The organism is Bacillus sp. 007/AIA-02/001 (genome assembly GCF_004634455.1).
Lineage (GTDB): Bacteria > Bacillota > Bacilli > Bacillales > Bacillaceae_G > Bacillus_A > Bacillus_A cereus.
The window spans coordinates 1-89,673 of the sequence record NZ_SEIY01000017.1 but is presented as its reverse complement, the minus strand read 5'-3'; the positions used below and the strand labels follow the sequence as shown (position 1 = coordinate 89,673).

The following is an 89,673-nucleotide window of genomic DNA, read 5'->3' as shown; positions in this document are numbered from 1 at the left end:
AAGATTCCAAGAAAAACTTCACGGCCTTTCCCCGATAGAATATCGGGAAAAGGCCGTGGCATAATACTCTTTTTATTTCTGTCTACTTGACAGGGAGATGACCAATCTCCCGTCTTTTTTTATGTGGATGTTGATGAGTGTAATAAACGATTATATGCTTTATAGGCTGTAGTGACTGCAAGGAATGAACCGATTAAAAATAATACTGAGCCGCCAAATGTAAATATCCGGCCAATATACGTCTCTCTAGCTTCTTCTATTTTTTGTTGTAATTGCGTATTCATATTGATCACCCCGTAAACTATAGGCATTTAGTTATAGTCTATGTAGAATGCCTATATTGTGTGAAGTGTAAATAAAAAACCTCGGTAGGCACCGAGGTTTTTTATAATCCGATATAAGGAGATGGGTCAACTGCGTTTGTCTTGCCGACATTCCATTCTCCAAGATGAAGTTCGAAGTGTAAATGTTGTCCGTATGATTGGCCCGTGTTCCCCATAAATCCAAGCTGATCGCCTTGTTTTACAGTTTGTCCATTCGATACAGAACGGCTATTCATATGAGCATATACTGTCGTATATGTTTTTCCGTTTATACGGTGAGATAAATACACTACGTTTCCGTAACTAGATGATAATTCTGAACGAATAACAACGCCATCTGCAGCGGCGATAATTGGAACCGTTCCCGAAGCAGCGATGTCAATTCCTTTATGGTTATCTAAAGAACGTACACCAAATCCGGAAGTTTTTGATCCAGCTGCTGGTTTGATAAAGCCACCGATATTTGTATCATGTGGTGTTGGGGCCGCTTGAGTTGCTTGAGCAGATTTAGTAGCTTGTTGTTTGCGAGCCTCTTCTGCCTGGCGAGCTTCTTCCGCTTTACGAGCTTCTTCGGCCCGTTTTTCTTCTTCAATTGCTTTTTGAACAGCTTGACGTTGATTTTCTAAAATGCCTTTGGATTCTTCTAATCCTTCAATCTCTGAATCTACTTTTGCTACTTTCGTATGTAGATCGTTAATAAGAGTTTGTTGCTGTTGTTGGTTATTTTGTAATTCTTGCTGTTTTTGTTCTAGTTTTTGCTCAGATTCTTTCAGTTGTTGTTCTTTTTTCTCAACAGCCTCTTTTTCTGACGTTACAGCATTTTGATCAGATGTTTGTTTTTTTACAATATCTGTATCGTTGTTTAATATTAAACTTACGGAGTACATATTATCAACAAGATCGGCAATATTTGAAGAATTTGTTAGTACCTCTGTAATGATATTTGTACGAGGTTTTTCTTGCATAGATTGTAATCGTTGTTTAATAACTTCCTGACGTGTATCTATGTTTGTTTGTAATTGTTCTATATGTTTCTTTTTGTCAGCAATTACTTGTTGAGTTTTGCTAATTTCTTTTTTTGTATCGTTTAATTCAGCTTCGTTTTTATTAATAGAAGTAGTTAATTCATCAATTTTCTTCTGTAATTCTTGAATTTCTTTTTCTATTTGTTCTTTCTCGACTGATTTATTTTGTAAGTCACTTTGTTTGCCTTCTAATTCAGATTGAATGTTAGATAATTTATCTTGATTTGTTTCAGCGTATACGGGTGAAAGTAACGGGGAAGCAAAAATCGTTCCTGCTGCTAAAACACTAAACGCTGCAAATTTCTTTTTCATAGTTGTCTGACTCCTTTCTCTATGAATGTTATATATCATAAGAAGAAGGGTGTCTATCGTTGTAATCATAATGTAAAGAAAATTTTATAAAATTGCTAAGTTTTGTCGGAATTTATCATTTTTCAACTGTAATTGTCATAATGCTTACATTTTATTCATATGCACATAAAGGTAAATTTTAGGATTCATCTGTAAAATGAAGGAGGAAAGTAATCGTTTTTATGAGGTGAAATATTACTTGGAAAGCTAATAAAACACTAGTGAGGAATCGTTCTCATGTTAGGTTTTCTGACATGGGTCTGCTTTTTGTCAAGAAAATTATTTATGTTCGGGCAAAGTTATTTTGTTGTCAGATTTAAATTTTTGATTTATGATTTTTAACAGGGACAAAATGTAGTGAATTGTCGAATAATATGTAATACTCTTAATTTCTTAGTTTTATAGAGATAGAATGAGAGATAGAGTGACACATCGAAGAGGGGGTTACAACAAATATGAAAAGAATAGGACTTGCATGGCAAATATTAATAGGGCTTGCGCTTGGTATTGCGGTTGGGGCGATTTTCTTTGATAATCCAGCTGTTGTGAAGTACTTACAACCAATTGGTGATATTTTCATCCGATTAATTAAAATGATCGTTGTACCGATTGTTGTAGCAAGTATTGTTGTTGGGGTTGCTGGTGTTGGCGATGTTAAAAAACTAGGTCGACTAGGCGGAAAAACAATTCTTTACTTTGAAATTATTACAACAATTGCAATTATTGTTGGTCTATTAATAGCGAATATTTTCCAACCAGGAAAAGGCGTAAATATGGAGCAGTTAACAAAGACAGATATTTCGAAATATACACATACGACAGAACAAGTACAAAGTCATTCATTTGCAGATACATTTGTAAATATTGTTCCAACGAACATTATGAAGTCGTTAGCTGACGGAGATATGCTTGCTATTATCTTCTTCTCTGTATTATTTGGTTTAGGTGTAGCAGCAATTGGTGAAAGAGGAAGACCAGTTCTTCAATTTTTCCAAGGTGTAGCTGACGCAATGTTTTACGTAACAAACCAAGTTATGAAATTTGCACCATTTGGTGTGTTTGCACTAATTGGTGTTACAGTTTCTACATTTGGTCTTGCTTCATTAATTCCATTAGGGAAATTACTAATTGTCGTATATGGAGCAATGATCTTCTTCGTCGTAGTTGTCTTAGGACTTACAGCGAAAATATTTGGAATCAACATTTTCCAATTCTTTAAGATTTTAAAAGACGAGCTGATCTTAGCGTATTCTACAGCAAGCTCAGAAACAGTTTTACCAAAAATCATGGAGAAAATGGAGAAATTCGGTTGTCCGAAAGCAATTACATCTTTCGTTATTCCGACAGGTTATTCATTTAACTTAGATGGATCAACTTTATATCAAGCAATTGCGGCTCTTTTCTTAGCACAAATGTACGGTATTGATTTATCTATTACACAACAAATTACATTATTGCTTGTATTAATGGTTACATCAAAAGGTATCGCAGGTGTACCGGGCGTATCATTCGTTGTATTATTAGCGACACTTGGTACAGTAGGTATTCCACCTGAAGGCTTAGCGTTCATTGCTGGTATTGACCGTATTTTAGATATGGCTCGTACAGCAGTTAACGTTGTAGGAAACTCTTTAGCAGCTGTAGTTATGTCTAAGTGGGAAGGTCAATATGACGCTGAAAAAGGACAAGCTTATTTAAAAGAGATTTCTGAAAAGGGTCAAGCGGCTTAATTATAATATGAACAAGCTCTCACATAATATGTGGGAGCTTTTCTGTATATAGAAGAGGAGCAGACATAATGAAACGTAAATATGGTGACGGTTCTTCGTGGAAGAGGCTAATAGAAAAGAGTTATACGGTTAAGCAAGTGGAAGAGGGAATGCTCGGAATACTGGATATAAAAAAGGTGAGAGAGCCTAGTTGTAAAGAATATGATGGTGAAGAACTTTGTATTGCAGCGGATCAGTATACGTGGATTCAATATTTCATAGACGGGAAAAACTTTGCGATTACCGCTATGTTAGATGATCAGAAAAAATTAGTGCAATATTATATCGATGTGGCGAAAGAATATAAAATAGACGATCGTGGTTTACCGTATTTTGATGATTTATATTTAGATGTAGTATTATTACCTAGCGGTAAGGTGTATGTATTAGATGAAGAGGAGCTAGAGGATGCTTATAAAAGTGGTGATGTCACGAAGGAAGAGTATGAGTTAGCTTGGTACACTACGAAATGGATATTAGCAACAATAAAAAATAATGAATTTTATTGGATTTCAATGTTGAAAGAAGAAATAGAAAAGTTAAAATGATTGTTGTATTCGAATTTTTGTATAATTACCAAAAAAATCTATACAAAAAATAATTGACTTTTGTTTTGTAAGCGAGTAAAGTTAGGAAAGAAATTATTATTAAAAAATAAATATGAAACCTTCTTATAAAGAGAGGCGGAGGGACTGGCCCTACGATGCCTCGGCAGCGGACTCGATTTCAGAGTGCTGTGCCAAATCCAGCAAGCGTGTGCTTGAAAGATGAGAAGAGTGTTTCTTATAGATGTATAAGACCTCTTCTCATCGGAAGAGGTCTTTTGTTATTCATTAGAAAAAGGTTGAAACTAGGGAGAGATGATACTTTGAAAGAAACGAGAGGAAATGGTTTAGCTTTATTACCACTTGGGATATTTTTGGCGCTATTTATTGGTTCTGGAATTATTACAGGTGATTTCTATAAATTGCCGATACTTGTAGCGATCTCAATTGCTGTAGGAGTCGCTTTAATGATGAATCGTCAAGAAAGTTTTAATGTGAAAGTAGAGCGGTTCGCTAAAGGTGCAGGAAATCCGGATATTATGATTATGGTATTAATTTTTGTGCTTGCAGGTGCATTTTCTGAAACTGCTAAAGGAATGGGCGGAGTAGACTCAACTGTTAATTTAGCATTAACTATTTTACCGCCAGGATTTATCGTAGCTGGAATCTTTGTTATTGGGGCATTTATTTCATTAGCGATGGGAACTTCAATGGGAACAATTGCAGCATTAGCGCCGATTGCTGTAGGTATTAGTGGTCAAACTGATATCTCAATTGCGCTTGCAATGGCTACTGTTGTTGGCGGAGCGATGTTTGGTGATAATTTATCATTTATTTCAGATACAACAATCGCAGCTGTTCGTTCACAAGGAACAGAAATGAAAGATAAGTTTAAAACGAACTTTTTAATTGTGTTACCAGCGGCTATTATTACAATTGTGCTATTAGTAATAGTTACTTCAGGAAGTGACACGCAAATTAAAGCACATAGCTTTGATTGGATAAAGATTTTACCGTACGCAGGAGTACTGATTACAGCGCTACTTGGCTGGAATGTACTTATTGTATTAACTGGTGGAACTGTACTATCTGGTGTTATCGGTCTTATAGATGGAAGTTACACGTTAGAAAGTTTCTTTAAAAGTGTAACGACTGGAATGGGCGGTATGATGGAGTTAGTATTACTTGCTATATTAATTGGCGGTATGGTTGAATTAATCCAATATAATGGTGGTATTCAATATTTAATGAATGTATTAACACGTAATATTCGTTCGAAAAAAGGAGCGGAATTTGGTATTGCTGGTTTAGTGAGTATGACGAATATGTGTACAGCGAATAATACGATTTCAATTATTTTTACAGGCCCGCTTGCAAAAAATATTGCAGATCAATATGAAATAGACCCTCGTAAATCAGCGAGTGTATTAGATCTTTTCTCATGTTGTGTGCAAGGATTAATTCCGTACGGTGCCCAAATGTTAACGGCAGCAGGATTTGCAGCGTTATCTCCAGTTGAATTGTTACCGTATGCATTTTATCCAATTTTAGTTGGAGTATGTGGGATTGTTTCTATTTTAATTGGGTTTCCAAGGTTTTCGAAAGTAGCTAAGAAAAAAGAGTATCATAAAACTGCTTAATTTAATATGAATGTTAGTAATTAAAAAACGTGCAGAGAATAGACTCTGCACGTTTTTTGCGTAAAGGGCTGAATATGACTCGGTCTTAAGTCTGAGTAGAAAACGGTTCTTAAGCTCGTTATGGAAAGATGAAAAAATAGTTAAGATAAGAGTATCAAATCGAAGGGAGGCAAGCACAAGATGAAACAATTTCTAGCGTTTATCGCAGCCGGTATTTTGGCTTTAATTGCTCTTGGTAGTCTTGCTGGTATTGTAGGATTCGCAATCGGAGCAGGAGTTGTATATTGGAGCTATAAATCATTTGTGCGAGCTAAATCATTTTTTGGAAAGTTAGCTTGGGGTATTGTTGGTTTAATCGGTTTATCCATTGCACTTTCTCATTCGCCAGCATTAATCGGTATCGCTGCTTTAGTGGTTTTATACTACGGATACCGTGAGTGGAAAAAAGAAAAAGATGTAGTTGTTGAATCTGCTCCAGAAAGTTCTAAATCATATAGCAACTTTGAAGATGAGTGGAACAAATTAATGAAAAACTAAAACAATAAATCAAATTATAATTAAAGTAGAAGAGAGGAAGATTTATAATGAAACAATCTTTATTCGGACGTGTACGCGATGCAATTTTAGCTGATTTTCATAACGTGTTAGATGAGAAGGAAAGAAAAAATCCAATTGCGATGTTAAACCAATATTTACGTGATAGTGAGCGTGAAATAACAAAAATTGAGAAGTTAATTGAGCGTCATAAAACATTAAAATCTAACTTTGCTCGTGAGCTTGAGCAAGCACGTTATTTCGTTAATAAAAGATCAAAGCAAGCTATCATTGCTCAAGAAGCAGGTGAATTACAATTGCACGAACGTGCGTTAGAAGAGGTAGCTTATTATGAAGGGCAAGTAACTCGATTAGAAGAAATGTATGCAGGTGTTGTAGAGCAAATTGATGAGTTAGAGCGTCGTCTTTCTGAAATGAAAAATAAATTAAAAGAAATGCACGCAAAGCGTATGGAACTAATGGCACGTGAAAATATGGCACATGCAAATCGTCGTATGAATACTGCGATGCATAAAATGGATGAAAATAATCCATTCTTACGATTTGAAGAGATTGAAGATCATATTCGTGAATTAGAAACTCGTATGAATGAAGAGCATGAGCGTGACACATTTGATATGAAAATTGCAAAACTTGAGCGTGAAATGAAAGAAAAGAATGATGTATCGTTAACGAAAGAGTTAACAAAATAATAGTAGTATATTATAAAACAGGCTTATGATATAGTGATAGGAGAAAAGGTGTTGGAAAGCAATGCCTTTTCTTCTATGTATATGTGACAAGAAGGGGGGAGCTGAAATGAAGAAACATTTTTCAAAGACACAATTAATGGGGATGCTCCTCATCATATTTGGGTTCGGTCTTTTTCTTGATATGATACTTGGACATTTTGAACCAGGTGGTCTCATTTTTGCATTTATTATGCTTATGTTTGGAAGGCATTATCGTAAAAAGAATCGTTATGTACGGGGAAATGTATTTTTATTTGTTGGTGGTATCGTATTTTTATTCTTCTTATTTTCATCAGCAGCATTTGTTCTTGTCGTATTTGCTTGTTTAGCTTTAATTGGTTATCAATTGATTCAACAAGGGCATCAGCAAAAAGCAATGAAGGTTGAAATTAAAGAAAAAGGGATGATAGACGAAGAGAAGCAAATATATCGTACAGAACCATATTTGAAAAATATGTTTGTAGGCAATGTGCGAATGATGGATCATATTTATGAACTTGAGGATATTAATGTTCAATATGGTGCTTGTGATGTGGAAATAGATTTAACAACTGCTATGATTCCAGAAGGGGAAACGGTAATTGTTATTCGAGGTGTCGTTGGTAATATTCGTTTATATGTGCCATATGATATTGAACTTTCTTTAAATCATTCTGTTATTGTCGGGCGTGTGCTCTTGCCAGGTCATGAAGAGACAGGGTTTAACCGCAATGTTACATTTAGAACAGAGCAGTATAAAGAGGCTCCACGACGTATTAAAATTATTTCTTCGCTTGTCGTAGGCGACACGGAAGTGAGGAAAGTATAATGAAGAAACAAAAAAATATTTCGTGGATGTATATTCGTTATTCTATGTTGTCCTCTGTTAGTATCGCACTCATTTGTACAATTGTATATGTATGGAAAAGCGAGCAACAAGTGTATGATTTATTATGGAAGGAATCCATCGCTTCTGTTCCAATTGGCTTGTTTATTATGACTACAAGTTTACTTATCGGGGGAATTGTAGGATATGCAATCGGTTACTATATAGAGCAGCGTATACAAGGATTAAATACGTTTCTATTTGAAGTAGAGCGAGGGAATTTTCCGAGCGATGTTTCGTTTACTGCAGATGATGAATTTCATGAAGTGGAACGAAAAGTAATCGTTCTGGCTCGTCGATTAGAGGAGCAAGCTGGACTCTTTCAAAAAGTAACGAATGAACGAGCTCATTGGAATGAAGAGATGAGACAAGAAGCGATTTCTCAAGAAAGGCATCGTTTAGCAAGGGAGTTGCATGATTCAGTAAGTCAGCAGCTTTTCGCAATGTCGATGATGATGTCAGCGATTAATGAACAAATAACTGAATTTCCAGATGTGACAAAAAAACAATTGCAACTTGTTGAAAATATGGTTGTAAATGCTCAATCAGAAATGAGAGCATTGCTCCTTCATTTACGTCCTGTACAATTGGAAGGTAAGAAACTGACAGAAGGTATAGAGGAATTATTAACGGAATTATCGCGAAAACAACATATGAAAATTGAATGGCTTATTGAGCCAATAGAATTAAAAAAAGGTGTAGAAGATCATTTATTCCGTATTGTGCAAGAAGCGCTATCAAACACGTTGCGACACGCGAAGGCAAAGAAAACAGAAGTGCGCCTTCGAAAAATTGATCAATATGCGATTTTAAAAATCATTGATGACGGCGTTGGGTTTGAAGTAGGGGTTAATAAGGCTGGTTCATATGGCCTAAGATCGATACAAGAGCGTGTTCATGAAATTGGTGGGACACTCAAGGTACTTAGTTTCCCGGCCAAAGGTACACAAATAGAAGTAAAAGTACCGATTATGATTGAGAGAGGAGGAGAAGTATGATAAAAGTATTGCTTGTCGATGATCATGAAATGGTTCGTATGGGTGTATCGGCATATTTATCTACACAGCCAGATATTGAAGTAGTAGGGGAAGCTGAGAATGGAAGAAAAGGATCAGAATTAGCATTGCAATTAAGGCCGGATATTATTTTAATGGACCTTGTTATGGATGAGATGGACGGTGTCGAAGCAACACGTGCTATTATTCAAGAATGGCCAGAAGCAAAAATTGTAGTTGTAACAAGCTTTTTAGATGACGAAAAATTGTATCCTGTTATTGAGGCTGGGGCGACCAGTTACTTATTAAAAACATCAAGAGCAAGTGATATTGCTGATGCTGTACGAGCTACTTATGATGGAGAAACAGTATTAGAGCCGAAAGTTACCGGGAAAATGATGTCCCGTATGCGTCAAAAGAAAGAGCAACCTTTGCATGATGATTTAACGGAAAGAGAGTTTGAGATTTTGTTATTAATCGCAGAGGGAAAAAGTAATCAAGAGATTGCGGACGAGTTATTTATTGCACTGAAAACGGTAAAGACACATGTGAGTAATATATTAAATAAATTGAATGTAAGTGACCGTACTCAGGCGGTTATTTATGCATTTAGGCATCAATTAACGAAGTGATAAAGTGAAACTTTAATCAGTGGGGAGGTTGTTCCTCCCCCACTGATTATCAGCCCTCACCAATCGGGCTTTTACGGGCAGTTAATGCGGGATAAAGTGAAACTTTAATTGGCGGGGAATTCCTCGCTGATTATTGGCTCGATACAATATAGATTTGGCGTTAAAACTATTGAATGTTTTTATTGAAGATAAAAAATGTAAGCGTTATCATTGAGGTGTTAACAGTACATATAAAGGGGAGAATGTATATGTTAGTTCAAACTATATTCGGAATGGATAAGTCTAAAAAATTAGGGGATTATGTGAACGCATTACAAGCGCTTTGTGAACAATATAATGTTGAAACAGATAAAATTGCGATTATTGAGGCTACAGAGGAATACTATTTATTTTTAGTAAAGCAAGAAGAGCACTATGATGTTGTCAAGGTAGAAACAGTTGATACGAATATTGAATATTATACGAAGGCTTATAAAATAAGCAGTTTTAATCATACTGCGTATCAAATGTAAAAAAACTCCCTTTTGGGAGTTTTTTTAGGAGGCTTTTACTTCGTGAGATTCGGTTACTAATGGAACTTTTTTCGTACCGCTTAATTTAGCCATTGCAAGACCAATAAGAGCTCCTGCTAATGCTGGTATTAGCCAGCCGATTCCTTCATTATATAAAGGGATAAATTCAAAATATGGTGTGATAAATGAAACTGAAATACCACCTTGTTTTAATCCATCAAATACGCTCACTACAGCTGCTCCAATTAAAGCACCTACATAAACAGAGCGATATCCACCGAAGTATTTATGAAGTAATGATAGTAGTACGAGTACAATCGCAATTGGATACACAACAAGTAGAATTGGAACAGAGATTGCGATAATTTTCGTTAAACCTAAGTTGGCAACTAGTAATCCTAATGCGCAAATGATACTCGCGAACGTTTTGTATGAAAATGTAGTCAATAATGTTGAAAAATATTGGCTGCACGCAGATACGAGTCCAACGCATGTCGTTAAACAAGCGAGTGTAACGATAAGAGATAATAGGAGCAAACCGTATGGACCGAATAATTGTTGTACGATAACAGTAAGTAGCTGTCCGCCATTTTTTGCATATCCGAGCGAGACGCTAGTTGCCCCAAGCCAGCCGAGTGCACCGTATACAAGTACGAGCCCTGTAGCGGCAATAAGCCCTGCTTTTGCTGTGGCGATGGCAATGGACTTACGATCATTCACACCTTTAGAGCGAATTGCATTTACAACGATAATTCCGAATGCAAGTGCTGAAATAGTGTCCATTGTTAAGTAGCCTTCCATAAAGCCTTTGAAGATTGGAGAAGTTTGATACTCTTGCATTGCTGGTCCTGATTGCCCAAGTGGTGTAAATACACTTTTAACAAACAATAAGAAAATAGAGAGTAATAAAATAGGTGTTAATACATTTCCAATACGATCAACAAGTTTAGATGGATTCAAACTCAGCCAAAATACGATAGTAAAGAAGATGATTGTATATACAAATAGCACTAGGCTGCTAGAGCGGATTGTTTCTGGTAAGAAAGAACTAACACCCATTTCATAAGCGACATTTGCAACACGTGGGATGCCCATAGATGGACCGATAGCAATGTATACAATTACTGTAAAGAAAATTCCGAATAATGGATGAACATGACTTGCAAGTTGCTGCATTCCATTTCCAGATAGAGAAATTGCGATAACAGTTAGTAGTGGTAAGCCAACTCCTGTTAGTAAAAATCCAATCATTGCTGGCCAAAAGTTTTCACCTGCATTTTGGCCAAGCATGGGAGGGAAAATTAAATTACCTGCCCCAAAAAATAAAGAAAATAGCATAAGACCCGTGAAAAAAATATGTTTTTTTGATACAGTGTTCATTGTTTTTCCTCCTTTTTTAAATTCATTTGTAAGAACACAAAAAACTCGTCCCTAAAGAAAGGGACGAGTTATATTTACCCGCGATACCACCCTAATTTACACATGTAGAAATAAATCTATATGTATACGGCTTTGCAACGTACAACATGATACGTGTTCCTTGTAACGGGGGACGGCCGGTAAGAACTTACTGTAACATTCGGTTCTACTTCTCGGAGATGATTTTCGGTTACGCACTGAACGTTGGCTTTCAGCAAATCGCCAACTCTCTGGGGAACAGTTCTATAACGTACTCGTTCTCGTCAATGAATTTTTATTCAAGTATTCTGACAGTATTGTTGCATGTTTTTTTTAGAAAGTCAATATGTTTTTGGAAAGATATATTTATATACGGAAATATCGAAAGTGATATTCGTTGTTGTAAAGGAAATGATGAATTGTAAAATGGGAGTGAAAATTTGCGGAGAATTGTAAATTTTATAGAGAAAATTGATATTTATAGGAGTGAAGAAGGGATTGTTTGAATTTATAGAGAATAATACAACAATCCACTTGCTGGAAAGAACAAACCAAAAGAGGTGACTGAAATGCTTGCGATGGGAGTATTATTTGGCATTATTGCTATAATTGGTTTTATGTGGTTATATTATTCGCGTTCGTTTAAACAAGCAGAAGTTTTACTCTTTCAAAAAGGTAGTTTGTTGACAAATCAGTCTAGATATTTAGTATGTCCGAAGTGTGGAAGTGCACAGGCCAGAAGTGGAGGATATCAAGAGTGTTGCAAAATTAGATTATGAAAGAAAGGAAGCCTCACATTATTTTGTGAGGCTTCCTTCCTTACAACTTCATAGCGCTCCAAATTGTCCATCGATCTCTTTCAATAATAGGAGAGACGTTTTGTAATGCGGTCTGTATATGTTGTAGAAGTTGAGAAAGTTCATCATCTGTTAACTCATATAGAATGGATCGACCTGTTCGAGGAGATAAATCTTGCAATAATGCTTCTACAGAATCATGTATTTTTCGTATTTCCCATTGTGTTTGTGTGGGAAGTACATGAAGAGAATGTTTTTGTAATTCTGTCTGTATAGTGTTGGTTTTTGGACGTCTTTTTGACTCTATTTCAATAAGTTTTGGAAATAGAGAGAAAAAATATCCGCGAATGTGTTCGGGATTTCCTGGAATTGTACAATCTTCAATTGTTCGATCTTGTAAAATAAGTACACCGTTTTTATTTAATATACGAGAAGCTTCACGTAAAAATGTAGGAATGTCTTGTAAATGATGAATAACTGCACGCGAAATAACTATGTCGAATGTTTCATTAGGGTATGGGATATTATGTGCATCACCGTGGATGAATGAAATGTTTGAAAAGTTGTTACAATTTTCTTTTGCAGCTTGTAATATTTCTTTTGAAAAATCAAGTCCCACAACATTATTGGCTCCCATAAGAGCGAGTTCTTTCGTATAAATCCCACCACCACAGCCGATATCAATTATTTGCTTGTTTTGTATTTCTGTAATGTTTTTTACCATTTCAGCCCAAGAAATATGAGCGTTTCTTGTTGCATATGTGTACTTATTATTTTCATCATGAAAATTAATGGACATGATAAAGACCTCCTTTCAATGATTAGTATAGCGTATTTAATAGGATGTCACGTTTTTGTTTTATGTATGAAGATTATAAGGATTTCTTATCGTAAGAGGAGGATTAATTTGAAAGGGAAATATGTATTGGTGTTGTTGTTTGTTATGTTACTAGCAGCTTGTGGTCAAGTTGAGCCGAAAAAAGAAACAAAAAAAGTAGAAGAGACGGTGAATGAAGTGAAAGAAACAATAGGGGTAACCGTTATACAAAAAAAACATAAAGAGAAAAAGTTGCAGGAATCAGAAGCGAAGTTAGTAATAGACATTTTGAATAAAGCTGAGAAACAAGAAATAACAGGAAGCTTCGGTGAACCTGAATATGAAATACAAATTAGTAGAGATGGGAAAAAAGAAACTTATTATGCATGGTTAAGGGGAGAAGATAGACGAGGATGGGTGCAATATAAGAAAGCTATGTATATGTTGAATGAAAAAGATACGGAAAAGCTTTTGGATATATTTCCAAATGTCTCAGAACAAAAAGAAGATGAGATGCAGGTAAGCCCTTTAACGGAAGTAACAAAAAAAGATTTGCAGATTACCGCGTTTCATATTAAAACAGGCGATCAAAACGTGAATTATACGGTACGGTATACGATTTCACAATCACTATACAATAAGTTAGTGAAGGAGCAAGAATATTATTTGCAACTCAATTTTCCAGAAAAAGTTCAAAAATTAATTGGAGCAAAAGAGAGTGAAATGATTTTAGGTGAAAAAGTAAAGGAAGGGTATAAGCAATATGAATTACATGCTACTGTTCCGATAAAAAGCGCTTCAGAATCACAATTAAAATCATTAGAAACATATTACGAAAGTTATGATTTGAAAATATTAAACAGTAAAAAAGAAAAAATAGGTGTGTTTCAAAATATAATTCAGATTGTTAAAGATTATGGTGAAAAAATGAATTTTCAAAGATAAAGTGAGACTTTAATTAGCCCTTACGGATTGGAATGAATATAAACTCGTCAAATCTATATGACCTTTCCTAGGAAATGATAATAGAGAGGGGAAAGCACCCCTCTCTATTACTTTGCTTTTGCAGATGGCTCATTCATTGATTTTCGTGTAATAAGAAAAGAAATCATAAGAGCGGAAAGGATGACAAGGGCAATAAATACGTGATTGGGCAACAAATCTAATAATAATACGTAACTAACGGTATAAAAAATAAGAGTTGAAGCTAAAAACGATAGAGCACCTATTATAAGAGATTGTAAATTCATTTTTGTACACCTCCTTTTATTTATATTTTTGGCTGAAAATGGATTATATAAACATTATTTCTAACAATAGAAAAAAATATGTCATAATAGAGAAAAGAACAAGCTTTAATGAATGAATATGATTCATTAATGAGAGATAAAGGAGAGGAATATGAAAAATAATAAAAAAGGATTATGGGGAATTATTGTTGCGATAGGTCTATTTTTACTGTCTAAGTTAAAGTGGGTATTTGCAATTTTTAAATTAGCAAAGTTTTCAACGGTATTTAGTATGTTTCTATCGCTTGGCGCATACGCAGTTCTATATGGTTGGAAATTTGGAGTGGCGCTCATTTATTTGTTGTTTGTTCATGAAATGGGCCATTTATGGGCTGCGAAAAGAAAGGGGATCCCAACATCGCCAGCAATCTTTATTCCATTTATGGGGGCCCTTATTGGAATGAAAGAGATGCCGAAAAATGCGAAAGATGAAGCTTACATTGCCTATATGGGTCCGCTTTTCGGACTTCTGTCATTTTTACCCGCGATACCGCTTTATATAATGACGAAAGAGCCATTTTGGGCGCTTGTTATTTTGCTTGGAAGTATGATTAATTTCTTTAATTTAATTCCCGTTTCGCCGCTAGATGGTGGGCGAATTATTTCAGTTGTCAGTACTAAAATTTGGGGAGCAGGCCTTATTTTATTACTTGGCTATTCAATTTACTTTAAAAGTATTTTGGGAGGATTTATTGTTATTATCGGTTGTATGGAGTTATATAGAGTAATAAAGAGAGATGAGCCGATTAAGGAATTAGGGCATAAAATTGATGGGATGAAAGAATATGTTACTAGGCTTGAAGAGGAATTAAAAGAAACGGGTGCTGTACATCGGACTATATACGTGATGCATCATGAGATGAATGCATTAAGACAAAGAGAACGGGAAAAAGAGTTACAAATAGGTGAACTTCAAAAAATGGAAGTGTTAGAGTATCTTTTACCGAAGTTCGAACCGTTAGATTATGTTCCATATGAAGATGAAAAAGATGAGTATACAATTCACATAAGGGAAGCATTTGAAGCGTCAGAAAGAAAATTAAATGAATGGAAAACAGAAAAGGAACAACAAGAAAACTATTATAAAGTGGATGCGAAAACGAAATGGACAGTATTTGCTTGTTATATTGGATTAATGGCTATACTCGGTTACACAGCTTATGAAGGATATATTGTTTTACAAGAACATTTGCCAACGAGAAATGTATAGAAAAATATTGTCGAAATGATAGGAAGAATTTATACAGGAATTATATTTCTACGAGAGAAAGTTACAAGTATAGTCATACATTGTAATATTTTTAGTAGAGAAGGAGTTCTGTATATGAAGAAATTGTTAAGTGTATTCGGGATTATTATCGTGATGATCATTGCAAGCTATAGTCTTATGAAAGTGCTGTTACATTATGCGAATAAGCCTGCTGAGGTAAATACAATAGCTCAAATAGAAGATGTGCAAGAAGAGACAAAAGTGCTAAATTTTATTCGAATGACACATGAAAGCTATAATAATTTCTTAAATTACGGTAAAGCAGAGAATTATACAGACGGGGATTGGAATCAATTTAAGCAATGGTTTCAACAACAAGAATCATCGTTAAAAAATATACATACAGAAATAAAGAATGAAAAAATAAAACGTGATGTAAATAGAAGCTATGAAATTGTAAAAAAAGGTGTGGAACTTCAAAATATTGAGTATGTAGTGTATGCCCACCGTGTATATCATGACTTGGATATTATCGTAAATAAATATAGAGGTGAAACGAATATCTGGGGATATACGGAGTTTGGCGATGGGAAAGATATAAAAGTAATTGAACAAGCTATACAAACAAAATAATAAGCTAGCTAGAATTCTAGTTAGCTTATTTTCTTTTGTAAATACAATGTTCATATATTATTCACAAAAACACCGTGTTAATAGTGATTAAAATCACAATCTGCATTATAAGATTCAGTTAAACTAAAAACAGTTAAGGAAATAGAGGAGTGGGATACAATGTTAAGTGCAAAAACAATTGAAATCGTAAAGTCAACAGTACCATTATTACAAGAAAAAGGCGTTGAAATTACAACGAGATTTTATGAAATTTTATTTTCGGAACATCCGGAGTTATTGAATATTTTCAACCATACAAATCAGAAAAAGGGAAGACAACAACAAGCGTTAGCGAATGCTGTTTATGCAGCTGCAACGTACATTGATAATTTAGAAGCTATTATTCCAGTTGTAAAACAAATTGGTCATAAGCATAGAAGTTTAGGTATTAAAGCAGAGCATTACCCGATTGTAGGTACATGTTTACTACGTGCCATTAAAGAGATCGCAGGTGCACCTGATGAAGTTTTAAATGCATGGGGAGAAGCATATGGTGTCATTGCTGATGCATTCATTAGCATTGAAGCAGAGATGTATGAAGAAGCTGCACATAAAGAAGGTGGATGGAAAGACTTCCGCAACTTTGTGATTGTTAAAAAAGTGAAGGAAAGCGATGTTATTACGTCATTTTATTTGAAACCTGAAGATGGAGGGAAAGTTTCTTCATTCATCCCAGGTCAATATGTAACGATTCAAATCAATATTGAAGGTGAGACATATACACATAATCGTCAATATAGTTTATCCGATGCTCCTGGGAAAGAATATTATCGTATTAGTGTAAAAAAAGAAAAAGGTGTAGATACACCAGACGGTAAAGTGTCTAATTACTTACATGAACATGTAAAAGAAGGAGATGTTTTACCAGTAAGTGCACCAGCGGGAGATTTCGTGTTAAATATGGATTCAACATTACCAGTTGTACTAATTAGTGGTGGAGTAGGGATTACACCGATGATGAGTATGTTAAATACGTTAATTGAACAAGATTCAAAACGTAATGTATATTTTGTTCATGCAGCAATAAATAGTAATACACATGCAATGAAAGAACACGTTAAGACAGTAGAAAATGAATATGAACAAGTTAAAGCATATACTTGTTATTCTGCACCGACTGAAAAAGATTTAGAAATGAAGAACTTTGATAAAGAAGGTTTCATTGAAAGTGAATGGTTAAAAACTATTATTCCGACAACTGAAGCAGAGTTTTATTTCTGTGGTCCAGTAGCATTTATGAAGCATATAAATGCTGCACTAACTGATTTAAGTGTGAAACAAGAGCATATTCATTATGAATTTTTCGGCCCAGCAACAAGCTTACAATAAGCAAAAAAACGAGGTATTTATTTTACCTCGTTTTTTATTTGTTCTCGTAATAAACGGTTTACTGTTTCACGACGTATACCTATCAGTTGACCAATTTCGGTTTGTGTTAATATTTCATATATAGGAATGTCACCTAAATATAGGGCGAACCATTCTTGTAAACGATGAAGACGTTCTTTCGGAGAGACGGTTGTCAATTGATCAATTCGTTGTTGCATCATTCTTAATTTAGATTGCAATTGCATAGCGATGTTAGCATACGATTCGGGATTTGCTTGAAGTCTCTCGTACCATTCACTATTAGTGATCGGTTCCACTTCTGTTTTTATTAAAGCGATAGCTGTACCGTGATATTCTTTCGGTGAAATTAAAGAATGATGAGGTATCGTTTCACCTGGAACGATAATGTTGAATAAAAATGGTGTTCCGTCTTCTTCTAGCCGAACTACTTTTAATAAGCCTGTTTTTATAAAGTATAAAGGACCGTCCTCGCCTTGACGGAATAGTACATCTCCTTTGTGTAGAATCAATGTTAGCCCCCCATTAATATGTTTCTATTTCTTCTATTTTAGCGTATATGTATATAGACAATATGCTATTTCAACAGCAATTTCATTGACGAAATGTATGCTATTACAGTAGTATACTATTTAGTGTGTAATAGTACTAGCAATGAATACGCTGTAGGGGGTTTAGTATATTGTTAGATGCGATGAGAATGACGGATATGAGAATTCCGGCGAATGCTATCATTCATGTAGAAGAGATGAAAGGTGGAGTCGTTTTATCCGTTGAAGTAGACGGCCAAATTATTTATACGATGGCTTATGATGAAGAAACAGATAGCTATGCTGAATTATATGATCGAAACGATAAGAGGGCGTGCCAAGTACATGAAGACTTCATGGGGTGGTCACTTCTTCATTAAAAAAGATGTCAATATGACATCTTTTTTTATTAAATCGATAGAATATACAAAGAAATGAAATATAAGGATAAAATTTGTAATAATTGATTTTGCATTGTTAGCACTCTGTAACTGCAAGTGAACTATTTTTTCGCTATCATAAAGATAACAGTCGCAGTTATAGGAGTGGTCAACTTGAAGAAAGTACATATTTCAAATTATATGTTATTATGTGTTTGTTTAATTTTATTTGTTCTCCTCGGAGGATTTTTATATTCATGTGTATAAGAAAAACGCATTCTAAAAAGAATACGTTATAAAAGGGAAATAATGATTAATCTAGTTCCAAGAATAATCAACGTAATACGTAATAAATTAATTACGGCGTTACCACTTAGTTTTGTATTAATGTAAGCCCCGATTTTTCCGCCAATCCATGCACCCGGAATCAGGATTAATGCATAAATCCAGCTGACATTTCCAAGTGAGATGTGAGTTGCAGAACTTACAATTGCTGATAGAAATACGATGAACATTGAAGTTGCTACTGCAATATGTGCTGGGAATGCAAAAAGAAGCATCATTGCTGGAACAAGTAAGGCACCGCCACCAATTCCAAATAATCCAGATATAAACCCAACTATAAAGGCGATAAAGATAGCAAGAAACGGTGGGAATTGGTAGTGTACAGTATTTCCATCATTATCTGTAAAAGAACGCTTAATTACAGACGTATTTGAGAGGGAAAGAGGTTTTAATTTGTCTCGAAGCATAAGTAGAATTGAGACGAATATAAGGAAAATCCCAAAGTATAAAGAAAATGTGTCTTGGTTTAAAAATTTATTTGCCCATGATCCGATAATACCACCAGGGCCGCTTCCGATAAATAAAATAAGTCCACTTTTATAATCTACTCGCTTATGCTTCATGTAAGTAAGGGTGGAAGATAGTCCTGTGAAAACGACTGTTACCATAGAAGTCCCTACTGCAAGTTGTGGTGATAAACTGTGTAATCCAATTAATAACGGAACAATAATAATTCCGCCTCCAAGCCCAACTAGGCTGCCGACTGTTCCGGCGATTAGTCCGATGAAAAGTAACATGATGTATTCCAAAATTGCCAACTCCTCTAAATAACTTATCCACCAATTATTATACACGCTTTTTAATGAGAAATAGGCTTGTTCACAAAAAAGTCGTCTTCCTAGAAAAATAAGGAAGACGACTTTTGATTAGAAAACAAAATGTAATAGGTAGTAAAACAGAGCAGCTAAAGAAGCTGAAATAGGAAGTGTAATAACCCATGTAATTAACATGCGTTTTGCAGTTCCCCATTTTACCCCTTTCACACGGTGAGAAGCACCAACCCCTAAAATAGAAGAAGAGATAACGTGCGTCGTACTAACCGGTAAGTGAATGAATGTTGCACCGAAAATAACAAGTGATGATGATAAATCGGCAGCTACACCATTTACAGGACGAATTTTCATAATTTGTCCACCGACAGTTTTAATAATTTTCCATCCGCCGACAGAAGTACCAAGCCCCATTGCGATAGCACAAGATAATTGTACCCAGAACGGGATATCGCTAGAAGTATGATAGTTATTAGCCATAAGAGCCATCGTAATGATTCCCATTGCTTTTTGTGCATCATTCGTACCGTGTGTGTAGGCTTGTAATGCTGCAGTGAAAATCTGGAATATACGGAAGTTCTTATTCGTTTTCGTTAAGTTAAAGTTTTTAAATACTACTTTAAAAATACTGTATACGGTATAACCAATAACGAAAGCGATAATCGGTGAAATGATTAAAGCTTCAATAATTTTAATAAATCCTTTAAGATTTAGCGAGCTAATCCCAGCGGCCGCAATTGCTGCACCTGCGATTGAGCCGATAATTGCATGCGAAGAACTACTTGGAATACCGTAGTACCAAGTAATTAAGTTCCAAGCTATCGCCGCAAGCAAAGCAGCTAAAATTACAAGAGAACCATTTTGTAAGGCGAATGGATCAACGATATCTTTTGTAATCGTTTTTGCTACACCTGTAAATGTCATTGCGCCCAAAAAGTTCATAATAGCCGCCATAATAATGGCATGTCTAGGCTTTAGAGCTTTCGTTGAAACAGCCGTTGCAATAGCGTTTGCTGTATCGTGAAATCCATTGATAAAGTCAAAAGCTAAAGCGCAAATGACTACTAAAACGGTCAGTATCAAGAGTGTATCCATGATCAAACTCCTTACGCGTTCTTCATAATAATTGTTTCTAATACGTTTGCAACGCTTTGACAGCTATCAGCTACTTCTTCAAGCTCTTCGTAAATCTCTTTAAATTGAATAATCTTAATCGGATCTTTTTCACGAGAGAATAAGTTCTTAATCGCATGACGGCGAATATCATCACACTGTGATTCATAATCCTTAATCTTAATCGCATTTGTACGAATGTCGACTAATTTTTTGTTAGACATTAATTCAACAGAGTTTGCAATCTCAATCGCACATTGATTAATTGCTTCTACGAATTTAATCATGTATTCATCTGCTTCTGTAATAGAATACATTTCGAACAGACCAGCACTGTGATCTAATCCGTCTAATACATCATCCATACTCATTGCAAGTTGTAGGATGTCCTCACGTTCAATCGGAGTGATAAACGCTTTGTTTAACTCCATAATGATTTCGTGAATAAATGAGTCACCTTTTGACTCATACTCTTTCATGCGCATAGAAAACTCTTTTAAATCGCTAGCATTTTTAATTTTATACTCCACGAAAAACTGCGCGCCTTCTTTTAAATTTTCGGAAACATTCATTAACATTTCAGAAAATTTATCTTTTTTTGATTTAAAGACCATTATTGTTACCCCCACAAAAGTAATATATGTAAAATATATTGGCTAATCAATTCTAACAAAAAACTGTCGTTTTTTAAAACATTTTATCGAAAAGTTTACAAAAACTTAACATAACTCTCGTTGTTCTATTAATAATATTAATATCCAATAGTGAATATCTTACTTGTAGAATGTCCTTTTCTTGCAAAAAGTATGAATGTAAAAGAAAAGCTTTACACTATAGGAATGACTACGTTATTATAATAAATTTAAAAGGCGGTATATTCTTCCTTTTAAAAAGAAGAGTGTAAATAAATGAAGGAAGTGAACGAATGAAATTGAAGAACACTCATTTTAAAAAAATGCTTGAGTGGTTCAATAAGAGGAAGAAACTTCGTAATTCATTAATTGTATTGGGAAGTCTATTCGTTACTCTATTTATTGCTGTAAATATAATAATTTCCATTCAAGACATATCTGAACTAAAACAAGCTGTTCCACAACCGACTTTAATTTATGATGCAAATAATGAGGTCGCAACTAAATTAGCTTCTTCGAAAACAGAAGGCGTTAAAAGAAAAGATATTCCTGATATTATGGTTCAGGCAATTGTTGCAGTAGAAGATAAGGAATTTTTTAACCATCATGGTATTTATTATAGTGGAATTATAAGTGCGGTTTTTAAAAATATTACAGCAGGAGAAGTTGTAGCTGGGGGAAGTACAATTACACAGCAGCTTGCGAAGAATGTATTTCTGACACAAGATCGTACATTTTCTCGTAAAATAAAGGAATACTTTTTAACAAAAAAAATAGAACGTACTTATACAAAAGATGAAATTATTGAAATGTATATGAATCAAATTTATTTTGGGGAAGGTGCTTGGGGTATAAAAAGGGCAGCAAAATCTTATTTTGATAAAGATGTAAAAGATTTAACAATTTCAGAAGCTGCAACGATTGCAGGCTTGATTAAAGCACCATCTGCATATTCACCTTATAAAAACTTTAACAAGTCAATTGAAAGACGTAATGTCGTATTAAGCTTAATGAAAGAGCAAGGGTATATTTCTGACGAACAGTATAATAAAGAAAAAGAGAGTGGTCTTGTATTAAAACGTGGTGTGGATGATAAATACAAGGGAAAATATTCTCAATATGTAGACTATATTGTTAGAGAAGCGATGGACAAATACGAATTGACACAAAATGAAATTTTAGCAGGTGGTTATCGTATTTATACTGAGCTTGATCCGAAAAAACAACAAGCTGTAGAAGATGTTGTGAATAATGATAGCTATTTCAAAGATAGTGGCTCAGATCAACTTATGCAAACAGGTGTAGTCCTTATAAATCCCAAAACAGGCGGTGTTCCAGCTTTAGTTGGGGGTAGAGGACCATATCAGTTTTTACAATTTAATCATGCTACGCAATTAAAAAGACAGCCAGGTTCAACATTAAAGCCTCTAGCTGTATATGTACCCGCTTTAGAACAAGGGTATGAAGTATACGATATATTAAAGGATGAACCATTTCATATTAAAGAATATGAACCGAAAAATAGTGATCAGGCTTTTCATGGTAATGTGACAATGTATGAAGCGGTAGCAAAGTCGTATAATGTTTCCGCTGTGTGGCTATTAGAACAAATAGGATTAGATAAAGGATTGAAATCTTTAGAGCGATTTGGTATTCCATTAGTACCAGAAGACCGTACGTATCCAATTGCTTTAGGTGGGATGCATGTAGGGACATCACCATTTGTAATGGCTCAAGCATATAGTACATTTGCTAATGATGGGGTTCAAGTAGAGGCTCATGCAATTAGAGAAGTTCAAAATGCTGAAGGGGAAATAATAGGGAAATGGTATAAGAAAGAGACACGAGTGACGAGTGAGAAAATTGCTCAAAAGATGACGTATTTATTAAAAGGTGTTGTAGAAAAGGGAACAGGTGGAAAAGCGAAAGTTACTAATGTTGATACAGCAGGAAAGACAGGGACTACTCAACTTGTAAATGGCCCGAGCGTAGGGGCAAAGGACTCGTGGTTTGTAGGATACACACCAGATTTAGTAGGTGCGATTTGGGTAGGATATGACAAAACAGATAGCGAGCATTATGTTCCAGGTGGTAGTCAAATTACAACGACGATGTTCCGGGATATCATGAAAAAAGCAAATGCAAACCCAGCCCAAAAAGCGTTCCAATTATCGTTAATATCTGAGGCGGACTATAAAAAACAATTGCAAACAATTGAAGAAGAAAAGCGAAGAAAAGAAGAAGAAAAGAAAAGGCAAGAAGAAGAACAACAAAGGAAAAAAGAACAGCAAGAGTGGTTTAATAAAGTGAAAGAGTGGATTCCATCATTATGGTAAAAAAAGAGGCGAATTTCGTTATTCGCCTCTTTTTCATGTGAAAAATAAAGTGTGCTCATAATTTGTGAGGTAAATGCTACTATTCATTAAGAGTAATGTTCGTACTGCCAAAGGAGTGGGAATCGTATGTGATGATTATTGTTCCTTTACTAATCGGTTCGTATGGTAATTCTTCTTCATAACTACCATTATTTTCATTATGGATAGACAGCGTGATTTCATCAATTCCTTTATTTGTATATTGATCTTTAATCGTTTCAGCAATTTGAAGTAGAGTTTCGTAACTAGGAGCTTCCGTAATAAGCATTCCTTTTATAACTTTTTTTTCATTATTTGTGGAATTGGAATAAAGGATGTTGTTTTGTTTCGTATACAAAATTTTGTATGGAACAGTTTTTCTATCTGCTTTTGAAATAGTGGAATATTTTAGAGTTAAAAAAAATCCTACACATAAAATAATGCATACCATAAGAGCAATCCAAATGCGTATCGGTGACATAACTCTCATTTTTCATCCCTCTTTCATATCTTTGACTTCATTATTTATCATACAAAATGAGGATTAAGATAGAGTAAATTTGAGGTAAAGAAACGTAAAGAAGGAGCACTTATCCTCCCAAACAAGTGCTCCTTTTTATTAAAAGAGAGATTTAATAGACAATCAAAATCACATCTATTACTTATAAATGTGCTTAGTCCTCCCAAAATATTTTCGGAAATTGTGGTTAGTAAATTCGGAAGACAGATAGTGTCGCAGTTGTATCGCCCGCAGGTCCTTGAGCGCCTTGAGGTCCTTGAGCGCCTTGAGGCCCTTGAGCACCAGTAGTCCCCGTAGTTCCTCCGCCTAGGCAACCAAATCCATATTGAACTAGAATAGCTTGACCAAGAGCTTGAAGAAGTCTAACAAATTCTGTAAGTTCTGACTTAGGGATGTTAATATGGTTACATGCTCTTACTTCGCAACAATTATTACCATAAAATACTTTTCCTTTATTTTTATTGTTCATCTTTTCATTCTTTTCTTTCATAGAATCATCAGTCATTACTATATATTAAAATGAAATTTATACTAAATTCGTGATGGACAAACTACCATTTCTAAAAAAAATAAGAAATTGGCCCACCTACGAAAGAAATAAGTAAGATATAGAGAAAGGTTTATATAATGTAAAGAAGAAAAGTGCAACATAAAAAACTACATGCTAATTGTTGGGAGTGTTTAACAATTGGCATGTAGTTCGTGGATTAGTCCTTTATTTACATTGATTTAATTTTTCAAGGGTTGTTTTAGGTAAGATTGGAATTGAAATAGTGAAAGTTGTACCATCTTCATTACTAGTCATTTTTAATGTGCCGTTATGATTTTGGATGATTTTTTTTGTTACTGACAAGCCTAGTCCTGTTCCCGAATCCTTCGTTGAGAAGAATGGATCAAAGATATATTCTTGAATAGCTGGATGAATACCAATTCCATTATCTGTGAAAGTAATCCGAACGAAGTTATTAAGGCGATAACTAGTAATTTGAATAGAAAGAGGTTTGTCGCCTTGAGCATCGACGGCATTTTGAAATAGATTTAAAAACACTTGAACAAGTTCATGTCGATCAATATTGACTAAAATATCATCTAATTCATTAGAGAAGTTATAATCAATTGAAATATTATGCAAGGAGACTTCACTAGCTAGTAACTGTTGAATATAGTCACGTAAAAATGTATTGATGGGAAACGGTTCTCTTGTAAATTCCCGTGTTTTTGAAATGGCTAAAAATTTTGTAATAATATTATTTGCACGATCTAATTCAGGGATAAGCAAGTTTTTAAATAACTCTTTATTTGATGGAGAAATGCTTTCTTGTAAAAATTGTAAGTATCCTCGTACTGTTGTAAGAGGATTTCGTACTTCGTGTGCAATTCCAGCTGCGATTCGCCCTGCTAACGAAAACTTCTCAGCATCACGTTCTGTATTTAAATAATGAAAGACACTAATAACTCTAAAAATCTCCCCGTTATAATCGCGAATAATTCGGTTATTTATAATGCCATAGTTTTTGTCTAAAACTTCTTCATTATATATTTCTGTTCCCGTTTTTAATGTTTCAATTGCTTTAATTTTTTCTTCCGGCAAGTTTAGTAATTGTTGAATCGGTTTTCCGATAATATCATTTCGTATTACACCGAAATCATCTGCAGCAACTTGATTACATAAAGTAATATTCCCTTTACTATCGATAAAGGTTACATGATGTGAAAAGGCATCAAAAATATGTACAAAGTGTTTTTCAAGTTGTTCAAATAAAAATAATGAATCACAAGTAAGTTGAAAATGAGCCTCTTTATTCTCTTTTGGTATTTCTTGAATGGAATGAGTCGTTCTAGTTTTCTTTATTCGTAAACCAATATGTGGATTTTTGTATGTGAAATGATGTGGTAATTGATTCACAAGTTCTTCATAAAAACGTACTTTATTTTCTAGTTCTTCAATTCGTTTTTCATGAGATACAGTAGCATCGTTTGGAAGCATAAATAAATAACCCCTCATTTTAAAAATTCTTCCATATAGTATATCATATTTTTATAAGGATACTCTTAAAGAAAAGGCTACATGATGCAAAGTGTTTGGAAAGTGAATTGAAGATGAAGTTAAAAGGGAGGGGTATATGTGCTGTTTATTGGAGTGACAGGATGGGGAGATCATGATTCTTTATACATAAATCCCTATGAAAATAGAAATAAATTACGAACATATAGCGAGTATTTTCCTATTGTGGAAGTGGATAGTTCATTTTACGCGATGCAACCTGCACGAAATTATATAAAATGGGCAATGGAAACGCCGAAAGATTTTTCCTTTGTCGTAAAAGCGTATCAAGGAATGACAGGACATATGAAAGGTGAAATTCCTTTTTCTACGTTCGATGAGATGTTTGATGTGTATAAACAGTCTATTCTTCCTTTAATAGAAGCTGATAAATTAAAAACAATTTTATTTCAATATCCACCATGGTTTGATTGCAAAAAGAAAAATGTAGATTTTCTTCGATATACGAAAGAAAAAATGGAAGGTTTACCATGTGCAATAGAATTTCGAAATCAAACATGGTTTTATCCAGAAATGAGAGATAAGACGTTACAGTTTTTAGAACAGGAGAAATGGATTCATACAATTTGTGATGAACCACAGGCTGGGATAGGTTCTGTGCCACTCGTGTTAGAGGTTACGAATTCAGACATGGCATTAATACGTTTTCACGGTCGAAATGTTCATGGTTGGCTTGATAAAGGGGAAAATTGGAGAGCGGTTCGCTGTTTATATCGCTACAACAATAAAGAACTGGAAGAATGGGTTGAACGACTAGAGCAATTAAAAAAGAAAACAAAGGATATATACGTACTGTTTAACAACAATTCAGGTGGGGATGCAGCAGATAATGCGAAACAGCTTATGAAAATGATGAACATTACATATGGTGAGCCGAAGCCGGAGCAATTAAATTTTTTTGAATGATAATAAACAAGAAAGGCACTGTACAAACAGGGGGAATGTACAGTGCCTTTCTATATGAAAAAGAGGGGTAACAATGTTACTGAGCGTTTGGTTGATTCATCAATTGTTGGCTTCATAATAAATGATAATGGTTATCATTATCATTGTCAATGGTTTTTCTAAAAATATATAAAAAACTTTGTGTATTTTAAATAGAGATAAAAAAAGAACAGCGATTAATGCTGTTCTTTTCCATTGACGAATTGTTGTAAATCAAAAGGAGTTATCGCTTGGATAAATTCTTTTGAGATAAGTGTTTGAACGAGAGTGCTCTCAGAGATAGAAGCACCTGTTTTCTTTTCATAAGCTTGTTTTAATAAATCAAGTTTTTCAGCCGTTTCTTTTGGTAATTCAATTGTAAGTGTGTTCATAATTTCTCCCCCTTATTATTAGAGTACCACTACAGTATAGGAGAGACAAGAAAAGAGAATATGAAATATAAAAAAGGTTACCAAATTTTAAAATGGTAACCTTTTTTATGTATAAGAGTTATTAAGCAATACCGATATACTTTAAAGTTTTTGATGGAGTACTGTGATCAAAGAAGTGTTGTAAAAACGCAATATCAACACCTGATTTGTATGCACAATAACCCCAAGTTTTTCGAAGTGTATGTGAGCTAATCCCTTCTAATCCAACTTCTTTTGCAGCTTTGTTTAAAATGTACCATGCATGTTGTCTCGTAATAGATTTTGTTCCTTTTTGAGATTTTAACAATGGTTCATTACGTTTCCAAGTTTTACGTTCTTTCATGTAGTCTTCGATTGCGTGCTGTAAGTCTTCATTTACAGCAAACCATTTATGTTTCTTCACTTTTTCATTGTAAAATAAAATGGAATGGCGAACATTTTCATTTTCATCGATTACATCACTAACTTTTAATTGTAAGATTTCACTTACTTTCAAGCCAGAATTTACAGCTAATACGAATAATAAGCCATCACGTTTCGAAGATTGTAAAAGTATATTTTTGATAGTTTCTAATTGTTTTTCATTTTGAATAGGTTGTCCTGCTTGTTTCATTTCACGCACTCTCCTCTTTTATATGTGTAAAGGAAAGGATTAACTTGTTTCTTACTATAAAGGGAGAGTGTGAATTTCATGTGAACTCCTAGTGAAATTAAGACAAATTATTTGACTTCTTTTACTTTTTGTAAATTGAAATAGAATACAACACTGTTAGTCGTATTATACACACCATACTCGGCATGATGTAGGTCTAAAATGTTTTTTACAATAGATAATCCGAGACCGGTACCTCCAGTGTGACGGCTACGTGATGCATCTAGACGATAGAAGCGATCCCAAATTTTTTCAAGACTTTCTTCAGGGATAGGGTTTCCTGTATTTTCGATTTCGACTTTTACGGTATCTTCTGCTTCTATAATGGAGACTTGTATTTTTTCTCCCTCTGGTGTATAACGAATTGCATTACTTAGTAAGTTCACAACTACTTGCTCAATGCGACTGCGATTTGCTGTAACAAGTATAGAAGGGTCTGCATCGACGTTCACTTGTAAATGTTTTTCTTCCATGCTAAATAATAATTTTGTGTAGACTTGTTGCGTTAATTCACCGATTGAGAACGTCGTCATATCTAGTTTGTAAGTACCAGATTCCAACTTTGCTAATTCTAACATTTCAACAATCAGCCTGTTCATATTTTCTGTTTCTTCTAAAATAACATCAGTATAATACGAAGTATCCTTACTAACACCATCTTTAATTCCTTCTGCAAAACTTCTAATTACACTTAGCGGTGTTTTTAATTCGTGTGATACGCCAGAAATGAATTCTTTTCTTGTTTTTTCTAATTGACGTTCACGTTCAATATCTTGTTGTAACTTTGTATTAGCAACATTTAATCGATCGATTCGATCTTTTAAATTTACAGATAATGTATTGATACTGCCAGAAAGTCCGCCAATTTCATCGTCAGCTGTAACTGGTAATTTCTCACTAAAATCAAAATTAGCCATTTTTTTCGTAACACGATTCATTTTAATTAATGGCTTTACAATGATTTTTGAGTAGTAGAAGGATAACAAAATAATAACGAGAAACACGATGATTAAGGCATAGACATAATAATCTTTTAAAACGAGCATCGCTTCATTAACAGGCTGCAAAGATGCTATCGCAAAAGCGTATTCTGTAATCCTTCCATTTTCTATAATCGGTTTTACAAAGATACTATTTTTTATATTTTCTCCGCCATCTAATATGAAAGTACTTAATTGGTTCGAGTTAGAAGTGCCCTCTCTAATCATATCAGCAAAATATTGAACGGCTTGTAATGTTTCAATATCATTTGCAAGGCGAACCTCAGCTTTGGATGGGAGCTGTAACTTAGTTATAACACCTGTAAAGACGATTCGAGTTGTAGATTTGTATCGGCTCGCAAGTCTATTCTTAGAAGGATTTCCATTAATTGATTGAAAATCCGAATAGAAATGTTCGTTTTGCCATTGATTATAATTCGTTCCTAATTTTTGTGGTGTGATTATATTATTCTCTTGCACGACTCCATCAACATTGATTATTACATCTTTTTTTAAACCTAAATTTTCGAATTTATTATATTCTTCTGGTGTTAAAAGATTATTGAGTGGAATGGAATACTGTTTATTATTGTTGGGATTAAATACATCGATATAGTAATTGTTATCACTTTTAATAATACCGTTAGAATCTAAAAACTGCATATCGGCATTTGTTTTATCATGAAATTCTTGTTTTAGTTTTCTAACCTTCTCATAACTTTTATCACTTTTATCATAATTATCTACGAATTTTTCAAAAGCAGTTTGGACTGTTTTTACTTTCTTATTAATATAAAATTTCTCTAAAAATAGAGATTGTCCTAGGAAAAAAAGTAGGAATATGATTGTAAATAAAGTGGATGTTAATAAAAATAGTTTAAAGACGATACTTCTGTTTTTCACTGCGTCACCTCTTATGAGAAATACTGTAAATGATTTCTTTATCCCGCTTTAACGGGCAATAAGACTCCCACTTCAAAATTCGGCGAATACAAGGGAGTTAAGTGGGAGATCAATTGCCCGTAAAATCCGATTGGTTCAACTAATAATCAGTGGGGGATGGAAAAAACCCCCACTGATTAAAGTTTCACTTTATTATAACAAACGTTACAAGAAAGTAGAGGGGAGAAATCTGTCTCTTTATAAAGTAGTTATTTATAAAAAGTCACATAAAAAGAACTCGCCAGACGTATGACAAGTTCTTTAGTGTACTATTGTTGAATTGCTGCATCTAAAGCGATTTCAATCATTTCGTTAAATGTAGTTTGACGCTCTTCAGATGTTGTTTCTTCGCCAGTGAAGATGTGATCGCTAACTGTTAATACTGATAATGCATTTACACCGTATTTCGCTGCTAATGTGTAAAGAGCAGTTGTTTCCATTTCTACTGCTAATACACCGTAATCTCCAAGTTTTTTAACCATGTCCATGCTTTCACGATAAAACACATCTGCTGTTAAAACGTTACCGACACGAACGTGTAATCCTTTTTCAGTTCCAGCATCATAAGCTTTCTTTAAAAGGTCAAAGTTTGCAGCTGGTGCAAAATCAAATCCTGGGAATGTTAAACGGTTCATATTAGAATCAGTACAAGCCGTCATTGCGATAATAACATCACGAACTTTTACATCTTTTTGAATTGCACCGCAAGTTCCAACGCGAATTAAATTTTTAACTCCGTAGCTTTGGATTAATTCGTTTACATAAATAGAAATAGAAGGAACACCCATACCTGTACCTTGAACAGATACACGTTTTCCTTTATAAGTTCCAGTGAAACCTAACATACCACGCACATTATTATAGCAAGTAACGTCCTCTAGAAATGTTTCAGCGATATATTTTGCACGTAATGGATCACCAGGTAATAGAATAGATTCAGCGATTTCACCTTGTTTTGCTTCGATATGTACACTCATAAAAAAGTCCTCCTTATAATGTATTGATAGAAATCAATATCATTTGCATTATACACTACGAATCCTTTCAATTAAAATCTTTTTATTATTTGTAATATGTGCAAAATAGGAGGATTTCATAAATCATAATCTAGAATATATATCTTAAGAAGTTTTGTATGAATAGAGACAATAAAAATGGTAGGTGATGTTTTGAAAAATCTTGTCATTGGGCTTATTGCGTTAGTACTTATTGTGGCAGGAGGATTTTACATAAAAAAATATCAAGAAAACGAAGAGACTGTAGGAGATGTTCAGGAAGTAAAGTGGGATGTTTCGAATGGAAAGGGAAATGAGAAAGTAGATATTGTATTTCAGTTGTTAAACAACAAGAATAATGAAATTCGTGGTGTAAATGATCAAATGCGGGCAGTGATTGTAGATGGACAGTTAAAAAACATACAACAAATTAAACCCACATTTGCAGGGAACGGGTCATATAAGTTATCTTCCAAAATAGCGAAAGACGAAGAATATACAATATTTTTATACGAAGACAAAAATAAGTCCGTAGAGTCATTCGCTAGGAAGAATTTTGGTAGAACGAAAGAGGAGAACAATAAGAAAAAAGTGAAATTTCCAATCGACAGTGTACTTACAAAAAAAATAGGAGAGTATGAAGTTTCTCTTTTATTTGGTGCATTACATCCGAATGAACCAGTTACGTTAACATTTCAGTTTCAAGCGAAAAAGGGTGAAAAATTGAAATTACATTCAGAGAGAGGAGAAGTAGAGTCACTCTATATAGTGGATGAAACGAAGGAGAATTTTTTATACGCTATGCCTGTAGATACGGATGAACAATTACAATACCGAATTACATTTCCTGCCGAGGGCACGTATAAAATGTGGGGGAATTTCTATATAAATGGTAAGAAGTATGAAAAAGAATTTATTGTACAAGTTCAAAAAAGAAAAAACAGCTAAGAATTTAGCTGTTTTTTCTTTTTCCTATTAATTTTGTTACAGAGAGCATTGTAATTGGTAAAGAATGATTCTTCCTAAATGCTAAATATTTACCGCTCCATGCTGGTTTATATTTTTCTTTAAAATGTCGTAACCCGCTGAAACTATACGTATAACGAACGTTATTAAAGATTGCAGCAGCCACTCGTTCAGACCAGAAAGACTGTGTGGATAAACCAACATTTGAAAGTGGTGCCATACCGATATTAAAGGAGTGGTATTCATTTTCTTTTGCCCACTGGAATAAGTGGATGAAAATTGCGTCCATAATGCCGCTAGGCGCATCTGGATAATATCGCATTAAATCGACAGATAATGATCCGTTTTGATATACAGGCATGAATGTTGTGAATGCAATAATTTTTCCATCCGCATCAGATAATGTTGCGATAGGAGCGCGACTAATATATTCACGATCGAAGTATCCGAGTGAAAAACCTTTCTCTTTTTTTCCACCAAGCCATGCATCTGAAACTTTTCTTAACTCTTCATATAATTCGTCGGAGAAAGGTGGCTCATGAATAGAGAATGTATAGCCTTCTCTTTCAAAACGGTTGAAAGTAGCTCGCATGCCAGCGCGTTTCTTTCCTGTTATTGTAAAGGTATTTAAATCAACAACAGCTTCTTCACCAAGCTTAAAGAAGTTATAACCAAAATCGTGGTATAAACTCATCCATTTACTTTCAATTTGATAGAATACACAAATGTATCCAAATCGATCAGCCTCAGCTAAAAACTCTTGCAATACAGTACGATAGGAGGAAGGGTCCCCAATTGGATCACCTAGTACAATAAGTCGTTTTCCAGTTATTGAGAAGAGAATGAGTGCTTTTCCATCACTACTGAAAAAGAACTGTTTATCTCCTAAAAAACCTAAATGACTAAGTACATTTCCACCATGTTCATCTAAGAAGTTGTGTAATCGTTTATCATTAGCTGGTTGCCCGGGAAATTCATTTCGATAACGATTTGCAATGAGTGAACCAATTAGTAAAAAAGTAGGAACAAAAAAGGCAGCTGCTAATGCACTTCGTTTCACTTGTGTAATATTACGAACGACAAAATCAGGTTTGAAAGCTTCTTTTGCACCTGCAAATAAAATACCTAAGTTTTTATATAAATATAACGTTACAAGTAGGAATATAAAAACTTTTACGATATCGGAAAGTGAGACTTCCATTTTCTCACGTACAAACCTTTTACGAAGCATATACAATACAGCGAGTACGATTAATAAAATAAAAGTTTCTTCAACATCAATTCCTTTTAGTGTGTTAAAAATAGCCGCTCCAATTAAAGAAACAATCGTCATATAATAAGAACGTTTTGTTCCGTAATATATCCCCCGCGAAAGAATGAGGAGGAGAATACCGAATGTTAGCGATAAGCTAAAAGAAAATTGAATAAGATGTTTTGGAGCTAGAATATGTAAGGCGTGTGCCCGATTTATACTTGTCGGTAGAATGGTTGATAAAATAACCATTAAGCCAGCAAATACTGTTAAAGCAGCAGATGCCCAAGAACCTAACTTTCCTAGAAAGTCACGCTGCAAAGTCCATATAACACCAGTTGTCTCTAATGCAGGCGCAATAAAAGGTTTATCTTCAAACTTTTTAATGGCTACTCCTGTCATTTCAAAAGCTGCAAAAATGAGACCAAGGCAGAAGGGCAAGATGTAATAGACGAGACGATATAATAACATAGCAGGGAGTAAAACACCTGTATCGATGCCGTATTGCCCAAGCCCAGTTAAGAAGACAAGATCAAATGATCCAAGGCCACCAGGAACAAGACTAACGACACCAGCTAAAGCAGCAATAACATATACGCCTAAAAACTTTTGGAATTCGATTTCAATGCCAAATAATAGTAATATGACGTACATAACAATACCAGCAGATACCCATTCGACTAATGAAACTAATGAGTATAAAACAGTTGGGTTTTTCTCCTCTTCTTCTTGTTCCTCTGTTTGCGTCGCTTTTCTATTTTTTAATTTAGAAAATCCGATATATATAGGGACGAAAAGAGCGAAGAAGATAAGAACAGGCCATAGCCATGGTTTTTCATGCAAAATAAATCTCGTGTCTAATATTCCGATGAGACCAAGAAATGAAAGAATGGCTAATCCATTAATAAAGGCAGTTGTCATCCAAGCGATACTTTTAATAAGTTTTCCATTTTCTTTTATATATGGACGATAAAGCATTGTGCGTACGCCGGCTCCAACAAGACCACCAAACCCGATAAATCCATTTAAAGTATTAGCAATCCACGAGATACGGAAAATCTTTTGGACAGGGATATCAGCTTTTAAGTAACGAAGCATAACATAGTCATAAAAGAACATTGTTGATACAGCGAATGCACCAAGTGTAATTGCTAAAAAGACTCCTCCAGTTGGAATGTTTTTAATTGTATCAATCGCTTCTAAAAAAGAAATGCCCGCTAATTCTTTTTTTGCTTGAAAGAATACAATTGTTAATACAACAAATGGGAAGACAATTTTCCCGATTTGTAAGAAACGTTTCCATGAAAACGACATAAATACAACTCTCCTTGTATAAGAAAACTGAGACAATAATATTATTATGACAAACTTCAAGAAAAATAAAAAGGTAAATTCCTGTATAGGCGAGCTATTTTTTATATAGGTATATTTAAAAGAATATTTTGTTTATCAGAAAATTAAGTTAGAATAAGATGAAAGAGGGGGAGGGGAGTATATGATTATAAAAGGTTACGTAGGATATGAGTTAGAAAAAGCGAAACCTAATACATCAGAAGATTTTTTTAACAGATCTGAAGTGACATATATATTAAATGGTAAAGAGAAAACTTTTTCGGTTTTATACGTTCGATATTTTGAAGAAGTTTTACAAGAAATTACTCCTTTTGAAGGAAATCCAGTGTATAAAGTAGAAGAACAAAACATATATTTGCGTGATATTGTAGCGATATGTTGTTTAGTGAAAGATAAGGAGCTTCGTGCGCAAAAACGTTTGTATTTAAATAATATGGAAGAATTTCAACAATATTTTGATGAGGGAACGGTGTCGAAAGTACAAGAAATATTGGCTGAATTACATAAAAATAAAAGAGTAGAAATAGCGTGAAATGGCAAAGGAGAGAGAAAAATGTCTAATTTGATGATTGAAAATCAAACAGAACAAGTTTCTATATTTTTAGAAGATGCTATTAATATGATAACCAATTATGTAAATTATCATACGTTACCTTCTTTATTAGAGGAAACACCAGCAGGGAATGAGCAATATTATAAAGGGGTATTAGCATCAATGAGACGACTTCTCGTTTTTTGCGAAGAAGGACAGGATGCATGTTTTGTTTTGTTGAATAGCCAGCCATTTCGAAAAACAGCAGCTGAAAAAATTTTATATAAGATTTACCATCAAGTAATTGCAGAGTTTTTTTCACCGAAGAGTGATCATTGGTATGAAAATAGTCGGTCTGCATATACAGGGAAAAATTCTATCGTTTTTCAACAAACACCACCTGCATCTTTGGAGCAAGTGATGAAGAGTTTAGAAGGTAAATTTCAATTGATGCGTGAAGAACTAGAATATTATGAGACGGATTATCAGACAAAGATGTTGCACAAATATTGATTGAGGAAAAGAAGCTAAGGTTACTTAGCTTCTTTTCCTTTTGTACAGTTATATAAGGGATTTTCATTGAATATAGTTAAGTGGATAGCATTAGGGAGGTGCAACATGAATCAGCAAGGTGTATTTACAGATTACTTTCATGAAGTAGAAAATTGGTGTGAAAGTGTTCTTCACGTATTAGATAGCCGCGCAATGGAAGTGTATGATGTCCATATGCTTGCCTATAAAATTCAGACGTTATTAGAGCGTATGAAAGAGCATGAGTATGAAACAGATGCAGAGTTTATGTATGAAATAAGCGATGATGTAGAACATATTCAGCATCACTTGCAGGAAGTATTTATGCAAGAAGAAGAGGAATATGAATTATATGAAAGAGGGGATAGTGAACGAGCTGTCCCGATTGGAGGACATACACTCCCGCCATTACCTTATCCGTATAATGCATTAGAACCGTATATTTCTAAAGAAATTATGATGTTACATCATGATAAACATCATCGGAGTTACGTGGAAGGGTTAAATAAAGCAGAGAAGATGATGGAAGAAGCGAGAAAAACAAATAAATTTGATTTAATTAAGCATTGGGAAAGGGAAGCGGCTTTTCATGGGTCAGGTCATTACTTACACACGATATTTTGGAATAACATGAAAAAAGACGGTGGTGGAAGTCCAAGAGGAGCTTTTTCACAACAAATTGAACAAGATTTTGGGAGCTTTTTACGTTTCCAAAAACATTTTACAGAAGCGGCCTCTAAAGTAGAAGGTTCAGGCTGGGCAATTCTCGTTTGGGTACCCCGGTCTGGAAGGTTAGAAATTTTGCAAAGTACACTTCATCAATTATTTACACAATGGGATACGATACCGCTCCTTGTACTAGATGTCTGGGAACATGCGTATTATTTACAATACCAAAATCGAAAAGATGAATATATTAAAAATTGGTGGAATGTTGTAAATTGGCCTGATGTAGAAAAAAGGTTTGAAACTGCGAAACAAATTGAATGGACACCATATTAGACGCAAATTCTCTGCGTCTTTTTTAATGGAAGTAGAAGGAAGATTTCGTTCATATTTTAAAAGGCCAAGCATACACTTGTACAAAAAGTGCCAAAAGGACGTGGGGGGAAATATGAGACGAATTTGTGTAATCATTACGCTTCTTATGATGTATGCAAGCGTTATGCCGATTCCTACATATGCAAAGATGAACAGCAATGTCAGTGCTCGAAATGCTGTATTAATGGAGCAACAGTCTGGTCGTGTATTATACGGAAAAGCAGAACATGAGCCTCAAAAAATTGCTAGTATAACAAAAATTATGACCGCCTTATTAGCTGCTGAATCAGGGAAGATGAAAGAAATGGTATCAGTTAGTAATGAAGCGGTGAGGGTGGAAGGATCGGCAATCTATTTAAAGCCTGGACAAAAAGTGAAGTTAGAAGATTTAGTATACGGACTCATGCTTAGATCTGGTAATGACGCAGCGCAAGTAATTGCTGAAAGTGTGGGTGGGAGTATAGATGGATTCGTATATTTAATGAATCAAAAAGCGAAAGAAATTGGAATGAAAGATACGCACTTCTCAAACCCTCATGGCTTAGATGGAGATGGATCACATTATTCGTCGGCTTACGATATGGCATTATTAACGAAATATGCAATGGGAAACGAGACATTTAAGAAAATCTTTGGAACCAAAACATATAAATCAGATTCTTGGGATTACCCGTGGAAAAATAAACATAAGCTGGTAACGTCTTATTATGAATTTGCAACAGGAGGAAAAACAGGCTTTACGAAGAAAGCTGGGCGAACGCTTGTGACAACGGCATCAAAAGATGGACTAGATTTAATTGTCGTAACTTTGAGTGCCTCTAGTGATTGGGATGATCATATGAATTTGTTTGATAAAGGTTTTGAACGTTTCAAACAAACGAAAGTTTTAGGACAAGGAGCAATTGCTGAAATAAATGAAAAGAAGTATGCCAACCATGTTTATACGAAAAATAGTTTTTCGGTACCGTTAACTGAAGAAGAAAAAAAGAACGTAGTATTAAAAGTTGAACTCCATAAAAGTATAAAACTTACGGATGGAGTAAAGGTTGGGAAGACAGACATTTATGTTGGTAATGAAAAAGTTGGAGAACGGAATTTATTTTATAGTAAACGGAAGTTAGTAGCTACAACGGGACTTTACTGGAATAATGTGAAAGAAATTTTTTCTTACATGATAGGTGTTGGGAACGATGGTTAATCTCGTATGGGTAGCGATGGCTGTCATTGGGATTGTATACGCCATGATAAATGGAACGATGGAAGAAGTGAATAAAGCTGTATTTGACGGAGCAAAAGATGCGGTAACGATTTGTATAGGACTTATTAGTGTTTTAGTATTTTGGCTCGGTTTAATGAAAATTGCAGAGGAAGCCGGATTGTTAAAAAAATTAGTTACACTTTTTATGCCGATAGTAAAAAGGTTGTTTCCAGAAATACCAAAGGATCATCCGTCTATGGGATTTATTCTATCAAATATGATGGCAAACTTTTTTGGTCTAGGTAATGCAGCAACCCCTCTTGGTATTAAAGCGATGGAACAACTGAAAGAGTTAAATGGAGGAAAGGATTCGGCGAGCCGTTCTATGGTGACGTTTCTAGCATTAAATACATCAGCCATTACATTAATTCCTACGACAGTCATTTCCATTCGAATGACGTATGAATCAGCGAATCCTACTGAAATTGTTGGGGTAACATTTATTGCACAAGTACTTTCTATGATTGGAGCAATTTGGATTGACCGCTATTTTTACCGAAGAAGGAGTAGAAAGGGGCGGAAAAAATGAGTATTGTAAATACAATTTCCTTATGGGTAATTCCTTGTGTAATTGGTTTTATCCTTTTATATGGCACAATAAAGAAAGTACCGACGTATGAATCGTTCGTTGAGGGAGGAAAAGAAGGGATTCAAATTGCAATTTCCATCTTACCGTTTATGGTTGGAATGCTTGTGTCTATTTCTATATTCCGGTCTTCAGGTGCGTTAGACGCAATGATATCGGTAATGAAGCCAATGTTAGATTTGATCCATGTTCCAGCAGAAATTGTTCCACTAGCACTTATACGCCCTATTTCAGGCTCTGCTGGTTTAAGTATTACGACCGATTTAATTGCCACATATGGGCCAGATTCGTTTATTGGGAGATTGGCTTCTACGATGCAAGGGAGTACAGATACGACTTTCTATATTTTAACTGTATATTTTGGAGCGGTTGGGATCAGAAAAATGGGGGATGCACTAAAAGTAGGACTTTTTGCAGATTTAATCGGGATTATATGCTCAATTGTGTTCGTTTCTTTATTGTTTCAGTAATACTATTCATTTTTTACGCTATTTCGCTTATAATACGTATACGACCACTATTAAGGTGTAGCTTAATAGTGGTTTTTTTATGTGGTATTTTTGACAAAATGATGAACTTTTATTGTGAGAAATATGAAAAATATGGACAATAATAAAGGGTAAAAACATGATTTGACCTTTATATGTTTATTATCATCGCTATGTTGTTTAAGTAAGATGAAGCGAATAGCCGTAAAGCGTATGCGGTTGCCAAGTCTTTCTAATGTAAGGTAAGATAAATTCGAGGTGAAAAAAAGAAATGGAACGATTACAAAAAGTGATTGCGCAAGCAGGTATTGCATCGAGAAGAAAGGCTGAGGAATTAATTCAGCAAGGAAAAGTGAAAGTTAATGGAAAAATAGTGAAGGAGTTAGGGACAAAAGTAACTCCTCAAGATAAAGTAGAAGTAAATAACATCCCTCTTGAAAAAGAAGAACCTGTTTATTTTTTACTATATAAACCAACTGGCGTAATTTCAAGTGTATCAGACGATAAAGGAAGAAGTGTTGTAACGGACTTTTTCCCGGAAATTACACAACGTTTATTCCCAATCGGACGCTTAGATTATGATACGTCTGGCGTATTATTAATGACAAACGATGGGGACTTCGCAAACGTATTAATGCATCCTAGATATAAAGTTGAAAAAACATATGTTGCAAAAATAAAAGGGCCATTAACAGGTGAGAAAATTCGCATGTTAGAACGCGGTGTTACGTTAGAAGACGGTAAAACAGCACCAGCACGTGTGAAAATTATTTCTTGGGACAAGCGTAAAGAAATGGCTATTGTACAATTAACAATTCATGAAGGACGTAATCGTCAAGTACGTCGTATGTTTGAAGCGTTAGACTGTAAAGTAGTGAAATTAAAACGTGAACGTTATGCTTTCTTAGAAGTAGGAAGCCTGCGACCTGGTGATGCGAGAGAATTGACACCACATGAGGTGAAACAATTACGCGCGCTTGCTTCTACAAAGCCGAGATAAGCTATAGAGTTAAAAATTCACCAGTGGAGTGCTCTGCTGGTGATTTATTCAATACAACATTTACAGAAGATAATACATAACATTTATCGAGGAGAGGAGAAGTAATATGAAGAAAAATCGCTTATTATTTCGCGTTATTATTCTACTCATTTTATGTGGTGCTGTAGGATTTACCCTTTATCAAGGATTCTTTGCTAATAAAGAGAAAATGCAAATCGGAAAAGAAGCACCTAACTTTGTTGTGACGGATTTAGAAGGGAAGAAAATTGAACTAAAAGATTTAAAGGGAAAAGGTGTATTTTTAAACTTTTGGGGCACGTGGTGTAAACCTTGTGAAAAAGAAATGCCTTATATGAATGAATTATATCCAAAGTATAAAGAAAAAGGTGTTGAAATCATAGCGTTAGATGCAGATGAAACGGATATTGCAGTAAAGAACTTTGTGAACCAGTATGGTTTGAAATTCCCAGTTGCCATTGATAAAGGACAAAAGATTATAGGAACATATGGAGTAGGTCCATTACCGACAAGCTTTTTGATTGATAAAGATGGAAAAGTAGTGGAGCAAATTATAGGTGAACAAACGAAAGAACAGTTAGAAGGGTATTTAAAGAAAATTACTCCGTAATAAAGAAAGCCTTTACATAAGGGGTGCGTGTCTATAGTGCCTCTGGTTTAAAAATTCTGAGTATTGCGGTAACTTGAGGTTAGAATATACAATAGTACATATAGATACAGGGGCGGTGAGAGTGTTGAAAGAAATTAAATGTGAATGTGGACATGTTAATCCGATAGGAACCGTTTTTTGTGAAGCTTGCGGGAAACCATTTGAAAGCAATGAAAATACAAAACTATTGGATATGCGCTATGAGGGGAGTGCACGGAGATCTCTCACGCAGACAAAAACGATAATCGATAAAATTTGGAGCTTTTTCTCTTCTGTAAAAGTGGGTGTATGGCTAATCGTAATAACTTTAGCTGCATCAGCGATAGGAACTATTTTTCCGCAAGAAATGTACATAACTCCAGGGATTGCACCAGCTGAATATTATAAACAAGAATACGGATTTTTAGGACAATTATACTATCAATTAGGGTTTAATAATTTATACGGTTCATGGTGGTATATGATTTTGATTGCTTCTATCGGTATTTCACTTGTGATATGTAGTTTAGACCGTGTTATTCCACTTTATAAAGCTTTAAAAAAGCAAGGCGTAAAAAGACATCCTAGCTTTTTAAAGAGACAGAGATTATATGGGACTGGTACACCGCAAGAAGGTGACCTGGAAAGAGTGCAAAAGAATTTAAAGAAAAGAAACTATAACGTGAAAGTGGAAGACGGAAACGTTTTAGCAGAAAAGGGACGCTTCTCGCGTTGGGGTCCATATGTAAATCATATCGGTCTTATTATCTTTTTATTCGGTGCGATGCTTCGTTTTTTACCGAGTATGTACGTAGACGAAGCACTTTGGTTACGTGACGGTGAAACGAAAGAGATACCAGGGACGGATGGACAATACTACTTAAAAAACGAGAAATTTATAAAAGAAGTTTATGATAAAAGTAAGGATAAGGAAGTTTTTGATGAAGCGATTGATCGTGTAGGCGATAAAATGATTGCGAAAAACTTCCAAACGAATGCCGTATTATATAAAGCAGTAGGAGAAAATATAGCAGGACAAAAACCGAAATTAGAAAAAGTAAAAGAAGCGGAAATTCGAGTGAATGAACCACTGAAATTTGATCAATTTGCAGTGTATCAAGTGGATTATAAAGAAAGTGAATTTAAAAGTATGTCCTTTAACTTACAAAATAAAGAAAATAATCAAAAGTGGGGACCGATTAAAGTAGATTTAACGAATCCTAAGGAAAAATATGATTTAGGAACTGGTTATTCTCTAGAACTATTAAGCTATTTTCCTGATTTTTATTTTGATGAGAATGGAAAACCAAATACGAAAACGAAATTACCAAACAATCCTGCATTTGTATTTAAAATGTTTACACCTGAAACACCAGATGGTGAAGTGAGTTTTGTTGGTATTCAGCAAAATATAGAACCAGATGGAAACAACAAATATAAAATGTCGTTTGCAGGTGTTGAAATGCAAAATGCAACAGCACTTACTGTAAGAAAAGATTTAACGCTTTGGATTCTCGGCATTGGAGGATTTATATTTATGGTTGGTGTCATTCAAGGTATGTATTGGAATCATCGCCGTATTTGGATACAACGTGTTAATGATGAATGGTGGATTGCAGGGCATACAAATAAAAATTGGTTCGGTTTAAAGAAAGATATTGAAAGAGTAATAGAAGGTACAGCAATTCCACAGCCAAATGATAAAGTAATTGATAAAAAAATTAGTTAAGGTGGGGAAACGATATGGTGCAAATAAGTAGTAACTTTCTCTTTACCGCATTTATTTTATATTTAATTGCGACTCTATTTTTTGGGGGAGCCATTAAAGAAAAGGGTCATAAATGGGCAAATGTAGGAATAACGATTACAATTTTAGGGTTTATAGCACAAACAGTATATTTTGTTACAAGGTGGATTGCATCAGGGCATGCGCCAGTTAGTAACTTTTTTGAATTCGGTACATTTTTCGGCATGATGCTTGTAGGAGCATTTATTGTCATGTATTTTATGTACCGTGTAAGCATAATCGGACTATTTGCATTACCAGTTGCGCTTTTATTAATTGCCTATGCAAGTATGTTTCCGAGGGAAATATCTCCGCTTATTCCATCTTTAAAAAGTAATTGGTTACATATTCACGTGACGACTGCAGCAGCAGGACAAGCCATTTTAGCGATTAGTTTTATTACAGGCGTTATGTATTTATTGAAAAATGTAGATCAATCGACGAGAAGTAAACGTACATTTTGGCTAGAGACGGTAGTATTTACACTTGTTTGTACAGTTGGATTTATTGGAGTAACAACGGTATTTTCTAGTATGAAATATGAAGCGAAGTTTCAATGGATTGATAAAAATGAACAACAACTGGAAATGAAGTACAATCTTCCGGCTTTAGTTGGACCGCATGAAGGGAAGTTACTGACAGAAAATAAATTAGAACCGGCAGTTGAAGTTCCAGCAATTGTAAATGCAAAAAAATTAAATACTGTTATTTGGTCAGTGTTAGTTGGAACATTACTGTATATTGTATTAAGACTCGTTTTACGGAAGCGAGTATCGGCGGCACTTCAGCCGTTAGTAAAGAATACGAATAGTGATCTACTAGATGAAATCGGATATCGATCTATTGCAATTGGATTCCCAGTTTTCACATTAGGTGCATTAATTTTTGCGATGATTTGGGCTCAAATAGCGTGGACGCGCTTTTGGGGCTGGGATCCGAAAGAGGTTTGGGCACTTATAACGTGGCTCTTTTATGCTGCAGTACTACATTTACGATTATCTAAAGGGTGGCATGGGGAGAAATCAGCTTGGCTTGCAGTAATTGGTTTTGCAATCATTATGTTTAACTTTATTGTAGTAAACTTAATTATTGCCGGTTTACATTCATATGCATAGAGAAATAAAATAGGAGAGTGCATGTCACTTTCCTATTTTATTTTTGTCAACTTTTCTTCTTTTTTGAGAAAAACATGACAAAGTAGCGGTTGATTTTGTAAAATGATGTCGAGGACATTATATACAGTTCAAAAAAAATACATAGTTTTGGAAAAAAATTGAACAAAATTTATTATTCTTGTGAAGCATAATATGGGAAGTGAAACATTTAGAAGATTGCTTAAATAAACGAGAATAGCGCAACATAATAGTTAAAGAAGGGTAGGTGTGAACCGCTGAGGTGAGAGTACGCAGCGGGTAGAGATGGAAAATGAATCAAGAATTTTAATTGTAGATGATGAGGATCGTATTCGTCGTTTATTGAAAATGTACTTAGAAAGAGAACAATATACGATTGAAGAAGCAGATAATGGTGATACAGCTTTAGAAATGGCGTTGCAAAATGATTACGATTTAATCTTATTAGATCTTATGATGCCTGGTAAAGATGGCATTGAAGTATGTAAAGGGGTTCGTGAGAAGAAAGCGACACCAATTATTATGCTGACAGCAAAAGGTGAAGAAGTAAATAGAGTACAAGGATTTGAAGTTGGAACAGATGATTATATTGTAAAGCCGTTTAGTCCACGTGAGGTCGTGCTACGTGTGAAAGCGGTATTACGTCGTGCTGTACCAACAACATTCTTTACACAAGATACAACGACAAAAGATGTTACTGTATTCCCTCACTTAACAATTGATAACGATGCACACCGTGTTACTGCAGATGGCAATGAAGTAAACTTAACGCCGAAAGAATATGAGTTACTATTATTTTTAGCGAAAGCTCCTGATAAAGTATTCGATCGTGAGCAGCTGTTAAAAGAAGTATGGCAATATGAATTCTTCGGAGATTTACGTACAGTTGATACACATGTAAAGCGTTTACGTGAGAAGTTAAGCAAAAAATCACCAGATGCAGCGAAAATGATTGTTACTGTTTGGGGTGTAGGTTACAAATTTGAGGTTGTGAACGACTGATGCTTTGGAGAAGTGTAGTAGGGAAGTTATGGATGACCATATTACTTCTCGTTTCGTTTGTTCTTGGATTTGTTGCGATTTTACTTTCACAATTTTTTAGAACGTATTATGTTGATATGAGTGAAAATAGACTTCAAAAAGTCGCAACAAGTGTTACGGAATTAATTGAAGAAGGTGCCGATGTAAAAACGATTGAGAACATCGCGTACAAATTCTCTGATCCACTTTCAAGGATTATTATTGTAGAAGATGGCAAGGAAATCTCTTCTTCACCGAAACAAGAAGGGTTAGTCACCCTTACAATGGATAATTTAAAAGAAGATAAAGAATTAGCCGCTGTTTTTACGGACAAAAAAGAAATTAAGAACAACATTAGAAAAGCTTCTGATAGTAGAAAGAATAAAAGCACTGAAAATGATATTGTGATCGTTGGGAAACCAGTGCAATCAAAAAATCAAAGCGCAGTGTTCGTATATGAATCTTTACAAGTGCCAATAAAAGATATGGAGAGAACGACTGATTTCATTTTCTTAGCCGCTGGGATTGCGATTATATTAACAACTTTCTTTGCGTTCTTCTTATCTACTCGGATTACAGCACCGCTTCGTAAAATGCGTGAGGTTGCTTTTGAAGTGTCACGTGGGAAATTTGATGCAAAGGCTCCTATGGTATCTCAGGACGAAATTGGTGAGCTGGCAACGGCCTTAAATCAAATGGGTAAACAGTTGAAGTTTAATATGAATGCTTTGCAGCAAGAAAAAGAACAGTTAGCTAGTATTTTGAGTAGTATGGCAGATGGAGTTATTACGTTAAATCAAGAAGGTGAAGTCGTAGTTATTAATCCACCGGCTGAACATTTCTTACAAGTTTGGCAAGAAGAAAAAGAGATAGAGTTAAGTAAAAAATTACCTTCTGAACTTGTGGAACTATTCCATCTCGTTGTAGAAAGCGAGCAACAACAAGTTGTTGAAATTAATTTACAAAAAGGGAACTATGTAGTTCTTATGACACCACTTTACAATCAAACGAAAATTCGTGGGGCTGTAGCGGTACTGCGAGATATGACGGAAGAACGTCGTCTTGAGAAAATGCGTCAAGACTTTATTGCGAATGTATCACATGAACTTCGTACACCGATGGTCATGCTGCAAGGGTATAGTGAAGCGATTTTAGATGATATTGTGCAAACGAAAGAGGAAATAGATGAGTTTGTTCAAATCATTTATGATGAATCCGTTCGTTTAGGTAAACTTGTAAATGAATTGTTAGATTTAGCTCGTATGGAAAGCGGTCACGTAGAGTTACATATTGGTGAAGTGGACATACATCCGTTTGTGGAAAAAATTGGTCGTAAATTCCAAGGGATTGCAAAGGATAAAGAAGTTGAACTAACAGTTGATTTCCGGAATCAGATTGAAGAATATGCGTTTGATGCAGATCGGATGGAACAAGTGTTGACGAACTTGATTGATAACGCAATTCGTCATACGAATGCGGGTGGACATGTAACGCTTGTAATTGATACGAAAAATAATGGCCTCATTTTTGAAGTACAAGATTCGGGTGTAGGCATTCCAGAAGAGGATATTCCATTTTTATTTGATCGTTTCTATAAAGCTGATAAAGCAAGAACACGTGGGAAAAAGGGTGGAACAGGACTCGGGCTTGCAATTGCGAAAAATATTGTTCAAGGCCATGACGGTAAAATTTCTGTATCAAGTGTTGTTGGAGAAGGAACTACATTCTCTGTATATTTACCGAATCGTATAATTTAGATATGATTTTTTAAAGTTGATAATGAATAAAGTTCTGCTGTTTTTTATTTTTTTGTAAACTCAATTAAATAAAGAATGGTAGAACTTTTTTCTATCTTGGTCGAATTAAAAATAACAAGAGAGGTGCTGTGAAGAAATGAAATTATATACAAAAACAGGAGATAAAGGAACGACAAGTGTAATAGGTGGCAGGGTTGATAAAGATGATATCCGTGTGGAAGCGTATGGAACAATAGACGAGGCAAATTCTCATATTGGATATGCAATGACTAAGGTTCAAGGCAAGGCTTTTAGAGATATTTACAATGAGCTCGAAAATATTCAACATGAACTATTTGATTGCGGAGGAGACTTGGCAATAGTGGAACAAAAAATTCCTTATAAAGTGACAATTGAGATGGTTGAAAGTTTAGAAAGAAAGATTGATTTATATATAGAAGAAGCCCCGCCATTAGAACGCTTTATTTTGCCAGGTGGTAGCGAGGCGGCGGCTACTATTCATATTGCACGTACTGTTGTAAGGAGAGCAGAACGCTCTATAGTATCATTGCAAAAAGAAGTGAAAATAAATGAAGTTGTCTTAAAGTATGTAAATAGATTATCTGATTATTTGTTTGCGATAGCTCGAGTAATAAATGCCCGATTACAAGTGAAAGATGTGGAGTATAACCGTAGTGCATTAGTTTTTCGTGATAAGAAAGAGAAGGAAGTGGAGTAATTCACTTTCTTTTTTTGTATACTTTTTTCTGTAATATACCAAAATAGAGAAGGTATGGTGGTAATTAGAAAACGGAGGATGTATATGAAAGTTTTAAAATGCGGCGTCATGTTATTGAGTATACTGTTTGTATCTCAATTACATGTTTATGCAGAGGAAAATCGATGGACATGGCCTGTTGAAGGTCAGATAAGTGATTATTTTGGGACAAGGCATGGAAAACACTATGGTATTGATGTAGCTGCGCCGATTGGAACGCCTGTGGCAGCTATTCAAGATGGTAGGGTAACGAAGTCTTATTATTCAAGTAGTTATGGAAATGTTGTATTTATTAAACACGGAGAATATGAGGCTGTATATGCACATTTAAATAAGAGATATGTGGGGCAGGGAGATTATATTTCCAAAGGAGAAAAAATTGGAGAAGTAGGGAACACGGGAGAATCGCGAGGTGCACACTTACATCTAGAACTTCATCAAGGAAGATGGACGATGGCGAAAAAGAATGCGATGAACCCATTGCTTGTTTTAAATGAACAAAGAAATGAAGTTGTTTCTTCATCATTATATGTCGTACAAAAAGGGGATACTTTAGTTAGTATTGCACGGAAGTTTAGTATGACACTTAAGGAAATTAAAGAAAAAAATGGATTGCAGCAAGAGCTAATTTATCCTAATCAACAATTATATGTTAAGTGAAGGAAACATCTCAAAAATTAAACTTTGAACAAATTTATGTTCTTCTTAAATAAGGTTCAATGTAAATGAAATTATATGGGCGCTTTTGCTAGAACTATTGAGTGAATTAGAGCATCTATATCTAAAAGAAAACCGTCCCAAAATTTATTTTGGGACGGCTTCTTTTACCAAAAAATAAAGACACATATAAATCCAGAAATAGCTAAATAGCTATATAAGTAAAAAACTTTTGTTCTTGTTTTCTCTTTTGTTCGAAACAGTACGATAGTCGGTTCAATTAAACCGATTGTCAAACAAAGTAGGCCAAGAAGCATACAACCAATCGAGATAGAATACAGGGCGATTTGTGGTGCTTGAAATGGAATCATCCATTTTAATAAAAATGCAATAAGTGCAGTGTAACAAATACTACCGATGTATTTATTCAGTGGTGTATTAGAACGAAAACCAGGAAGTTTTTTTAAGAAAGAGCGGGAAACAACTTCTGTTTGTAAAGATGTATGCTCTTCAATAATTTTTTGAGCTTCTTTTCCTTTTTGAAAAAGAGATAAGATCCAATTTCGCTCACCCTGAAAAATAAATTGAGAAGTTGTCAAATAGTGATCAATCTTCACTTTATTCCAACTCTTCCACGGATGACGCTCACACAATTTTAATTTACTTTCTGTTTTTTTATCATACTGATAAATACTGATGCCATCTTCATCGAAAGTAGCATAGTATGTCTCGTTTGAGAATGTGCCTAAATCAATTGGGCAGTAGAAAAGTAATTCTTTTTTTAAGTAAAAGTATTCTTTTCTTAAGTTTTTTTTCATTGCTTCTCGAATAGAATGTCTCTTGTCTTTTTTCATGACATTTCCTCCATAACTCAGAAAATGTTCTTATCTTAACAATTCAATATCTTATCACTTTTAATTATATATGACTAGGTAATTCAAAAGAGAAATGCCGAATAATAAAAAATATGGATTGTATTGTAAAATATCTCGCAATTTATTTTTTTGTTACGAAAAATAAATAACTAATTTTAAATAAGTTACAATTTTTTAGTTCACAATGTTATGAGGTTGTTGTATAATGAAGGGGAAAATAGAATATCGGTCTATCTTCGGGGCAGGGTGAAAATCCCGACCGGCGGTGATGAACTATTTATGATTTTGTTCTAAGCCCGCGAGCCGTTAAGGCAGGATTTGGTGTGATTCCAAAGCCGACAGTATAGTCTGGATGGGAGAAGATGGAGGTTCAAGCGTTCAAAAAAGATATGGATTTGAACGTCTGTTTGATGTGCCTTAAATTCTCCCTTTGTGTAAAACACAAAGGGTTTTTTCGTTCTATGAAAAAATAGGCATAGCAGAACCTTTCCACTTTCCATGAGATGATCGATGGAAAAGGAGAGAGAAAGATGAAACAAAAAAACAGTGTAGTGCAGATGGTGAGTGTAGCGATGCTAAGTAGTATTGCATATTTACTAATGATGTTAGATTTTCCGTTCCCAGGGCTTCCGCCATTTTTGAAAATTGATTTTAGTGATGTACCAGCTCTAATTGCAGCAATTATCTTTGGACCAGTAGCAGGAGTGATTGTAGAGGCGATAAAGAACATTTTACATTACGGGATTCAAGGAAGTTTAACGGGAGTACCAGTTGGAGAGATTGCAAACTTTATTGCAGGATGCTTATTTATTGGACCAGCAGCTTTCTTATTTAGAAAGTATCGTACTGTGAAGAGTTTAACTACAGGATTAATGCTAGGGACAATTACAATGGCACTTATTATGAGTGTATTAAACTACATCATCATATTCCCGGCTTACACTTGGTTTTTAAATTCACCGGCTATGTCTAGCGAAGCTATAAGAACAACGGTTGTAACGGCAATCTTACCATTTAATTTAATTAAAGGGATTGTTGTAACAATTGTATTTGTAGCATTATTCTCACGCCTGAAAGTATGGGTGTTTGCAAAAATGAAAAATGCATAATATATATTAAAACCATTAGTAGTGTGAAACTACTAATGGTTTTTTATTAAGGAAAATAAAATTTAGATACAAAAAATGCCCCTCATCAATATGAGGGGCATTTTTTGAAGTTAATAAAAGACTATTCGAATTTTAAAGCGTCTCCGTCGAATGATTCGTCAGCAACTTTAATTGAGTCAGTTGGACAGCCTTCGAATGCATCCATCATATCTTCAATTAATACATCTGGAATTTCAACGATACCTTGGTTATCATCTAATGTTACAAATGCAATACCTTCATCATCATAGTCATAAATGTCTGGTGCAGCAGCGCCACAAGCACCACATGCAATACAAGTATCTTTATCAACGATTGTATATTTTGCCATCTTTTTTCCCTCCTGATAATATGTATGTGAAAAGCTCGCCATAAAAATTATAACCTTATTGTAAAACGGTTTGTAAAACTTTTCAACATAAAATTATAATGATAATGCTTATCAATTAGAGTGTCAACTCATTTTTTAATTATGTCATAAGATTTTCAAAATACGTAAATATGATTTCGTTTGATACAATAGAATATATACAAGTATATAGTTCTTATATGATAAGTTTAATGAGCGAAAGTAGATAGTGTAATTGTACTGAAAAGAATGAAATTAAGATTGGAAGGTGGAAGCGGTCATGCAAATACAATATACTTTGTTGCATTGTTTAAAACAATTGAATGGTGAAAGAACCGTTTCTTCTATTTATTATTTACTAAAGGGCAAACGTTCTTCGCAAACTTTACAAGATGGAAATATGTTCCGAATTTCTTTTTTGTTCGGAATATATAAATCATTGAATAGAAATGACTATGATGGTGAAGTTGCAAAGTTGTTGCAAGCGAATTTTATTCAAGAAATACATGAAAATACATATGTGTTAACACCTACGGGTAAAATGCAGTTACATAAATGGGGGAAAGTTTATGCTTTTCCGGCGCATTTGCATGGTTTACATTATGGTGAATTAGGTGAAACATTTTGGAAAAGATTATCATTAATTATTCAAACCATATCAAATTTACAACAGAATAATACGAAGTTTATCCCAATTCAGCAAGATACAGAAATAATGATGTGGGTGAAACGTTTTCTAACAGGAATACCATATAAGAGAAGTGAGTTGGCGAGAAAACTATGGACGGAAGTACATAATCTTTTAGAAAAGAGCAATACGATAGAAGCGACGATTGTAACATATCGACTAACGGGTTATGAACGTATTGGTTGTACATTGCAACAATTAGCAGAAATTACGAAACAAGATATATTCAGGGTGTATTTTTTATTTTGGGGTACAATGCATTTCTTTATACAAGAAGTTCGTGATAAAGAAAATGAATTTCCACTATTAGCTGAAATTATATCTTATCCAAATGAGAGAGCTGAATTATTTAGTTTATCCACGAAAAAAACATATAATTTTTGGAGACAAGGACGTTCTTTAGAAGAAATAGCGACGATTCGGAATTTAAAGGTTGCAACGATAGAAGATCATTTTGTTGAAATTGCTTTGCGAGAAAAAGATTTTTCTATTGAAATGTTTATGGAAAAAGAAAAGATAGACAAAGTAATAAAAGTAATTGAAGCATTGCAAACGCGGAAGTTACGTGTTTTGAAACAAGCGGTTGGAGAAGATATCTCTTATTTTGAAGTTCGTCTTGTATTAGCGCGGATGGAGGGTGTAAATGAAACTTGAAGAATATTTATATAAGTGGTTTGGATATTCTGAATTTCGTCCAGGTCAAAAAGGAGTTATTACAGATTTATTAGAAGGAAAAGATGTGATAGCAATGCTTCCGACTGGAAGAGGGAAATCTATGTGCTATCAGTTTCCGGGGCTTATGCGAGAAGGAACAGTGCTTGTTGTATCACCGTTATTATCTTTAATGGAAGATCAAGTGACACAATTAAAGTATGTTGTGAAAAACCGAGTAATAGCATTTAATAGTTTTCGGACATTAAATGAAAAAAGAGAAGCGATGAAAAAATTATCTTCATATAAATTTATTTTTGTTTCACCAGAGATGTTACAGTCGGAGTTATTAATTAGGGAATTGAAGAAAATTCATATTTCATTATTTGTTGTTGATGAGGCTCATTGTATTTCTCAATGGGGTTATGATTTTAGACCGGACTATAAAAAACTAAATGTAGTTATTGAAAATATTGGTTCTCCTACAGTATTAGCATTGACAGCCACAGCGACAAAAGGGGTACTGCAGGATATCGCAAATAGTTTAAATTTAAAGGGTGCCGCGGAACATGTATACTCTATTGATCGTCCTAATATTGCAATGGATGTGCAATTTGTAGAGACGATAGAAGAAAAGAAAGAGGCGCTTTTAGAGCAGGTGATGTATTTACAAGGGCCGGGGATTGTATATTGCTCAAGTAGAGCGTGGACAGAAAGGTTAACGGAATACTTGAGAGGGAAAGGTGTTACTGGTGTAGCTTTTTATCATGGTGGTATGGAACATGAAGAGCGTATGTTAATTCAACAGCAGTTTATGAACGATCAATTGCAACTTGTAATATGCACAAGTGCATTTGGTATGGGGGTAAATAAGGCGAATACGCGATATATTATTCATTTTCATTATCCAACTAATATAGCTTCTTACTTACAAGAAATCGGAAGAGCTGGAAGAGATGGCGAACCGAGTATAGCTATTTTATTATGTAGTCCGTTGGATCATGATTTACCAATTTCAATCATTGAGGATGAATTGCCAAGTAAGTCACAAATACAATTTTTATTTTCTTTACTACAAGAAAGAATGTTTCAAACGAAAGAATTACCAATAGAAGATGTAGAAGAAATTTGTTATAATGCAGCAAGATTTAATGAGCAATATTGGCGTTTCGTTCGTTATCATCTCGAACAGGTTGGAATTATACAACAACGAAGATTATTATTAGAAGGTTTGTCAGATGAAATTATGAACCGATTAATAGCTGAAGTAGAAATAAGGTTGCGTAATAAATATAGTGAGCTAGAAAATATGAAATCATGGATACAAGTTAAAGGGTGTAGACGTGAATATGTGCTGCAACAGTTCGGTTATAGGAAAGAGCAAGAGTTAATTAATTGCTGCGATTATTGCGGTATTATAAAAGAAGATTATAAAAAAAGACGAGCGCAACAATCGGATTTCGACTATAATTGGGAAACAGAGTTACAAAAGCTTTTCGGCCTAGAAAAGATGGAGGAATGATGAACATTCAAAGGCATAATGTTGAAGATATGAGTCCGCAGGAAATAAGGCTGAATCTATATATAACACAGTTAATTATTATCGGTATTGGCTGTTTACTGGCATATATATTATTTCAAGATGTAAAAGAAGTCTTTAATTTATGGAAATGGGAACCAGTATCTATACTTATTATAGGTGGTTTGTTAGCGATTGGTATTGTGTTATTAGATTATGTTGCAATGCGAGTGTTTCCGGAGTCTTGGTTTGATGATGGTGGTATTAACGATAAGATGTTTCGAGGAATGTCCGTTCTACACTTACTCGTTATTACGTTCTTAATTGGTTTTGCAGAAGAATTTTTATTTAGAGGTGTAGTACAGACTCATTTTGGAATTGTAATTGCGAGCTTCGTATTTGCAGTGTTACATATTCGTTATATAACAAAGCCATTTTTGTTTTGTTTCGTCTGTTTCATTAGTTTTGTCTTTGGTTATGTATTTGAATGGACAGGAAATTTGTTTATAACAATCTTTGCACACTTTCTTGTTGATTTTATAATGGGACTCCAATTAAGAAAATAAATGGAAGGTGGTGGTGAACAACATGAGGAAACGAATTCCTGATTTTGAAGAGGAATTAGAAGTTGAGCGAGTGGAAGAAAAAGAAAGTTTACCGCCGCGTAGTGAAATTCATAGAAATAAAGAAAAAAAACAAAAGTTTAAAATAAATCACATTTTTGTCCGGGTTTTAACATTTCTATTCATTCTGCTGCCGATTAGTATTTTGTGGTACACGGATAAATATATTCAGGTGAAGGGTGATAGTAATAATGCCGGAAAAAGTGCGTTTGAAGTAATCTTCTTTGATTCAGCTAAATCTGAGTCGCAGAAACATTCTGAAAAAGTAATAACGCATACTGTGAAAGAGGGAGAAACTTTAGAAAGTATAGCGAAGCAATATTTTTCAGATGGAAATGGAATTGAAGTAATTAAAAAGTATAATAACTTGCAAGAAGATGAAGTGAGTGCAGGTCAAGAATTAAAAATTCCGATAAAAGATAAGTCCACAAAGCAAGAAAGCTAGTGAGTTAAGCGATCACCGTTTGTTATAAAAGCCTAGGATTATCTTTATGAGGAGGGGAGTCAAAAATATGATATGGATTATATTATTCAGTACTCTCATAGGCATGGGGATTTTATTGCTTCTTGTGATGTATAAAGAAGCGATGCGTAATACGGTGTTGGAACATACTTTAGTATTTAAAGAATTTCCGAAAAGTTTTCAAAAAGTAAATGTGTTTTTTATTTCTGATATTCATAGAAGAGTCATTTCGAATTTGTTAATTGAACAAGTAAAAGGAAAAGTAGATCTCGTAATTATCGGAGGAGATTTAGCAGAGAAAGGTGTCTCTTTATCAAAAATCTCTGCGAATATTCAAAAGTTAAGAGAGATAGCTCCTGTATATTTTGTGTGGGGAAACAATGATTATGAGATAGAATATCATGAATTAGATGCGTTATTATTAGAAAATAACGTAAAAGTTTTAGATAATACAAGAGTGGTATTTGAGTCTGAATTAGGCGAGAAAATTTGTTTGCTCGGTATAGATGATGTTGGATTGCACCGTGATCGTCTAGATTTGGCATTGGCGGATTGTAAAGAAGATGGTTTTCGTATCCTAGTTAGTCACAACCCTGATATAATAAAAAAAATGTCTGGAAATGAACAGATTTCACTTGTGTTAAGTGGCCATACGCATGGAGGGCAAATCCGATTATTCCCATCTAAAAAATATTTAAAAGGTGGCGTATATAACCATTTAAATACGATTCTCTTTGTTAGTAATGGGTATGGAACAACATTGATACCACTTCGTTTCCGAGCACCTGCTCAAACACACATCATTACATTGTGCGGAGGGAAATGATGCCAACTCTTAATGGGAAATACAATATAAAAGCCGTTTCGAATATAATTGGAGTTCAGCCGAGTACGCTTCGTGCATGGGAAAGACGATATCAAATTATTGCCCCAAAGCGGAATCAAGCTGGGCATCGTTTATATACAGAAGAGCATATTCAAATTTTAAAATGGTTAATGGAAAAAGTTTCTTCCGGTATGATGATTGGACAAGCAGTTCGATTATTAGAAGAGAATCGTTTGCAGAGTACAGTTCAAAAAGAGATACATTTCGATAAAGAAGTTGTTTTAGTGGACGATTTGCTACAAGCTTTGTTAAAATTTGATGAAATTACAATTGCTGCATTATTAAACGAAGCTTTTAGTATATATTCAACAGAGAAGGTTGTTGCCAGTATTGTTCTTCGAGTGACAGACAAATTATTAACGTCAAAAAATAATAATGAGATTTCAATGGTGCAATTTCAATATGCACTATCATTTTTACAAACGCGTCTAGGGATGGTGTATCACAATGCCTCAATGTTTTCCTCTTTACACAAAGTTATTGTGTTAGAAAAGGATGCATTGAAAGGATTTATTTTTTCAACTTATTTACGCTTAAAAGGATATGAGGCGATATATATTAGGACAAGCTTAGCTGAAGATGGTATGTTATCAGCGGTAGAGGAAATACAGCCGAAATATGTATTTGTATCTTTTGCTGACGAACAAGAAATGAAAAAGACGATGAACTTTATAAATTTATTACAAGAAAAAAGGGAATCTCTTTCTGTTGGATTTATCGGAAAGCTAGGCGTTCTAAACCAGTTGGACATTGAAACAATCTTAATTGGTGATACGAAAGAAGAATGGGATGGATGGTTAAAAATGTCGGAATAGTTGTTCGAAAAGAACCATCTATTTTCTATTTCATATAATAAAAATTAGATGCATTGGTTACGTAGGGAGGGTATGAGATGAGGCTGGAACGATTAAATTACAATAAGATAAAAATTTTTCTAACATTTGATGATTTATCTGAACGAGGATTAACGAAAGAAGATTTATGGAGAAATGCACCGAAAGTACAGCAATTATTTCGTGATATGATGCAAGAAGCAAATAAGGAATTAGGGTTTGAAGCAGATGGTCCGATTGCAGTTGAAGTGTTTTCTCTACAAGCACAAGGGATGGTTGTAATTGTAACGAAAGAAAATCAAGAAATGGATACAGATGATGAGTTCCGTGACGAGTTTATTGAAATGCAAGTGACTCTAGATGAAAGTGAGCATATATTATATGAGTTTGCTACGCTAGATGACGTAATTAACCTGTCGAATCGCTTATATAACCTTGGTGTAACTGGCGGAAAGCTATATACGTGGGATGAGCGCTTCTATCTTTGGGTGGAAGAAGAGGAACAAATTCAATTGTTAAAGGCGGATTTTATAGCTATTTTAGCGGAATACGGTAATCCGTCTACAGCAACCATTTATCGCATCATGGAGTACGGTAAAGAATTAATGGATGTTAACGCGATAGAGCAAATACACAATTACTTCGTGAAAAAACAAAACCTCAGCTAATACAACATAGCTGAGGTTTTGTTTTTATTTGGAGAAGGGAAGGGATGATTGTAAATACTCGAACATACTTTTTGAAAATAAAATATGCAGTTTTATGGGAGTGTGGTTGATGAAAATAAAAAATATTTAAATATTTAAGTATTTTACTTTTCTAAAAGTAATAAAAGGACTATAATAATAGTGAAAACGCTTGCAACAGAAAATAGTTTGTATATATTTGTTAGCGTTTTCTATTGCATTCCAAATTTAAGGGTGTATACTAGGCAATGAAGGTTTACTAAACAAGTGAAATTACAGGGGGTTTACTTACTATGGTAGCCGAAAAGGGAACTCAAACAAAAACACAACAACAAAGGGAACAACATTTTGAACTATTGAATTCAACACAAATTGTTATTAGTGAAGCGTTAGAAAAATTGGGTTATCCAAACGAAGTATATGAATTATTAAAAGAACCAATTCGTATGATGACAGTGAAAATACCAGTTCGTATGGATGACGGGACTGTTAAAATATTTACAGGATATCGTGCACAACATAATGATGCTGTTGGTCCAACGAAAGGTGGAATTCGCTTCCATCCGAATGTAACAGAAAATGAAGTGAAAGCACTTTCAATCTGGATGAGTTTAAAATGTGGTATTGTTGATTTACCATATGGTGGAGGTAAGGGTGGAATTATTTGTGATCCACGTGAAATGTCATTCCGTGAGTTAGAAAGATTAAGCCGCGGTTATGTACGAGCAATTAGCCAAATCGTAGGACCGACGAAAGATATTCCAGCTCCAGATGTATTCACAAACTCTCAAATTATGGCATGGATGATGGATGAGTATAGCCGTATTGATGAATTTAATTCACCAGGATTTATTACAGGTAAACCGCTTGTATTAGGTGGATCACATGGACGTGAAACAGCAACAGCGAAAGGTGTAACAATTTGTATTCGCGAAGCTGCGAAAAAACGTGGCATTGATATTAAGGGTGCACGCGTTGTTGTTCAAGGATTCGGTAATGCTGGTAGCTTCTTAGCTAAATTTATGCATGATGCAGGTGCGAAAGTTATTGCAATCTCAGATGCTTACGGCGCGTTACATGATCCAAATGGATTAGATATTGATTATTTATTAGACCGTCGTGATAGCTTCGGTACAGTAACAAAGCTATTTAACAATACAATTTCAAACAAAGAATTGTTAGAACTTGATTGCGATATTTTAGTTCCAGCTGCAATTGAGAACCAAATTACAGAAGAAAATGCTAATGATATTAAAGCGAAAATCGTTGTTGAAGCAGCAAATGGTCCAACAACATTAGAAGCGACTAAAATTTTAACAGATCGCGGAATTTTACTTGTTCCAGACGTGTTAGCAAGTGCTGGTGGTGTAACAGTATCTTACTTTGAGTGGGTACAAAATAACCAAGGTTACTACTGGACTGAAGAAGAAGTAGAACAACGTTTAGAAAAAGTAATGGTAAGATCATTTGATTCTATTTATGAAACAGCACAAGTTCGTAAAGTGAACATGCGCTTAGCGGCGTACATGGTTGGTGTTCGTAAAATGGCTGAAGCAAGCCGCTTCAGAGGTTGGGTATAAAATATTATATCTTGAGAAAACGTGATTTCCTTTCGAGGGAATCACGTTTTTTTGTTGAAGTATTAAATGAGGTGTTGTATATGGAGAATGAAATGCTGGAACGAGTAGAACAATTAGAAGAAAAGGTTAATAGGTTAGAGGGAGAACTCGCAAGAACGATGAAAGCTCGCAAAATAAGTACCGTTCGGATGTTCGGGGAAGGGCTACTGTTTCTGATATTTGGTGTGGTTGTAGTAGGGCCGATTATTGCCGTTGTAATCTCAATTTTTACTTGGCTTGCTGAAAAATAAAATAAAAATAAAAATAAAAAAGAACGCTTGTTCTATGCGAACAAACGTGCTATACTCTCCTTAGATAAACAAAACGGAAATGATTTTAAGGAGAGATAAATGATGAAAATGACAGTAGACCAAAGATTTATGATGCCAGCAGATGTTGTAGAGCGAGTGGAAGTATTACGAAACAAACAAAGCAAGCGTGGCACATTATTACAATCGGTAAATAAATTTTTCGGTTTAGATACGAAAGAAGATTGTGTTTGGTTTTACGGTTTTTATGGAGTGGCTGTAAGTATCTTGTTGTTTATGGTGTTCACTTCAAATATTTTCGATTTTCTCTTCGCGTAAGAAATATGCGATAAGGACATTGCTACCGAATACATATATAAGGAAGTAAGGTAATCTTCTAGAGCGGGAGTTGGTAGCAATGGCGATGTTTCCTATAGAGCGCAATTATATTGGATATGGAAGTTCACGACCGGGGATTCCTCTGACTAAAGTGAGATTTATCGTAAGCCATGATACGGGGAATCCTGGAAGCAATGCGATAGGCAATCGAGATTACTTTAATGAATTACAACCGAAAGCTTCGGCACATACATTTATAGATGATAAAACAATATTGGAGATTATTCCTATAAATGAAGTTGCGTATCATGTTCGATATGGTGTGCCGACGGATAATGACTTATATGGCTATGACGCGAATAAGGCGGCCGTTGGAGTGGAACTTTGTTATGGTGGTGATGTTAACTTTTGGGAAGCGTATAATCGTTTTACATGGTATCATGCGTATTTATGCCAAAACTTTGGCTTAAATCCGAAAAAAGATATCGTGTCACATAAAACGCTTGATCCAGCTAGAAAGATTGATCCTGAGAATGTATTAGGGAAACAAGGTATTAAATTTCAGCAGTTTTTAGCAGATGTCTATCGGATGTACGTTTCGTTTAGATGACAAATATATGAAAAATGAATACAATAAAGATAGGTGCCTACTGCTGTAAGTAGGTTTTTTCTTGTTTTTATAAATAGTGCATTGGTAGAAGACTAGGAGTGGACGAGTATGCAGAAAGAAACAGTTATTATAATCGGAGGCGGTCCGTGCGGATTAGCGGCTGCAATTTCGTTGCAAAAGGTAGGGATAAATCCGTTAGTAATTGAAAAAGGAAACATTGTAAATGCCATTTATAATTATCCAACTCATCAAACATTTTTCTCTTCTAGTGAAAAATTAGAAATTGGTGATGTAGCTTTTATTACAGAAAATCGTAAGCCATTTCGAAATCAAGCGCTTGCGTATTATCGTGAAGTAGTAAAACGTAAATCTGTACGTGTAAATGCTTTTGAGCGAGTGGAGAAAGTTCAAAAAGATGGAGAAGTTTTTCAGGTTGAGACGACAAAGCGTGACGGAAGTAAGGAAATGTATATAGGGAAATATATTGTTGTAGCAACTGGATATTATGATAATCCAAATTATATGAATGTTCCAGGTGAGGAATTGAAGAAAGTAGCTCACTATTTTAAAGAGGGGCATCCTTATTTTGATCGAGATGTAGTAGTTATAGGTGGGAAAAACTCGAGTGTAGATGCCGCGTTAGAACTTGTTAAATCTGGTGCACGTGTAACGGTACTGTATCGTGGAAGTGAGTATTCACCAAGCATAAAGCCTTGGATTTTGCCGGAATTTGAGGCGTTAGTACGAAACGGTACAATTCAAATGCATTTTGGAGCTCATGTGAAAGAGATTACTGAGCATACATTAACGTTTACAGTTGATGGTGAAGCTTTTACAATCAAAAACGATTTTGTATTTGCGATGACTGGTTATCATCCTGATCATAGCTTCTTAACGAAGATGGGTGTTCAGATTGATGAAGAAACAGGACGTCCAATTTATACAGAGGATAGAATGGAAACGAATGCTGAAAATATTTTCATTGCAGGTGTCATTGCTGCTGGAAATAATGCAAATGAAATATTTATCGAGAACGGTAGATTTCATGGAGATGCGATTGCGCAAACCATTGCATCAAGAGAAAAATAAAAAGGAGCTGTCGGGAAAATCTCGACAGCTCCTTTTTATTCGTGCATAAACATATTTTGAATGGATTCATGAGAATTTGTATTCTCTAATGCAACAAGTAATTTAATGCGTGCTTTTTGTGCATTTAAGCCGTATGTGAATACAATGCCCATATCTTTTAAGTGTTTACCGCCACCTTCATACGAATATACGTCTTGAACGATACCGTTGAAACAGCGAGAAACTAATACGACAGGAATACCTTTATTTAATAATCTTTCTAGGCTAGGTAGTGTTCTTGGAGGGAGATTACCTTGTCCAAGAGCTTCGATAACAATGCCGTCTACAGGAAGATTTTCGATTGCTGCTAATAATGTATCATCCATGCCAGCATATGCTTTTAGAACAACTACATTTTTAGACACTTTATTTATCGTATATGATTCGCGATGTACTAAAGCGTGATGGAAGACAACGCCGCGTTTTGTTACCATTCCAATTGGTCCGTATTGTGGACTTTGGAATGTTGCGACATTACTTGTATGTGTTTTCGTTACATTTGTAGCGCAATGAATTTCGTCGTTTAATACGACTAAAACACCTTTTTCTGCAGCTTCATCACAACTAGCAACTTTTACAGCTGATAAGAAGTTATATAGACCATCAGCACCTAACTCATTGCTAGAGCGCATTGCACCTGTCACTACGATCGGAATAGTTGCTTGTACTGTTAAATCTAAGAAATAAGCTGTTTCTTCTAATGTATCCGTACCATGCGTAATAACTACGCCATGAATGTTGTCTTGTTTTACACTTTCATCAATGATGACTTGTAATTGTAACATTTCGCTCGGTGTCATATGAGGAGATGGTAGATGGAACACATCTTCAACGATTAAATCAACATCGCCTTCTAAATCAGGAATGAATTTTAAAAGAGGATTTTTTTTACCTGGTTGTACGACCCCAGTTTCTTTATCTTCCTCCATTGCAATTGTTCCACCTGTGTGTAAAACTAGGATTCTTTTCAATGCTTATACCCCTTTCAAGTAAAAAAATACATTTAGAACATAACATGTTTTGAGTAAATTCGACAATGGAAATGTATAAAAGTATGCCTCGAAAATGACAATAAAATTAACTGCTATATGTACGATGTATAAAATTACGAAACGAAATGTGCAAATATAGTATAGGAGGGAGAAATTACGGTGAAAAAGATGGAGAGAATTTTTATTCGTATATTAATAATACAATTCATTTGTCTTTCTGTTGTACAATTGTTATTTATACATAAGTCATCAGTGAAATATTTATCTAAAATTGTTTATTATGAGGGTGTTATGGTAAAAAACAAAGTGGAAATCTTGCAGGTGAATCGGTAGTTTTCATTTTCTTCTATGAAGGATTATGCTACAATAATTGAGGATTTAATGACGCGAAGCAAATGAGAAGAAGCAGGGTGAACACCTGCTTTTCGTTTTGTTTTATAAGTGAAAAAATGAGGTGTTACAATGGATAAACGAATTTCAATTGCTATAGATGGTCCAGCAGCTGCAGGGAAAAGTACAGTGGCAAAAGTTGTTGCGAAGGAACTTTCTTATGTTTATATTGATACAGGCGCAATGTACCGTACGCTTACATATGCAGCCCTTCAACAAAAAGTAGACATTGAAAATGAAGAGCAGTTAATGGAAGTTGTAAAGAATGTAAATATTGAGTTTCAGCAAGGAGAAAATACACAGCTTGTATTTTTAAATGGACAAGATGTTTCTGAAGTAATTCGTACACCTGATGTGACGAATCGAGTATCTATTGTAGCGAAACATCGCCTTGTTCGTGAAGAAATGGTACGTCGTCAGCAAGAGTTAGCGAAAAAAGGCGGCGTTGTAATGGACGGCCGTGATATTGGTACACATGTATTACCGGATGCTGAAGTGAAAATCTTTATGCTTGCTTCTGTTGAAGAAAGAGCGGAAAGAAGGCATTTAGAAAATTTAAATAAAGGTTTCGATTCTAATTTAGAGCAGCTAAAAGAAGAAATTGCTCAGCGTGATAAATTAGATTCAGAACGCGAAGTTTCTCCACTAAAAAAGGCTGATGATGCATTGGAATTAGATACGACTTCTTTATCAATTGAAGAAGTTGTCCAAAAAATTATGAGCATTGTTTCTGGAGTGTTTGCGAAATAAAGAAAGGGGATAATCCTCTTTCTTTTTTTGTTTAAATAGAAATGTAAAGGATACGTGAATTGTGAGTCTCTTTCCTTGACAAATGAGCTGATTTGTAAGAAGTTAGTTAAAGAGGAATAAAACTGTCAGAATATATTCGCTATTATATTTCAAAACATACTTTTTTCAAGCTGGTTTTGCTGTATACTATTTATATAGGTTTAATATATTTTCTTGTGAATGTTATTGAAAAAGAGTATGTGATGAGAAATTCTTAAACATGCAAATGAAAACTTTGTTTTCATTTCGTATATACATAAAAAATGCTTTGTCAATTCTGTAGGGAGGTATTTCCATGGTAGAGAAAATGAATGAAGAAGTTATGGATTCAAAAGAATTACAAGTTGGTGACGTTGTTACAGGTTCTGTAACGAAGGTTGAAGAGAAACAAGTGCTTGTAAATGTTGGATACAAAACAGATGGCGTAATTCCAATTAGTGAATTAGCTAACGTTCATATTGAAAAAGCAAGCGATGTTGTAGAATTAGATCAAACACTAGAGTTGAAAATTATTAAATTAGAAGAAGATGATCTTGTCTTATCTAAACGTGCTGTTGATGCAGAAAAAGCATGGGTAGAACTACAAGAGAAATTTACTTCTGGTCATGTATTTGATGTTACTGTAAAAGATATTGTGAATGGCGGATTAGTTGTGGACCTTGGTGTTCGCGGTTTTATTCCAGCTTCACTTGTAGAAGTACATTATGTAGAAGACTTTACTGACTATAAAGGTAAAACATTAGCGGTGAAAATTGTTGAATTAGACCGTGAAAAAAATCGTGTAATCCTTTCGCATAAAGCGGTAGTAGAATTAGAACTAGATTCTAAGAAAAAAGAAGCAATTTCTTCATTAAAAGAAGGGGACGTTGTTGAAGGAACAGTACAACGATTAACTGACTTTGGAGCATTCGTTAATGTTGGTGGAGTGGACGGTTTAGTTCACATTTCACAAATTTCACATGAACGTGTAGAGCAACCTTCTGAAGTGTTAGAGCAAGGTCAAAAGGTTAAGGTAAAGGTGTTATCTGTTGATGCTGATACACAACGTATTTCTTTATCAATTAAAGCAGCTCAACCAGGACCTTGGGAAAACGTTGCTGGCGAAATAAAAGCTGGAGATATTCGTGAGGGAGTAGTAAAACGCCTTGTTACATTTGGTGCATTCGTTGAGATTTTACCGGGCGTTGAAGGACTTGTACACGTATCTCAAATTGCAAATCGTCACGTGAAAAATCCGAATGAAGTATTGGAAATGGGACAAGAAGTAAAAGTGAAAGTACTTGAAGTTCACGTAGCAGAGAAACGTATTTCTTTAAGTATAAAAGAAGCGCTTGAGGAAAATAATGTAACTGAAGATTATAGTCAGTATGAGCCAAATGCTGATTCTGCTACTTTCCAATTAAGTGATATTATTGGTGAACAACTGAAAAAATTAAAGAAATAATGAGGGGTACAAGTGGTAAGGGCAAAACGTAAATTAGATCATATTGAATACGCTCTTTCTACTGGTCAGTCTCGTACGCATGGCTTTCATGATATTGATTTTGTGCATCAAAGCTTGCCAAATTCAAATTATGACACAATAACATGTGAAACAAAAATCGGCGAACTTTCACTAAGTTCGCCGATTTTTATCAATGCGATGACTGGTGGTGGAGGAGAGAAAACGTTACATATTAATGAGCAATTAGCATATGTAGCGAAACATCATAACCTTGCTATGGCTGTAGGTTCGCAAATGGCGGCGTTAAAAGATGAAAGTGAAGCTGCTTCTTATAAGGTGATCAGAAAGGTAAATCCAAATGGTATTTTCTTTGCTAATTTAGGTAGTGAGGCAACTATCGAACAGGCAGAGCGTGCCGTTGATATGATTGAAGCGAATGCATTGCAAATTCATTTAAATGTCATACAAGAGTTAACGATGCCAGAAGGAGACCGTGATTTTACTGGAGTACTTCAGCGCATTGAGAAAATTGTTTTAAATAGTAAAGTTCCTATCATTGTAAAAGAAGTTGGATTTGGGATGAGTAAGGAAACAGTGCAGCAGTTAGCGAACGTAGGTGTAACAGCAATTGATATTGGTGGGCAAGGTGGTACGAATTTTGCTGCTGTTGAAAATGAAAGAAGACAGCGAATGCTTTCTTATTTTAATAACTGGGGCATACAAACAGCAACCTCGATTATTGAAGCAACCTCTACAAATAATAACCTCTCTTTTATTGCATCTGGGGGCATACAAACAGCGCTTGACGTAGCGAAAGCGATCGCATTAGGGGCGAATACAACTGCGTTTGCTGGTTACTTTTTACGTATTTTAATGCAAGATGGTATCGAGAAGTTAGTGGATGAAATTGAGCTTCTACATACAGATTTGAAATTTATAATGACAGCTCTTGGTGCGAAAACGATAGAAGAGTTGCAATCTGTACCTCTTGTTGTAAAGGGTGAAACGTATCATTGGTTAATGCAGCGTGGTATTGATACTGCGCATTATAGTAGGAGATAAAAAATCAACCGTTCGGTTGATTTTTTTTTTGTTCTATTCTTTTTCGTAATATAAAGTGGAGAAAGGAATTAGTATTATATAAAAATATCATTTCGTAAAAATTTCAATTGAAAAAGGGTTGAAAAATGTAGATGGTGTGTTGTCGAATTACTGGAGAGAACTTAATTTTTAATAGGAATAGGTGAAGATAAAAAGAAGTAGTGGGAGGATATAGTGTGTGAAATGTTATTTCAATATAAATAGAAAACATTAAACTGATTATGTAAAAGACGGTTTCGTACAATATCGAAACCGTCTTTTTGCATTAATTAGTGCTGGTTTTGTTTTCGAGCCTGTTCTGGTGTATCAAGTCCAGTTGCACCTGGATATTGTAGTGATTGATCACGATCGGATTCAACGCGGCGTGATTCTCGTAGTTTTCGTTCTTGGCGATCTTTACCCATAATGAATAACACCTCCTTGTTAAAAGTGTTGCTGTTATAAGAAAAAACTATGCGTAAATAAAGTGGATTAACTTTCATAAAAAGTTCCCATAATGGAAAACATAGGAGGTGAAGTTGATGGATGGAAGTACTTTTTATTTTGTAGCTTGGATAGGGTGGATCATTGTAACCTTTTTTATGAAAAAGGACCTTATTCGGTGGAAGTTAGGCGCTTGTATACTGATTTTTATAATTTGCTCTCCGTTACATGTAACGATCGCCTCATTCGTGGTATCAGTAAATGCTCTTTTACTTTGTATTATTTCTTTTATAGGGATCACGCTATATTCTGTCTGGAAAAAATTATATAGCTTACTTTCGGCGCTTATTATTGCAATGTTATATACAAGTTTTCATCTGTTAGAAATATATGATCCGATTTGGATTGTGGTGGATAGAGTGTTTCTGCTAAGTAGTGGTCTTGTGTATGCATCGGTGTTATTGCATGGAGATCGCATATTACGATTATGTTCTCTATATGTAGGGATGTTACAAGGAGAGCTGCTAGTGACATTTATTTTTAGGAAATTGAATTTTCCATATGATTACGGTAGTTTAGCATTTTTTGATATCGTCGCCATTTCTACATTATTCATGGCAATATTGTTTTGGATTGCAAAAGCATCAGTATACATGGAACGGTTTAAGAGAAAAACACGTAAAAGAAAGGCGAGGGTAATACATGACTGAATATACACCAGCCATTTTATGCGGCGTAATAGCGGGGACAGTTACAAGGGTGCTAATGCTTCGGACGGATACACGGCAATATCCGACGAGGCTACATGGGAAAATTATTCATATTGCAATGGGGTTAATTGCAGCTGCTTTAGGAGCGATTGCAATCCCGTCTATTTTGAAAAAAGATTTTTCTGCCATTACATTTCTTACATTAGCAGCGACACAATTTCGTGATGTACGTAATATGGAAAGAAATACGCTTCAACAATTAGATGGGTATGAGCTCGTACCGCGTGGAAATACATACATTGAAGGAATTGCATTGGTTTTTGAAAGTCGCAACTATTTGGCAATGTTAACGTCGTTTGCAACGACGTTTGCGTATATAGGATTCCGTTCATGGATTGCAGGAGTAATTATGGCTATAATCGCATTTTTTATTGCGAAAAAATTAATGTCTGGTAAAAGGCTACATGATCTTGTTGAAATTGAGCACGTTCCGCTTCGTTTTGAAGGAGCAGGGCTTTATATTGACAATATTTACATTATGAATATTGGATTGCCAGCAAGACAAGAAGAAATTATGAAATATGGTATGGGTTTTATTTTAAAGCCGAAATCAATTGATGCGATGGTTACAATCTCAAATTTAGGGCAACGACAAGCTATTTTACACGATGTTTCAGTAGCGTTAGGGATTTATAGAGATTCTGGTACACCAGCGCTTGTACCGTTAGCAAAGCGTGATTTAGAGGATGGCAGGGTTGGGATTTTTGTCCTGCCGCAAGATCAAGATGCAGAGAAAGCGATAGGTGTCATAGGAAATGTACCAACGTTAGAAAGTGCTGTCCATATGTCATCGGAAGCCCCGAAAGGAAGGGGAGATAAGAGATGATGTTAGAAAGTGTTATTCTGGCAGTTATAACAACGACTCCAGAAAAATTTGCAGGTGGTGCTCCTTTATTCGTTTGCGAATCGACAGAGGAACTAGAATTTGTTGCAAATAATTTAGAGGCAATTTTAGATGGTATTGCACATCGCTTACAAGAGAATGTATATATTATTGTGAAACATTAGCAACGTGTGTTATAATGTGAGGTGTTTTGATACGTTGAGAAATATTCTGGAATGCAAATCCCTTCTTGCACAAAGAAGGGTTTTTTACATAATAAACAGAAGCAAGTTGAAAGGATGAAAGTATATGCCGAAACCAGTAATAGCGATAGTAGGTCGCCCGAACGTAGGGAAATCTACTATTTTCAATAGAATTGTTGGAGAAAGAGTTTCAATCGTAGAAGATATTCCAGGTGTAACGCGCGATCGTATTTATAGCGCTGGAGAATGGTTAAATCATGAATTTAACATTATTGATACGGGCGGAATTGATATTGGAGACGAGCCGTTTTTGACACAAATTCGTCAACAAGCTGAAGTAGCAATTGATGAAGCGGATGTTATCATTTTTATGACAAACGGTCGTGACGGTGTAACAGCAGCTGATGAAGAAGTTGCAAAAATTTTATATCGTTCAAATAAACCGGTTGTACTTGCAGTAAATAAAGTGGACAATCCGGAAATGCGCAGTGACATTTATGACTTTTATGCATTAGGATTTGGCGAACCATTCCCAATTTCAGGTACACACGGATTAGGGTTAGGTGACTTACTAGACGAAGCTGCACAACATTTTCCAAAGATTGAAGAAGACGGATATGATGAAGACACAATTCGTTTCTCTTTAATTGGACGTCCAAACGTAGGAAAATCATCACTTGTAAATGCTCTTCTTGGTCAAGAGCGTGTAATTGTTAGTAATGTAGCAGGAACAACTCGTGATGCTGTCGATACACCATATAGTAAAGATGGAAAAGATTATGTAATTATTGATACAGCTGGTATGCGTAAAAAAGGAAAAGTGTATGAAAGTACAGAAAAATATAGTGTACTTCGTGCGCTAAGAGCGATTGAACGTTCTGACGTTGTTTTAGTCGTTTTAGATGGTGAAGAAGGAATTATTGAGCAAGATAAAAAAATCGCTGGATATGCTCATGATTCAGGGCGAGCTGTTGTTATCGTTGTAAATAAATGGGATGCAGTGAAAAAAGACGAAAAAACAATGAAAGCATTTGAAGAAAATATCCGTGCTCATTTCCAATTCTTAGAATACGCACCAATTGTTTTCTTATCTGCAAAAACAAGAAAACGTACACAAACATTAATACCGGTTATCGATGAGGTAAATGAAAGTCATAGTATCCGTATTCAAACGAACGTATTAAACGATGTAATTATGGATGCGGTAGCGATGAATCCGACGCCAACTCATAATGGTAGCCGTCTGAAAATTTTCTATGCAACACAAGTTGCGGTAAAACCACCGACATTTGTTGTGTTTGTAAACGATCCAGAATTATTGCACTTCTCATATGAGCGTTTCTTGAAGAATCGCTTACGTGAATCATTTGGCTTCGTAGGAACGCCGATTCACATTATCGCTAGAGCAAGAGACTAATGGAGAGGATGTGATTTTATGACAAAAATCACAGTAGTAGGAGCAGGTAGCTGGGGAACAGCGTTAGCGATGGTATTAGCTGACAATGGACATGATGTACGTATTTGGGGAAATCGCCCAGAACTTATGGATGAAATTAATACGAAACATGAGAATAGTCGATATCTCCCAGGCATTACATTGCCAAGCACAATCGTAGCCTACTCTTCTTTAGAAGAAGCATTAGTAGATGTAAATACAGTACTGTTAGTAGTACCAACGAAAGCGTACAGAGATGTATTACAAGAGATGAAAGAAATTGTTACTGAACCAATTACTTGGATTCATGCGAGCAAAGGAATTGAACCTGGTACGTCAAAACGTATTTCGGAAGTGATTGAGGAAGAAATTCCAGAGCACTTAATTAAAGATGTTGTTGTACTGTCTGGACCGAGTCATGCTGAAGAAGTCGGTTTACGACAAGCGACAACAGTTACGTCTGCAGCAAAGCGTATGGAAGCGGCTGAGGAAGTACAAGATTTATTTATGAATAGTTATTTCCGTGTATACACAAATCCAGATATCGTTGGAGTTGAACTTGGTGGTGCGTTAAAAAATATTATCGCATTAGCTGCTGGTATAACTGATGGTCTTGGATTAGGTGATAATGCAAAGGCGGCATTGATGACACGTGGTTTAACAGAGATTGCTCGTTTAGGAAGAAAAATGGGCGGGAATCCGTTAACGTTTGCTGGTCTAACTGGTATGGGAGACTTAATTGTAACGTGTACAAGTGTTCATAGCCGAAATTGGCGCGCTGGAAATATGCTTGGAAAAGGACACTCTTTAGAAGAAGTGTTAGAAAGCATGGGTATGGTTGTGGAAGGTGTAAGAACAACGAAAGCTGCTCATGAATTGGCAGAGAAAATGGAAGTTGAAATGCCGATTACAGCTGCTTTATATGACGTGCTGTTCAATGGGAATAACGTAAAAGATGCGGTAGGCTCATTGATGGGGCGTGTTCGAAAACATGAAGTGGAAGCTATACCTGATTTACTGTAAAGAAAAGCGACAGAAGTACATTTGTACTTCTGTCGCTTTTTTATTTTTTGGGTCTTTTCACCATTTTTTCATTTTTGCATAGGATGAAGAGTAACTTGAGGAGAGGGTGAAAAGAATGGATAATAATATTTTTAATAATATTGAGAAGGAAGCGAAAGTAAATAAAGAGGATATTTTTAAATTAGCATCATCCGTGCAAAATGCGAATTTACGTGATGAAACTGTACTTCGTCAATTAATTCATCAAGTGGCTCTTATGGCGGGACGTGAAGTGCCGAAAGAGCAAGAGGATCAAATTGTAAAAGCGATTATTAATAATAATATGCCAACAGATTTTGGCTCGTTAAGCAAAATGTTTAAAAAATAAATTATGAGAAACAAAGAGTTTGTAGATTGCATATGATAGCCATGAAAGAATGGGAATAGAGCTGTTTTTGGGCATATTTGGTCAACCGAAGCGAGAGGTACAATCGCTTCGGTTTTATTTTTGCTTAGATTGGTGAAAAATGCTGGAAAACCTATTGATTAAAGTTATATATTCGCAATTTGTAGTAAAATGTTCTTTTTGTATTTGTTTAAAGATTTTAATTTGTTAAAATAGTATAAAAATAGATTGATAAAAAGGGGTGTGTATATGTCAGAAGGGCTTATGAAAATGTGGTTAGCTTTAGGGGCAATTGGATTTATGTTTTTTGCAGTAAGTTTTATTTTATTAAGTAGACATAAAATAAAGAATAAATTTTTGAAAGGGATTACAGCATTAGTAGCGTACACCCTTATGATTGTGTCAGGAATTGTTATTTTTCTTGTTGTATTTAGTGGACCTGTACAGCAGTAAATGGAATGGTCTCGAAAATACTACATACAGAGCAAATTAGATTAGTATGAAAAGGTGATGCTAGTGAAAAAATTACATATTATTTTAATATTTTGTTGTATGAGCCTTTTAACGGGGTGTCTGTATCCGAAAGAAAATATGAAGCAAAATGCGGTTCCTTATGAAGATCAGCTACAGGTTGTTCAAAAAGCTGTTGTGACATTTAAGGAGCAAAATGATGGGATATTGCCAATTAAGACGAGGGATATGAGTACACCTATTTATCAAAAGTATCCGATCGATTTTCAACAGATTGCCCCGCGTTACATACAAGAAGCGCCAGGGAATGCGTATGAAAGTGGAGGAGTATATCAATACGTATTAATAGACGTTGAAACAAATCCAACAGTAAAGTTAATTGATGTTAGGATGGCTGAACAAATTCAGGAACTATCTTTAAAGCTTAGGATGTATCGTGATGAACATCAATATCCACCTTTTAAAAAAGTAATTTCAGATGGTGTATATGAATTGGATTTCAAAAAACTAGGATATAAAGATGTGCCACAAGTGACAAGTCCATATTCTGGTAAAGGACTTCCTTTTGTAATTAATGAAAAAGGAGAAGTTTTTGTTGATTATAGAATCGACTTATATGACGCTTTGAAAAAAAATGAAGGGCAGTTTACGGAGGGAGAAGATATTCGAAATATACTTTCGAAAGGTTCCCCGTTTGTACCAGCTTATTCTTTACCGTACACAGTAAAGGATGGAGAACCAATTTTTTTAAAATGATAAGTCATGAACCTTTCTTTTAGTGAATAAGTTCTAGAAGAAAGGTTTTTTATGTTATACAACTTACGATGCAAACAAAAGATATTTTTTAATAGTCATATGAAATTGGACAAAATTATATGATATATTGTCCGAACTTCTAGAATACCATTATATTATATCAGATATTATAGGCAACGTTAGAGAAGGTATTAGTTGACTATAAACGCGGAATTATTCCCAAAAATTTTGAGGGAGGGAATCACTTGGAAAAGGTAGATATTTTTAAAGATATTGCAGAACGAACAGGCGGTGATATTTATTTTGGAGTTGTAGGAGCTGTTCGAACAGGGAAATCAACATTCATTAAAAAATTTATGGAACTTGTAGTTATTCCAAACATTGAGAATGAGTCTGACCGTCAAAGAGCGCAGGATGAATTGCCTCAAAGTGCTGCTGGTCGTACAATTATGACGACGGAACCGAAGTTTGTTCCAAACCAAGCGGTTTCTATCGAAGTAGATGAAGGACTTGAAGTGAATATTCGATTAGTAGATTGTGTTGGATATACGGTTCCTGGAGCGAAGGGCTATGAAGATGAGAATGGCCCACGCATGATTAATACCCCTTGGTATGAAGAACCTATTCCATTCCATGAAGCTGCAGAAATCGGCACGCGTAAAGTAATTCAAGAACATTCAACAATTGGTGTTGTAATTACAACAGATGGAACAATTGGTGAAATTCCAAGAAGAGATTATATAGAGGCAGAAGAACGCGTTGTAAATGAGTTGAAAGAAGTAGGAAAACCTTTCATTATGATAATTAATACGGTACAGCCGTATCATCCAGATACAGAGCAATTACGCCAAAGTTTATCAGAAGAATATGATATCCCGGTTATTGCAATGAGTGTGGAGAGTTTAAGAGAAACAGATGTATATAATGTACTTCGTGAAGCACTATTTGAATTCCCTGTATTAGAAGTGAATGTGAACCTTCCGAGCTGGGTAATGGTGCTAAATGAAGGGCATTGGTTGCGTCAAAGTTATCAAGAAGCAGTTCAAGAAACTGTGAAGGATATAAAACGTCTTCGTGATGTGGATCGCGTTGTTTGGCAGTTTAGTCAATATGAATTTATTGATCGAGCGAGCCTAGCTGGCATTGATATGGGGCAAGGTGTGGCTGAGATTGATTTATATGCGCCAGATGAATTGTATGATCAAATTTTAAAAGAAGTAGTAGGAGTAGAAATTCGGGGGAAAGATCATTTATTAAAGCTTATGCTCGATTTATCTCATGCGAAAATAGAGTACGATCAAGTGGCGGATGCACTGCGTATGGTTAAGCAAACAGGATATGGTGTAGCAGCGCCTGCATTAGCGGATATGAGCTTAGATGAGCCAGAAATTATTCGTCACGGTTCAAGGTTTGGTGTGAAGTTAAAAGCGGTAGCGCCATCTATTCATATGATTAAAGTAGATGTAGAGTCAACGTTTGAGCCGATCATTGGTACTGAAAAGCAAAGTGAAGAATTAGTTCGTTATTTAATGCAAGATTTTGAAGATGACCCGTTATCAATTTGGAATTCTGATATATTTGGACGTTCACTTAGCTCGATTGTTCGAGAAGGAATTCAGGCGAAATTATCTTTAATGCCAGAAAATGCTAGATATAAATTAAAAGAAACGCTAGAAAGAATTATTAATGAAGGATCTGGCGGATTAATTGCGATTATACTATAAGAAAAAATCCCTCTCATTGTAGAGGGATTTTTTGTTTTTTTTGATTATAAAATAGAAAAATAAACAGTCATTATCTAATACATTGTTGTAAATTGTCAAGTTTCATCAGATTTTCACATTTTCAGAGTAACAATTTCCTTAAAAATATTGAATTATAAAGGAGAATCGTATAATATAGGCGTTGATAATGATTTATCTACATCTTTGTAGTATAGAATTTGCAAAAATTGCCTACAAATGAAAGTAAGACTCATTTTATGATCATTATACAGTCTTATCTTTGGGAGGAGGTGAATGGCATGAACAAGACAGATTTAATCAATGCTGTTGCAGAAGCAAGTTCCCTTTCTAAAAAGGACGCAACAAAAGCAGTAGACGCTGTTTTTGATTCTATCTTAGAAGCTTTAAAACAAGGTGATAAAGTACAACTGATCGGATTCGGTAACTTCGAAGTTCGTGAGCGTGCGGCTCGTAAAGGTCGTAACCCACAAACAGGTGAGGAGATTGAAATCGCTGCAAGTAAAGTACCTGCATTCAAACCTGGTAAAGCGTTAAAAGATGCGGTTAAATAATCCTTACATATTAACAGGGAAGAAGAGTTTCCTTTTTGGGAACTCTTCTTTTTGCTTTTAAAAACATAAATATGCTAGAATGTGTTCGTATCACTTTTAGGTTTTCGGGAGGGCTAGCGGATGGCAAAAGTTAATTTAGAACAAATTGAACATGCAGTACGCCTTATTTTAGAGGCGATTGGGGATGACCCAAATCGTGAGGGAGTACTTGATACACCAAAGCGTGTTGCAAAAATGTACGCAGAAGTGTTCTCAGGTATGCATGAAGATCCGAAAGAGCATTTGCATAAAGTATTCGGAGAAGATCACGAAGAGCTTGTACTAGTAAAAGATATACCATTTTATTCGATGTGTGAGCATCATTTAGTTCCATTCTATGGAGTTGCTCACGTTGCATATATTCCGCAAGGTGGAAAGGTGACAGGGTTAAGTAAATTAGCTCGTACCGTAGATACAATTGCACGTCGCCCACAACTGCAAGAACGTATTACATCAACAGTAGCGAACTCTATTATGGAAGTACTAGAGCCTCATGGTGTAATGGTAGTAGTAGAAGCAGAACATATGTGTATGACGATGCGTGGTGTAAAAAAACCAGGTGCGAAAACAGTAACGACAGCAGTGCGTGGTGTGCTTGAAAATGATGCTGCAGCGCGCAGTGAAATTTTATCGTTTATTAAAACGAAGTAAAGAAAAGCGGGAAACTGCTTTTCTTTTTTTTTTTTAGTAAATAAATGATATAGTTTTAACTAGACAGAGTGAGATTAGAAAGATTGCTTACATGAATGGTAGGTGTAGCCAAGTTTTGGTTATAGAAAATAGAGTGTATGTGTTATAATAAGTTTTATGAATTAGAAAACAAGGGTGATTTTTTGTGTGTGACATCTACGGAGGGTATGCGAGTATAAAAGAAAAATTGATGGAGAAATTACGCCATCCTTACTTTATAAACTATATTGAAGAACCATTTATTGATGAAGAAAAGATAGCATTGTTATATGGTGCTTTAAAGAGTGCAAACTTACATATAGAACAAATTGAGCATTACGTAGTAACAATTATGCTTGTACAAATTGCGCTTGATACGCATGAAAGGGTATCAAATAAAGCAGGCGAGGAAGAGATTGAATTCCATAAATGTCGTCAATTAACAGTACTTGCAGGCGATTACTATAGTGGACTATATTATTATTTATTGTCTATGAATCGTGATATTGTTTTAATTCGTGCACTTGCTGAAGGAATTAAAGAGATAAATGAACACAAAATTATGTTATACCAAAAAGCGCATGAAACGACGGATGACATAATGAAAAGCATAGTAATGATTGAGTCTGCGCTCCTTCAAAAAACATGTGATCATTTTCAGTTATCACATTGGAAGCCATTTATCACATACGTATTAGGTGGAAATCGCCTTCAAAAAGAAATTCAATTGTATGCTGATAAGCAACATTCGCCTGTTTTTCAAGCTATGCAAGATGCTTTAGGGGATAAAGCAGAAGTAGTGATTAATGGTTGGATGAAGGAATTGAGAAAGAAAGAAAAACAATTTTTAGAAAATCACACAGACATAAATGAAATAAATTCTGTGTTAAGGAATAAATAGAAGACATAAGCAATTTTACATTGGAAGAAGGTACGAGCATGCAACAATCAAAAGAAGAAAGAGTACATGACGTATTTGAAAAGATTTCTGATAAATACGATGTGATGAATTCTGTAATTAGTTTTCAAAGACATAAAGCGTGGCGTAAAGAAACGATGCGAATTATGGATGTACAACCAGGCAGTCAAGCGCTTGATGTATGCTGTGGAACCGCAGATTGGACAATTGCGCTAGCTGGAGCCGTAGGTGAACAAGGAAAGGTTGTTGGCTTAGACTTCAGTGAAAATATGTTATCTGTCGGTAAGCAAAAGGTAGAGGCGTTACAATTAAAACAAGTAGAACTTCTACATGGGAATGCAATGGAACTTCCGTTTGAAGATAATACGTTTGATTATGTGACGATTGGGTTTGGTTTACGTAACGTACCGGATTATATGCACGTATTAAAAGAAATGACGCGTGTAGTAAAACCAGGTGGAAAAGTAATCTGTTTAGAAACATCTCAACCAACAATGATTGGTTTTCGACAAGGGTATATTTTATACTTTAAATATATCATGCCGTTATTTGGAAAGATGTTTGCGAAAAGTTATAAAGAGTATTCATGGCTTCAAGAATCTGCTAGTACGTTCCCAGGGATGAAAGAATTGGCTCAAATGTTTGAGCAAGCTGGACTTGAACGTGTGCAAGTGAAACCATTTACTTTTGGGGTAGCAGCGATGCATTTAGGTATTAAACCAGAATCAAAATAGAAAAAAGAAGTTTTAGGTTAAGGTGAACAATATGAAGTTACAACTTATGTACTCTTTTTTACGATCGGATATTAATGTGATAGAAAAAGAATTAAAAAAGACAGTCGCTTCTGAACAGCCATTAGTAGAAGAGGCAGCATTACAGCTTATTGAAGCTGGTGGGAAACGAATTCGTCCTGTATTTGTGTTGCTTGCAGGGAAATTTGGAGATTATAAGTTAGATGCGATTAAGCATGTTGCTGTTGCGTTAGAACTTATTCATATGGCTTCTCTTGTTCACGATGATGTTATTGATGCTGCATTTTTACGACGCGGCAGTGCGACTGTGAATGCGAAATGGGGAGATCGTATTGCGATGTATACAGGGGACTATCTGTTCGCTAAGTCTCTTGAATGTATAACAAATATCGAAATTCCAGAGGCGCATCAAGCGTTATCACATACTATTTTAGAAGTCTGTAAAGGTGAAATTGAACAAATTAAAGATAAATACAATTATAACCAAAATTTAAGAACGTATTTAAGAAGAATAAAGCGAAAAACAGCATTATTAATTGCCGCGAGTTGTCAATTGGGAGCGATTGCTGCTGGTGCTAATCGTGATACGGTAAATCGTCTATTTTGGTATGGGTATTTTGTAGGAATGTCTTATCAAATTATTGATGACATTTTAGACTTCGTTTCTACAGAAGAGAAACTTGGAAAACCTGCTGGCGGAGATTTACTACAAGGGAATATTACACTTCCTGCTCTATATGCGATGGAAGATCCCGTACTTCGTCAGAAAATCACATCTGTACATGAAAATTCAACAGCAAGTGAAATACAAGAAATTATTGATGCTGTAAAAAATAGTACAGCAATTGATCAAGCATTTGCATTTAGTGAACGTTATTTACATAAAGCTTTAGAAATAATAAAACCACTCCCACGTGGAAAAGCAAAGTACGCATTACAAAATGTTGCAAAGTATATTGGAAAACGAAAATTTTAATGTTTATTCTAAAAAATAAAATAATCTCTCTATTTCAAAACTATTGCACAATTGTGATAAGGGTGATAATATGTGTGTGGGGATATACAATTACATACATAATTCAGAAGTGGAGAGATTTTTTATGGAAAAAACATTTCTAATGGTAAAACCAGACGGTGTACAACGTGCCTTCATTGGGGAAATTGTAGCTCGTTTTGAGAAAAAAGGCTTTCAATTAGTTGGTGCAAAATTAATGCAAGTCACTCCGGAAATTGCTGGACAACACTACGCTGAGCATAAGGAAAAACCTTTCTTTGGTGAGTTAGTAGACTTTATTACATCTGGACCTGTGTTCGCAATGGTATGGCAAGGTGAAGGTGTAGTAGATACAGCGCGTAACATGATGGGGAAAACAAGACCACATGAAGCAGCTCCTGGAACAATTCGTGGAGATTTCGGTGTAACTGTTGCGAAAAACATTATCCATGGTTCTGATTCTTTAGAAAGCGCAGAGCGCGAGATTGCTATTTTCTTTAAAGAAGAAGAATTAGTTGACTACTCAAAATTAATGAATGAATGGATTTACTAATTATTTTGAAATAATTTGTAAACGCTTTAATCACTGTGATAATAGTAAAAAGTGCAAGGAGAATAGGGGTATTCTTCTTGCACTTTTTTTATTTTCAGTTAGTTACAAAGTTTGAGCTGTTATGATATGTTGATATTTAAATTAGGCCTATCGGAAATATAGAATAAGAAAATGGTCGATTTATGATATAATTTCTTTAATATTTTTAGAATGATAAAAGTTAATATAGTGAGATAAATACATATACGAAAAGAGGAATAACGTATGCGATATATTACAGCTGGTGAATCTCATGGTCCACAACTTACAACGATTATAGAAGGTGTTCCGGCAGGGTTGTCTTTAGTAGCAGATGATATAAACGAAGAGTTAGCTAGAAGGCAAAAGGGATATGGGCGCGGTAGACGCATGCAAATTGAAACGGATCAAGTGCAAATTTTAAGTGGTGTTAGACATGGAGAAACATTAGGTTCCCCTATTGCACTTGTTGTTGAAAATCGTGATTTTGCACACTGGACAAAAATTATGGGGGCGGAGCCTTTAACTGAGCAAGAAGAAAAAGAGATGAAAAGGAAAGTGACAAAACCAAGGCCTGGGCATGCTGATTTAAATGGTGCGATTAAATATGGTCATAGAGATATGAGGAATGTACTGGAACGTTCGTCAGCGCGCGAAACGACGGTGCGTGTTGCTGCTGGTGCGGTTGCTAAAAAGGTGTTAGCAGAACTTGGTATTAAAGTGGCGGGCCATGTAATTGAAATTGGCGGTGTACAAGCTAAGGAGATTACGTATAGTTCAATTGAAGAATTAAAGAGTATTACAGAAGCATCTCCTGTACGTTGCTTAGATGAAGAAGCTGGTAACCAAATGATGAAAGCGATTGATGATGCGAAAGCAAATGGTGATTCAATTGGTGGAATCGTTGAAGTAATTGTGGAAGGGATGCCAATTGGAGTAGGTAGCTACGTGCATTATGATCGAAAACTGGATGCGAAATTAGCAGCTGCAATTATGAGTATTAATGCTTTTAAAGGTGTCGAGATTGGAATTGGTTTTGAAGCAGCGCATAGACCAGGAAGTGAAGTTCATGATGAAATTCTGTGGGATGAGGAGCATGGATATACACGAAGAACAAATAATGCAGGTGGACTAGAAGGCGGTATGACGACTGGAATGCCAATTGTTGTGCGCGGTGTGATGAAACCGATACCTACACTTTATAAACCTCTTCAAAGTGTAGATATTGATACGAAAGAGCCTTTTACAGCGAGTATTGAACGTTCAGATAGTTGTGCAGTGCCAGCAGCTAGTGTCGTTGCAGAAGCGGTTGTGGCTTGGGAATTAGCGACAGCTTTAATAGAACAATTCGGATTAGATCGTATGGAACTAATTCGTGAAAATATTGAGAAACATAATGAATATGCGAGGGGATTTTAATGGGAAACATACATATTCAAACGAAATCAAAAGAATATGATGTACATGTTGGTAAAGAAGCGTTGTCAAACTTAACAACGATCGTTCAAAATATGCAGCCAGCGGTATCTAACGTAATGATCATTTCAGATGAAGCTGTTGCATCACTACATTTACAGACAGTTATCGATGCATTACAAGTAGAGCAGCACGTGTTTTCGTTTGTTGTACCAAGTGGCGAAAAAGAGAAGTCTTTCGAAAATTTCTATGCGGCTCATACGTCAGCTCTTGAAAATAAATTAGATAGAAATTCTTTAATTCTTGCACTTGGAGGCGGAATGATTGGAGATTTAGCTGGTTTTGTTGCTGCATCGTTTATGCGTGGTATTCGCTTTGTGCAGGTTCCGACAACTTTATTAGCGCACGATAGCGCAGTGGGTGGGAAAGTAGCGATTAACCATCCGTTAGGTAAAAATATGATTGGTGCATTCCATCAGCCAGAAGCAGTTGTATATCATACACCGTTTTTACAGTCTCTTCCTGAAAAAGAGTGGCGTTCAGGTTATGCAGAGGTGATAAAGCATGCTCTTATTGGTGATGTGGAGCTATACCATTGGTTAAAAGAAGAAGTGCAAACATTAGCGGATCTTCATGATGAGAAGTTAATCCATATATTAACGAAGGCGATTCCTGTAAAGGCAAATGTTGTGTCACAAGATGAAACAGAGAAGGGTGTACGTGCTCATTTGAACTTTGGACATACGTTAGGACATGCTCTTGAAAAAGAGCTAGGGTATGGAAATATTACTCACGGTGACGGTGTAGCGGTTGGAATGTTATTCGCCATATTTTTAAGTGAGCAAGTGTACAAGGTTGATCTTGCTTATGAAGATATGAAGCAGTGGTTCTTGAAATACGGCTATCCAAAAATGCCAAGGGATTTGAATGTAGAGCGCCTCGTTCAATTGATGAAACAAGATAAGAAAGCAAATGCAGGAGCAATTCATATGGTGCTTATGCAGGAATATGGGGTAGTGAATGTCGTATCTATTTCAGATGAGACTGTTCATATTGCGTTAGAGGCATTTCAAAAAGATATGGTTTAAAATGATAGCGAAGTGCTGTGAAGTGCTCATTTAGAGGTATTCTCGTAATAGTGACGGTTATGACAAAAGATTACAGTAAGGGGCTATAACCGTATTGTAATCAAATTGAATGAAATGACTGGGGGAAGAAAAATGAGAGTGAAAGAGCAATTGTTAACTTTGAGAGCGTATGTGCCTGGGAAAAACATTGAAGAAGTAAAAAGAGAATATGGTTTATCAAAAATTGTGAAATTAGCATCCAACGAAAATCCATTCGGTTGTTCAGCACGTGTGACAGAAGCATTAACTTCTTTAGCGAGCCAATATGCCCTTTATCCAGATGGATATGCCTTTGAACTTCGGACAAAAGTAGCGGAACATTTAGGTGTAAAAGCAGAACAACTACTATTTGGTAGTGGATTAGATGAAGTCATTCAAATGATTAGCCGAGCGTTACTACATGAAGGAACAAACGTTGTAATGGCGAATCCTACGTTTTCACAATATCATCACCATGCTGTTATTGAAGGAGCAGAAGTTCGTGAAGTATCACTTAAAGATGGTATTCATGATTTAGATGCAATGCTAGAGCAAGTAGATGAGAAAACGAAAATTGTATGGATTTGTAATCCGAATAATCCAACAGGTACATATGTTGAGAAACAAAAATTACTTTCATTTTTAGAATCAGTTCCTAAGTCGGCTCTCGTTATTATGGACGAAGCATATTATGAATACGCGGAAGCAGAAGACTATCCGCAAACATTACCACTTCTTGAAAAGTATGAAAATCTTATGGTTTTACGCACGTTTTCAAAAGCATATGGTTTAGCTGCTTTTCGTATCGGATATGCGATTGGGGATGCGAAGTTAATCGGACAGCTAGAAGTAGCTAGGTTACCATTCAATACATCAACTGTAGCCCAATCTGTAGCACTCGCTGCATTAGAAGATCAAGCCTTTTTACAAGATTGTGTGCAAAAGAATGCTGAAGGTTTAAATCAGTATTATGCATTTTGTAAAGAATATAACGTATTCTATTATCCATCCCAAACAAATTTCATTTTCTTAAAACTTGGTATACCGGGTAATGAAGCTTTCGAACGATTAATGAAAAAAGGATATATCGTTCGTTCTGGTGCTGCATTTGGTATCGATGATGGTATTCGTATTACTGTCGGTTTGAAGGAAGAAAATGATGAAATTATAGAGTTGCTGAAAGAGCTTGTAAATGAGCAAGTACAGAAAGAAGAAACATATTCTTAAGAGATTGTGAAGGCTCCTAGTATAGGAGCCTTTTTTATCGCATTCAAAATAAAGGTTGAAGACTGCTAATTAAGTTATTCTGTAAACCACGGTTTGTATGGCTCGATAATTAGTGAGAGAAGTTATTTGCACGGTCATAAAAGAAAGCGGTACAATAGAAGATGATGGTAAGGTATCGGTGTCATATCCGAACCTTTTGAACAATTAACTACTCTGTAAGAAGAAGTATAAGAAGAAGTATGCTCATTCTAAAGGTTGCGTTCTAACAGTGAGTTGCTTATGATAAATGAACAGAAGAGAATATTTTTTAGAATTAAAGGAGACGTTTATGCAAAAGTTTGAACAAGCTGTTTCATATATTGAAAATGGTGAAGCGGAAAAAGGATTACAATTATTAAAAGAACAATTAAAAATTGCGAATGATGAAGAGAAGTATGATATCGCTCGTTACTATCATACGCTTGGATTTACAGATGAGGCATTAGCAATTACTGAAGACTTACGTTTACTGTATCCAGAAGAAAGTGAATTCACTGTATTTTTAGCAGAATTATATATTGATCTAGATAAAGAAGATGAAGCGATTGAAGTGCTTCATGATATTCCAGAAAATGACGATTTATATGTTCAATCGTTATTACTTGTTGCAGATTTATTCCAAATGCAAGGTTTTGATGATGTAGCAGAGCAAAAACTATTAAAGGCGAAAGAAATGATGCCTGATGAACCTGTTATTACGTTTGGGTTAGCAGAATTATATAGTAGTAAAGGTGAAGAACAAAAGGCAATTACTTATTATGAATCGCTATTAGCGGAACATAAAGTAATGGGTGGTGTTGTGATCGCACTTCGCCTCGCAGAAACGTTAAGCGCGATCGGAAACTGGGAAGAAGCGATTTCTTATTATGAAGCAGGCCTAGAGGAACAAAAAGATATTCACTCATTATTTGGATATGCCTTTACATTATACCAAGGTGAAGAATATCAGAGAGCAATTGGTGCTTGGCAAGAACTAAAAGAATTAGACCCTGAGTACGCATCACTGTACATGTATTTAGCGAAAAGCTATGAAAAAGAAGGAATGCTTCAAGAAAGCTATGAAACGCTTCATGAAGGAATTAAAGTAGATGAGCTTTCAGTTCCATTTTATGTAGAGTTGGCGAACATTGCGGCGAAATTAGGGAAAATAGTAGAAGCAGAGGAAGTTCTTCAAAAAGCGCTTGAGTTAGATCCAGGGCATTTAGGTGCAACATTAAAATATGCATATATCTTAAAAGAACAAGAAAAGTACGAAGAGTTAATTGCAATTGTAGAGCGTGCTATTGATAGTGGAGAACCAGATACACAACTACTTTGGGATCTTGCGTATGCAAAAAAACAATTAGAAATGTATTCGGATGCATTAAAACACTATGAAAGTGCATATACTTCTTTTAAGAATCATCCAGACTTCTTAGAAGAGTACGGTTATTTCTTATTGGAAGAAGGAAAACGAAAAGAGGCGAAAGAAGTATTTACCCAGTTATTACAACTAGACCCGACACAAATTCATATTGAAGAATTGTTATATAATTTAGAGGATTTTTCATAAGTTGGAAGGAAACTGAATGCCGCTTCTTGAATCTAAAAAGAAAAGAGAAAGACAGAGGAGGGACTTAATTGCTATGAATACCCCTGTTTCTGTAAACGAGAAGAAGGATTTTGTAAAATGGTTTTTGAATAATTACCAACTGAAACAGCGTGAATGTGTATGGATTCTGAATTATTTAATGAGTCACGACCAATTGATGCATAAAGTCCACTTCGTAGAGCATGCAAAATATTGTCCGCGTGGCTTAGTGATGTCAGCGAATTGTGTGAAAGACACACCGTTTCACTTTTTTAAACAAAATGTTATGACAACAGATGCTGAAAAATCGTTTCATGATATTCGTTTAAATCGAGATGAGGATATTTATATTCAACTCAACTTTAAATCATCGTTTCAAAATGCGAATTATGTAGCTGTATTAGAAGAAAACCCATATCTACCAAAGCATATTGAAGTAAATGAAAAAGATCGTTTACTTGCAGAAAGGTTTTTGGAAGAAAGTGTATTTTCGTTTAGGAGAGAACGCCTTTTGAAACAAATTGATGAAGCGTTAGATAAGCAAGATAAGGAAGCGTTTCATAGATTAACGGCAGAGTTAAAGACTTTATAGAATTTATTTGGATTAATTAATTTTTACAAATTTCAGACTTTTATAAAGAAAAACTACCTATATTGGGTAGTTTTTCTTTTTTTACCTCTTTTAGTGTGGTTTAATATATATAAAGTGAAAGTTCTGTCATTTGCAAGTGAAGGAGGGAAGGGATTTGAAGTGGATTGTAAAAGATGTAGAACAGTTTGAGCAAGCAAGAGAGTATGTTGATACAGGAGTAATACCGCTGTTATCAATTTCGGCAGCAAAAGAAATGAAAATGGTTGTAGAACAAGGTGAATTTATCGAATTGTTGAGCACGGAATTGGAAAGAGAGTATAAAGGAAGAGTGCTTTTACTGCCTGCGTTTACGTATTTGGTAGAAAGTCAAAAGAATGAAAAAGGTCGTTTGCAAGAATGGACAAATCATTTACGAAGTGAAGGTTTTAAGCATATTGCTTATGTTACAAGTGATTTTTCATGGAAAGAGGATATGCAAGAGTTACAGGGAGATTTATTTTGGTTTCCTTCATTAGCGTTAGAACAATTTAGTGATCAAGCAAAAAGAGAAGTTATTCATGCGCATATAAAAAATATAATGGTGATGTTGGAAGAGAAATGGGGAAACTCGCAATAAACAGAAAGTTCTTATTATTATGAGTAGTATGATATTGACCTGTGCATGAGCGTATTATATCATGATAGTGTCCTAGTTTTTATTTTTTATATAATTTATCACGAGGGGACAATTTCTGATAGAGGGGGGAAATTTTCGTGAGCGACAAAGAACATCGCGTGTCAAGAAGACAATTTTTAAATTACACACTCACAGGGGTAGGAGGCTTTATGGCTGCCGGTATTTTAATGCCGATGACGCGATTTGCGCTTGATCCGGTGTTAAGAAAAGAAGCGGGAACAGATATGGTTGCTGTTGCGCAAGTAAAGGATATTACAACAGAGCCGAAGCGTTTCGATTTTAAAGTGAAGCAGGTTGATGGTTGGTACAAGTCTGAAGAACCAAAATCGGCTTGGGTTCATAAAGATGAAAGCGGAGACATTGTTGCGTTCTCTCCAGTATGTAAACATTTAGGATGTACAGTTAACTGGAATTCGGACAAAGCACATCCGAATCAATTCTTTTGCCCATGTCACGGGGGGCGTTATACAAAAGATGGGATTAACATTAAAGGTACGCCACCCCTTGCTCCGCTTGATGTGTACGAGTCTAAAGTGAAAGATGGAACGCTGTATCTAGGAAAAGCGAAGCCAAGAGGGGGTGCAAAGTAGATGTTAAATAAAATTTATGATTGGGTGGATGAAAGATTGGATATTACACCAATATGGCGTGATATCGCTGATCATGAAGTACCTGAACATGTAAACCCGGCACATCACTTTTCTGCATTCGTCTATTGCTTTGGAGGACTTACCTTTTTCGTTACTGTAATTCAAATTTTATCTGGAATGTTTTTGACGATGTATTATGTGCCTGATATTAAAAATGCTTGGGAATCAGTTTACTATTTACAAAATGAAGTTGCTTATGGGCAAATTGTTCGTGGTATGCACCACTGGGGTGCTAGTCTCGTAATTGTAATGATGTTTTTACATACACTCAGAGTTTTCTTCCAAGGTGCGTATAAAAAGCCCCGTGAGTTAAACTGGATTGTTGGTGTTCTTATTTTCTTTGTTATGTTAGGTCTTGGTTTTACCGGATATTTATTGCCGTGGGATATGAAAGCTTTATTTGCTACAAAAGTAGGGATTCAAATTGCAGAGCAAACACCGCTCATTGGTCCTTATATTAAAACATTACTCGCTGGTCATTCCGAAATTGTTGGCGCTCAAACATTAACTCGCTTCTTTGCTATTCACGTCTTCTTCTTACCAGCAGCACTTCTAGGTTTAATGGCCTTCCACTTCATCATGATTCGCAAACAAGGTATTTCCGGTCCACTATAAGAGATTGCTAAATTAAAGGGGAAAGAACTAAAGGAGGGAGATTATGCATCGCGGCAAAGGGATGAAGTTTGTAGGAGATTCTCGGGTACCAGTAGCTCGGAAACCAAATATTCCAAAAGACTATTCTGAATACCCAGGGAAAACAGAAGCATTTTGGCCGAACTTCTTGTTAAAAGAATGGATGGTTGGTGCAGTTTTTTTAATCGGTTATTTATGTTTAACAGTGGCGCATCCGTCGCCGCTTGAGAGAATGGCGGACCCAACAGATGCTGGATATATACCACTTCCAGATTGGTATTTCTTATTCTTGTATCAGTTATTAAAGTATTCGTATGCTTCCGGTTCATTTACTGTAATTGGAGCATTTATTATGCCAGGGATTGCGTTTGGAGCATTACTGTTAGCTCCATTTCTTGATCGAGGTCCAGAAAGACGTCCATTGAAGCGTCCTGTGGCAACTGGATTTATGCTTTTAGCAATTGCATCGATTATCTTTTTAACTTGGGAATCTGTAGCACACCACGACTGGGAAGCTGCAAAAAAACAAGGAGCAATTGTAAAAACAGCGCCAGTTGATAAAAATGATGATGGCTATAAATTAATGCAAAAAAATACTTGTTTAACATGTCATGGTGACAATTTACAAGGCGGGGCAGCAGCACCGGCACTGCAAAACTTAACTTTAAAGCCAGAAGAAATTGCTAAAATTGCGAAAGAGGGAAAAGGTTCAATGCCTAAAGGTGTATTTAAAGGTACGGATGAGGAACTGAAGAAGCTTTCGGAATTCGTTGCAAAGTATAATAAAAAATAATAAAAAGCTGACTACAAAATTTGTAGTCAGCTTTTCTATTTAGTTGGATGAAGTTTGTTATAATAGAGTAGGATTTAATGAATGAATTACTTTGCTTGAAAGGTGTTGGACATACGGATTGGTGTACTTGTATGCAATGTTAAGACAACGCTCGGTATTATTATTTTTATTAATTGTTAACATATTAGGTACAATTTACGGATTTATATGGTACGGAAATCAATTGAAAGAAACGTCACCTATATTTTGGCCGTTTGTACCAGATAGTCCTATGGCGAGTCTCTTTTTTGTCTTTGTTTTAATTGCTTTTTTGGCAAAGAGAAACTGGGGATTAATAGAAGCGTTAGCGATTGTAACTTTAATAAAATATGGTATTTGGGCTGTTGTTGTAAACGTGATTATGATTTACGTAAAAGGGCCTATTGGCCTTATGGGCTACATGTTAATGCTTTCGCACTTTGCGATGGCAGTACAAGGATTTTTATATGCTCCATTCTATCGTATAAAAAAATGGCATTTTATAGTAGTAGCTGTGTGGACGTTGCATAACGATGCAATTGATTATTTATTTTGGCAAATGCCGCGATATGGAATTATGCATTTGTTTGTAGAGGAAATTGGTTATTTTACGTTTTGGTTAAGTATTGCTGTACTATGTATTACATATTATTGTTGCTTACGTGAGCAAAGGAAACAATTTTCTTTATGATGGTTAGAACATTTAGGGGGAGAACATGGAGAAAAATAAGAGTGGTACAAAAATATTGGATCGATTGATTACTTTAGTTGTTTCATATAGCATAGCATTTTCTATTTTTGCACTCGCAACAACGGCAGTTGTCTATGGAAAATGGCTGTATTATTTTGAAATTGATTTTTTAAATATTCCTGATTTAGCGGATATGACGAAGGATGAAATTAAAAGAAATTACGATGTGCTTATTACATATTTATCCCCGTTTTATGACGGAGCATTACATTTGCCAACATTAGATATGTCCACAAATGGCCGTATTCATTTTGTAGATGTTAAAAATATTTTAGTAAAGATTCAATATGTGATGTATGCGACAATTATGATTGCAGTGATAGGCGGAATTTATTTATTAAAAAAGAAAAATGAAAAGTTTTTACTGCACGGATCGATTTTAACAATCATTTTTCCGATAGCGCTTATGTTACCAATTGCTATTAATTTTGAAAAGAGTTTTGTATTATTCCATAAACTTTTATTTAGTAATGATTATTGGGTTTTTGATCCTGAAAAAGATCCAATTATATTAATGTTACCAGAAGAGTTCTTTATGCATGCTGCGTGTGCTATTTTATTATTCATTTTAGGTGGTAGTATACTTTGTTACAGTTTATATCGATATTTCGTAAAAAAGAAAAGGATGTCACAGAAAAAATTCTCTGCTTAAAGAGAATTTTTTTCTTTGTAAAATGATAATATATTTTTCGGTCTAGTTCTGTTCTATTCTTGTCCAAATTAACATATTTTGTACTAGTAGTTATAGGGGGGACCGGGATGAAGAGAACATTAATTGGATTGATAGCATTTCTAATTATAATGTTTCCGTTACGTATATATGCTGAAGAGTGGAATGAGCTAACAGGGTTGTTAGACGACTCGTTACAGTTAGTGAAGCGTAATGAAGATGAAAAAGCGGTACAAGTATTACAACATTTCTCGGAGCAATTTTTAATAAAGGGGAATGAAAAGAAGCAGGAAGTAACACCAGATCAAGTTAGAGTTATTTCTTTAGCTTACGATAAGGCGCAACAATCGCTCTCTGAAGAAGGTTTAGGTAAGCAAGCTAAAATTGATAATGTGCTGGCATTACAACTTGCTGTTGATGCACAAGTATCGAAATATCAACCACTTTGGATGGAAAGAGAAAGGAAAGTAATGGATGCCTTTTCTCAAATGGAAAAAGCGATGGAAAAAGAAGATGCTGGGCAGTTTCAACAAACGTTAAATACGTTTTTAAATGAATTCAATATTATTTATCCAAGCTTAATGATTGCTTTGCCAGAAAACGAGGTTCAGCGTGTAAATGTTCATTTATCTTATTTAGATGAATTTCGTAACGTTATGTTAAAAACGAAAGGCGGCCAAATGCAATTAGGGATTATTAAAGGGGATTTGCAAAAGATATTTCACACAGTAAAAAAAGATGAAATTGCACCCTCTCTCATTTGGTTTATGACAATTACTGGGGGACTTATTTTCTTCACATTAACTTATGTTGGATGGAGAAAGTATAAAGGAGAGAGAAAAAAAAGAAAAAGTAATGTACATTCTAAAAATAGATAATGCAATAAATAAAGATATGGATTGTAAGGTTTATTCATTGACAATAGTGGCAGAAGAAAATAGAATGAGAAGTACTATAATTAAAACTTCAATGGAGGTTCATGATGTTTTATTTAATTTACTTCGCGATCATAATGATCATACCGTTGTATGCACAGTCAAGAGTACGTAGTGCCTATAGCAAGTATTCACAAGTTTATTCAACATCAGGTATGACAGGAGCGGAAGTGGCTCGAAAAATTTTAGATGAAAATGGATTATACAACGTAGCTGTAGAAGAAACACCAGGTCATTTATCAGACCATTATGATCCAACCGCTAAGACGGTTCGATTATCAACAGATAACTATTATGGACATTCAGTTGCTGGTACAGCAGTTGCAGCACACGAAGTAGGACACGCAATTCAAGATGCAAAAGATTATAAATTTATGCGCGTTCGTCATTCGTTAGTGCCAGTTGCAAACTTTGGTTCGAATATGTCTTGGATTTTCGTCCTAATCGGTATATTTGCACAAATGTCTGGTTTGTTGTTATTAGGTATCATTTTAATGGCAGCAGGTGTTGTGTTCCAGCTCGTTACATTGCCAGTTGAGTTTGATGCGTCAAAGCGCGCAATGCAACAAATTGAAGCGTTAGGTATTGTATCAACAGATGAATATGGGCAAGCTCGTAAAGTATTAAATGCGGCAGCATTAACATATGTAGCAGCTGCAGCTGTAGCGGTATTTGAATTATTACGTCTCGTATTAATGTATACTGGTATGCAGCGTAGCGACGACTAAAGACTATCAATTTTGAAGTGCACCCCAATTGTTAGACACATAATTAACAATTGGAGGTGCATTTTTTATGGCTAAATTTTCTTCAAAAGA

General features: G+C 35.1%; 98 protein-coding genes, 2 riboswitches and 1 other annotated feature. Of the genes, 77 read left to right on the top strand and 21 right to left on the bottom strand.

Features of this window, described 5'->3' with window-relative positions:
- Positions 1-119: 119 nt before the first annotated feature.
- Positions 120-284, bottom strand: a complete 165-nt coding sequence (locus ES895_RS29480) for a hypothetical protein (RefSeq protein ID WP_001096002.1) — start codon at positions 282-284, stop codon at positions 120-122.
- Between the two features lie 101 nt (positions 285-385).
- Positions 386-1,660: a murein hydrolase activator EnvC family protein gene (locus ES895_RS24150; protein WP_000726079.1), complete on the bottom strand. Its 1,275-nt coding sequence runs from the start codon at positions 1,658-1,660 to the stop codon at positions 386-388.
- A 494-nt stretch (positions 1,661-2,154) separates the two neighbouring features.
- Here ES895_RS24150 and gltP point away from each other — a divergent pair, with 494 nt between their 5' ends.
- The 9 genes from gltP to ES895_RS24105 all read left to right on the top strand — a co-directional run bounded on the left by gltP (position 2,155) and on the right by ES895_RS24105 (position 9,943).
- Entirely contained in the window at positions 2,155-3,429 is a 1,275-nt protein-coding gene (gene gltP / locus ES895_RS24145; protein ID WP_000821131.1) for a glutamate/aspartate:proton symporter GltP, read from the top strand.
- A gap of 68 nt (positions 3,430-3,497) precedes the next feature.
- On the top strand, positions 3,498-4,016 hold the full coding sequence (locus tag ES895_RS24140) for a ribonuclease FAU-1 family protein (protein ID WP_000824661.1): 519 nt from the start codon (positions 3,498-3,500) through the stop codon (positions 4,014-4,016).
- A gap of 120 nt (positions 4,017-4,136) precedes the next feature.
- A riboswitch (SAM riboswitch) is annotated at positions 4,137-4,242 on the top strand.
- A gap of 94 nt (positions 4,243-4,336) precedes the next feature.
- Positions 4,337-5,653 carry a Na+/H+ antiporter NhaC family protein gene (locus ES895_RS24135; protein WP_000665487.1) on the top strand — a complete coding sequence of 439 codons (1,317 nt, stop codon included), beginning with the start codon at positions 4,337-4,339 and terminating at the stop codon, positions 5,651-5,653.
- A 180-nt stretch (positions 5,654-5,833) separates the two neighbouring features.
- The gene (locus ES895_RS24130; RefSeq protein ID WP_000808641.1) at positions 5,834-6,190 is read left to right on the top strand and encodes a lmo0954 family membrane protein; all 357 of its coding nucleotides are present in this window, start codon (positions 5,834-5,836) and stop codon (positions 6,188-6,190) included.
- Positions 6,191-6,237: 47 nt separating this feature from the next.
- The gene (locus tag ES895_RS24125; protein WP_000814130.1) at positions 6,238-6,900 is read left to right on the top strand and encodes a PspA/IM30 family protein; all 663 of its coding nucleotides are present in this window, start codon (positions 6,238-6,240) and stop codon (positions 6,898-6,900) included.
- A 106-nt stretch (positions 6,901-7,006) separates the two neighbouring features.
- Complete coding sequence (gene liaF / locus ES895_RS24120) at positions 7,007-7,747, top strand: cell wall-active antibiotics response protein LiaF (RefSeq protein ID WP_000716096.1); 741 nt, start codon at positions 7,007-7,009, stop codon at positions 7,745-7,747.
- A complete protein-coding gene (locus ES895_RS24115) occupies positions 7,747-8,802 on the top strand; it encodes a sensor histidine kinase (RefSeq protein WP_000744325.1) in 1,056 nt (351 codons plus the stop codon). Before liaF ends, ES895_RS24115 begins: the two co-directional genes overlap by 1 nt.
- Positions 8,799-9,431 (top strand): response regulator, encoded by a 633-nt coding sequence (locus ES895_RS24110; protein ID WP_000598707.1) that lies wholly within the window; start codon positions 8,799-8,801, stop codon positions 9,429-9,431. The genes ES895_RS24115 and ES895_RS24110 overlap by 4 nt, the downstream gene beginning before the upstream one ends.
- Positions 9,432-9,604: 173 nt before the next feature.
- Positions 9,605-9,943 carry a DUF3922 domain-containing protein gene (locus ES895_RS24105; protein WP_135238707.1) on the top strand — a complete coding sequence of 113 codons (339 nt, stop codon included), beginning with the start codon at positions 9,605-9,607 and terminating at the stop codon, positions 9,941-9,943.
- 24 nt (positions 9,944-9,967) lie between these two features.
- On the opposite strand, the gene brnQ3 is transcribed toward ES895_RS24105, so the two are convergent.
- Positions 9,968-11,323: a branched-chain amino acid transport system II carrier protein BrnQ3 gene (brnQ3, locus tag ES895_RS24100; RefSeq protein WP_001099140.1), complete on the bottom strand. Its 1,356-nt coding sequence runs from the start codon at positions 11,321-11,323 to the stop codon at positions 9,968-9,970.
- 56 nt (positions 11,324-11,379) lie between these two features.
- Positions 11,380-11,638 (bottom strand) — a binding site (T-box leader).
- Positions 11,639-11,910: 272 nt separating this feature from the next.
- Between brnQ3 and ES895_RS24095 the strand changes: the two genes are divergently transcribed.
- Complete coding sequence (locus tag ES895_RS24095) at positions 11,911-12,120, top strand: hypothetical protein (protein ID WP_000880630.1); 210 nt, start codon at positions 11,911-11,913, stop codon at positions 12,118-12,120.
- A 40-nt stretch (positions 12,121-12,160) separates the two neighbouring features.
- Here the strand turns inward: ES895_RS24095 and ES895_RS24090 are convergent, their stop codons facing one another.
- A complete protein-coding gene (locus tag ES895_RS24090) occupies positions 12,161-12,937 on the bottom strand; it encodes a class I SAM-dependent methyltransferase (RefSeq protein WP_000026284.1) in 777 nt (258 codons plus the stop codon).
- Positions 12,938-13,045: 108 nt separating this feature from the next.
- On the opposite strand from ES895_RS24090, the gene ES895_RS24085 reads away from it, so the two are divergent.
- Complete coding sequence (locus tag ES895_RS24085) at positions 13,046-13,900, top strand: YhfM domain-containing protein (protein ID WP_000677064.1); 855 nt, start codon at positions 13,046-13,048, stop codon at positions 13,898-13,900.
- Positions 13,901-14,007: 107 nt separating this feature from the next.
- On the opposite strand, the gene ES895_RS24080 is transcribed toward ES895_RS24085, so the two are convergent.
- Positions 14,008-14,205, bottom strand: coding sequence for a hypothetical protein (locus tag ES895_RS24080; protein ID WP_001053356.1), 198 nt, complete (start codon positions 14,203-14,205; stop codon positions 14,008-14,010).
- Positions 14,206-14,356: 151 nt separating this feature from the next.
- Between ES895_RS24080 and ES895_RS24075 the strand changes: the two genes are divergently transcribed.
- The 3 genes from ES895_RS24075 (at position 14,357) to hmpA (ending at position 17,455) form a co-directional block, all read left to right on the top strand.
- Positions 14,357-15,454 carry a site-2 protease family protein gene (locus ES895_RS24075; RefSeq protein WP_000794491.1) on the top strand — a complete coding sequence of 366 codons (1,098 nt, stop codon included), beginning with the start codon at positions 14,357-14,359 and terminating at the stop codon, positions 15,452-15,454.
- A gap of 114 nt (positions 15,455-15,568) precedes the next feature.
- Entirely contained in the window at positions 15,569-16,087 is a 519-nt protein-coding gene (locus ES895_RS24070) for a hypothetical protein (RefSeq protein ID WP_000735526.1), read from the top strand.
- Positions 16,088-16,246: 159 nt separating this feature from the next.
- A complete protein-coding gene (gene hmpA, locus ES895_RS24065; protein WP_000947317.1) occupies positions 16,247-17,455 on the top strand; it encodes an NO-inducible flavohemoprotein in 1,209 nt (402 codons plus the stop codon).
- A gap of 17 nt (positions 17,456-17,472) precedes the next feature.
- Here hmpA and ES895_RS24060 read toward each other — a convergent pair whose 3' ends face one another.
- The gene (locus tag ES895_RS24060) at positions 17,473-17,985 is read right to left on the bottom strand and encodes a Crp/Fnr family transcriptional regulator (RefSeq protein WP_000600581.1); all 513 of its coding nucleotides are present in this window, start codon (positions 17,983-17,985) and stop codon (positions 17,473-17,475) included.
- Positions 17,986-18,155: 170 nt separating this feature from the next.
- On the opposite strand from ES895_RS24060, the gene ES895_RS24055 reads away from it, so the two are divergent.
- Positions 18,156-18,383 carry a hypothetical protein gene (locus ES895_RS24055; protein ID WP_000883009.1) on the top strand — a complete coding sequence of 76 codons (228 nt, stop codon included), beginning with the start codon at positions 18,156-18,158 and terminating at the stop codon, positions 18,381-18,383.
- Between the two features lie 293 nt (positions 18,384-18,676).
- On the opposite strand, the gene ES895_RS24050 is transcribed toward ES895_RS24055, so the two are convergent.
- The 3 genes from ES895_RS24050 to ES895_RS24040 form a co-directional block, all read right to left on the bottom strand.
- Positions 18,677-19,477, bottom strand: coding sequence for a sulfite exporter TauE/SafE family protein (locus tag ES895_RS24050; RefSeq protein ID WP_000455762.1), 801 nt, complete (start codon positions 19,475-19,477; stop codon positions 18,677-18,679).
- 117 nt (positions 19,478-19,594) lie between these two features.
- Positions 19,595-20,593, bottom strand: coding sequence for an inorganic phosphate transporter (locus tag ES895_RS24045; protein WP_000380273.1), 999 nt, complete (start codon positions 20,591-20,593; stop codon positions 19,595-19,597).
- 11 nt (positions 20,594-20,604) lie between these two features.
- Complete coding sequence (locus tag ES895_RS24040; RefSeq protein WP_000231449.1) at positions 20,605-21,225, bottom strand: DUF47 domain-containing protein; 621 nt, start codon at positions 21,223-21,225, stop codon at positions 20,605-20,607.
- Between the two features lie 311 nt (positions 21,226-21,536).
- Between ES895_RS24040 and ES895_RS24035 the strand changes: the two genes are divergently transcribed.
- Positions 21,537-23,579, top strand: a complete 2,043-nt coding sequence (locus ES895_RS24035; RefSeq protein WP_000769230.1) for a transglycosylase domain-containing protein — start codon at positions 21,537-21,539, stop codon at positions 23,577-23,579.
- A gap of 79 nt (positions 23,580-23,658) precedes the next feature.
- Here ES895_RS24035 and ES895_RS24030 read toward each other — a convergent pair whose 3' ends face one another.
- The 3 genes from ES895_RS24030 to ES895_RS24020 form a co-directional block, all read right to left on the bottom strand.
- Positions 23,659-24,087 carry a hypothetical protein gene (locus ES895_RS24030; RefSeq protein WP_001265588.1) on the bottom strand — a complete coding sequence of 143 codons (429 nt, stop codon included), beginning with the start codon at positions 24,085-24,087 and terminating at the stop codon, positions 23,659-23,661.
- Between the two features lie 217 nt (positions 24,088-24,304).
- The gene (locus tag ES895_RS24025; RefSeq protein WP_114159488.1) at positions 24,305-24,607 is read right to left on the bottom strand and encodes a hypothetical protein; all 303 of its coding nucleotides are present in this window, start codon (positions 24,605-24,607) and stop codon (positions 24,305-24,307) included.
- A 225-nt stretch (positions 24,608-24,832) separates the two neighbouring features.
- On the bottom strand, positions 24,833-26,104 hold the full coding sequence (locus tag ES895_RS24020; protein ID WP_000937241.1) for an ATP-binding protein: 1,272 nt from the start codon (positions 26,102-26,104) through the stop codon (positions 24,833-24,835).
- A 138-nt stretch (positions 26,105-26,242) separates the two neighbouring features.
- On the opposite strand from ES895_RS24020, the gene ES895_RS24015 reads away from it, so the two are divergent.
- Complete coding sequence (locus tag ES895_RS24015) at positions 26,243-27,088, top strand: DUF72 domain-containing protein (protein ID WP_000897354.1); 846 nt, start codon at positions 26,243-26,245, stop codon at positions 27,086-27,088.
- Positions 27,089-27,303: 215 nt separating this feature from the next.
- Here ES895_RS24015 and ES895_RS24010 read toward each other — a convergent pair whose 3' ends face one another.
- The 4 genes from ES895_RS24010 to deoD all read right to left on the bottom strand — a co-directional run bounded on the left by ES895_RS24010 (position 27,304) and on the right by deoD (position 31,088).
- Positions 27,304-27,498, bottom strand: coding sequence for a DUF3924 domain-containing protein (locus ES895_RS24010; protein WP_001094860.1), 195 nt, complete (start codon positions 27,496-27,498; stop codon positions 27,304-27,306).
- Between the two features lie 121 nt (positions 27,499-27,619).
- Positions 27,620-28,150 (bottom strand): tyrosine-type recombinase/integrase, encoded by a 531-nt coding sequence (locus ES895_RS24005; protein WP_000806236.1) that lies wholly within the window; start codon positions 28,148-28,150, stop codon positions 27,620-27,622.
- A 107-nt stretch (positions 28,151-28,257) separates the two neighbouring features.
- Positions 28,258-30,072, bottom strand: a complete 1,815-nt coding sequence (locus ES895_RS24000; RefSeq protein WP_000797508.1) for a sensor histidine kinase — start codon at positions 30,070-30,072, stop codon at positions 28,258-28,260.
- Positions 30,073-30,380: 308 nt separating this feature from the next.
- A complete protein-coding gene (gene deoD / locus ES895_RS23990; protein ID WP_000110707.1) occupies positions 30,381-31,088 on the bottom strand; it encodes a purine-nucleoside phosphorylase in 708 nt (235 codons plus the stop codon).
- 177 nt (positions 31,089-31,265) lie between these two features.
- Here deoD and ES895_RS23985 point away from each other — a divergent pair, with 177 nt between their 5' ends.
- A complete protein-coding gene (locus ES895_RS23985; RefSeq protein WP_000232610.1) occupies positions 31,266-32,054 on the top strand; it encodes a hypothetical protein in 789 nt (262 codons plus the stop codon).
- Between the two features lie 4 nt (positions 32,055-32,058).
- Here the strand turns inward: ES895_RS23985 and mprF are convergent, their stop codons facing one another.
- Positions 32,059-34,638 carry a bifunctional lysylphosphatidylglycerol flippase/synthetase MprF gene (gene mprF / locus ES895_RS23980; RefSeq protein ID WP_000010891.1) on the bottom strand — a complete coding sequence of 860 codons (2,580 nt, stop codon included), beginning with the start codon at positions 34,636-34,638 and terminating at the stop codon, positions 32,059-32,061.
- Between the two features lie 181 nt (positions 34,639-34,819).
- Here mprF and ES895_RS23975 point away from each other — a divergent pair, with 181 nt between their 5' ends.
- From ES895_RS23975 to ES895_RS23910, 14 genes are all read left to right on the top strand, one after another.
- On the top strand, positions 34,820-35,209 hold the full coding sequence (locus ES895_RS23975) for a hypothetical protein (RefSeq protein WP_000584363.1): 390 nt from the start codon (positions 34,820-34,822) through the stop codon (positions 35,207-35,209).
- A 21-nt stretch (positions 35,210-35,230) separates the two neighbouring features.
- Positions 35,231-35,722: a YpuI family protein gene (locus ES895_RS23970; protein WP_135238706.1), complete on the top strand. Its 492-nt coding sequence runs from the start codon at positions 35,231-35,233 to the stop codon at positions 35,720-35,722.
- Positions 35,723-35,827: 105 nt separating this feature from the next.
- A complete protein-coding gene (locus ES895_RS23965) occupies positions 35,828-36,742 on the top strand; it encodes a superoxide dismutase (RefSeq protein ID WP_001075739.1) in 915 nt (304 codons plus the stop codon).
- Between the two features lie 112 nt (positions 36,743-36,854).
- Positions 36,855-37,979: a D-alanyl-D-alanine carboxypeptidase family protein gene (locus tag ES895_RS23960; protein ID WP_001252636.1), complete on the top strand. Its 1,125-nt coding sequence runs from the start codon at positions 36,855-36,857 to the stop codon at positions 37,977-37,979.
- Positions 37,972-38,568: a spore maturation protein SpmA gene (gene spmA / locus ES895_RS23955; protein ID WP_000247811.1), complete on the top strand. Its 597-nt coding sequence runs from the start codon at positions 37,972-37,974 to the stop codon at positions 38,566-38,568. Before ES895_RS23960 ends, spmA begins: the two co-directional genes overlap by 8 nt.
- Positions 38,565-39,095: a spore maturation protein SpmB gene (spmB, locus tag ES895_RS23950; RefSeq protein ID WP_000029514.1), complete on the top strand. Its 531-nt coding sequence runs from the start codon at positions 38,565-38,567 to the stop codon at positions 39,093-39,095. Before spmA ends, spmB begins: the two co-directional genes overlap by 4 nt.
- Positions 39,096-39,384: 289 nt before the next feature.
- Positions 39,385-40,113 carry a 23S rRNA pseudouridine(2605) synthase RluB gene (gene rluB / locus ES895_RS23945; RefSeq protein WP_000440556.1) on the top strand — a complete coding sequence of 243 codons (729 nt, stop codon included), beginning with the start codon at positions 39,385-39,387 and terminating at the stop codon, positions 40,111-40,113.
- A gap of 106 nt (positions 40,114-40,219) precedes the next feature.
- Positions 40,220-40,741, top strand: coding sequence for a thiol-disulfide oxidoreductase ResA (gene resA, locus ES895_RS23940; RefSeq protein WP_000742194.1), 522 nt, complete (start codon positions 40,220-40,222; stop codon positions 40,739-40,741).
- A gap of 121 nt (positions 40,742-40,862) precedes the next feature.
- The gene (resB, locus tag ES895_RS23935) at positions 40,863-42,488 is read left to right on the top strand and encodes a cytochrome c biogenesis protein ResB (protein WP_000910547.1); all 1,626 of its coding nucleotides are present in this window, start codon (positions 40,863-40,865) and stop codon (positions 42,486-42,488) included.
- Positions 42,489-42,502: 14 nt separating this feature from the next.
- Positions 42,503-43,660, top strand: coding sequence for a cytochrome c biogenesis protein ResC (gene resC / locus ES895_RS23930; protein ID WP_000250081.1), 1,158 nt, complete (start codon positions 42,503-42,505; stop codon positions 43,658-43,660).
- Between the two features lie 303 nt (positions 43,661-43,963).
- Positions 43,964-44,680: a DNA-binding response regulator ResD gene (resD, locus tag ES895_RS23925; RefSeq protein WP_000426861.1), complete on the top strand. Its 717-nt coding sequence runs from the start codon at positions 43,964-43,966 to the stop codon at positions 44,678-44,680.
- Positions 44,680-46,455, top strand: a complete 1,776-nt coding sequence (gene resE / locus ES895_RS23920) for a sensor histidine kinase ResE (RefSeq protein WP_000964697.1) — start codon at positions 44,680-44,682, stop codon at positions 46,453-46,455. Before resD ends, resE begins: the two co-directional genes overlap by 1 nt.
- A 136-nt stretch (positions 46,456-46,591) precedes the next feature.
- Positions 46,592-47,173: a cob(I)yrinic acid a,c-diamide adenosyltransferase gene (locus ES895_RS23915; RefSeq protein WP_000781278.1), complete on the top strand. Its 582-nt coding sequence runs from the start codon at positions 46,592-46,594 to the stop codon at positions 47,171-47,173.
- Positions 47,174-47,257: 84 nt separating this feature from the next.
- Entirely contained in the window at positions 47,258-47,872 is a 615-nt protein-coding gene (locus ES895_RS23910; RefSeq protein WP_000866120.1) for a peptidoglycan DD-metalloendopeptidase family protein, read from the top strand.
- A 164-nt stretch (positions 47,873-48,036) separates the two neighbouring features.
- On the opposite strand, the gene ES895_RS23905 is transcribed toward ES895_RS23910, so the two are convergent.
- Positions 48,037-48,723, bottom strand: a complete 687-nt coding sequence (locus tag ES895_RS23905) for a hypothetical protein (RefSeq protein WP_000710837.1) — start codon at positions 48,721-48,723, stop codon at positions 48,037-48,039.
- Positions 48,724-48,972: 249 nt separating this feature from the next.
- Positions 48,973-49,112: riboswitch (FMN riboswitch) on the top strand.
- 162 nt (positions 49,113-49,274) lie between these two features.
- Here ES895_RS23905 and ES895_RS23900 point away from each other — a divergent pair.
- Positions 49,275-49,853 (top strand): ECF transporter S component, encoded by a 579-nt coding sequence (locus tag ES895_RS23900; protein ID WP_000810856.1) that lies wholly within the window; start codon positions 49,275-49,277, stop codon positions 49,851-49,853.
- Positions 49,854-49,974: 121 nt separating this feature from the next.
- On the opposite strand, the gene ES895_RS23895 is transcribed toward ES895_RS23900, so the two are convergent.
- Positions 49,975-50,223, bottom strand: a complete 249-nt coding sequence (locus ES895_RS23895) for a ferredoxin (protein WP_001151993.1) — start codon at positions 50,221-50,223, stop codon at positions 49,975-49,977.
- Positions 50,224-50,521: 298 nt separating this feature from the next.
- On the opposite strand from ES895_RS23895, the gene ES895_RS23890 reads away from it, so the two are divergent.
- The 12 genes from ES895_RS23890 to ES895_RS23835 all read left to right on the top strand — a co-directional run bounded on the left by ES895_RS23890 (position 50,522) and on the right by ES895_RS23835 (position 60,495).
- Positions 50,522-51,583: a YpbB family protein gene (locus ES895_RS23890; RefSeq protein ID WP_048568845.1), complete on the top strand. Its 1,062-nt coding sequence runs from the start codon at positions 50,522-50,524 to the stop codon at positions 51,581-51,583.
- Positions 51,573-53,102: an ATP-dependent DNA helicase RecQ gene (recQ, locus tag ES895_RS23885; protein ID WP_000762979.1), complete on the top strand. Its 1,530-nt coding sequence runs from the start codon at positions 51,573-51,575 to the stop codon at positions 53,100-53,102. The genes ES895_RS23890 and recQ overlap by 11 nt, the downstream gene beginning before the upstream one ends.
- On the top strand, positions 53,102-53,665 hold the full coding sequence (locus tag ES895_RS23880) for a CPBP family intramembrane glutamic endopeptidase (RefSeq protein WP_001025780.1): 564 nt from the start codon (positions 53,102-53,104) through the stop codon (positions 53,663-53,665). Before recQ ends, ES895_RS23880 begins: the two co-directional genes overlap by 1 nt.
- Before the next feature lie 22 nt (positions 53,666-53,687).
- The gene (locus tag ES895_RS23875; protein WP_001231553.1) at positions 53,688-54,167 is read left to right on the top strand and encodes a LysM peptidoglycan-binding domain-containing protein; all 480 of its coding nucleotides are present in this window, start codon (positions 53,688-53,690) and stop codon (positions 54,165-54,167) included.
- Positions 54,168-54,234: 67 nt separating this feature from the next.
- The gene (locus ES895_RS23870; protein WP_000637796.1) at positions 54,235-55,011 is read left to right on the top strand and encodes a metallophosphoesterase; all 777 of its coding nucleotides are present in this window, start codon (positions 54,235-54,237) and stop codon (positions 55,009-55,011) included.
- Positions 55,011-55,886: a MerR family transcriptional regulator gene (locus ES895_RS23865; RefSeq protein WP_135238705.1), complete on the top strand. Its 876-nt coding sequence runs from the start codon at positions 55,011-55,013 to the stop codon at positions 55,884-55,886. The genes ES895_RS23870 and ES895_RS23865 overlap by 1 nt, the downstream gene beginning before the upstream one ends.
- A 77-nt stretch (positions 55,887-55,963) precedes the next feature.
- Entirely contained in the window at positions 55,964-56,572 is a 609-nt protein-coding gene (locus ES895_RS23860) for a genetic competence negative regulator (protein ID WP_001235402.1), read from the top strand.
- A 311-nt stretch (positions 56,573-56,883) separates the two neighbouring features.
- Complete coding sequence (gene gudB, locus ES895_RS23855) at positions 56,884-58,170, top strand: NAD-specific glutamate dehydrogenase (protein WP_000225173.1); 1,287 nt, start codon at positions 56,884-56,886, stop codon at positions 58,168-58,170.
- A gap of 80 nt (positions 58,171-58,250) precedes the next feature.
- On the top strand, positions 58,251-58,460 hold the full coding sequence (locus ES895_RS23850; protein WP_000426768.1) for a hypothetical protein: 210 nt from the start codon (positions 58,251-58,253) through the stop codon (positions 58,458-58,460).
- A 99-nt stretch (positions 58,461-58,559) separates the two neighbouring features.
- Entirely contained in the window at positions 58,560-58,796 is a 237-nt protein-coding gene (locus ES895_RS23845) for a DUF3961 domain-containing protein (RefSeq protein WP_001983018.1), read from the top strand.
- Between the two features lie 79 nt (positions 58,797-58,875).
- Entirely contained in the window at positions 58,876-59,406 is a 531-nt protein-coding gene (locus ES895_RS23840; RefSeq protein WP_135238704.1) for a peptidoglycan recognition protein family protein, read from the top strand.
- 108 nt (positions 59,407-59,514) lie between these two features.
- Positions 59,515-60,495, top strand: a complete 981-nt coding sequence (locus ES895_RS23835; RefSeq protein ID WP_001168510.1) for a YpdA family putative bacillithiol disulfide reductase — start codon at positions 59,515-59,517, stop codon at positions 60,493-60,495.
- Between the two features lie 35 nt (positions 60,496-60,530).
- Here the strand turns inward: ES895_RS23835 and ansA are convergent, their stop codons facing one another.
- On the bottom strand, positions 60,531-61,505 hold the full coding sequence (gene ansA / locus ES895_RS23830) for an asparaginase (protein ID WP_000822028.1): 975 nt from the start codon (positions 61,503-61,505) through the stop codon (positions 60,531-60,533).
- Positions 61,506-61,685: 180 nt separating this feature from the next.
- Here ansA and ES895_RS29475 point away from each other — a divergent pair, with 180 nt between their 5' ends.
- The 4 genes from ES895_RS29475 to ES895_RS23815 all read left to right on the top strand — a co-directional run bounded on the left by ES895_RS29475 (position 61,686) and on the right by ES895_RS23815 (position 65,211).
- Positions 61,686-61,859 (top strand): YpfB family protein, encoded by a 174-nt coding sequence (locus tag ES895_RS29475; protein WP_000738057.1) that lies wholly within the window; start codon positions 61,686-61,688, stop codon positions 61,857-61,859.
- Between the two features lie 129 nt (positions 61,860-61,988).
- A complete protein-coding gene (cmk, locus tag ES895_RS23825) occupies positions 61,989-62,666 on the top strand; it encodes a (d)CMP kinase (protein WP_000361257.1) in 678 nt (225 codons plus the stop codon).
- A gap of 334 nt (positions 62,667-63,000) precedes the next feature.
- The gene (gene rpsA, locus ES895_RS23820) at positions 63,001-64,149 is read left to right on the top strand and encodes a 30S ribosomal protein S1 (RefSeq protein WP_000229559.1); all 1,149 of its coding nucleotides are present in this window, start codon (positions 63,001-63,003) and stop codon (positions 64,147-64,149) included.
- 12 nt (positions 64,150-64,161) lie between these two features.
- Positions 64,162-65,211 (top strand): type 2 isopentenyl-diphosphate Delta-isomerase, encoded by a 1,050-nt coding sequence (locus ES895_RS23815; protein ID WP_000251037.1) that lies wholly within the window; start codon positions 64,162-64,164, stop codon positions 65,209-65,211.
- A gap of 308 nt (positions 65,212-65,519) precedes the next feature.
- Here the strand turns inward: ES895_RS23815 and ES895_RS23810 are convergent, their stop codons facing one another.
- Positions 65,520-65,654: a YpzI family protein gene (locus ES895_RS23810; protein ID WP_000513900.1), complete on the bottom strand. Its 135-nt coding sequence runs from the start codon at positions 65,652-65,654 to the stop codon at positions 65,520-65,522.
- 117 nt (positions 65,655-65,771) lie between these two features.
- Between ES895_RS23810 and ES895_RS23805 the strand changes: the two genes are divergently transcribed.
- The 28 genes from ES895_RS23805 to ES895_RS23670 all read left to right on the top strand — a co-directional run bounded on the left by ES895_RS23805 (position 65,772) and on the right by ES895_RS23670 (position 89,583).
- On the top strand, positions 65,772-66,383 hold the full coding sequence (locus ES895_RS23805) for a YphA family membrane protein (RefSeq protein ID WP_000349098.1): 612 nt from the start codon (positions 65,772-65,774) through the stop codon (positions 66,381-66,383).
- Positions 66,376-67,269, top strand: a complete 894-nt coding sequence (locus ES895_RS23800) for a YIEGIA family protein (protein WP_000141596.1) — start codon at positions 66,376-66,378, stop codon at positions 67,267-67,269. Before ES895_RS23805 ends, ES895_RS23800 begins: the two co-directional genes overlap by 8 nt.
- On the top strand, positions 67,266-67,451 hold the full coding sequence (locus ES895_RS23795) for a capping complex subunit for YIEGIA (RefSeq protein WP_000979059.1): 186 nt from the start codon (positions 67,266-67,268) through the stop codon (positions 67,449-67,451). The genes ES895_RS23800 and ES895_RS23795 overlap by 4 nt, the downstream gene beginning before the upstream one ends.
- Before the next feature lie 124 nt (positions 67,452-67,575).
- A complete protein-coding gene (gene der, locus ES895_RS23790; RefSeq protein ID WP_001125893.1) occupies positions 67,576-68,886 on the top strand; it encodes a ribosome biogenesis GTPase Der in 1,311 nt (436 codons plus the stop codon).
- An 18-nt stretch (positions 68,887-68,904) separates the two neighbouring features.
- A complete protein-coding gene (locus tag ES895_RS23785; RefSeq protein ID WP_000161763.1) occupies positions 68,905-69,927 on the top strand; it encodes an NAD(P)H-dependent glycerol-3-phosphate dehydrogenase in 1,023 nt (340 codons plus the stop codon).
- 115 nt (positions 69,928-70,042) lie between these two features.
- Complete coding sequence (locus ES895_RS23780; RefSeq protein ID WP_000369754.1) at positions 70,043-70,294, top strand: stage VI sporulation protein F; 252 nt, start codon at positions 70,043-70,045, stop codon at positions 70,292-70,294.
- Between the two features lie 267 nt (positions 70,295-70,561).
- Positions 70,562-70,765: a DUF2768 domain-containing protein gene (locus ES895_RS23775; RefSeq protein ID WP_001289004.1), complete on the top strand. Its 204-nt coding sequence runs from the start codon at positions 70,562-70,564 to the stop codon at positions 70,763-70,765.
- A 63-nt stretch (positions 70,766-70,828) separates the two neighbouring features.
- Positions 70,829-71,539, top strand: a complete 711-nt coding sequence (locus tag ES895_RS23770) for a hypothetical protein (RefSeq protein WP_000733112.1) — start codon at positions 70,829-70,831, stop codon at positions 71,537-71,539.
- Between the two features lie 245 nt (positions 71,540-71,784).
- The gene (gene spoIVA / locus ES895_RS23765) at positions 71,785-73,263 is read left to right on the top strand and encodes a stage IV sporulation protein A (RefSeq protein ID WP_000416519.1); all 1,479 of its coding nucleotides are present in this window, start codon (positions 71,785-71,787) and stop codon (positions 73,261-73,263) included.
- A 299-nt stretch (positions 73,264-73,562) separates the two neighbouring features.
- Entirely contained in the window at positions 73,563-73,835 is a 273-nt protein-coding gene (locus ES895_RS23760) for an HU family DNA-binding protein (RefSeq protein ID WP_001043860.1), read from the top strand.
- Positions 73,836-73,955: 120 nt separating this feature from the next.
- Complete coding sequence (folE, locus tag ES895_RS23755) at positions 73,956-74,525, top strand: GTP cyclohydrolase I FolE (RefSeq protein ID WP_001151482.1); 570 nt, start codon at positions 73,956-73,958, stop codon at positions 74,523-74,525.
- Positions 74,526-74,709: 184 nt separating this feature from the next.
- A complete protein-coding gene (locus ES895_RS23750; protein ID WP_000332858.1) occupies positions 74,710-75,444 on the top strand; it encodes a heptaprenyl diphosphate synthase component 1 in 735 nt (244 codons plus the stop codon).
- Positions 75,445-75,482: 38 nt separating this feature from the next.
- Positions 75,483-76,196: a 2-heptaprenyl-1,4-naphthoquinone methyltransferase gene (menG, locus tag ES895_RS23745; RefSeq protein WP_001187674.1), complete on the top strand. Its 714-nt coding sequence runs from the start codon at positions 75,483-75,485 to the stop codon at positions 76,194-76,196.
- Between the two features lie 31 nt (positions 76,197-76,227).
- The gene (gene hepT, locus ES895_RS23740) at positions 76,228-77,190 is read left to right on the top strand and encodes a heptaprenyl diphosphate synthase component II (RefSeq protein WP_000776086.1); all 963 of its coding nucleotides are present in this window, start codon (positions 76,228-76,230) and stop codon (positions 77,188-77,190) included.
- A 124-nt stretch (positions 77,191-77,314) separates the two neighbouring features.
- A complete protein-coding gene (gene ndk / locus ES895_RS23735; protein WP_000415883.1) occupies positions 77,315-77,761 on the top strand; it encodes a nucleoside-diphosphate kinase in 447 nt (148 codons plus the stop codon).
- A gap of 264 nt (positions 77,762-78,025) precedes the next feature.
- A complete protein-coding gene (gene aroC, locus ES895_RS23730) occupies positions 78,026-79,198 on the top strand; it encodes a chorismate synthase (RefSeq protein WP_001269386.1) in 1,173 nt (390 codons plus the stop codon).
- Positions 79,198-80,283, top strand: a complete 1,086-nt coding sequence (aroB, locus tag ES895_RS23725; RefSeq protein WP_000526812.1) for a 3-dehydroquinate synthase — start codon at positions 79,198-79,200, stop codon at positions 80,281-80,283. Before aroC ends, aroB begins: the two co-directional genes overlap by 1 nt.
- Positions 80,284-80,415: 132 nt before the next feature.
- Positions 80,416-81,528, top strand: a complete 1,113-nt coding sequence (hisC, locus tag ES895_RS23720; RefSeq protein ID WP_001264023.1) for a histidinol-phosphate transaminase — start codon at positions 80,416-80,418, stop codon at positions 81,526-81,528.
- 328 nt (positions 81,529-81,856) lie between these two features.
- The gene (locus tag ES895_RS23715) at positions 81,857-83,119 is read left to right on the top strand and encodes a tetratricopeptide repeat protein (protein ID WP_001168671.1); all 1,263 of its coding nucleotides are present in this window, start codon (positions 81,857-81,859) and stop codon (positions 83,117-83,119) included.
- Positions 83,120-83,192: 73 nt separating this feature from the next.
- Positions 83,193-83,729 (top strand): ReoY family proteolytic degradation factor, encoded by a 537-nt coding sequence (locus tag ES895_RS23710; protein WP_001095925.1) that lies wholly within the window; start codon positions 83,193-83,195, stop codon positions 83,727-83,729.
- Positions 83,730-83,883: 154 nt separating this feature from the next.
- Positions 83,884-84,345 (top strand): YpiF family protein, encoded by a 462-nt coding sequence (locus ES895_RS23705; RefSeq protein WP_000871314.1) that lies wholly within the window; start codon positions 83,884-83,886, stop codon positions 84,343-84,345.
- Between the two features lie 137 nt (positions 84,346-84,482).
- Positions 84,483-84,995, top strand: a complete 513-nt coding sequence (gene qcrA / locus ES895_RS23700; RefSeq protein ID WP_001280593.1) for a menaquinol-cytochrome c reductase iron-sulfur subunit — start codon at positions 84,483-84,485, stop codon at positions 84,993-84,995.
- Positions 84,996-85,670 carry a menaquinol-cytochrome c reductase cytochrome b subunit gene (gene qcrB, locus ES895_RS23695; protein ID WP_000932700.1) on the top strand — a complete coding sequence of 225 codons (675 nt, stop codon included), beginning with the start codon at positions 84,996-84,998 and terminating at the stop codon, positions 85,668-85,670.
- A gap of 43 nt (positions 85,671-85,713) precedes the next feature.
- The gene (qcrC, locus tag ES895_RS23690) at positions 85,714-86,481 is read left to right on the top strand and encodes a menaquinol-cytochrome c reductase cytochrome b/c subunit (RefSeq protein WP_000554603.1); all 768 of its coding nucleotides are present in this window, start codon (positions 85,714-85,716) and stop codon (positions 86,479-86,481) included.
- Between the two features lie 118 nt (positions 86,482-86,599).
- A complete protein-coding gene (gene lhaT, locus ES895_RS23685; RefSeq protein ID WP_114159473.1) occupies positions 86,600-87,190 on the top strand; it encodes a lipoprotein heptaprenylglyceryl N-acetyltransferase LhaT in 591 nt (196 codons plus the stop codon).
- Positions 87,191-87,215: 25 nt separating this feature from the next.
- Positions 87,216-87,902: a lipoprotein intramolecular transacylase Lit gene (gene lit, locus ES895_RS23680; RefSeq protein ID WP_000414377.1), complete on the top strand. Its 687-nt coding sequence runs from the start codon at positions 87,216-87,218 to the stop codon at positions 87,900-87,902.
- Between the two features lie 107 nt (positions 87,903-88,009).
- The gene (ypjB, locus tag ES895_RS23675; protein WP_135238703.1) at positions 88,010-88,798 is read left to right on the top strand and encodes a sporulation protein YpjB; all 789 of its coding nucleotides are present in this window, start codon (positions 88,010-88,012) and stop codon (positions 88,796-88,798) included.
- Positions 88,799-88,899: 101 nt separating this feature from the next.
- The gene (locus ES895_RS23670) at positions 88,900-89,583 is read left to right on the top strand and encodes a zinc metallopeptidase (RefSeq protein WP_058839490.1); all 684 of its coding nucleotides are present in this window, start codon (positions 88,900-88,902) and stop codon (positions 89,581-89,583) included.
- The last annotated feature ends 90 nt before the right edge of the window (positions 89,584-89,673 follow it).

Coding starts and splice junctions, on each gene's coding strand:
- ES895_RS23910 (WP_000866120.1), top strand. CDS start 47,258: ATGAAAGTTTTAAAATGCGGCGTCATGTTATTGAGTATACTGTTTGTA.
- ES895_RS24115 (WP_000744325.1), top strand. CDS start 7,747: ATGAAGAAACAAAAAAATATTTCGTGGATGTATATTCGTTATTCTATG.
- ES895_RS24090 (WP_000026284.1), bottom strand. CDS start 12,937: ATGTCCATTAATTTTCATGATGAAAATAATAAGTACACATATGCAACA.
- resC (WP_000250081.1), top strand. CDS start 42,503: ATGGTGCAAATAAGTAGTAACTTTCTCTTTACCGCATTTATTTTATAT.
- ES895_RS23865 (WP_135238705.1), top strand. CDS start 55,011: ATGCCAACTCTTAATGGGAAATACAATATAAAAGCCGTTTCGAATATA.
- ES895_RS24020 (WP_000937241.1), bottom strand. CDS start 26,104: ATGCTTCCAAACGATGCTACTGTATCTCATGAAAAACGAATTGAAGAA.
- ES895_RS23900 (WP_000810856.1), top strand. CDS start 49,275: ATGAAACAAAAAAACAGTGTAGTGCAGATGGTGAGTGTAGCGATGCTA.
- ES895_RS24040 (WP_000231449.1), bottom strand. CDS start 21,225: ATGGTCTTTAAATCAAAAAAAGATAAATTTTCTGAAATGTTAATGAAT.
- ES895_RS24005 (WP_000806236.1), bottom strand. CDS start 28,150: ATGAAACAAGCAGGACAACCTATTCAAAATGAAAAACAATTAGAAACT.
- lit (WP_000414377.1), top strand. CDS start 87,216: ATGGAGAAAAATAAGAGTGGTACAAAAATATTGGATCGATTGATTACT.
- ES895_RS23840 (WP_135238704.1), top strand. CDS start 58,876: ATGGCGATGTTTCCTATAGAGCGCAATTATATTGGATATGGAAGTTCA.
- ES895_RS23670 (WP_058839490.1), top strand. CDS start 88,900: ATGATGTTTTATTTAATTTACTTCGCGATCATAATGATCATACCGTTG.
- recQ (WP_000762979.1), top strand. CDS start 51,573: ATGAAACTTGAAGAATATTTATATAAGTGGTTTGGATATTCTGAATTT.
- qcrC (WP_000554603.1), top strand. CDS start 85,714: ATGCATCGCGGCAAAGGGATGAAGTTTGTAGGAGATTCTCGGGTACCA.
- ES895_RS24125 (WP_000814130.1), top strand. CDS start 6,238: ATGAAACAATCTTTATTCGGACGTGTACGCGATGCAATTTTAGCTGAT.
- qcrB (WP_000932700.1), top strand. CDS start 84,996: ATGTTAAATAAAATTTATGATTGGGTGGATGAAAGATTGGATATTACA.
- gltP (WP_000821131.1), top strand. CDS start 2,155: ATGAAAAGAATAGGACTTGCATGGCAAATATTAATAGGGCTTGCGCTT.
- ES895_RS24075 (WP_000794491.1), top strand. CDS start 14,357: ATGAAAAATAATAAAAAAGGATTATGGGGAATTATTGTTGCGATAGGT.
- cmk (WP_000361257.1), top strand. CDS start 61,989: ATGGATAAACGAATTTCAATTGCTATAGATGGTCCAGCAGCTGCAGGG.
- folE (WP_001151482.1), top strand. CDS start 73,956: ATGGCAAAAGTTAATTTAGAACAAATTGAACATGCAGTACGCCTTATT.
- deoD (WP_000110707.1), bottom strand. CDS start 31,088: ATGAGTGTACATATCGAAGCAAAACAAGGTGAAATCGCTGAATCTATT.
- ES895_RS29480 (WP_001096002.1), bottom strand. CDS start 284: ATGAATACGCAATTACAACAAAAAATAGAAGAAGCTAGAGAGACGTAT.
- ES895_RS23810 (WP_000513900.1), bottom strand. CDS start 65,654: ATGGGTAAAGATCGCCAAGAACGAAAACTACGAGAATCACGCCGCGTT.
- rluB (WP_000440556.1), top strand. CDS start 39,385: ATGGAACGATTACAAAAAGTGATTGCGCAAGCAGGTATTGCATCGAGA.
- resD (WP_000426861.1), top strand. CDS start 43,964: ATGGAAAATGAATCAAGAATTTTAATTGTAGATGATGAGGATCGTATT.
- ES895_RS23795 (WP_000979059.1), top strand. CDS start 67,266: ATGATGTTAGAAAGTGTTATTCTGGCAGTTATAACAACGACTCCAGAA.
- ES895_RS23875 (WP_001231553.1), top strand. CDS start 53,688: ATGAGGAAACGAATTCCTGATTTTGAAGAGGAATTAGAAGTTGAGCGA.
- ES895_RS23850 (WP_000426768.1), top strand. CDS start 58,251: ATGGAGAATGAAATGCTGGAACGAGTAGAACAATTAGAAGAAAAGGTT.
- der (WP_001125893.1), top strand. CDS start 67,576: ATGCCGAAACCAGTAATAGCGATAGTAGGTCGCCCGAACGTAGGGAAA.
- ES895_RS23890 (WP_048568845.1), top strand. CDS start 50,522: ATGCAAATACAATATACTTTGTTGCATTGTTTAAAACAATTGAATGGT.
- menG (WP_001187674.1), top strand. CDS start 75,483: ATGCAACAATCAAAAGAAGAAAGAGTACATGACGTATTTGAAAAGATT.
- ES895_RS23835 (WP_001168510.1), top strand. CDS start 59,515: ATGCAGAAAGAAACAGTTATTATAATCGGAGGCGGTCCGTGCGGATTA.
- ES895_RS24010 (WP_001094860.1), bottom strand. CDS start 27,498: ATGAACACACTTACAATTGAATTACCAAAAGAAACGGCTGAAAAACTT.
- ES895_RS23870 (WP_000637796.1), top strand. CDS start 54,235: ATGATATGGATTATATTATTCAGTACTCTCATAGGCATGGGGATTTTA.
- ES895_RS23760 (WP_001043860.1), top strand. CDS start 73,563: ATGAACAAGACAGATTTAATCAATGCTGTTGCAGAAGCAAGTTCCCTT.
- ES895_RS23975 (WP_000584363.1), top strand. CDS start 34,820: ATGATTATAAAAGGTTACGTAGGATATGAGTTAGAAAAAGCGAAACCT.
- ES895_RS23860 (WP_001235402.1), top strand. CDS start 55,964: ATGAGGCTGGAACGATTAAATTACAATAAGATAAAAATTTTTCTAACA.
- ES895_RS23905 (WP_000710837.1), bottom strand. CDS start 48,723: ATGAAAAAAGACAAGAGACATTCTATTCGAGAAGCAATGAAAAAAAAC.
- hisC (WP_001264023.1), top strand. CDS start 80,416: ATGAGAGTGAAAGAGCAATTGTTAACTTTGAGAGCGTATGTGCCTGGG.
- ES895_RS24035 (WP_000769230.1), top strand. CDS start 21,537: ATGAAATTGAAGAACACTCATTTTAAAAAAATGCTTGAGTGGTTCAAT.
- ES895_RS24025 (WP_114159488.1), bottom strand. CDS start 24,607: ATGAAAGAAAAGAATGAAAAGATGAACAATAAAAATAAAGGAAAAGTA.
- ES895_RS24130 (WP_000808641.1), top strand. CDS start 5,834: ATGAAACAATTTCTAGCGTTTATCGCAGCCGGTATTTTGGCTTTAATT.
- ES895_RS23970 (WP_135238706.1), top strand. CDS start 35,231: ATGTCTAATTTGATGATTGAAAATCAAACAGAACAAGTTTCTATATTT.
- ES895_RS24030 (WP_001265588.1), bottom strand. CDS start 24,087: ATGAGAGTTATGTCACCGATACGCATTTGGATTGCTCTTATGGTATGC.
- ES895_RS23775 (WP_001289004.1), top strand. CDS start 70,562: ATGTCAGAAGGGCTTATGAAAATGTGGTTAGCTTTAGGGGCAATTGGA.
- ES895_RS23845 (WP_001983018.1), top strand. CDS start 58,560: ATGATGAAAATGACAGTAGACCAAAGATTTATGATGCCAGCAGATGTT.
- aroB (WP_000526812.1), top strand. CDS start 79,198: ATGGGAAACATACATATTCAAACGAAATCAAAAGAATATGATGTACAT.
- ypjB (WP_135238703.1), top strand. CDS start 88,010: ATGAAGAGAACATTAATTGGATTGATAGCATTTCTAATTATAATGTTT.
- rpsA (WP_000229559.1), top strand. CDS start 63,001: ATGGTAGAGAAAATGAATGAAGAAGTTATGGATTCAAAAGAATTACAA.
- ndk (WP_000415883.1), top strand. CDS start 77,315: ATGGAAAAAACATTTCTAATGGTAAAACCAGACGGTGTACAACGTGCC.
- hmpA (WP_000947317.1), top strand. CDS start 16,247: ATGTTAAGTGCAAAAACAATTGAAATCGTAAAGTCAACAGTACCATTA.
- aroC (WP_001269386.1), top strand. CDS start 78,026: ATGCGATATATTACAGCTGGTGAATCTCATGGTCCACAACTTACAACG.
- hepT (WP_000776086.1), top strand. CDS start 76,228: ATGAAGTTACAACTTATGTACTCTTTTTTACGATCGGATATTAATGTG.
- resE (WP_000964697.1), top strand. CDS start 44,680: ATGCTTTGGAGAAGTGTAGTAGGGAAGTTATGGATGACCATATTACTT.
- spmA (WP_000247811.1), top strand. CDS start 37,972: ATGGTTAATCTCGTATGGGTAGCGATGGCTGTCATTGGGATTGTATAC.
- ES895_RS23785 (WP_000161763.1), top strand. CDS start 68,905: ATGACAAAAATCACAGTAGTAGGAGCAGGTAGCTGGGGAACAGCGTTA.
- gudB (WP_000225173.1), top strand. CDS start 56,884: ATGGTAGCCGAAAAGGGAACTCAAACAAAAACACAACAACAAAGGGAA.
- ES895_RS23915 (WP_000781278.1), top strand. CDS start 46,592: ATGAAATTATATACAAAAACAGGAGATAAAGGAACGACAAGTGTAATA.
- ES895_RS23780 (WP_000369754.1), top strand. CDS start 70,043: ATGGATAATAATATTTTTAATAATATTGAGAAGGAAGCGAAAGTAAAT.
- ES895_RS23880 (WP_001025780.1), top strand. CDS start 53,102: ATGAACATTCAAAGGCATAATGTTGAAGATATGAGTCCGCAGGAAATA.
- resA (WP_000742194.1), top strand. CDS start 40,220: ATGAAGAAAAATCGCTTATTATTTCGCGTTATTATTCTACTCATTTTA.
- ES895_RS24045 (WP_000380273.1), bottom strand. CDS start 20,593: ATGGATACACTCTTGATACTGACCGTTTTAGTAGTCATTTGCGCTTTA.
- ES895_RS24140 (WP_000824661.1), top strand. CDS start 3,498: ATGAAACGTAAATATGGTGACGGTTCTTCGTGGAAGAGGCTAATAGAA.
- brnQ3 (WP_001099140.1), bottom strand. CDS start 11,323: ATGAACACTGTATCAAAAAAACATATTTTTTTCACGGGTCTTATGCTA.
- ES895_RS24105 (WP_135238707.1), top strand. CDS start 9,605: ATGTTTTTATTGAAGATAAAAAATGTAAGCGTTATCATTGAGGTGTTA.
- ES895_RS23985 (WP_000232610.1), top strand. CDS start 31,266: ATGGTAGGTGATGTTTTGAAAAATCTTGTCATTGGGCTTATTGCGTTA.
- ES895_RS24095 (WP_000880630.1), top strand. CDS start 11,911: ATGCTTGCGATGGGAGTATTATTTGGCATTATTGCTATAATTGGTTTT.
- ES895_RS23800 (WP_000141596.1), top strand. CDS start 66,376: ATGACTGAATATACACCAGCCATTTTATGCGGCGTAATAGCGGGGACA.
- ES895_RS24070 (WP_000735526.1), top strand. CDS start 15,569: ATGAAGAAATTGTTAAGTGTATTCGGGATTATTATCGTGATGATCATT.
- ES895_RS23895 (WP_001151993.1), bottom strand. CDS start 50,223: ATGGCAAAATATACAATCGTTGATAAAGATACTTGTATTGCATGTGGT.
- ES895_RS23960 (WP_001252636.1), top strand. CDS start 36,855: ATGAGACGAATTTGTGTAATCATTACGCTTCTTATGATGTATGCAAGC.
- ES895_RS24080 (WP_001053356.1), bottom strand. CDS start 14,205: ATGAATTTACAATCTCTTATAATAGGTGCTCTATCGTTTTTAGCTTCA.
- spmB (WP_000029514.1), top strand. CDS start 38,565: ATGAGTATTGTAAATACAATTTCCTTATGGGTAATTCCTTGTGTAATT.
- ES895_RS24150 (WP_000726079.1), bottom strand. CDS start 1,660: ATGAAAAAGAAATTTGCAGCGTTTAGTGTTTTAGCAGCAGGAACGATT.
- liaF (WP_000716096.1), top strand. CDS start 7,007: ATGAAGAAACATTTTTCAAAGACACAATTAATGGGGATGCTCCTCATC.
- ES895_RS24110 (WP_000598707.1), top strand. CDS start 8,799: ATGATAAAAGTATTGCTTGTCGATGATCATGAAATGGTTCGTATGGGT.
- ES895_RS23710 (WP_001095925.1), top strand. CDS start 83,193: ATGAATACCCCTGTTTCTGTAAACGAGAAGAAGGATTTTGTAAAATGG.
- ES895_RS23715 (WP_001168671.1), top strand. CDS start 81,857: ATGCAAAAGTTTGAACAAGCTGTTTCATATATTGAAAATGGTGAAGCG.
- ES895_RS23965 (WP_001075739.1), top strand. CDS start 35,828: ATGAATCAGCAAGGTGTATTTACAGATTACTTTCATGAAGTAGAAAAT.
- mprF (WP_000010891.1), bottom strand. CDS start 34,638: ATGTCGTTTTCATGGAAACGTTTCTTACAAATCGGGAAAATTGTCTTC.
- ES895_RS23805 (WP_000349098.1), top strand. CDS start 65,772: ATGGATGGAAGTACTTTTTATTTTGTAGCTTGGATAGGGTGGATCATT.